Genomic DNA, 109,219 nt, shown 5'->3' on the forward strand with positions numbered 1-109,219 from the left:
ACAGATCAACGAGCGAGGGTCGGGCGCGTCGGCGACTGCCAGCGCACCGGTGAGCGAGTCCGACTTCTCGTCGTAGATGTTGTAGAAGTTGGACATCGCAGTCGGTGCAGTGTGCAGAATCTGCGCGAGCGTGTCCTCCTTGTCGACCAGGAGGGTGGTCAAGGTATTCAGCTTGGAGACATCGTTGTTCAACAACTCACGATTGTCGTTGACGAACGACGTGACCTCCGCGAATGTCGTGGACATGCTCGACAGCGTCGCGTCGAGTTCGGTGCGATTGTCGTTCAGGAAACCGGACAGACCCGCAAGTTCGCTACTGAACCCGACGATCCGATCGTCGTTCGCGGCGAGAGCGGAAGTCACTGATTGCAAATTCTGCACGGTCGCGAACAGATCGGGGCTGCCTGAATCGAGCGTGTGGACGGCCTCGGAGAGCGTGACCAGTGAATCGTGCAACGTCTGGCCGTTTCCTGCCAGGGTGTCCGCGGTCGTGCTGACGAAATCTGTCAGAGCACCGTCGGGATTCTCGGGAGTCCGTCCGACGTCGCGAGCGAGCGTCACGACCTGTTTCTTGATCTCGTCGAACTCGACCGGGGAGGCAGTCCTCTCCAGCTCGATGATGTCGCCGTCTTCCAGCGTCGGCCCACCTGAATACACCGGTGCCAGTTGGACGTAACGACCTGTGACAAGCGTCGGCGCAACGATGACGGCGCCCGCATCCACCGGGACCGGATTGTCGTTGTCGTATGACATGTCGACACGTACGCGATCGCCTTCGGGCGTGATCTCGTCGATCGAACCGACCTCGACCCCGAGAATCATCACACGGTCACCCACATACAAGCCGGCCGTGTTGGTGAAGTATGCAGACACGTGGTTGGTACCGACACGCTGTGCAACAGCACCGGTCGTCAGTACGACGACAGCCGCCAGAGCCGCAGCGACAACCAGTAGATACGGGCGCGGCCGGGGAAGGGACAATCCAACCCGCTTCATCGTGGACCTCCGAGGCTGCCGGGGAGTTGACCGGCAAGATTGGCGGGAAGAATGTTGTGGAGCAGAACGCCGAAGAACGGTCCACTTCCGACTACGTCGTTGATCTGTGTCGCATAGCGCTGCAATCCGGTCAAAGAAGCGTCGATGTTCGCGGAGTTGTCGTTCAATGTCTGTACGAGTTGGTCGAGTTGCGCCAGCGTCGGTCCGAGCGTGCCTCGATTCTCCTGCGCCAGAGCAGTCAATTCGTCTGCGATGGCGCGGGATCGAACAAGAATCCGATGGATGTTCGACGATCTCTCGTTGAGCATCGCGAACAGTCCGCGGCCTTGGTCGACCAGTGTCGCGACCTGCTGATTTCGGTCGTTCAGCACACCCGATACGTTTGCGGCGCGGTCGAGCATCTCGCGGAGTTCTGCGTCACGACTGGCAACAGTGTCCGAAAGCCTTCCGAGGCCGGACAATTGAGTCTGCAGGTCGGACGGAAGAGCCTCCTCGACGGCCGAGACCTGCTCGAGTGCGCCCGACAGGTCGACGGTATCGGTCTTCGATACCGTATCGGTCACTTCCTCCAGCGATCGTGTGATGTCGTACCCCGACGAGGTGTTCTCGACGGGGATCGTGCCGCCCCGTTCCAGATCGTCGGGCGACGTCCCCGCCGTGAGCTCGACGAATCGGTGCCCGAGGACCGTCTCGACCTTGATCGCGGCCGTGGTGTCGGCCGTGAGACGCACAGCACCGGGGTCTGCATCGAATCCGACCGACACAGTTCCGTCGTCGAGCTGGATCGAACGGACTTCGCCGACCACGACCCCTGCGACCTGAACCTCGGCACCCTCGCTCAACCCGGACGCATCGGAAAACTCTGCCTGGTAAATGTCCGTTCCACGCAGGAACGGGATCGATTCGTAGGTGAAGCCGACGACGAGAGCGAGTACGAGCACAACTGTGCCGATAATTCCGAGTCGGACCTCGTTCGTCCTCTCAGGACCGGTGGAACTCATCTACTTACACCTTTCTGCGGGCGCAGTGAACATCGGCGAGACATCACCGGGTCCACTCCCGTACTTGACTGCCAGCCCGCAGACGAAGAAGTTCACGAAATTTCCGTAACCCGAGGCCCGGCCGGTCAACCTGTAGGTCTCGGGCAGCTTGGACAGGACGAGGTCGAGCGTGTCCGTCTGCGCGTTGAGCCTGCTCGCGAGAACACCGAGCGATTCGATCTCGGGACGCAGGCGTGGTCGGTTGTCGGTCAACACGTCCGAGAAAGCCGCGGTGAGGTCGTCGATCTTGACCAGCGAGCCCGCGATGGTCTCCGAATCGCCGTTGAGCCCGCCCGCAACATCGGTCAAGCGATCGACCAACAACTTCAGAGTGTCGCCCCGGCCGTCCACCGCCGCGAGGGTGGTGTTGAAATTCGTTATCACACTGCCGATTGCCGCATCGCGATCGGCCAAGGTATTCGTCAGCGAACCCAATTCGCTGACCAGGTTCCCGATGGCGGACTCCTGACCGTTCAGAACCTCCACCAGCGAGCTGGACAGCCTGTTGGTCTGGTCTGGATCGAGCCCTTGCAGCAGCGGCCGGAATCCATTGACGACCTGATCGAGATCCAACGCCGGGGTGGTCCGGTCGAGAGGGATGGGTTCGGTGAGCGGACTCGGATCCGGTCGTCCCCGAGCCAAATCGAGGTAGCGATCACCGATCAAGTTCTTGTACTTGACCGAAGCCTCGGTGCCCGCACCGAGGACGTGGTCGGTATCGACGTCGAACGACACCAATGCTGTTCCGTCGGAGAGCAATTCAACATCGGAGACCTTGCCGCTGGGCACGCCTCCGATTCGGACGTCCTCACCGTTGCCCAATCCCGATGCATTGCTGAACACCGCCTGATACGAATGGGTGCTTCCGAATCGGAGGTTCCCGACGACTGCTGCCACTCCCAGTCCGGTCACCGACGTGATCACCACGAATGCGACCAACTTGATTCCGGCACTTCTGCTGCTCATCGACCGCCTCCAGGCATGAACTGCGCGAACGGGTTACCGATCAGATCGGCGAACGTTCTCGCTTCCGAGTAGGCATGACTACCGTCGTCGAAGTCCGTGTGCGGTTGCGGTGCAGTCCAGTCGTAGCACTTGGCCGGACCGTCGGCGGCGACGATCGGTAGATCCTCGGGTGCGGTGTAGGGCGGGTCACCCATCAACAACGTCCCGAGAATGTTCAGACCCGGGTTGGCGCTGCCCCCGACTGTCCGTTCGAGGTACTTGTTGGTTTGCGCAAGGCTGTCGAACAAACACGGGAAGGAAGGTGCGCGCTCGGCCAACAAACCGGTCGTCGGTGCGAGAGTCTTCACCGATTGGAGCAGCGGGTTTCCGGCGGCGTCGAAGAACGCCTCGCCGCGGTTCCCGAACTCGGTGAAGCTCAACAGGAATGCCGACAATTCAGATTCCTTCTCGGTGAGGGTGTTACCGGTGGTGGTCAGGTTGCCCACGGTGTTCAACAGTTCGGGAGACGCTTGCGCGAGTATGTCGGCACTCTGCGCACCGGCTGTGAGATCGCGCTGCAGTACCGGCAGACTTCCGTTGAATCGCCCGAGGTAAGCGTCGAGTTCGACGAGCATGTCGCCCAGATCCCCGCCGCGACCGTCGAGCGAGGTGGCGAGCGCGTTCAGTGAGGCGTTGACCTTCTGCGGTTCCACAGCGCGCAGCACTTCGACCAACGAGGCCAGCAGATCGTTGACCTCGGTGGGCACCGACTGCGACTCGAGCACAGTTCCGGTCGAGATAGACCGCACGGATCTCGACTCGGGCGCGGTCAGCGAAATGAACTTGCGCCCGAACAGAGTGGTGGGATCGATTGTTGCAACCACATTCTCGGGAATCGTCCGTGCGTACTCCGAGCTCAGATCGACTGAGACAACGGCACGTCCGCCTTCGACGGAAACCTCGTCGACCCGCCCCACTACGACATCACGCATCTTCACGTCCGAACCGGGCTCGAGCATGAGACCCACCCTCGAGGACCACACCGTCACGCGCACAGTCGAATCCAGCGCACCTCGATACAGCGCAATCGACAGCGCGGTTGCACCGATCAGGATCAGCACTCCAGCCAGACCGAGCATCACATCGACGTTGCGCGACTGTTCTCTTCGAGCGGCACTCATCAGCCCGACACCCGCACTGCCCCGGATGTCCCGCCGTACACAGCGATTCCTATCAGGAGATCGATCGCCATGATGGCGATCAAAGACGTTCGGACGGCTCGGCCGACCGCCACACCTACCCCTGCGGGACCGCCGGCGGCGTTGTAACCGTGGTAGCAGTGCACGCACATCACCACGACGGCCATCGTCAGCACTTTCACTGCTGACCACACAACGTCACTCGGTACGAGGAACACATTGAAGTAGTGATCGAAGGTGCCGCCCGCCTCCCCGACCATGTACACGGTGACCAGACGCGTTGCCGCGTACCCGACGAACAACGCAACGCAGTAGAGCGGGATGACAGCTATTATGCCGGCGGCGACTCGGGTGGCAACCAAGTACGGAAGAGACGGAATCGACATGGTCTCGAGCGCATCGATCTCCTCGCTGACGCGCATCGCGCCCAGTTGGGCCGTGAAGCCTGCACCGACGGTCGCAGTCAAGGCGATACCGGCGATCACCGGGAGTGCTTCACGGGTGTTGAAGAAGGCAGAGATGAACCCCGACAGCGCGCCCAGGCCGATGTGCCCGAGCGACGTCGAACCCTGTTGCCCCACTTCGTATCCGACGGCAGTGGTCAACATCGTGACGACAACCAACGTGCCACCGATGACGGCGAGTGCGCCCGAACCCATACTGACCTCGGCGAGCAGGCGGACCGTTTCGGACCTGTAGCGCTGCACCGTTCGAGGAATTGCGGCGATGGTGCGACCGTAGAACGACAGTTGTCGTCCCATGTTCTCGAGTTCACGGATCGGTGCGCCGGCCGCCCTTGCCAGCACGGTACCCGGCCCGTCCGGGCGAGTTCCTGCAGTTGTCGCCACTGTTTTCCTGTTCGTCGTGGGGATGGTGGGTGAGGTCTCGGTCAGTGAAGCGCAATGGTGGTGATGACCGAGTTCGCGAGGAAGAGAAGAAGGAAACTGAAGACGACCGTCTGGTTGACGGCATCTCCGACGCCCTTGGGCCCACCCCGAACACCGAGCCCCAAATGACAGGCCACCAAACCGGCCAGCATTCCGAATACAGCCGCTTTGATCTCGCTGATCATGAAATCGGGTACGCCGGTGAGAATGGAGATCGAAGTGAGATACTGCCCCGGCGATGCGCCCTGCATGTACACCGTTGCGATGTATCCGCCCACCAAGCCCACTGCAGACACCAAGCCGTTGAGAAAGACGGCAATCACGATCGAAGCCAATACCCTTGGCACACAGAGCCGGTGGATCGGGTCTATGCCGAGTACCTTCATCGCATCTATTTCTTCACGAATGGTCCGCGACCCCAGATCGGCGCAGATTGCGGTCGATCCGGCACCGGCGACCACGAGAACCGTTACCACCGGTCCGATTTCACGAATTATTGCGACGCCTGCACCTGCCCCCGACAGATCGACGGCGCCGATTTCTGCCAACAGAATGTTGATCTGATACACGAACATCATGCAGAAAGGAATCGCCATGAGTAGAGCAGGCATGATCGACACGCTTGCGATGAACCATGCCTGCTCCAAGAATTCGCGCACATGGAACGGCCGCCGAAACATTCCCCTGAGTGTGGCGATGGACGTGGCGTAGAAGCCACCCACGGCCCGAGGGGCAACCGCAAGGTTGGCTTGCCACCGAGGCTGTTTCGCGGTCGTCACCACCTTGGGCTCGACCGGGGCGACAGCAGGCATAGTCATAGAGCTATCCAGGCCTTTCGGACTCGACTCGAAGCGGACGTTCCGGCACACGACTCACAGGATTCGAGGAAGAAAATCCGATCGAATCCGCTCTGGCCAGACGCTTGCAGGACCGCCCGAAGGGGGGCCGTCCGTGTTGCACGATGCAATAGAACCACCCACCGAAGAGGGCTACAGCCCCCCTTGGGACTGTCTTAGTACCTCTTTGGGGGCATGGCGTGCGTCACACTTCAGAGTGCTGATTCACGTCACTCGAGTCTTTCGGGGGTCCACCTGGTTGGCTACGTTCTGCACTGTGCGTGCTGGTCAGGCGGAACCAGAATCATCGCCCATTCTTCGTATCCGCCACACGCGTGTTCGCATCATCACTCGGATCGACGAAGATGTCGTACGAGATCGGTGGCACCCTCACCGTATCGGGCAAGGTCGGTCTTGCCTGCGCGAGCCAGGACGTCGACGTCGATCGAGGTCCGACCGCTCAGCTCCCCCTTGGTCTCGAGCAAGATCTCGATTGCAGCATCCGCCATGACTTCCGGTGAACGTGAGTGCAGAACTCCGTCCTTGCCGCCGAGAAGATTCTCCACGGCAGCGGCAGCGGTAGCGATGGTGCTTCGGGGCCACAGGCAGTTGCTCGACAGCTGAGCATCCTTATACTCCGCCGCGAAACCCAGTGCAGCAAGGGTCATTTCATATTCGGCGAGCGATTCCCCGGCTGCCGCCGGACATCACCAGAGTCCGGCCTCGAAACTCGAATTCGTCATATTCGATCAGTTCCGCTCTGCAACAGCAGAATCGACCGACGCGAAATTCGGACGGCGCCTGTTCAGGAATGCGTCGACGCCCTCGCGTCCTTCGGCACCGCCCGCCGCCCATCCGATCGACGCGGCCTCGGCGTCCAGGTGGTTCGAGAAGGACGCATTCACGCCCTCGTCGACGAGCATCGTCGTTGCACGAATCGCGGCACGGGGGCCACTACTGATCCCACCGGCCAATTCCCGGACCAGATCCCGCGCCCTGCCGTCGTCGACGATGCGGCTGACTGCGCCGAGGCGATGAGCCTCGTCGGCGTCCATGGATCTCTGGGTCAGAAACAGATCGAGGGCAACCGCCCGGCCTACTGCGCGGGGCAGCGCCCAGGACAGGCCACCGTCCGGGGTGAGTCCGACCGCACCGTATGCGGTTCGAAATTTGGTCGATGTCTCCGCGACGCAGATGTCGCCGAACATCGCGAGGCTCATCCCGGCTCCCGCGGCCCAGCCCTGCACACCGACGACGATCGGCACATGCAGAGCGCGGATCGCGCGGATCGATCGATGCAGCCGATCCGCCAGTTCGGACACGTACTCACCTGGATCCGCGGCTGCCGAAAAGGCGGAGAGGTCGCCGCCCAAACAGAAGTTCTTGCCCTCGGCCGTCAGCGCGATACATGTGGTGTTCGGATCGATCGAACCGACAGCGTCCCAGAGCTCGTCCGTGAAATCGAAGTCGATGGTGTTCCCGCCACCTGCGTTCACGAGCTCGATCTCGGTCACCGTTCCCAGCGGACCTCGATCGGGATTGATACGGACGCGATTGGTCATCGTCGAGTTCTACTTTCTACGGTTCGGCCCCGTGCCGAAGATCAGCGGTGGCAGGGCGCGGGACGGACCGAGCGGCCGACGAAGGCCCTGTGTAGTCGAGGAAACCACTGCACACTCCACCGGCCCAGTCCCCTTTCGGGCCGTCTTACTAGCCCCAAAGAGTCATATCCCCCACCACAGGTCGGCGAACGCAGTCGCGACTCGGAATTATGACGACGCCTCGTTCGTTGAACCCCACGTATCGACCGATAAAGAGCTAGGAGAGCAACGATGTCTGCAGCCACCGAAACCGCCATCCTCGCCGGAGGATGCTTCTGGGGAGCCGAAGAGCTCGTCCGCAAGCTCCCGGGAGTGATTTCGACCCGCGTCGGCTACACCGGCGGCGAGGTCCCCAACGCGACGTACCGCAACCACGGTAATCACGCCGAGGGCCTCGAGGTCGTCTACGACCCCACCCAGACGACGTACCGCGATCTGCTGGAGTTCTTCTTCCAGATCCACGACCCCACCACCAAGAACCGTCAGGGCAACGACATCGGTGCCAGCTACCGCTCGGCGATCTTCTACCTCGACGACGAGCAGAAGCGCGTCGCCGAGGACACCATCGCCGACGTCGACGCGTCGGGTCTGTGGCCGGGCAAGGTCGTCACCGAGGTGACCCCGGCAGGAGATTTCTGGGAGGCAGAGCCCGAGCACCAGGACTACCTGCAGAAGTACCCCGAGGGATACACCTGCCACTGGGTGCGTCCGGAGTGGAAGCTGCCGCGTCGGGCAACCGCCTAGGAGCGGCGGCGCCGCACGTGAGTGGAACTTCGACCCCTGCTACGAAGTTCCGCTCACAAGGACGAATTACGCAGATCCGCCATATCCAGAACGAATCTGTACCGAACGTCGTTACGCGTCAACCGATTCAACGCCTCGTTCACCTGGGCGGACGGCATCGTCTCCACCTCGGCGACGATGCCGTTCTCGCCGCAGAAGTCGAGTAGATCCTGGGTGTACTTTCGTCCGCCGCTGCCCGCGGACGCCAGGCTCTTTCGTCCGATCAGCAGATCCAGCACATCGACCGTCGTCGAGCCGAGATAGCCGACCGTGCACAGCGTTCCGTCGAGCTCGAGGCAGCGTAGGTACGGCGAGAGATCGTGATCGACCGGAACGCAGTCGATGATCAAGTCCAGCGTTCCTGTCCGTGATTGTATGTCTTCCGCATCGGTCGACACGACGACGTGGTGGGCTCCCAGCCTCGTCGCATCGCGGACCTTGGTTGCGCTGCTGGTGAATACGGTGACCTCGGCACCGAGAGCGCGTCCCAGCTTGACCGCCAGGTGGCCGAGTCCGCCGATTCCCGCGACGCCGAGCCTGACGCCAGGGCCGACGTTCCATCGCCGCAAGGGCTCCCACACCGTGATTCCTGCGCACATCAGCGGCGCGACGCCGGCCGGATCCAGGTTCTCGGGTCGGTGGTAGACGAACTTGTCGCGCACCACGTACTCGTCGGCGTATGCACCGCGAGTAATGGATCCATCGTGCCGATCGTGACCGCCGTAGGTGAGCGTCGGGAATTCGCGACAGAAGTTCTCCTGCCCGGCTGCGCACATGTCGCACGTGCCGCACGAATCGACGATGTTTCCCACCGCAACCGCGTCGCCGACGGCGAAGTCGGTGACCCGGTTGCCGATTTGGGTCACTTCGCCGACGAACTCGTGTCCGGGTACCACCGGGAAGTCGCCCGGACTTCGCGTCGAATGCAGATCGGTGTGGCACACCCCGCAATAGGTCACCCGCACCGCCACGTCGTCGCCGCGCAGTTCTCTTCGCTCGAAGTTCCATCGCTCGAGTGGCGTCGTCTCGTCGACGGCTCGATAACCGGTCGTTGCTCGCATGTGCACTCTTTCTCGAAAAGTAACCAACTGGTTGGAAAGGTTAGCCGCTGCTCGGACGGTTTTCAACCAACCAGTTGGAAATGTAGGGTCGGCCCATGGGAGATTCGACCGCCACGCGCGCCCGACTATTGGCGGCGGCCACCGAGGAATTCGCGACACACGGGATTGCCGGCGCACGTGTGGACCGCATCGCGGCGGAAGCGAAGTCGAACAAATCCCTGATCTACAGCTACTTCGGCAACAAGGACGCCCTGTTCGACATCGCGTTCGACACACGAGTCGACACCGATATCGAGAACATCGTCTTCACCCCGGACGACCTACCGGGCTACGCGGTCAGGCTCTACGACATGTATCTCGACGACCCGACGCTGGTACGACTGCTGACGTGGGCACGTCTCGAGCGCACCCCGGCCGGGCCGCTGTTCGACCGCAGACCAGGACACGACGACGAGAAGTACGCGATGATCGCCGACGCCCAACGGACCGGACTGCTGGTGGACGACGTGGACGCCGCCGACATCTGGTCGATGCTCATCGCGCTGGCCGGGACGTGGGCTCAGGCGGCGATCATCCATACAGCCGACCGCAGCGAACCCGCTGCCGCGCACGATCGACGCCGGGCCGCCCTCGCCGCCACCGTCGGACGGGCGTTCTGCCACTCCCCGCATCCAGCAGAGGCAGAACTACCGCGCACAGCGGAGCCGAACTTGCGACACTGATCCGGTGACCTCCGACAGAACTCCTCGGTCGATGGCCGACGTCCTTCGTTCGCCGCGTTTCTGGCTCGCGCCCATTCTGGTGGTATCGGCACTGATGTCGTTTCTCGCCGCGCTGTACCTGGGCGGCGTGCTCGATCCCAGGGGCAATCTCCACGACCTCCCCATCGCGATCGTCAACCAGGACGAGGGCGACACCCTCGCAGGCGAGCAGCGCAACATCGGCAACGACATCGTCGAGGGTCTGCTGCAGAACGTCGATTCGGAGAAGGTCGATTTCCGGGAAGTCGGTCCGGCGCAGGCACAATCGCTGCTGTCGACGGCCGAGGCCTACGGCTCCATCGTCATCCCGAGCGATTTCACCAAGAGGATGGGAATCCTCGCTCAGGCGAGCGTGATTCCCGGGGACGTCGAGAAGCCGATCATCACGGTCTACACCAACCCACGTGCCGGCAGTTTCGGGATGTCGCTCGTGACCGGAGTGGCGACACCGGCATTCGAGTCGGTCAATCAGACTGTGGGACAGCAGATCACCGAGCAAGTGCGCCAGCAGCTCGGCGAAACCCAGCTCGCCGGCGCGAGCGCTCTCACCCTTGCGCAACCGATCGACGTGATCGTCGCTCAATACGATCCGCTACCCGACGGCACCGGCGGAGGCCTGTCTGCGTTCTACTACGCACTCTTGCTCGTCCTGGCCGGCTTCACCGGTGCGACCATCGTCAGCGCACTCGTCGACGGCCTGCTCGGATTCACACCGACAGAGATCGGCCCCAAGTACATCCATCGCGGACCGACCCTGATCAACCGCTTTCAGACGCTGCTCGTGAAGTGGCTCGTGATGATCGTCCTCGCCATGCTGGTGTCTGCCCTCTATCTGCTGATCAGCCATCTGCTCGGTATGCCGATCACTCACGCCTGGACCCTGTGGCTGTACGGCGCGTTCGCGATCACCGCGGTGGGCATCACGGCACTGGCGGTGATGTCCGCGTTCGGCACGGCAGGATTGCTGATCAATCTGATCGTGTTCATCATCCTGGCGTTGCCGTCGTCGGGCGGCACCATCCCCCTCGAAGCAAGCCCGCGGATCTTCACCTGGCTCGCGCAGTTCGAACCGATGCACCAGATCTTCCTCGGCACCCGCTCGATCCTGTACTTCAATGCCTCACTCGACGCGGGGCTGCTGCACTCGGTGGGCATGACGTCTCTCGGACTGCTCATCGGGCTCGTGTTCGGCGTGGTGTTCACCCGCATCTACGACGGCAAAGGCCTCGACCGAAGCCTCGATTCATCGGGTGCTCACAGCTGACGCCAGTACACTCGATCCAATGCTTGCTGTGAATCCAGCCGGGAGCGTGGCACCCCGACGTGCCTTCCACGCTTACCTCGACGTCGCCATCGTCGTCCTCGTACTCGTGGGCACCAACCTCATCGCGCACTTCACCACGGTGTGGGCCAGTATCGCGACGGTCCCGATCGCCGCTGTTCTGCTGGTCGTCCTCGCGAACCGTCGCGGTCTGGGCTGGGCCGAACTGGGACTGTCGCCGAAGCAGTGGAAGACCGGATCGCTGTACGCGCTCGGAGCCGTCGGAGTCGTCCTGACCGTCGTCGCGATCGGCGCGTTGCTGCCACTCACTCGGCCCTTCTTCATGGCCGACAGGTACGCAACCGTCTCCGCCGCCATCGTCGCATCGATGATCGTCATCCCCCTCCAGACCGTCATCCCGGAAGAACTCGCGTTCCGCGGGGTGCTGCACGGCACGCTGGGCCGCATCTACGGAGCTCGGGGTGTGTTCGCTGCAGGGTCTCTGCTGTTCGGTCTGTGGCACATCGCATCCTCGCTGGGACTGACGGCGGGCAACGTGGGGCTGAGCGGATTCCTCGGCGGCGGACTGTTCGGGCAGATCGTCGGTATCGCGCTGGCCGTCGTGGCGACCGCGGCGGCGGGTGTGGTGTTCACGTGGCTGCGCAGCCGTAGCGGAAGTTTGATCGCGCCCATCGCCCTGCACTGGTCGTTGAACGGACTCGGCGCACTCGCCGCAGCTCTCGTCTGGCATGCGTCGGTGAGCTGAACGGCATGAAGGACGAGCTGCACCAGTACCTGCGCATCGCACGCGAGAACATGCTGTGGAAGCTCGACGGCCTCACCGAGTACCAGAAACGACGGCCGATGACGCCGACCGGGACCAATCTACTGGGCTTGGTGAAGCACCTGGCGATCGTCGAATACGGCTATTTCGGCGTCACGTTCGGTCGCGAGTTTCCAGCTCGTTTCGCGGAATTGGAAGCAGAGGGCATGGCCCGGCCGAATTCCGACATGTGGGCAACCGCCGAAGAATCGTCGGAATCCATTGTCGCCCTCTACCGGAATGCCTGGGAACACGCCGACGAAACCATCGCGGCCAACGACCTCGACTCCATCGGACGCGTCCTGCACTGGCCGGCCGAAAAGCAGGAAGTCACGTTGCACCGAGTTCTGGTTCAGATGATTGCCGAGACCAACCGCCATGCCGGGCATGCGGACATCGTGCGCGAGCTCATCGACGATTCCGTTGGACTGCGCCTCGGCAACGAAAACATGGCCGACGGCGACGCAGCATGGTGGGCCGCATATCGAGCCGAGCTGGAAACAGTTGCCAGAGAAGCTGATTGACCGCATCGCCTGTCGTCAGGTTCCACAAACGCCTATCACGCGCCACCGACAGGTACTGGATCGCGAATAGTTCTGCAGGGCAATAGTTTTCGATTGCACTACGGTTGCCAGTCGAACGCGCGTTCGATACACTTGCTCCCATGACCACGGAGATCTGGCAACTGAGCGAGAGTGAACTCCTCGCCGACGCCGCCGCTGTCTCCCATCAGATCCAACTACTGGAAGCGCGGCGTATCGCCCTCGTCGCCGAAATCGACACCCGCGTGAGCCGGGAGAAGCTCGGCTTCCCCGGACCCGCCGGATGGCTGACCTCCACCACCCTTCTCTCACCGTCCAAAGCCACCAAAATCGTCGCCCTCGCCCGCGGCATGGCTGCATTTCCCGACATCGCCGACGCCGTGAACACCGGCGTCATGTCCGTCGATCACGCCGCCCTGATCCTCACCTTCGCCGAAACACCACCGGAGAACCTGCCGGAAGAGGGTCGCGATGCCGCACGTAAAGCTCTGATCAAGGCTGCGACCGGGCCCGACGCGCGCACCGGCCGGATTCGTGCAGCGATCACCAGACTCGAAGACAGCTTCGGCACCAAGAAACCACCCGCCGAGAACACCGACCGCAACGAACTCTTCGCCTCCACAACCCTGAACGGGCGGCTGGTACTCAAAGGAGACTTCGATGCGATCACCGGAGAAAAGCTGCTCACTGCGCTCTCACCGTTGACCGAACCCCGCCCCGCAGCCGACGGCACCCAAGACGACCGCAGCCCCGCCCGGCGCAGAGCCGACGCCTTCGGACACATCCTCGACCAGTACCTCGCCTCCAGCGATCGGCCCATCGAAGGTGGTGAACGCCCGCACGTGAACCTGCACATCAGCCTGCGCGATCTCACCGACCTCCGCGACAGCGCCGACGCCGACGACATCACCGACGACGAAACCTCACGCGCAGCAGCCGAATCCGACGACGCGACCCAACCCGCCACCGCGGATCGTGGCGCGTATCGCGACCTGTTCGGCGACGGCACCACGGTCGGGTGGCTCCCCTGGATGGGACCGCTGTCCCGCAACACTTCCCGCCAGTTGGCCTGCGACTGTGTCCTCACCGCCATCGTCATGGACGAGAACGGCAACCCGTTGAACCTCGTCCGCACTGCCCGTACCGTCACCGCCAAACAACGCACAGCCCTCACCGCCCGCGATCACGGCTGCGCCTTCCCCGGCTGCGGCAAACCCGCCGCCTGGACCGAAGGCCACCACATCTGGCACTGGGGCGACGGCGGCCCCACCGACATGAACAACCTCGTCCTACTCTGCGGATTCCACCACCGCCTCATCCACCACTCCGACTGGGAAGTGTTCATCGGCACCGACAACCACCCCTGGTTCGTACCACCCGCAACCGTGGATCCCTACCGACAACCCAGGCAATCGCACGCCCGCGCAGGCCCCCGCATCGCCTGAACCCCACAACGACTGCAGCCCCGCACCGAAACAACGGTGCGGGGCTGGAAGAGGTCGGTTCAGGAACCAGAGGGAGCGACAGATGGTGCGGGAGGAGTAGCTCCATCGGCCGGGGCCGGGGGTGCAGGCGCAGTCGCACCGTCTCCCTCAGCACCCGGAGTCGGTGGTGCGGGAGGAGTAGCACCATCGGCCGGAGCGGGCGGCGTCGCACCGTCCGTCGGCGGAGCGGGCGGCGTCGCACCGTCCGTCGGCGGAGCAGGCGGCGTCGCGCCGTCCTCCGGTGCGCACAGGGCACCAGGCCCACCCTTGCCCGGACCCGGTCCACCTTCTGCCGGTCCACCCTTGCCCGGACCACCCGCGGGCGGAGCAGGCGGAGTTGCGCCGTCACCCGGCGCAGGCGGAGTCGCACCGTCGGCCGGAGCCGGAGCCGTCGATCCGTCACCGGAATCCGGGGCTGCCGGGACCGCTGGGACATCCGAACCGCCACCACCGTCGGTCCGCTGTCCGAGCGCGGACGACGACGCCACCGTGGACACTTCCGGCGACGCATCGGGCCCGGTGGCCGCGAATACTGCCGATGCAACCAACGCACCGACTGCGAGTCCCGCTGCCGCCGTCGCCACCATCGGCACCCGTCCCTTCCAGCGCTTCGGCTTGTTCTCCCGAGCCGTGTCGGCACCGACACTCGGGGCGGGCTCGGGGTTCGATGCGGCGGGGATCGGCTGGGTCTGATCGTTCACGTTCACTCCTCGTTCGGACTGTCTCGTTCGTTTCGGTCTGTCACCGACCCTGCCGCCGTTAGCTGAAGTCACCCTGAAGCCGGGCGCATCTTCAGGATCACTTCAGCTGGTGAGTGACAATCGAGGAATGACATACAGTTCCGCTCCCCGGGTGATGGTGGTGGAGGACTCGCTGCCCATCCGAGAAGCGCTGGTGGCCGCGTTCGAGGACGCGGGATTCACCGCCGCGTCCTTGCCCGACGGCGACGACTTCGAGACCACGATGGCCGGCTTCCGCCCCGATGTCGTGATTCTCGACATCATGCTGCCGGGCGCCAGGGACGGGTTCGCGTTGATCGACATCGTCCGCCAGAGCAGCGATGCAGGAATCATCATGGTCACCGCGAAGGACCGGCTGGAGGACCGCCTACGCGGTCTGAGGGACGGCGCAGACGACTACGTGGTCAAACCTTTTCAGCTGGACGAGGTGGTCGCGCGAGCGAGATCGGTGCTGCGAAGACGCGGCAGATCGTCGGACGCAATCCAAGTGGGCGATCTACTCGTGGACGAATCCGCAGGGGTCGTCACCCGCGCCGGCCACGTCCTCGACCTGACGGCGACCGAGCTCCGATTGGCAACCTTCCTCGTCGCGCAGCGCGGTCGCACGGTCTCGAAAACGTCCATCCTCGAATCGGTCTGGGGCTACGGCGCGTACGACGGCAATCTGGTGGAAGTGCACATCAGTGCCTTGCGTCGCAAGATGGAAGCGCACGGTCCGCGGTTGATCCACACTGTCCGTGGCCTCGGTTACGCTCTGCGGGCCCCGCAGTGAACCGCACGCCCACGCCCTCGTTGCGCACCCGTGTGGTCGCCACCGTCGTCGTCTTGTTCGCGGTGCTGCTCCTTGTGGTCGGTGCATCGGTGGATGTCGTTCTGGGCCAGCAGCTTCGACGCGATCTCGATGCTCGCTTGAGCGATCGTGCCGACCGAGCGGTCGAACTGGTCGACAGCGGGGTCAGTGCGCAGGACTTGGTGCAGGCTCTGCAGGGCGACGCCATCCGAGTTCGGATCACCACCGCCGACGGAACGGTCTACGGTGTGCCCGGTGGCGAACCTCCCGCGCAGGGCGATCGGCCCGCGGCACCCAACCCTCCGTCCGGCCCGTCGAATGCGCCCACTCCCCCGGGACCACCCAATCCACCTGCCCCACGGTCGGATTCGCTGGAGATCACGAAACCCCTGCCCGACGGTTCGACGCTGTCACTGCTCGGCGACACCACCGCGATCGCCGATGTTCGCCAACAATTGCGCATTCTCATGGTGGTCGCCGGTGCCGTCACTCTGCTGCTGGCCGCTGCCGCGCTGATCTACGCGGTGAGGCGCGCATTGTCTCCGCTGGACTCGATGACGACGGTCGCACGCCGAATCACCAACGGCGACAGGGGTCGACGGTTGCTTCCATCCAAACCGAACACCGACCTGGGACGCACAGCATCGGCCGTCGACGAGATGCTCGACGCCCTCGAGGACGCCGAGCGCAAGGAGGCTGCCGCAGCGCAGGCGGCGCGTCGAGCAGAGGAGGACATGCGCCGGTTCCTGGCCGACGCGGCACACGAACTGCGGACGCCGGTAGCCGGGATCTCGGCGCTGGCTCAGTCGTTGCAGCGCGACGCCGAACACCGCCCCGATCGGGTCGGTAGGTGGAGCGAGCTGTTGGTCGGCGAATCCGCCAGGGCGTCGCGACTGGTGGGCGACATGCTCGATTCCGTTCGGGCAGAGAACACTTCGGAGCTGGAGCTGACCGACGCAGACCTCACCGACGTGGTTCGACGCACCGTCGAGCGCTCGGCACTGCTGTCCCCGCAGGTCCGGTTCGAGGTGGACGGATCGCAACCGGTGCCGGTCAGGGTGGACGTGGGTCGCGTCGAGCAGATTCTCTCGAACGTCCTCGACAACGCCGCTCGCTTCACGCCGCCCGGCGGTAGCGTCCGGGTGACGACGGGCACCGATTCGCAGGCGTTCGTCACCGTCGACGACGACGGCCCCGGGGTCGACGAGGCGGACCGTGAGCGCATCTTCGAGCGGCTCGTTCGACTGAATTCCGCGCGCGACCGTTCTTCCGGCGGCGTCGGGCTGGGATTGTCGATCGCACGCACGCTGGCGCGCGCTCACGGCGGCGAACTCGTCTGTGCCGCAGGGCCTACAGGCGCACGATTCCGACTGACACTTCCTAGCCTTACGGGTCGTTCCGCGGGCTCCACTCCGGCAAACCACCGATAGTTATTCGACGATCAGGTCCATCAGCAGACTGTCGTGCCAGCCCTCCGGGCCCTTCTCGTACTTGCGCATGATTCCGACGGGCTCGAAACCGACTGCGCTGTAACAGGCTATGGCGACCGCGTTGTCAGCAGCGGGGTCGATCACCAATCGATGATGCCCCAGTTCGACTGTCAGGTATCGCACCAGCGTGCCGACCGCGTCCTTTCCGACGCCGCGGCCGTGCACTGCCGGGTCCAGGAAGACGTCGATCGACGCATGCCGGTACATCGGATCGGTCTCTTCGCCGTACTGGATCAATCCCACTGTTGCGCCGTTCGATTCGACGACCAGTCGATTCTCGTCGGTGCTGTCGAACGGCCAGTTCTCGTCGGCATCCTCGTCGCCCCACCGCGCATACACCTCGGGGGTGCGCAGTATTCGGCTTAGCTCCGGCACATCCTCGGCGGTGACGGGTCGCAACACGACCCGTTCACCGCGGAGGTTCATCGCGGAGCTCTACTCGGCCCGCTTGGCGGCACGGGCCGCGAGGTCCTGGGCGTCGAGCGTGTCCGCTTCTTCGAGGGTCGGTGCGCTGCCGCCCAATCGTGCCGGAACCCAGTACGCCCCCGGCTCGTGGTGGTAGTTCTCCTGCAGTTCCAGCAGCATCTTCTGCATCACTGTGCGCAGCTTCTCGGTCAGCTCGTTCGGCGGACCGACCGGCGGCAGCGGCTCGCCGACGGCGATCGAGATGGGAGTGTTGGTGCGGCCCAATCGCTTCGGGTGTCCCTTGGTCCACACGCGCTGCGCACCCCAGATGACCGTCGGGATGATCGGCACGCCTGCCTCGATGGCCATGCGCGCTGCGCCGGACTTGAATTCCTTGATCTCGAAGCTGCGGCTGATGGTCGCCTCCGGATACACGCCCACGAGCTCGCCGTTGCGCAGGCTCTCCACGGCCGACTTGTACGACTGAGCGCCTGCCCCGCGATCAACGGGGATGTGCCGTAGCGCGCGCATGATCGGGCCGGAGATCTTGTTGTCGAAGACTTCCTTCTTCGCCATGAACCGGATGTAGCGCTTCACCCGTCGCGGCGGTAGCCCCGCGTAGGTGAAGTCCATGTATCCGGTGTGGTTGACGGCGATGACGGCTCCGCCGGTGGCAGGGATGTGTTCCTCGCCCTCGACGTCGAATTTCAGGCCCTCGAACGCGAACACTGCACGAGCGATGCCGATGACTGATCGGTAGACGGGTTCCACAGTCCGTTAGCGTAGTCGGTGGACGATGCCGGAGAAAAGGTCCGGGAGATGACAGGTCCGGTCGAAAGCAACGGGGGAGAAACGAAGTGAAGAACAGTGCGGCACCACCGCGGCGGACCCGGGTCGTCCGAACCGCGCTGCCGCTGATCGCGACGCTCGCCCTGGTCGGAGCCTGCGATTCCGCAGTCGGACTGCCGTCCGAGCAGTCCGGGGCGACGAGCAACACCACCGAGGCCACGACGTCGACGACAACTCCGACCACGGCCGCACCGACCACCACCACGCCCCCACCGATCCCGCCCGGCCCACCCGTCGGCGAGGTTCCGGGAAATCCCGACGCCGCGACGGCGCTGCGGCCGTTCGTGGGCGACCTCACCGGAGGCGGAATCGGCGTCGTCACGGCGCGGTGCTGGACGGTTCCGCCCACCGAGATCCCGACGATGTACGTCGACGCCGAGGCAATCCTCGCTGCCGTTGCCGCCCCCGGCGTCGACGGCCAGTACGCCGTCACGTGGACCGGGCCGACCGCGACGGTCAGCATCAAGCGGAGCGAGATCGCGTCCGGCTACGCGTGCCCCACCGTCTATCCCACCGGCACCGCCCCCGTGTTCGACGCGGCAGACGCCGTCTACAGCGTCGATCGCTACCTGGGACGTCTCGCCGGGATTCCCGTGAACCCCAGCGATGTGGAAGAGACCTATCCACTCGTGTGCGACGGCCGTCAGACCTGGGATGCCCTCGGCATCGGCGTTCCCACTGCCCCGCCGCTGGTGCAGAATCCGAACATCCTGACCGGCATCACCTCGTTCGATCCCGACAGCGTGTTCGTCACCGGGCAGAACGGCATCTACACCCAGGTCAATGCAGACATCATCGACGCGTCCGGGGCGTACCAGAACCGTACGTTCGTGCTGGCCGTCGGCGGCGAGGGTTACTGCATCGGCGATATCGCCTGAGTAACCGGCCCGGTTACTTCAGGACGTCGGTCCCGACGAAAGGCACAAGGGCTTCCGGGACGCGGACGGTGCCGTCGGCCTGCTGGTGGTTTTCGAGGATCGCGACGATCCAGCGGGTGGTGGCGAGGGTGCCGTTGAGCGTCGCCGCGGTCTGGGGCTTGCCGTTCTCGTCGCGGTAACGCACGCCGAGGCGTCGGGCCTGGAACGTGGTGCAGTTCGAGGTCGAGGTCAGCTCCCGGTAGGCCTGCTGGGTGGGAACCCATGCCTCGCAGTCGAATTTGCGAGCGGCCGAGGAGCCGAGGTCGCCGCCTGCGGTGTCGATGACGCGGTAGGGCAACTCGACCGCGGCGAGCATCTCCTTTTCGTACTCGAGCAGCTTCAGGTGTTCGGCCGCTGCATCCTCGGGCTTGATGTAGGAGAACATCTCGATCTTGTCGAATTGATGGACTCGGATGATGCCGCGGGTGTCCTTGCCGTAGCTGCCCGCTTCGCGGCGGAAGCACGACGACCATCCGGCGTACCGCTTCGGGCCGTCGGCGAGGTCGATGATCTCTCCCGAGTGATAGCCCGCGAGAGCAACTTCGGAGGTTCCGACGAGGTAGAGGTCGTCGGCTTCGAGGCGATAGATCTCGTCTGCGTGTGCGCCGAGGAACCCGGTTCCCGACATGATCTCCGGCCGCACCAGCACCGGCGGGATCATCATCGTGAAGCCGTTCTTGACGGCCTTCTGCGCGGCGAGCTGCAGCAGACCCTGCTGGAGCAGCGCGCCGTAACCGGTCATGAAGTAGAAGCGCGAGCCCGAGACCTTGGCACCGCGTTCCATGTCGATCAGGTTCAGCGACTCGCCGAGTTCGAGGTGGTCCTTCGGCTCGAAATCGAACTCCGGGATCTGCCCGACGGTCTCGAGAAGAACGAAGTCGTCCTCGCCGCCTGCGGGCGTGCCGTCCTGGACGATGTTGGAAATCGCGCGATGGGCCGCGTCGAGGGCTGCGTCGGCCTCGGCTTCGGCGGCCTGGGCGGCCTTGACCTTCGCGGCAAGTTCCGATGCGCCGGCGAGTAACGCGGGGCGGTCCTCGGCGGAGGCCTTACCGACCTGCTTTCCCAGCGCCTTCTGCTCGGCACGCAGCTGATCGCCGGCCAGAACCGCGGCCCGGCGGGATGCGTCGGCATCCAGAAGTGCGTCGACGAGAGCGGGGTCCTCGCCTCGGGTGCGCTGCGAGGCGCGCACTGCGTCGGGATTCTCGCGAAGGAATTTCAGGTCGATCACGAGAACGAACCTTACTTGCCGAGCAACCCCAGGTAGTCCTCGCGTCCGAACATCGTGGCGGCGTCGATCGCCGACGGGTGGCCGCCGTCTGGATCGGCTCCACCGTCGACGAGCGCGCGCACCACCTCGTCCTCACCTTTGAAGACTGCGCCCGCGAGCGGGGTCTGCCCTTTGTCGTTGGGTTTGTTCACATCGGCACCGCGCTCGACCAGCACACGCACCGCGTCGGCATGCCCGTGATAGGCAGCGAGCATGACCAGCGTGTCGCCTGATTCGTTGTGCAGATTCACCGGAACACCCGCGTCGACGTAACTCGCCAGAGCGGCCGCGTCACCGGTGCGGGCCATCGCGAACAGTCGGCCTGCGAGTTCGCTGAGGTCGTCGTCACCCGTTGGGTCGCTCATGAGGACCGAACATACTCGGGCATGATGGTGGGCGATGTCCGGATACGAAACAGACTCCCCGACGAGCGAGAAGTCTCGGCGAACACTGTCTGCAACCACAGCTCGACGTGGGCTCGCCATGGTTGCGGTCGGTGCGGTGCTGGCCGCGGGAGCGACGGTTTTCCTGTCCGACGGGTTCTCGGCACCCGAGAAGATCACCACCCATGCAACGGCCAGTGGGCCTGCGACCGATGGGCCCGTCTCGGCGTCCTCCTTCGGCGCTGCCGCTCCGGGAACATGCCTGCAGTGGACGCCCACCGACGATCCGGAGACGGACCGACAGGATCTCGCCGAAGTGTCGTGCGCCGATCCCCATCGCTTCGAGGTGGCTCGCGACATCGACATGAGCGTCTATCCCGGCGTCGAGTTCGGCCCGGGCTCGCAGTATCCCGGCTCCATCCGGTTCAGTGAACTGCGCGACGAACACTGCGAGGCCGCCGTCGACGACTACGTCGGTGCCAAGTTCGATCCCAACGGACGCTTCGGCGTCGGGCTGATGTTCCCCAGTCAGGCCGGCTGGGCCAAGGGCGAGCGGACCCTGCGGTGTGGAGTACAGATGCCGTCGAACACCGGCGCACTCGAGGAGATGACCGGCTCGATCCTCGACCAGGACCAGTCCAAGGTATGGCCGACCGGCACATGCATCGGCATCAACCAGAACGTGCCTGCCGATCCGGTGGATTGCTCGGCTCCGCACGCATTCGAGGTGGCGTCGGTGATCAACCTGACGCAGCAGTTCCCCGGCGGCCACCCTGCCGAGGGCGATCAGGACGCGTATCTGGAAGGCACCTGCACCGACGCCGTCAATGGCTATCTCGGCTCGGACACCGCACTGCGAGACAAGACGCTCACCCTCTTCTGGGACACCATCGACGTCGCGAGCTGGCTCGCCGGTAGTCGCCAGGTGACGTGCTCTGTGGGTAAGGAACTCGACTCCGGCGGCTTCGCGACCATCGTCGGTACCGCCAAGGGCGACATCCTCATCAACGGTGAAGCTCCCGTCCCGCCGCCCTCCGCACCCGACGGCCGCGCACTGCCGACACCGCTGCCCGGCGCCGCACCGATCACCACCGGAGGGTGACATTCCCACGCACATGACCCGCGTCGACTTCGAAGAAGCGGTGTCCGACGCTCTCGACACCCTGCCGCGTGAGCTCACCGTCTTCATGGACAACGTGGTCGTTCTCGTCGACGAGGAACACCCGACCGAGGACATCCTCGGGCTGTACGAGGGCATCGCGCTGACCGAACGCTACGAATACAGCGGGCACCTACCTGACGTCATCACCATCTACCGCAAACCGATCCTCGAGATGGTCGACGACGAGAACGAGGCGCGACGGGAAATTGCAATCACCGTCGCCCACGAAATCGGACATCACTTCGGCATCGACGACGAACGACTGCATCAACTCGGATTCGGCTGACAGCACTCGCTCATCGCCCACCCGCTCACTCCGACCACACACCCCCGGACGCGTGAATGGACCATTGCACACGTCTCGGCGGTGCAATGGTCCATTCACCCCGGCCGATCCGGGCAGACCGCACCGCGTCAATGGCACTGTGCACACGTCTCGGCGGTGCAATGGTCCATTGACGCGGCGCTGGGGTTACGCCGCGACTGCCTCACGGCGGACAGGGCGCATTGCGCGATCGGTGAGGAACGCGAATCCCAATCCCAGTGTGACCCACAGGGTCGCCTGGGTCGCCAGCGATGACAGGCGGAATTCCCACAGCAGGGTTGCCGGGAAGTCCGCGCCGACCTCGTCGACGGTGGGCAACAGTGCATAACCGATGCCGACGATCACCAAGAACGCCAGCAACGGCGCTCCGACACGCATCGCCACCGAGGTCTGCGACGCCACCGCCTTCGCCGCGTAGATCCCGACCGCGACGGCCAACAGCCCGAGAATCACCGTCGCCAACCACAGCCAGGTGCGCTGGGTGATGGTCTCGGGATCTCCGACGGCCGGCGGGTTCGCCGGGTACTTGAAGAACGGGACTGCTTCGATGGCCACCCATCCGGCACCGGCCCCGACGAGCGCGAGGACCGAACCGGGCAGGGCGGTGAAGCGTCTCCCGTAGTGCAGTGCCGAGGCGAAGATCGCGCCGAGTGCCAGGCCGGCGAGTCCGGTGGCCAGGAACAGTCCGACGCGTTGTCCGTCCCGACTGACCAGTGCCTGCTCGTCGCCGTGGGAATGCGCCGCCGGGGCGGCATCTGCGTCGGCGTGATGGGTGTCGGTGCCGGCTGCTTCCTCGATGGCGATGGCCGAGTCGATGTGCGGTTCACCGACGACGTAGGCGACTGCTCCGGCGAGCAGGCCCGCGAGGAGTCCGGCGAGCAGACCTCGGAGCAGGAGTTGGACGAATGTGCCCTGCAGCGTCGGGCCGTGGGTATCGGTCAGTGGCATGGCAGGCCCAGCAGGTGGCGGCCGTCGTGCATCAACTCGTGCATGTACATGCCACTGCGGGAGATCGCGCCCTGATCGAAACCGACGAGGTAGAGCACGACGAAGGCGAGCAGGATCGTTGCGGCGACGATGACGGCGAGCGCAGCCGACTCCGTCGCATTACTGGGGGAATGAGTGATTGCCATGGTGTCCTCCTGGGATATGCGTCCCGTAGTCCCCGCTCGAAAACGGGGACGGCCATGCGATGAACGAGTTTTCTGACTCTCGAATTCGGACATATGCCCGACGTCGATCACAGTGGCGCAACCGCTCCGGATTTTCACCGGATTACCTGCGTACATCGCGTATTACCAGCGAACTGTGGCATCGCTCTGGACTCTGTGTCAATCGCTGTCTCGGCCCACTTCGGCTCGATGCCAGAATGGTCGGGTGACTGCGCCCGTGACCCGACTGATCTTGGTCGCTCACGCGAGAACCGAGGCGATGCGCACCGGCCGGTTTCCCGGCGACGAACCACTCGACGACGCGGGGCTGCGCGATCTCGCCGCGGTGACCGATCCACCCCGCGTCGACCGCGTCCTGTCCGGACCGGAAATCCGGTCGACCTCCACCGCCCGCATCTTCGGCTCGGACGTCTCGATCGAACCCGCGTTGGCCGACATCGACTACGGCCGGTGGTCCGGCCTCGAGATGACCGATCTGCCCGACGCCGACGCGATGGCCTGGCTGGGTGATCCGGCGTTCGTTCCACCGGGTGGCGAATCCCTCGATGCGTTGTTCTCTCGCGTCGGGACGTGGCTGAATGCTGTCGGATCGACGCCCGGCCGCACGCTGGCGGTGACCTCTCCTGCAGTCGTCCGAGCCGTGGTGGTATCGGTGTTGGCGGCTCCGGTGTCTTCGTTCTGGCGTATCGACGTCTCCCCGCTCACGCGTACGGCAGTCAGCCGTCGAGGCGGCAGGTGGACTGTCGGCTCGGTGGCCCAGAAGTTCGACTGAATTTTTTCTCGCGCAGAGGGAACCGAACCGAACACGGCGGCGTCCTACCTACCGACAGCGCAAAGTTCTTCGATCAAGGAGCCTCGCTCATGACCGTCATCAAGGTGGATCCGGTGGCACTGCAGCTCGCTGCCTCCGAACTCGATGCGGTCGCCGCTCGATTGCAGGCGGCTGTCACTGCGACGGCAATCCCCGTGCGGCCACTGCCACCCGGTACCGACGAGGTGTCGCTGCTGACCGAACGATTCTTCGGCACCGCAGCCGAGACCTTCGGACCTGCTGCAGCGCAGGGCATTTCGGAGTTGCACCGGGCGGCCGAGGAACTGCGGAAACAGGCCGCGGACTACGTGGCCACCGACGACGACACAGCCGGGGGGCTGCCCGGTCTACCCGGCATCTGACGCACCGAACTCGACCGCAGCAAGAATCTCGACACAACGCTCGAACATCATGGGGGCTAGAGGATGACGCTCGGAGTGACAGGTGTGGTGTGGCTGCCACGCACGGCGACAGGAAACTCGACGCGATTGCTCGGGCCCGGACCGGTGCCGTTGCACGTCGCCGGTGGCGCGTGGGGGTCGGTCGCCGCGGCATTCACCGAGGCATCGGCGAGTATCGCCGCCGTCACCGCGGCTCTGACCGCAGGCTGGGAGGGCGAGTCGGCTCTGCTCGCTCAGGCTGCGCTCGGCCGTTTCGCGACCTGGACCGCCGCCACGGCAGTCAAGGCGGCGGCGCTCTCGGTCGAGGCCCCGGCCGCAGGCACCTCGTACGGTGTCGCGTTGGCGACCATGCCCTCGCTCGTCGAAATCGGAGCCGTGCAGGCCGCGAAGGTCACCGCCGCCTCGACCGGTGGCGTGATGAACGGCAGCTACGAGGCGGCCGAGGTGGCCGACCGACTGCTCGACATCCGCGCCGCGATGGTGATGGAGGGCTTCGAGCTGGTCTCCTCGCACCGCATCGTCAAGACCACGTTCGATCAGCCGCCGGCCATCGTCTCCGATTCCGGGAGCGGGCTCGGCAGATTCGCGAACGGCGCGCTGATGACGTCTCCGGTTCAGGCCGCGATCGGCGGCTTGATGGCCGCAACCCAGAACCCCGGCGTCGCCGCGGCGGCGGGTCAGCTCGGCAGTGCTGCCACCTCCATCGCCGGTACCGGCGTGTCGACCGTGGCCACCGCCGCGTCCAACATCGGGTCCAGTGCACTGTCCGGCGGATCAGGAGCAAGCGGCGGTCACGGTGTTGCATCCGGTGGTTCGGCCTCTCCTGCCGTCGGCCCGGCGTCCACACGTCCGGTGTCGTTCGGCGGAGGGGCGGGTGGAGCAGGCGGGCTCGGCGGTGGCGTCGGAATACCCGGTTCCGCATTGGGTCCCACAGGTGGTGGCTCGATGCCGGCCGGTGCAGCCCAGAGCGGTCCGACCGCATTCGGCCCACCAGCCTCGGCCGATGGCGGCCTCGCTCAGCGCGGAACGGGCGCGGCCGGCGCTCCGGCCTCCGGCACGCGCGGGCAGGCCGAGGACGACGAACACGAGACCCCGGACTACCTCAAGCAGTTCGAGCACTTCGCGGACGGCCGCACCGTCGCGCCGTCCGTCATCGGTGCGGATCCGACCCTGCCCCACGCCACCCTGCCCCACACCAGCGGGAACGGCCGTTGATCGACTTGGGAACCGTGCCGGTGGGCCACACATTGCCGATCGCCTCACTCGGTGTGGACGAGATGGACTTCCTGGTCGACGAGCTGTCGATCGCCGAGCTACCCGTCGTCCTGAACGTGTTCCCGCGCTTCGACGACGTTGCTGCACGGGATTCAGCGCTCGAACGTGGCCGTTGCGCCCTCGACTCGGCCGGGCTGTTGGCCTCCGGCCTCGTCCACGAGGATCTTCGGCAGTGGATACGAGTTCTCGAACAACCTCACTGGTACGTCTCGGCCCGCGTGTTCGACGTCGAGAGCGCCGAGCCCGTTCCGACCACTCGGATCTGCGTGGCATCCGACGATCGAACAACGGTGTCGGCGGTGCGGCGGGACGACGTGGTCACCATCCGCACCGTTCACGGTGATCCGGCCGAAGCCCTCGCGTCGACGATCGGCTCGGCTGCGTCGTTCGACCCGGGCAGCATCAACGCGCCGACCGATCTGCTGGCCGAAGCACTCGATGCGGCACCGACCGACGTCGGAGCAACCGCGTCTCGCCTCCGCGGTATCGGCATAGCGGACGACCGCGCCGCGGCCCTGGCGTCGGCGATGGCCACCTGCACCGGCAGAACCGAGATCACTGCCGTCGCCCGCAGACACGGCACCCGCCACGTCGCCGGGAGACCCGTTGCACTGTTGGACACCAGAGCCGGACGCATCGTCGCCACCTCCACCCTCGCCGCCGACGGCACGTCGTGGAGCTCACTGACCGGCGCAACGGATCGCAGAGTGATCGGTGCCCTGACCGAGCTGATCGCATCGGCCGGTGAGCATCTCCGCTAGCTGATCGGGTTGTCCGCCTTGTCGCTGCCCTTGCCCTCGAACGGCGGCAGGAACGTGCCCCATCTGGCGCAGGACCATCCTCCGTCGGGCAGCGGCAGCAGCTCGATGGTGTGAGTGTTGTCGAGGTGGTTGTCGGCCGCGAACGTGCCCTCGACGCCCGCCAGTACCGCCGCGACCAGTCGGATTGCGGCACCGTGGCTGACGACGACGACGTCACCTGCCGTGTCGTCACTCAGGTACTGCGCACGGAGAGTGTCGAGCACCGGGACGTACCGCTGCAGGACCGAATGTCCGCTGTCGCCTCCGGGCACGGTCGCCGCCAGATCTCCGGCATGCCAGCGACTGAAGATCTCGGTGAATTCGCGGTGCGCATCCGCATCGTCGCGGTCCTCCAGATCGCCTGCGAAGGTCTCCTGGATTCCCTCGGTCACCACGAGGGGAACCCCGGTCGCGCGCTCGATGTAGCCGGCAGTCTGCTTGGCACGCAACGCAACCGAGGACACCAGCACTGCGGGTGGGCGTCCGATCCAGGTCTGCGCATACGCGTCGGCCTGCTGGTGCCCCAGCTCGGTGAGCTCGGCTCCCGGCGGTGAGGTGTCCAGTATCTTGGCGACGTTGGCTGTCGTCTGACCGTGCCGGACCAGAATCAGTTTGCCCATCACAGATCACCGCGTCCGGCACGAATGTCTGCGACCCACTGCACGTGTTCGTCGATCGGCGGCGGTACCGAACCGCCCGATCCTGTTGCAGTGGGCCAGGATCCGAGGAACCGGAGGGGCATCTTGCGGTGGAATGCGGCCAACATCTCCGCGACGAGTGGGTCGTCGATGTGCCCGGCACAGTCGATGAAGAACCTGTACGTTCCGAATCGTGAACGGGTGGGCCGTGATTCGATGAAGGTCAGGTCGATGTTGCGAATTCCGAACTCGGCCAACGCTGCCGGCAGCGTGCCCGGGTCGTTCGGCGGCTCGAGCACCACCGACGTGCGGTCGGCGCCGGTGCGCGCAGGCACCGATTGCGGCGCGGTCACCAGCACGAAGCGAGTCCGCGCGCCCTCCACGTCGATGATCCCGTCGGCCAACTGCGGCAACTTCAGGCGCTCACCGGCGAGCCGCGTCGACACCGCAGCATCGACCATTCCGGCCGCAACATCCTCTGCTGCACCGGCATTGGACGACGCCGATTGCACCACGGCGTCGGGCATGGCGGTCTGCAGCCACTGGCGCACCTGATTGAGTGCGATCGGATAGGCGCTGATCGTGCGGGCCGAGTCGAGAGTGACACCGGGACCGCCGAGGATGGTGAAGGCCACCTCGATCTCGGTCTCGGCGACGATCTGCAACCGCCGGCCCTCCGACAGCGCGTCGAGCGTCGGTGGAACCGCTCCCTCGATGGAGCTTTCGATGGGGACCACGGCCGCGTCGGCCGCACCCGATCGCACGGCCTCGAGCGCTGCAGGCGGGTTCGACGCCGAGACCCGCTCGACCGCCCCGTCCAGACCGACCGCGCCGAAGGTTCCGAGCTTTTCGAACTGCGCCAGCGCCATCTCCGTGAACGTTCCCGATGGTCCGAAGTAAGCGATGCGAGGCACGCCTCGAGGTTACGTTGTCGGCGTCTCCGAAGCGATCAAACCGACGTCGACGAGCCGGGCGCGAGCCCGGGCGGCGTCGACGATCTCGATTCCGAGCAGCACCTCGCGCACCGCCTCGGCGGCCTCGGGGATGAGTGCCCGCAGCGCAGCGACGTTCGGAGCAGCAAGGGCCGCGGCAATGTCGTCCCCGCGAAGCGACGCCACCGTCGCCGCAAGGATCGCGAGCACCTCGTCGCCGGAGTCGGCGCGGGCGACGAAGCCCACATCGGCGTGCGAGACCACGGCGAGCACGTCGGCGATGCGGCGCGGGGTGTCGGCGACGCTGATCCCCGGAGTCCGGTGGGCAAGGACGACGGCCTCCGCGGTCTCGGCCACGTCGATCGCGTCGAACATCGGGAAGACGACCAGCGGCGAGGGCAACCGCAGCGCGAGTGCGTCGGCGAGGTGCTCGGCCGGCGCATCGACGTCGAACCGGACGGCCTCGTACCCGCCGGTCGGACCTGCCCGGAGCTCGTCGGGGTCGATGTCGAGATGCACCACGATGCGTCCGTGGTCGTCCGAGTCGGACAGTGCGAGCAGGGTCGACGCCCGGACGACGGGCGGTCCGTACTCGGCTCCACGCGGGGCTCCGGCCAGCGCGTGAGCGTCGGCGCATATCGGCTGCAGCAATCCATGGACGAGCGCGTTCGGGTCGGGTCGGTGTGGCACACCGAGGGTCAGCGGAATCGGCACGCCTACACGGTAGACCCGGGTCCAGGTCGTTCCGCAGGCTCCACTCCCGTGGTCCGGGTCGTTCCGCAGGCTCCACTCCCGTGGTCCGGGTCGTTCCGCAGGCTCCACTCCCGTGGTCCGGGTCGTTCCGCAGGCTCCACTCCCGCGGTCCGGGTCGTTCCGCAGGCTCCACTCCCGCGCACGGCCTTGCGATCCTCGCCACACCGCGCTAACTTAGGTTTGCCTCACCTACTCGCCTGACCGATCGCATCGGAGGAGCTCATGCTCGGCGCAACCACCACCACCGGACCGACCACTGCCGAACGCGTACGCAGTGCCTGCATGCGCGCCGAGGGCGCAGCCCTGGCCATCGACGGCAGCGACCCGGTGATCACGTCCCTGCACCACCTGCGACCCAACGGGGAGATGATCCTCGCCGTCCCCACCGACTCCCTCGACCGTGCGGTGACCTGGCAGTCCTCCCGTGCCGGAACGCCCGCCGTCCTCGAACTCACCGATCACGCACCGCTCGCCCTGCGGGAGCCGGTGCGGTCGTTGGTGTGGCTTCGCGGCGATCTACGCCCGGTCCCGGACTCGCTGATGCGCCCCATGGCCGGAGCGGTGGCCGCCGAACATCCGCACCCCGCTCTTCTCGACGTCGGCCACACCACCTCGCTGATGCGGCTGATCGTCACCTCCGCCGTGGTCGCCGACAGCACCGGAGCCGAGCCGGTCGACGTCGACACGCTGCTGGCAGCCGAACCCGATCCCTTCTGGGAGATGGAGACCAGCTGGCTCGAGCACCTCGACTCCGACCACCCGGACCTGCTCACCCAATTGGCCCGACGCCTCCCGCCGTCGCTGCGGCAGGGCCGAATCCGGCCGCTCGGCATCGATCGCTACGGCATTCGGCTGCGGATCGAAGGCGAAAGCGGCGACAACGACGTCCGGCTCGGGTTCACCGAGCCCGTCGAGGACGTCCTCTCGCTCAGTCGCGCGTTGCGCGTTCTCGCCGGCTGCCCCTTTCTGAACGGACTACGCGCCCGGGGCTGACACCCCCTCCGACGAAACAGGGCAGACTCGTGCGGTGATCGACTTCAAGAGCTGGTTGACGCCACCGCCGCCCGCGAGCACGGCTCCCCCGCCCGACGCCCGCGAACGCACCACCATCAAGGTCGAGATCGCGATCGTGCTGCTGGTGACGTTCGGCCTGAGCGGTATGAGCAGCATCCTCTCGCTCGTCGAGGACGCGCTGCAGACCGCTGCCCTGTCCGATCAGACCGTTGCGCTGAACTCGTCGCGGTCGAGTTTCAGCCTGATCGACCTACTGTTCCAGCTGCTGAGCATCCTGCGTCTGTGCGCCTGGGGCGCGCTGGGGTTGTACCTGCTGTGGCGAGCCGACCTGGCACCCCGAGCGATCGGGCTGGCCCGGCCGCGGCTGAAGATCGATCTCGGTCACGGCGTCGGACTGGCCGCACTGATCGGTGTGCCCGGCCTCGCGCTGTATCTCGTGGGCAACGCCCTCGGTTTCAATCTGAACGTCGTTCCCAGCGCCCTCGACGACCACTGGTGGCGCGTCCCGGCACTGATTCTGTACGCGCTGGCCAACTCCGGTGCCGAGGAGATCATCGTCGTGGCGTACCTGATCTCTCGCCTGCGCAGGCTCGGCCTGAGCGAGAACGCATCCCTGCTGTGCTCGTCGCTGCTGCGCGGCAGCTATCACTTCTATCAGGGCGTCGGCGGTGGAGTGGGGAACTTCCTCATGGGTCTGGTGTTCGGCCGCTACTGGCAGCGCACCGGCAGACTGTGGCCACTGCTGATCGCGCACGCTCTGATCGACATCGTCGCCTTCGTCGGCTACGCCCTCCTGCGCGAACATCTGTCGTGGCTCCCGTGAATCGGGAGTCGAGGAACCCGGTCGTTCGTGCGGCGGTAGGTACAGTCGATTCGTGAACGACGACGATCGCCACGGACGGCACGGCGCGCCAGACCGGCGAACGCCGCCTCCCGGTCGAACGCCGCCACCGGACCGCACCCCACCGAACCGCACGCCACCGGACCGATCGATGCCCAGCCGGCACGGTCGTCCCGATCCCGCGCCCCGGCCTGGCCCAGCGCCCCAACCCGGTCGCGCTGCAGGTCCACCCCCGCACCAGCCGGGTCCACCACGGCCCCGTCCGCAGCCGCCCGGCCAACAGCCGCCCCCACGTGGATATCGCCCGAACCAGCCGCCACCGGAGGGCACCGAGTTCATCCGACGCGACGGCCGCCCCACTCCCGGGCCGGACGTGCCGCCTCGGCCGGCGCCACTCCCACGCCACAGCCCTCAGCAGGCCTGGTCGCAGGCACCCGAACCCCGATCTGCACAGTCGGATCTCCCGAATTCGACGCGTCAGTATTCACGCCCCCAGGACGATCCACCGGCTCGCACCGGGTATGCGCCGCGTCAGCAGCCGGAGCCGTTCACCGAGGAGCGCAGGCAACCGGCAGCACCTGCGCAGCGTGCGCTGCGACGCCCCGAACCCGCTCGGCCGCAGCGTGATTCACGGCCACCGAAGGTCGCGAAGCCGCGCAAGCGCAGACGCTGGGGTCGACGCTTCCTGATCGTGCTGCTGGTCCTCGTGCTGGGAATCGGCGGTGCCGCCTACTACGTCGACAGCTCGTTGACGCGCGTGGATGCCCTCACCTCGTATCCCGGGCGCATCGGCGACACCCCGGGCACCAACTGGCTTCTCGTCGGATCGGATTCACGAGCCGGCCTGACGCCGGAGCAGGAAGCCTCGCTCGCGACCGGCGGCGAGGTGGGCCCGAGCCGCACCGACACGATCATCCTGATCCACATCCCCGAGGGCAGCGGCGCGCCCACGATGGTCAGCCTGCCGCGCGATTCGTACGTGTCGATTCCGGGCAACGGCCAGGACAAACTCAACGCGGCCTTCGCATTCGGCGGTCCGCCACTGCTGGTACAGACGGTCGAGGGTGCAACCGGTGTGCACATCGATCACTACGCCGAGATCGGATTCGGCGGCTTCGCCGGGATCGTCGACGCGGTCGGTGGCGTCAACGTATGCGTGCAGAATGCGATCGACGATCCGTTGGCGGGCATCAACATCGCCGCCGGCTGCCAGGATCTCACCGGAGCCGAGGCGCTCGGATTCGTGCGGTCCCGCGCGACGGCATTGGCCGACATCGACCGGATGAACAATCAGCGCGCGTTCATGTCCGCCCTCCTGGAAAAGGCAACCAGCGCTTCGACTTTCCTCAACCCGTTCCGGCTGTGGCCGCTGGTGTCCGATACCGCCTCGTCATTGAGCGTCGACGAGGGAGATCACATCTGGAACCTCGCCGCACTGGCCTGGGCGATGCGCAGCGGTCCGGTGACCACGACGGTTCCCGTCGGCGGATTCCAGGACTCCGACGTCGGAAACGTACTGCTGTGGGACGACACTCGCGCTCCGGCATTCTTCGACGCCATTGCACAGGACCGCGAGATCCCGCCGGAACTGTTGACCGGTGGCCCCTGACTCCCCCGTGGGCAGCCGGTAGGCGGGAGTGGAGCCTGCGGAACGACCCTGAATGTAGGTTGTGGACCATGACATCGCCGTCTGCCCAGCCCGCCGCGACGCCCGGTGCGTCGTTCCACGATCTTCTGCGCGCCCAGGTGCGGCACGAGTTCACCGCATCACAGCAGTACGTCGCGATTGCGGTGTGGTTCGACCGCAACGATCTACCGCAGTTGGCCACGCGCTTCTACGCCCAGTCCGCCGAGGAGCGTCGGCACGCCATGATGATGATCCGCTTCCTCATCGACAATCGGCTCGAGGTCGACGCGTCGGGCATCGACGACGTGGTCACGGCCTTCCAGTCGGTCGTCGAACCGGTGGAATTGGCGCTGGCTCAGGAGTCGACGGTGACCGAGCAGATCACCGCGCTGGCGCGCGCTGCCCGGGCCGAGGGCGATTACATAGGCGAGCAGTTCACCCACTGGTTCCTCACCGAACAGGTCGAGGAGGTGGCGGCGATGCAAAGTCTGCTCAACATCGTTCGCCGGGCCGGATCGAACCTGTTCGACATCGAGCAGTACGTCGCTCGCGAGATCGGCTCCACGGTGATCCGCGCCACCAATGCCCCGAAAGAAGCCGGAAGGGCGTAGTTTGCGCCCTGCTCAGAGACGACATTTAGGATCGACTGTATTAGGCAACGTTCGCCTCAATAAGGATCGACTTGGATGACAATGCCCTCTGACCAGGCATATTGTCCTGAGCATGAGCGCAGACATCAAGGAAACCAGCCACACCAAGTTCCACGCACTTCTCCGCGACCAGATTCGCAACGAGTTCAACGCCTCGCAGCAGTACATCGCCACCGCGGTCTACTTCGCCAATGTCGATCTGCCGCAGCTGGCCAAGCACTTCTACGCGCAGTCGGTCGAAGAGCGCAACCACGCGATGATGATCGTGCAGTACTTCCTCGATCGCGACATCACGGTCGAGCTGACCGGCGTCGACGCGTCGAAGTCCGTCTTCACCGATCCTCGTGAGGCCATCGCCCTGGCGCTGGCGCAGGAAGAGACCGTCACCGAGCAGATCATCGCTCTGGCGAGCACCGCACGTGAAGAGGGCGACTACCTCGGCGAGCAGTTCATGCAGTGGTTCCTCAAGGAGCAGGTCGAGGAAGTTGCCAGCATGAAGACGCTGCTCAACATCGCAGATCGCGCGGGCCACAACCTGTTCGATCTCGAGCAGTTCGTCGCCCGCGAGATGAACACCAGCGTGGTCGCCGACTCGGGCGCACCCACCGTTGCCGGCGGATCGCTGTAAATTGCACGTCGCAATTTCCCACGAGTAACGCGCGAACCCTCGCGCTCATAGAGGTGGTCGCCCGAACAAGCAGTTCTTGTTCGGGCGGCCACCTTCTCGCGTTCTAGCGCAGAGTGACCTGGCGGCCGCGTAGGCCGTCGCGCGAACGCAACTGCGCAGCCGTGAGCGGAGCGTCGACAGCCAGCGCCTCGCCCAGCTTCTCGCCGAATTCCTTTGTGGGCCCTGCCCATTCGGTGGGGTGCATCTCGGGATCGAGATCGAACACCGGCACCAGCACCCCGTGCGTGCGGAACGAACCGGCGTAGCGCGAGCCCTCACCCAAGTTGAGATCACCCGCAGCGTGCAGGCGCGCGAGGGCGAGCATCACGTCGTCCTCGCTCTCCGGACGAACCCACCGGATGTGCGCCTTGTCGCCTGCATCGACCCACCAGGCCGCCACGACGCCGTCGGCCTCGATTCGCGCCGAGGGCATGATCGCCTGGTTCGCGCGCTCCACGGTGGCAGTCACATCGGCTGCGGGAGTGGCACTTTCGGGAATCCACCAGTTGAAGTCCTGATGGACGGTGATCTCGAGCAGTGCGGACGCGTCGAGCACCTCGGTCAACGCGGGGGTGCTGTCGGTGATCTTCGCGGCTTCGAGCGACTCTCCCGGGGACGCGGTGGACGCCCAGCCGAGCGCGCTACTGATATCTGCTGCAACGTCTTTCGACTGGTTCTGCACCTGCAGGCCGACGAATCCCTCGACGGTATCGGCGTCTTCGCGCACCAATGCCGCGACGGCACCGGGTAGCACCGTGGCCAACGTGATGGTGCGACCGTCCACCGTGATCGGCGCGGTTGCCGTAGCCGACGGGACGAACTCGCGCAGCGCTACCAGGTCGCATTCGGCGGCGAGGCCTTCGAAGGGGCGAGCCGACGCCGATTCGATGCTCGCGCGTTCCGCTTCCCGCTGAGCAAGCTTCGCTGCTCGGTTGCTGTCCTGCTTCGGTCCACTGTTTCTTTTGCTCTTACCCACGCCCGAAAACCTACACGTTCTTCGATTCGAGCCAGGCTCGCGTTCGACCGGGGTGGTTGGTGGCGATCCACCCGACGCCGAGTTCGCGGCACAGGTCCACGTCCTCTTTCTCGTCGACGGTCCACACGTAACTGGCCCGGCCGGACGCTGCTGCGCGGTCGATGATGGACGGGTGCTCGCGCAGAGCCCGTATGGACGGCCCGACGGCGGTGGCGCCGACGGTCGTCGCCGCTCCCCCACCGAGGTAGTGCGAGCTGTCGCCGAGGAGCACCGTCGGAAGCATCGGAGCCGACCGCCGTACGCGCCAGACGGCCGACGGCGCGAACGACATGATGACCGCCCGCGAGTGGTCCGCCGACGCAGGCGCGCCGATGCCGAACTTGTGCAGTTCGGCGAGCACCGCGCTTTCGATCAGCGAGCCGTACCGCACGGGATGCTTGGTCTCGATGAAGAGTTTGACCGGCTTGTTGTTCCAGTCAAGGACGAGAGAGATGAGGTCGTGCAACGTCAGGAGTTCGGCGGGTTCGTCGGCGTAGCCGTAGTTCAGTCGGGCGAGGTCGGCGAAGTCCATCTCACTGACGATGCCGGTGCCGTTCGAGGTTCGATCGACACGGCGATCGTGCACGCACACGATATGGCCGTCCTTGGTCAGCCGCACGTCGCATTCGACGCCGTCCGCTCCCTCGCGCAGCGCGAGGTCGTAGGCCGCGAGAGTGTGTTCCTTCTTGGCCGCCGACGCACCTCGATGCGCGACGACCAGTGGCCCACGCCGATCGGGACTCACGACGCCGTCACCGCCTCGGGTTCACGCTCGGACGGCTTCTCCTCGGGCTGCTGTTGTTCGGACTGCTGCTTCGGCTTCTGTTCGGTGCCGGTGGCGATCACCCAGCGGGTCGGACGCGACATGGCGGAGCCGCGCAGCGTGCGGCCTTCGAGTCGGCGCATCACGGCCAGGGTCAGCACGGCCGAGACCGAGGAGACCAGTGCCACGAATGCCGACAGCAGAACTCCGTCGGCGCGGGCCTGGAGGGAATCGCGCAGGTTCCACAGCAGTTGGACGACGACCAGCGCATTGCTCGCTGCCCAGACGGCCCACCAGATGCGAACCAGTGTCAGTTCGCGGTGCACGTCGGCATCGGCACCGCCGCGGAGACGGACCACCTCGGTGAGGTAGACCCCTGGCATCACGATGCGGACCAGCGGCAGCATCGACAACAGAAGCATCGTGCGCACCGGTCGCGGATCGGTGGAACCGGCGGCGGTGAAGGCGCGTCTGCGTTGGTCGATCAGCCAGCAGGACGAGGAGATCAGCGCCGCCAGACCGATGAGGAGCGCGCCGACCTGGGCGAAGTACACCAATGCGTCGGACACGGCCAGGGTGATCGGCGAAATCAATCGCTCGCGATTGTGCAGCAGGATGCCGTACCGGAACACTTCGGCGAATGCGGCGAGCGTCAGCAACATCGCGGTGACGACGACCAGGTTCTGAGCATTCGCGGCGTACCGCTCGACGCGACCGATGCGGCGATCGGCGTCGGGATCGCGCGGGATGTCCCGCAATCCCCAGGTGGGCGTCGAGGCGTAGTGCGGCGTCGGGGTCGGGGATGCGGATCGGCTGCGACGCTCGGACTTTGTCGACGAGGCCGAAGGGCGGGCCACCCATCGAAAGTTTCGGGCACCCTGTGCGGGTGCCCTTGTCGACACCGGTGAGAGAAGCACGCCGTGGCAGCGAGGGCACCAGGTGCCCGGCCGTGCGCCTACAGCCCAGCGGGTGCTGCAGCGGGCACAGACCTGGAACGCCTGAGCGCGTCCCTGCGGTGCCGACATCTAGATGATTCTCGCTTCGTGGGCATCGTCGTCGCGCTGGATCGGTCGACCAGCGGCCTGCCAGGCGAGCATCCCACCGTCGACGTTGATCGCGTCGTAGCCCACGCGATTGAGGTATTCGACGACGCGAGCCGAGCGACCACCGGCTTTGCAGACGACGTACACCTCGGATTGGTTGTCGATCTCACCGACGCGGGACGGAATGTCGCCCATCGGGATGTGGACGGCGTCAGGTGCGTGTCCGGCCTGCCACTCGTCGTCCTCGCGGACGTCGAGCAGGATGGCCGCCGGCGGGAACGGCACCGGGAGACGATCGACGGTGACGGCAGGCGACTGCTCGGGATGAGACACACCTCGATCTTGTCACGCGTCCGCGCGGGGCTGCCACCCGTGTCCTCGCGACCGAAGCACTGCCTCGCTATGACCTATGTCACTGGAGTCACAGAAGTTATCCACAGTATCCACAGATCGATCCACAGAATCGGGGCTCGTGCCGGTTTCTATCCACAGGTCAAAGCTCCGAGTAGGCCTCGCGGTGTATCGAGTACCAACTGGGCCTGTGGATCGATGGTGATTTGACACAGCCGCCGTCTGCGGTCCTGTGAATCCGCTGTTTAGGCTGGCGAACATGACTTCCATCGAGCTACGCGTCTTCACCGAACCGCAGCAGGGCGCCACGTACGACGAACTGCTCCGCGTCGCCAAGGCTGCCGAGGAATTCGGCTACGGCGCATTCTTCCGATCCGACCACTACCTCGCGATGAGCGGCGACGGCGGCCCCGGCCCCACCGATGCGTGGATCACCCTGGCCGGGCTGGCCCGCGAGACCTCGACCATTCGGCTCGGCACGCTGGTCACCTCTGCGACCTTCCGCTACCCGGGGCCCCTGGCCATCAGCGTCGCCCAGGTCGACGCCATGAGCGGTGGTCGCGTGGACCTCGGTCTCGGTGCCGGCTGGTTCGAGAACGAGCACACGGCGTACGGCATTCCGTTCCCGCCGCTCGGCGAACGCTTCGACCGACTCGAAGAGCAACTGGCCGTCGTGACCGGGCTCTGGAACACGCCCGTCGGCGAGACCTTCTCGCACGCCGGCACGCACTATCCCGTCACGAACTCCCCCGCGCTCCCGAAGCCGGTGCAGACCCCACACCCGCCGATCGTCATCGGCGGCGGAGGCAAGAAGCGCACCCCGGCACTCGCAGCGAGATACGCCGACGAATTCAACATCCCCTTCGCCTCGCTGGCCGACACCGAGACTCAGTTCGGTCGCGTCCGCGCCGCCTGCACAGCCGCCGACCGCGACCCCGATTCCCTCGTCTACTCCAACGCCCTCGTCCTCTGCTGTGGCCGCACCGAGGAAGACATCACCCGACGCGCCGCCGCCATCGGCCGCGAAGTATCCGAACTACGGGAGAACGGTGCCGCAGGAAGCCCAGCCGAACTCGTCGACAAAATCGGCAGCTTCGGAGCCATCGGCGCGACACGCGTGTACCTGCAGACCATGGACCTCACCGATCTCGATCACCTCGAACTCGTCGCATCCGAGGTTCTCCCGCAGCTCTGACCCTCCAGAAACCGGCCCGCCCGAGTCCACTCAACGTGACATTGACTGCCCAAAAGTCCACTGGATGTCACATTGAGTACCCGGGGGGCTCGGTCAGGTGGCGGATCGGGCGCGTAAGCGAGCGTATTGAGCGCTGATGTGTCGTGCAGCGGGCAGTTCGATCCATCGGTACATGATTTCGGCGAGTGCGGCGGTACCGGCCAGGAATGCCAGGACGGCGGCGCTGGGGCCCAGGTGCGGTTCGACGGTTGCGTAGATCCGGTAGAGCACGAGGGTGTGGATCAGGTAGATCGCGTAGCTGCGGGTGCCGATCCATCGGATGACGGGCCAGCGGGTGATGGGTCCGTTGTATCGGGCGAGTATCAGGACGGTTCCGGTGACGACGAGCAGTGTCCAGAGGTAGGTGTCGCCCATCCAGAAGGTGTGGACTTCGATGGCGAGTCGGATCACTTCGATCTGAGCGATGACGCCGACGACGACCCAGCGCCAGGTGATCAGGCGTGCCCATCCGAGGTAGGCAATCTGGCCGAGGAACAGGGTGGGGAGTACGCCTGCGACCTTGGTCAGGAACGGGACCGTGTAGGGCTGCGGCAGGTAAAGGTTGTAGACGATCACCAGTGCGCACAGTGCAGCGCCGAGGAGTGGCACCATGATGGGCCTGGTGTTCAGTGTCCCGCGCATCGAGATGCAGTAGAGGTAGAACACGATCTGTACGACGAGCGTCCAGGTGACACCGAGGACGGCGACCTCGGGTCGGAGGAAGAAGCCGCCGAGGAAGAAGCTGAGGACCGCCTCGCCGTTGGTGATACCGGGTTGGCCGCTGAACATCCCGTTGAGGCCGAGCTTGACGAGGATGACGGCCATGGCGATGGCGAACCAGAGGGCCGGGACGAGGCGGGCGAGGCGGGCGACCATGAAGTCCCGACGCGATTGCCGCATGGCGGATCGGGTGATCAGCAGGCCGGTCAGCAGCATGAAGATGCTGACGCCGACGAAGGACAGGTGCAGGTTGAGGCCTGCGTCCTCGATGAGAACGGTGTTGACGACGTCGATCATCCACCAGCCGCCGCCGATGTCGTCGAGCAGATAGAACGAAATGTGGGAGTACAACACCGCGAGGACGGCGATGACGCGGAGGAGGTCGGCACCGTCCATCTGGACTCGGGGTGCGTCGACGCGCTGTATGGAGGCGGACTCGTCGACCGTGCTCTGGCTCGGTCGGTCCCCGTTCACACCCGCGAGTTTAGGTTCCGTTCATGTATTGGACCAATCCGCAGTCGCTCCGCAACTGTTTCGTGATATTCGGAGCGGATTCACAGTCGAACAATTCGACTGCGACGTTCACACGAATTTATTCCGAGAAAAGCATCTCGGTTACAACTGTTGCACTGAGGGTAGGAATGAGATTGGGTTGAACCCTACGAAAGATCCGCAGTAGGACGAACGTGCCCGCATCACACGATGGGTACGGCGTCGTTAGAGAAGGGAACCACGTGTCCGAGTACACCTTGCCCGACCTTGATTTCGATTACTCCGCCCTCGAGCCGCACATCTCGGGCGAGATCAACGAGCTTCATCATTCCAAGCACCACGCCACCTACGTCGCAGGCGCGAACACCGCGGTCGAAAAGCTCGCCGCAGCGCGTGACAACGACGATCATGCAGCCATTTTCCTGCTCGAGAAGAACCTCGCGTTCCACCTCGGCGGCCACGTCAACCACTCCATCTGGTGGAAGAACCTCTCGCCCAACGGTGGCGACAAGCCCGAGGGTGAGCTCGGTGCCGCGATCGACGACCAGTTCGGTTCGTTCGACAAGTTCCGCGCACAGTTCACCGCTGCCGCCAACGGCCTGCAGGGCTCCGGCTGGGCAGTTCTGGGCTACGACTCGCTGGGCAAGAAGCTGCTCACCTTCCAGCTCTACGATCAGCAGGCCAACGTGCCGCTGGGCATCATCCCGCTGCTCCAGGTCGACATGTGGGAGCACGCCTTCTACCTGCAGTACAAGAACGTCAAGGCCGATTACGTGAAGGCGTTCTGGAACGTCGTCAACTGGGCCGACGTCCAGGCTCGTTTCGAGGCCGCAACGTCGAAGACCCCGGGTCTGATCTTCCCGTAAGTCTTCGCACCACTCGCTTCACCGACAGCGTCAATGGACCATTGCCCCGCTCAGACGGGTGCAGTGGTCCATTGACGCTTCGAAGGGGGAGCCCGCTGGCACTCTCCCCATCTTGTGTGCCAGCCGTTTTCGCGTCATTCTCTTCCTACCCAACGTCGTGTACCCGGCTTCGAGCCCTGTACCTGTCTGGGAGGAACGATCGAGATGGACGAGCGAGATCTCATCGGTGTTTCACCGTTTCATGCCGCCGGTCTGCTGCGCGGATTCGTGATCTCCGGCCGCTGGCCGGACACCACCAAGGAATGGGCACAGTTCCTGGCCCTCGCTGTGCGGGTGGCCTCGATGCCGGGCCTGTTGGCGACGTCGACGGTCTTCGGGGTGCGTGAGGAATTGCCCGACGACCCCGCGCCGGGGACGGTCGGTTTGGTCGTCGCCGAGGGTCCGGTGATCGGGGACTTCGCGTTGGCTCCCGGACGGTTCGCCGCACATCAACCTGCCGCGTTGCTGATGCTGCATCCACCGTCGGAGACGACCCCGACGCTCCCTGAGTGCGCGGGCGCTGCGTCCGGTTGCGTTCTGCTCCCCGGCCTGCCACACCTCGGGCTCGATCATCGCGCGGCCTGGGTCGAGGCAGAATCCGACGGCACCGTCACCTCGATGGTCAGCCGGGTGGGTCTCGATCCCATCAGCGATCCCGACACCGCAGTTTTGGCGATGCTCCTCGCATCCTGACCGCCGTCCGCACTCGAATTTTCGGGAACCCAAACTTATTGGCGCATTGGACATTTCGCGGCGAGGCCCCTAAAGTCGTGTGCAGCGAAGGGGAGTAGCCCCCAATCATCGTGTCGACATACTGGTCGCTCATTGCGACCCGGCACCTGAACCGGCCAGTTCCGGTGGGCGAGACCTTCGGTCCATTCGACGACCGAGGAGTCTGCTGTGCTGTCCGCATTGTTGCTGAGTTTTGCTGTCATTTTCGTCGCCGAGCTGGGTGACAAGTCCCAGCTCATGGCCATGACGTTCGCCCTGCGCTACAAGTGGTACGTCGTCATCGGCGGCATCACCGTTGCCACCACCGTCGTGCACCTGGTCTCGGTCGCGGTCGGCCACTTCCTCGGGGTGTCGATCCCCACCGAGGCGATCTCCATCGTCGGCGGCATCGCGTTCGTCATCTTCGGGCTCTGGACGCTGCGCGGCGACTCCCTGTCCGACGACGAAGGCGCGAAAGCCTCCCGGGTCACCAAATCCGCCTTCCTCGCAATCGCGTCGGCGTTCTTCCTCGCCGAGCTCGGCGACAAGACGATGCTGGCCACCGTCACTCTCGCCGCCGACAACGACTGGGTGGGTGTGTGGATCGGCTCGACCATCGGCATGGTCGCCGCCGATGCTCTCGCCATCGTGGTCGGCGCGGTACTCGGAAAGCACCTGCCGGAGCGCATGATCCAGTACGGCGCGGCCATCCTGTTCTTCGTCTTCGGTGCCGTCCTGTTCTTCGAGGGCCTGATGCCAGGTACTGCAGCCCCGTACATCGCTGCCGGCGCGGTCGTCGCGATTTCCGCCGTCGTCGTCGCCGTGTTCGTCCGGCGCTCCCGCACCAGGGCAGCAAGGGAATCGGAGAAGCAGGACACCATCGAGCGCGCCTGACGTTGGTTTACACTCCTCTCCCGGGAGGGGTGCATGAACGACGACCAGCAGGTGAGCAAGACCGACGCAGCGCACCGTTCGACCGATCGGCTGATCAGAATCTTCGGTCGTTTCGTCGGTACCGGCTATCTCATCTATCTGCTGCTGTTGATCCCGGATATCGCGCGGAGCAGCGAGGTGGTTCCCGGTTGGTGGACTCCGGTCACCGTCGTGGTCGTGTTCGGCAGTGGTTTCGCTTTCGGGGCCATCACTTTTCAGCCGAGTATCACCGCCATCAGGATCGCCGGTTCGATCGCAGCAGTGACGTTCCCGATCATGGCCCTGCTGTGGTGGGTGGCCTGGGACGGTGCCACCTTCGACCAGGCCCCGACATTTCTCGCGGCGTTTCCCGGCCTGGCTGCACTCGCCGCCGCCACGGTGTGGCGACCCGTCCCGGCGTTCGTCCACATGAGCGTCAGCGTTGTCCTCGCACAGTTGATGAATCAGGCTGTGCGAGAGCCGTTCCCCCGCAGCAACATCATCGCGGAGATCTTCTTTTCGATGATGTTCTGCACGGTGTTCGTGGCCGCCACGCTGGCGGCGGTACGCACCGGACGCATTCTCGACGCGACGATCTCGACGACGCACGACGACGCAGCCCGAGCCGCTGCGGCCACCGCGCGTGAGGTCGAGCGCGAACGGTTCGACGCGTTGATCCACGACGAGGTCATGTCGTCGCTGCTGGCTGTGGCTCGCCATGGCCGCACGCCCAGCCTGGCCCGTCAGGCCCGCTCGGCTCTGATGCATCTGGATCACCTGACCACCGGCACCGTCTCCGAGACGTTCTCGGCCGACGAGGCTCTGGCCCAGCTTCGTTCTGCCGCAACGACAGTCGACGAGTCGATCGAATTCACCGTGCACGAGGGCGCGCTCGAGCTCACGGAGGCCTACCCGGCCGACACAGTACGAGCCATCGCTGCCGCATTGGCAGAAGCGCTCCGCAACAGCCTGATTCACGCGAGAGCATCACACCGTTCGGTTGCCGTGGAGCTGAACCCGTCGTCGATGCACATCACCGTGCGGGACGACGGCATCGGCTTCGATCGACGTTCGGTGCCGCCCCACCGACTCGGCGTCGCGGTCAGCATCGAGGGCAGAATGCGTCAGCTCGACGGCGGATCGTCCGAGATCGAATCCTCCACCGCAGGCACCATCGTGCGATTGGGCTGGAAGCGATGAACGGCCAGGACATCCGCGATCTGCTGGCGATGAAGTCGGCAGCAGCGTATGCAGTTGCCGGATTCTTCGTCCTCGCCTGCCTGGTGTCCGCATCCGCAACCCTGACCGGGGTGTCTGCAGTGTGGCCCGAATACGCAGCGGTGCTTGCGCTCTCGGCCGCGGTCATCCTGTTGCTCCGCGCGCCGGGTGATCCACCGAGCGCGCGGTCGACCGTACTGATGACCGTATCGGGCCCGGTGGCAGCGGCTCTGGTCTTCGCCGTGCTACCGGTTCCACTGGCCGGAAGCCTGCAGACCTGGCCGCTGGGAATGTCCGTGGTGATCTACACCTTCATGTGTGTCCGCGGCCGCACGCCGGCCGCGTGGCTCGGGCTGGCACTGACCATGTCCGTCGCCATCGGATGGGCGGTGGTGACGGGTCAGGGATTTCTGTACGGGCTCTCGTTCAGCGCCATCAACATCGCGCCGCTGTTGATGGCGACGTTCTTCGCGTTCACCATCCGGCCGTTGGCCGCGGCGATTTTCGCGCTGCGTACGCAGTCGACAGTGCGCATCGCGTCCCAGGCCGCGACGGCGGCGGCGCTGGAAGAACGGGACGCTCGCCTGGCCAGTCTCGACGCGTTGGCCCGTCCGTTGCTCCAACGCATCGCCGACGGTCCCGATCCCACCGACGAGGAAGTCCTCGCGTGTCGGCTTCTCGAAGCCGAACTTCGCGACACCCTGCGCGCCCGCGGTCTGGTTCGGCCCGATCTCGCTCGCGCCGCCAGGTCCGCGCGGGCCCGCGGGGTGGAGGTGATGATGCTCGACGATCGGTCCCCGGACGCACTCGACGACGACGTCCGAGACCGCATCGTGGCCGCTACGGCGAGGGCACTCGATGCCGCAGAGGCAGGCGCGGTGACGGTCCGCCTCCTGCCTCCTGGCCGTCCCGTGGCGGCCACGATTCTGCTCGACGACCTGGGCGACAATGCGCACCGAGTCGAGTACGACCACACCGGTCACATCCGGCGTTGACAGGATCTACGGCACCCGTCGGTACCTGAGGTTCCCCGCCGGTTATGGTGCAGAACGACCACGAGGTCGCTGCCTGTGCCGCGGCCCGTCACTGTGAGCGAAGGGGATCCACGACGTGGAGATTTCAGGAACAGCAGCACTTGTCACCGGCGGGGCATCGGGCCTCGGTGCCGCAACGGCCGCACGTCTGGCCGCCGCCGGCGTCACCGTCTTCGGGCTCGATCTGCCGCAGTCCATCGAGCGTGCCGGAGACAGCGTCCCGGCCGGAGTGACACTGCTCCCCGCGGACGTCACCAGCGAGGCAGAGGTCGAGGCCGCACTGGACACGATCGTCGCATCCGGTGTGCCCCTCCGCATCGTCGTCAACTGCGCAGGCGTTGGCTGGGCCGGCCGCATCCTGTCCAAGAAGGGGCCGCACGATCTCGAGCTGTTCCGCACCGTCATCACCATCAACCTGCTCGGCACGTTCAACGTGATGCGGCTGGCCGCGAACCGGATGCAGTCGCAGTCGACCGTCGACGACGCGGGCCAGCGCGGCGTCGTCATCAACACCGCGTCGGTCGCGGCGTTCGAGGGCCAGATCGGCCAGATCGCCTACACCGCCTCCAAGGGTGGCGTGCACGCGATGACCATCACCGCCGCTCGCGACCTGGCCCAGGTCGGCATCCGCGTCAACACCATCGCCCCCGGCATCGTCGATACCCCGATGCTGGCAGGCGTCACCGAGGAATACCGTCAGGGCCTCGAGGCATCGGTGCCGTTCCCCTCGCGTCTGGCGCAGCCCACCGAGTACGCGCAGCTGGTCCAGATGATCGCCGAGCACGATTACCTCAACGGCGAAACCATCCGCATGGACGGCGCAATCCGCATGGCTCCGCGTTAATCACTGACCACTCCGGGTGGCCCCGTCGATCGAGGCGGGGTCACGCGCGAGCGCGCAGGTCTGCCACCGTAGGAATCTCCTTCTCCGCGCGGTCGGACATCCACTCGCGCAACACTTTCGTCGCCAGAACATCGTCCTCGTTGTAGACGAGCAGTCGCTCGCGCTGCGTGTGGTCGGGCTCCGCGTCGTATCCGACGGCTTCCCGATACCACCCCATCGACGCCTCGCCGCCGGCTTCGTCGTCCCGCCACGCGAACCCTGCGACGGGCGCAATCTTCTTCAGTCCCTTGCCGTTCGGGCAGATGAACTGATCGCTCACGGCCTGGTAGATGTCCACCCATTGCTCGCTGTCGATGAATTCACGAATCTGCGCCTCGGTGGGAACCCCGGGAACGTCCGCGAAACGGCGGGCCGAATCGAGCAGCCACTTGTCTTCCGCCTGCCGCGAATAGCAGTACGCGGCAAAGGTTTTGCCGCGCGCGGCCGCGTCGGCCCTGGTGTCCATCAGCCAGTTCCAGAACACCGCGAACGAGCGGCCCTCGTCGACGGTCGGCAGCGGATCCCAGGTGACGAAACCGCGATACGACGGCGGCGGACCGCCTGCCTCGGTGAGCAGCGTGCCCCACAGATACGCGCCGTGTTCCTGGTAGCTCTCCATGTCCACGTCCACCTCGACGTCGGCGCGATGCACCGAGACGGTCTCCGAGCGCCGCAGCAACGGCACGTCCGCTCGCCAGGCCAGCGCGGCGGACACCGCGTCGTCGAAGTTCCCGAAAGGCCACTCCTCGGGAGCCGGGCCGGTCCATTGCGCCAACTCGTCGATGGTGCGGACGCCGGCGCTGCGCAGCACATCGGCGCGGGAACCGGACGCGACCAGCGAGACGTCACGAACGGCCTCGAGTTGCGGCTTGCAGTCGAACCACCACGAACACGACCGACATTCGCTCACCTGGGAGGGAACGGTGAACGCGATGCCCTGGGCCACCGAGAGCCGGTCCGCGAATCGAGTGTCGTATTCGTCGAGGACCGTCGTGAGATCGTGCACCAGCATGCATTCGCCTTTGTAGCCCACCGCGCCGCCGACGGGTGTGGCCGTGGCCAGGCCCTCGTGCGCCAGCATGCGGTACAGGTGCGCGAGCCGGAGCTGGTCGCGTAGCTGACTGCGCACCTTGCGGGTCTCGTCGATCGACGGAGACCACTGGTCGAGTGGGGTGGTGCGCGCACCGCGGCCGGGGTCGGTGACCTTGTGGTTGACGACGATCACCGGGATGTATCCACCCGCCGGGTCGCGGACGAGCAGTTCGCTGCGACCGCGTCGGCCGGTGTCGCGTTCGAGGGGCAGTACCGCATTCCAGATGCGTTCCACTCCGGCCCGGCAGGCGGCGACGGTGGCGTCGGCAGCGTCTCGGGCGGTGGGTCGGTCGATCTCGGTCCACTGCATCGAATCGTCCACGGCCAGCTGCGCGCGGACGTTCTCACGATGGGCCTGAGCTGCTTCTCGGCGCTGCCGCACCCCGGGGTTCTCGGGTTCTCCGCGCAGCAACGATCCGTACGCGGTGTCGAGATAGAGCCGATGCCGACAGCGCGTCAACGACCCGGCGTCGAGCAGCACGGGCACAGGTGATGTGGCTGCCGCGCCTCGTTGACCGTTCACACTGTTAGACACTAGGTCAGCCCTCCGACAGCCAGGAACGATCACCTGCCCGATAGGGTGTAGGCAACGCACTGTTCCCGCCTAGCAGCACACGTCAGGAGCCTTTTCGATGGGTTTGTTCCGCAAGCGTAAGGGTCGAGCCACTCGCAAGGCAGAGGCCAAGGCGCTCAAGCACAAGGCAACACTCGAAGCGAAGCTGGGCGCGAAGAACGAGCGCAAGCAGTTGAAGTCGATCGCCAAGGCGCAGCGCAAGCTCAGCGCGGTGGAGGCGAAGTCGCAGAAGAACGTCGAGAAGGCCCAGGTATCTGCTCTGAAGGCGCAGCAGAAGGCTGCGGTGCAGGGAACGCTCAGCGTGGCCCAGATTCGCAAGTACCTCGGCATCGCTCGGCTGCTGATCCCGGTGCTGGCCCCCATCCTCTACCGCGGTGCGACGGTCGTGCGCGCGCAGCTGGACAGCCGCAAGGCGCAGCAGCTCGGCGTCGCTCCCGACCAGCTCAGCGAGTACACCGGCCACGGCGGCAAGCTCAGCGCCCGCATCGCCGGTGCCGAGAAGTCGCTCGACACCATCGGTGCGCGCCACTCCGATCCCGAGACCAAGAGCTTCGGCGCCGCGATCAGCGAGCGTCTGGACGATCTGACCACCGCTGTCCGCGCGTCCGAGCAGATGCCGCCCGCTCGCCGCAAGACCGCACACGCCGCGATCTCCGCCGAGCTCGACGGCATCGAGGCCGACCTGCTCGCCCGTCTCGGCGTGCGCTGACCCCTGCACAACCGATGACCGACAGCTCAGCCGCACCGCTTCGCGGCGGAGCTGTCGGTATCGTCACCGCGACACTCGCGGTGGCCGCACACGGCATGGCAGGCGGCGGTTGGCCCGATGGTTCCGCACTGGCCCTGCTGATCCTCGTCGGCATCGGTATCGGTGCCATGACGGCCCTGCCCAGACGTTCGACCGTTCTGTTGCTCCCGGCTCTGCTGGCAGGCCAACTCGTCGCCCACATCGCGCTGAGCCTCGGCGGTACGGCCGACATGCACGCACACTCGCTGTTGCCCAGCACAGCGATGATCGCTTTCCACGCGGCCGCCTCGGTCGTCGCCGGTCTGACCATCGCCGCGGCCGAGCGCCTCTACGGCCCGATCACGTCCATCGTCCGGGCGGTTCTCGCGCTCCTCACTCCCCTGCCCGACGGTTCCGCCGTCGGTCGCGTGTCCATGTCCGTCGCGGTTCCGTCCGTAGACGGCGCCGCTCTGGACTGGGTCATCTCTCGTCGCGGGCCCCCGGTGTCGGCGTACTGACCGACATCCCTTTCCGCACATCTCTGCACAGAAATGACCCAATCCATGAAGAGCTCTCTTTCCCGTGCCCTGTTCGTCTCAGGAGCCACCGTCGGCGCGTTGCTGATCGGCGCAGGCGCCGCGTCCGCACACGTCGTCGTCTCCGCTCCCGACGCCGCGCAGGGCGGCTACTCGGTGCTGACGTTCCGTGTTCCCACCGAGTCCGATACCGCCTCGACCAGTTCGGTCAAGGTGACCCTCCCCGGCCTCAATTCAGCTCGTACACAGCCCATTCCGGGCTGGACGTCCACCGTCGAGAAGGACTCCGCCGATCTCGCGGTGTCGGTGACGTGGACGGCGAACCCCGGTTCCGAGGTCGGACCGGGCCAGTTCCAGCAGTTCCTGCTCTCGGCGGGCCCGCTGCCCGAGCAGGAGACCGTCTCGTTCCCGGCCACCCAGACCTACACCGACGGTGAGGTCGTCGACTGGAACGAGCCGATGACCGAGGACGGTAGCGAGCCCGAACTGCCCGCTCCCACTCTGACTCTCGCTGCGGCGAGCGGCGATGGGCACGGCAGCGCCCACACCGAGACCACCGCCACCACCGAGGCGTCGGCGTCTTCGGAGGACAACACCGCCCGCTGGCTCGCCGGCGTAGGACTCGTACTCGGAGCCGTCGGCGCAGGTCTGGGCATCGGTGCGACGGTCCGGGCGCGGCGCTCATGAGGTCGCTCGTCCTGTCCACGAAGGCGCTGGTCGTCTCGGTCGCAGCACTGCTGATGCTGTTGGTCGCCGCACCGATCGCGTCGGCGCACTCGCAGGTCACCGGTTACAGCCCGGCCGACGGCTCCTCCCTGGACTCGTCTCCGGCGACGGCATCCGTGTCGTTCAACGAGGTGCCGCAGTCGCAGTTCGCCACGCTCAACGTCGTCGGGCCCGACGGCAACATCTGGTCGAAGGGCGACGCCCGCATAGAAGGCCAGAGCGTCGTCGTCGACGTCGGTGAATTGGGGCCGATCGGCGAGTACACCCTCGCGTATCGCATCACCTCGGCGGACGGGCATCCCGTGAGCGGTACCGCGACATTCACGCTGACGCAGGAAGGGTCGGGAACTCCAGGGGCACCGGCCGACGCGTCGGGAAGTTCCGAGGAGTCCGAGGGTTCGTTCCTCGGCGGCTACGGGAACATCGCGCTGATCGCAGTGGCGGTCCTGGCCTTCGCCGGGGCATTGGGATTCGCCCTGCGTAAGCCGAAAGCCCCGAACAAGACGAAGACCGGGAAGTAGCACCGACGTGGCTGCGGTGGGCGAGAGAAGCGTTCGGCTGGTACTCGCCGCCGCAGCTGCAACGTTGCTGGGGGTCGCGGCAGCGTTCGCGCTGGCGTACCCCACCTTTCCCGGTGGGTCGTCGTGGCTACGGGTGATCGCGGTGGCGTCGGGCTCGGTGGTGTTGGGGTTCGGGGTTCTCGCTGTCCTGGACGGCAATTCCGATTCCCGACGCCCCGCCGTCGACTCACTGGTGATGTGGCGCGCGATCGGCTATCTGTCGGGACTGTGGGCGGTGGCCGAGTTCGTTCTGCTGGTCGCGGCGGCGGCCGATTCCGCCGGGCGTACGCCACTGACGTTGTCGCCGAGCGCTTTCACCACGTTCGCCACCTCGATCTCCGTGGGCCGTCTTGGTTCTGCGACGATGGTCCTGACGCTCGCTCTGTGTGCCATCGGCGTGGCCGGGTATCGGCAGGGGGCGAGCTGGTCTCCGATTCCGGTGATCGTGCTGGCGTCCCTTGCCCTGGTCGCTCGGCCGATCACCGGGCACATGTCGCAGTTCGCGTTCGGGTCCTTCGCCGTTGCCGTGCATGTGGTGTGCGCGGCGGTATGGCTCGGTGTTCTGGGTGCGATGGCGCTGAGTCTGCGGAGCAAATCGGCGTGGGCGACGCTGTTGCCGGTCTATTCGCGAGTCGCGTTCTGGTGCGTCGTCGGAGTAGCCACCACCGGGGTGCTGGACGCGGTCCTGAAGCTGGACGGCCTCACTGCCGTGGTCGAGACCGGTTACGGCCGAATCGTTCTCGCCAAGGTCCTCGTCACGGTCATCCTGATCGCGTCGGCTCACCGGATCCGTGGGACGTGGTTGCCCACCGTGTCCGCACACCGATCCACGGTGGAGCACTCGGTGGGACGTGCGGTGGCGCACGTCTGCCTGCTGGCGGTGGCGTTCGGCTTGGCTGCGGCGCTGGCGACCACTGCGTGAGCCGGCAGTAGCCGAAACCTTGTCGGCACTCTGTACTAGCCTGGGTGCATGCCGAAGTTGACTGTGGTGCCGGGTGGTTCTTCGGCACCTGCGCTCGGTCGGATCCACACTGTCGCGGAGTTCTTCGCCGGTATCGGTCTGGTGCGAATGGGCTTGGAGCAGGCCGGTTTCGAGGTCTCGTGGGCCAACGACATCGAGCGCGACAAGCATCACATGTATCGCCAGCACTTCGGCGACGACGCAGGCCATTTCCAACTCGGCGATGTCGCTCGCACTCGAGGAGACGATCTGCCCGAGGGGCTGTCGTTGGCGTGGGCGTCGTTTCCCTGCACCGACTTGTCGTTGGCCGGCGGCCGGGCCGGGCTTGCGGGCAAGAACTCCTCTACGTTCCGGCATTTCACTCGGGTCCTGAGCGAGCTCGGTGATGCTCGGCCCCAGGTGGTCGCGCTCGAGAACGTCGTCGGGCTGGCGACGAGTCACGGTGGGGACGACCTGGCCGCAGCGGTCCGGGAGCTCAACGAGCTCGGCTACTCGGTCGATGTCCTCACCATCGATGCTCGACGCTTCGTCCCGCAGTCACGTCCACGGCTGTTCCTCATCGGGGCGCAGAATCCCCCCGAGGATGCCCGCGATCCCAACAGTGAGCTTCGACCGGATTGGTTGCAGGCGGTGTACGGCGACTCGACGTTGCTGACGCATCGGGCTCCGCTGCCGAGTCCACCGATTCCGCTGACCAGTGGTCTCGGTGATGTGGTCGAGCGCATGGACTATCGCGACGAGCGGTGGTGGGATGCGGCCCGAACCGCGGCGTTCGTGCAATCGTTGTCGCCGATTCAGTTGCAGCGCATCGAAATTCTGAAGAAGGCTCGCAAGGTCAGCTACCGCACCGCCTACCGTCGCACCCGCAACGGCGTCGCCGTGTGGGAGGCGCGTCCCGACGACATCTCCGGTTGCCTCCGTACCGCCCGCGGCGGTTCGTCCAAGCAAGCGGTGGTCAAGATGGGCAACGGCCGGTTGCAGGTGCGATGGATGACGCCACTCGAATACGCTCGCCTGATGGGTGCAGGCGAGTACACACTCGACGGTTTGCGAAACAACCAGGCGCTCTTCGGTTTCGGTGATGCCGTGTGCGTTCCCGTGGTCGCGTGGCTCGCCGAGCACTACCTGATGCCACTGGTCAACGGGACCCTGAGATCGACTGCGGCGAATACGACTGCGGCGCATGTCCAGTCACGGTAAGTCCTCGCTGCGGTCGTCAGCCGTCGCGCCGCGCAAGAGCACTCTTCCCGCGGACGACGTGCAGTCCTTTCGTACGGCCCTGCGAGAAGTGCTGGGCGAGAAGGACGATCGGGGCCGGGTGTGGTCGGCGGCCAAGTGGGGCGTGTATGCGTTCTACGATTACGACGGCGAGCCGATCTACGTGGGGCAGACCAAGGAGAAGCTCAGCGTCCGGGTGCAGCGTCACCTGACCAACCAGCGAACCGACGCCGTCGCGATGCGAGTGCTCGACGTCTTCGAGGTCGCGGAGATCGAGATATGGCCGCTGTGGCAGTACGAGGATCTCAAGAAGTCCGACGGCGCAGAGCAATTCCGCGCCGCCGAGCGTGATCTGAATGCTCACGAGTACACGGCATACCTCGAGGCCATCGACAAGTCGCGGCACAAGGCGATCCTCAACGAGAAGATTCCGCCGGTCTCGGAGCCCATCGCACTCCCTGCGTCACTGCGTCGGTCGCTGATCTCCGAGCAGACCCGCCGCGAGCGCGGACATCCCGATATCCGCATTGCACGCCGCGCCGAAACCATCTCACGGTTGGCAGCTGTCACTCGCGAACGCGGCGAGGTCTCCGAGGGACTACGACGCGTCCTCGTGGTCCAGGCCGTGCGCCTGGCCTACCTGTCGGCCGAGCGACTCGCCTTCGTCGAGGGGCATCCGATCCCCGATCCCGCCGCGATCGACGTCACCGCATTGGTGGGTTCGGTGCTGCACGAGCGCGACTCCGACCCCGATACCGATACCGAAAGCGACCCTGACCCGGACGCCGAGCCCGAGGGCGAGCTGGACCTGTTCGGCGAGTACTGACGAAAGTAGGCTCGCCCTGTGCCGCTTCCCCCTCACGTTGCCGATCTCACCAGCATCGACCTGCTGCTGTCGGTCGCCGAGCTCGGCAGCATCGGGCGAGCGGGTAGAGCTCACGGAATGTCGCAGCCGGCGGCCAGTGCGCGCATCCGTGCGCTGGAGAGACGCGTCGGCGCTCCGCTGCTGCGGCGCGGAGCGCGAGGAACGGTACTGACCGACCTCGGTGAGCTCGTCGCGAGCTGGGCCGCGCCGGTCGTTCGGTCCGCCGAGGACTTGGCGACGGCGATCGCCACGTTGCACGCCGAACGCATCGGCCATGTGCAGATCGCCGCGAGTCAGACTGTCGCAGAGTATCTTCTGCCGCGCTGGCTGGTCACGCTGCACACGCTCGTCCCGCACATCGTTCCGACGCTGAGTTCGGGTAACTCGACGGTGGTCGCCGAAAAAGTGCTCGCGGGTGCTGCCGACCTCGGCTTCATCGAAAGTCCTGATGTGCCTGCAGCTCTGGACCACCGGACAGTGGCCACCGACGAGCTGGTGCTCGTGGTGGCACCGGATCACTCCTGGGCATCCACTCCGCCGTCGGCCACCGAGATCGTCGCCACAGCACTGGTGACGCGGGAGGCGGGGTCGGGAACGCGCTCGGCCTACGAAAGCGCTGTGGCTGCAGCGGGTCTCGGACAGCCGATGTCGCCGCTCCTCGAGGTCTCCTCGACGACGGCGATCAAGTCCGCTGTCGGGGCAGGCATCGGTGGGGCCGTACTGAGCTCACTGGCCGTCGCCCCCGAGCTGGCCGCGGGAACCCTGGTCCGCGTACCGATCCCAGGATTGACTCTGCGTCGTGAGTTGCGGGCGATCTGGCCGTCCGGTCGCGCTCCGAGTGGACCGGCCGCGGAGTTGCTCACCGTGGCGGCGAAGACTCGACTTCAGCCATAACCCTGGGTTATGGCTGGTGGACGAACTGACGCCTACCGGCCGGGCACGGTGCCGCGCAGGCTGAAGACATGACCGTGACCGACCACGCCGCCATCTCGACCGAGCACCCTTCGCACCGCCGACCCTTCGAGCACATCACCCCCAACTGGTTCGCCGCGGTGATGGGGACCGGCATCGTGGCCACCGCGGCCGCGACGTTGCCGGTGCAATTCCCGGCTCTGCACGTCTTCGCGGTAGCTGTCTGGGCCTGTGCCGCCGCGGCGCTGGTCGTGATCGGTGCGGCCTTCGCGATGCACTGGACCGGGCACCGCGACCGGGCCGTCGCCTACGCCCGGCACCCGGTGATGGTGCAGTTCTACGGCGCTCCGCCCATGGCGATGCTCACCGTCGGCGCGGGCGCAGGTCTCCTCGGAGCGGATCTGCTCGGACCGACCGCGGCCACCACCCTGTTCGCCGGCCTGTGGATCGCCGGGACGATCGCCGGTCTGCTCACCAGCGTCGTCGTTCCGTTTCGGATGATCACCGCGTCCGATCATCGCGACGTCGCAGCCCTGCCCGCGTGGCTGATGCCCGTCGTCCCGCCGATGGTGTCGGCGTCGACCGGGGCGTTGCTGCTTCCGCACCTACCCGAAGGCCAGTGGCGGCTGGCGCTGCTGTGCGCCTGCTACGCGATGTTCGGGCTGTCGCTGATCGTCGGGATGATCACGCTGACTCTGATCTACGGACATCTGTTGCACGGCGGACTGCCGCCCGTCGACGCGGCTCCCACCGTGTGGATCACGTTGGGGTTGATCGGTCAGTCGATCACGGCGGCCAACCAGCTGGGCACCGACGCATCGATGGTGTTCACCGGCGCACAGTCGTCGATCGCCGTCGGGCTACACGTGTTCGGCATCGGCTACGGGTTGGTCATGGGCGGCTTCGGTGTGCTGATGTTCGCGCTCGCGACTGCTCTGACCGTGCACGCGGCACGCAGAAACTTGGGGTTCTCGCTGACGTGGTGGTCGTTCACGTTCCCCATCGGAACCTGCGTCACCGGAGCGACTGCACTGGGTCATGCGCTGAACTTCGGTGCGGTGCAGGCTCTGGCCGTTGCCCTGTACGTCCTACTGCTCGCCGCCTGGCTCACCGTGGCCACCCGCACTGTTCGAGGTGTTCTACGAGGGAACCTGCTGCATCCCCACTGATCTCACATGTGAGCAAGCACGTTCACCACATTGCCGCCTGCGTCGCGAAAGAAGAATCGGCGGACGCCCCACTCCTCGTTGCTGATCTCGGAGACGATCTCGAGATCCGCGTCGACGGCAGCTCTATAGGCCGCGTCCACGTCGTCCACTTCGATCGACGCGGACGGATTAACCGGCCCGGTGGGATCGGCGGTGATCAGACTCAGCTGCGCCGAGCTGTCTCCCGACGAGGCAAGCGTGGCGATCCAACCGTGATTCATCACCACCTCCATGCCGGTCACCTGGACGTACGCGTCCAACGTCGCGTCGAGATCGGTGACAGTGAGCAGTGGCATCGCGCGCACAACGTCCATGCCCGGACTGTATCGCCCTGCCCCGTGCCCGGGATCGGCTCCCCAGATTCGGATTTCCGACTGCGATCGGAGGCCCAAATCCATATCCGGGGAGCCGATCCGACTCCAACCCTGTGACCCACCAGACAGGAATATTATTTGCTTAGCGCATGTATGTATATATATGGTTGCAGACAGCAAGTAAATCACCCTCATCGTTGGAGCACTCATGGCAGTTCAATCCACGACAGCGGAGTCGTTGGTCGAAGAGGTATTTCTCTTCGGGCGCACGCTGAAGCGGGCCGTGACCACCGGAGTCGAGGATTCACCCCTACCGCAGGCCCTGACCGGAGTTCTGGCCATCCTGGCGACCGAGGGCGAATGCAGACAGACCGACCTGGCCAGCAGGCTCTGCGTCAGTCAGTCCGCCCTCAGCCGGCAGATCGCAGATCTCGTCGACCTCGGCTACATCGATCGACATCCGGATCCCGACGACAAACGTGCGTCGCGGGTCTGTGTGTCGGACCTCGGTCAGGTTCGACTGAAGCAAATTTGGGACAGACGCGCACGCCGCCTGGCAGAAATGCTGAGCGGCTGGAGCGAGTCCGAGGCACTCGAAGCACTCGACTCGATCCGCAAACTGAACGACACCTTCACCGAAGACGCCCACGCTCAGCACCAGGACGTGGCCCGCATTGAATTGATTGCGAGATAGAACATGACAACATCCCCTAGCGCGGAAACTCCGCCCAATCAGGCAGTCGTCGATCCCGACGCGATGTCGCATCGCCAGATCCTCGAAGCCCTCACCGGCCTGCTGGCCGCGCTGTTCACCGCGCTGCTGAGCACCACGATCGTCTCGACAGCACTGCCCACCATCATCGGTGACCTGAAGGGTTCGCAGACCGCGTACGCCTGGGTCATCACCACGGCCCTGCTGGCCAATGCCGCGTCCACGCCCATCTGGGGCAAGCTCGCCGACCTGTTCAACAAGAAGGTGCTGGTCCAGAGCGCGATCGTCATCTTCGTCGCGGGCTCCTTGATCGCCGGCTTCGCACACAACGTGCCGGTCCTGCTGGCCGCACGCGTGGTGCAGGGCATCGGCATGGGTGGCCTGACGGCTCTCGTCATCGCCATCATCGGCACCATCGTCTCCCCGCGTGATCGCGGCCGCTACTCCGGCTACACCGGTGCCGTCATGGCCGTGTCGATGTCCGGTGGCCCGATCCTGGGCGGCGTCATCGTCGACAGCCCCCTCGGCTGGCGCTGGTGCTTCTTCGTCTGCGTGCCGCTGGCGGTTGTCGCTCTCGGCCTGCTGCAGAAGACCCTGCACATCAAGACCGTCCGCAAGGACAACGTCTCCATCGACTGGCTCGGTGCACTCCTGCTCACCGCGGGCGTTTCCGTTCTCCTGGTGTGGGTGTCGTTCGCAGGCAAGGCCGACTACTACGCCTGGCTCTCCCGCGAGACTGCCTACCTGGTGGGCGGCGGAGTTCTGCTGCTGGTTCTGACGATCATCGTCGAGGCTCGGCACAAGTCGCCGATCATCCCGCTCAAGATCGTCACCGAGCGCACGACCGGCCTGGCCATCGTCGCCTCCATCGCCGTCGGTGTCGGCCTCTTCGGAGCCACCACCTTCCTCGGCCAGTACTTCCAGACCGCTCGCGGCTACACCCCGACCGAGGCCGGATTGCTGTCCATCCCACTGGTGTTCGGCATGCTCGTCGCCTCCGTCGGCTCCGGTCAGCTCATCACCAAGTTCGGTAAGTGGAAGCCGTTCATCGTCACCGGTTCCATCCTGCTGGTGATCGGATTCCTGCTCCTGGGCACCATCGATCACGCCAGCAGCCTGGTGACGGTCGGCATCTTCATCACCATCGTCGGCCTCGGTACCGGCATGCTGATGCAGAATCTCGTTCTCGCAGTGCAGAACACGGTCAGTGTGCAGAACGTCGGTGCGGCATCGTCGACGGTTGCGTTCTTCCGTACCTTCGGCGGCGCGATCGGCGTCTCCGTTCTCGGATCACTGTTGGCAACCCGGGTGGCCGACAAGTCCGCAGCCGGCCTGGCCCAGCTCGGCGTCGACAGCTCGTCGGGCGGCGGTGGATCACTCGATCTCACCTCACTGCCCGCTCCGGTCCTCGAAGTCGTCCGCACCGCATACGGTGACGCAACCGGTCGCATCTTCATGATCGCCGGCTTCGTCGCGATCGTCACGCTGATCGCAGTCGTCTTCATTCCGAATCGCCCACTGCGCCAGACGATCGACATCGCGTCGGCCCCTGCACAGGGACCGAAGGACGAGCCGCAGGATCAGCTCACCGAGATTCCGTCCTTCGGTGCCACTCAGGATTACGTCTCCGCCGAGTACGACACCGATCGTCGCGCCGAGGGTCGGCACGAGGCTCAGCCGGGTCAGCGTCCCTTCGAGGGCCTGAGCACCGATGCTCGTGATCGACTGCTCGCTCTGCTGTTGCCCGAGCCGAAGGACACGTTGGCCGCACTGGACGAGGCCGAGGCCATCCGCGCCGAGGTGATCGAACTGCAGCAGGAACTCGACGCGAAGATGCTCGATTTCGATGCAGTGTGCGAGCGGCTCCGTCGCCTCGGACTCAGTGAGCAGCAGATTGCTCGAGTGTTGGGAGACAACCACATTCCCGACAGTCGTAATCACTACGCACACGCCGGCCTGAACGGACAGAGCGTCAACTAGGCCAAGCGTCGACCAGGCCACGCGTCACGGCAGTTCCCCGCACCCCCACAGGGAGTGCGGGGAATTTTCGTTATCTATGCTTCGAAGAACGGACCGGCCACCTTCTTTCGGTTCTGCACAGGCGGGAGAATCCTTCGTGACACGTCGTCTCCGGATCTCCGCCGCCGCGGTCCTGGCAGCAACGCTGGTCTGCGCGTCGTGCACATCCGAGGAGCGGCAGCCGACGGCCGGCACCCCCGTCGACGGTGCAACAGGATCTGCTCCCGGTCTCGGATGGTCCCTCACGCCCTCGGACGTCGGTATCGAAGGTGGTCAATTTCGCGATCCCGTCCACGGCAGCGCCACCGATTCGATGGAGTCCGGTTCCATCTCCGACGGGTCGACGGTCGTCACGCTCGTCGGCCGTCTCGACGGCAGAGAGTTCGTCGACGCGACCCTGGTGGGATTGAGCATCGCGGACGGCTCGGTGCTCTGGCGCACCCCCGCGGACGATGTCGTGGGTTGCGGTGAGGAATTCGTCGACGGGCAGATCGTCTGCTACCGCGACAACACCGGCACGACATCCGAAATCCTCACTGTCGACGCCGAATCCGGGGAGTCCAGTACTCGGGACGCAACCTTTCCGATCACGAGTCTGACCACCGCGGACGGCCACGTGTACGCCTCCCGGGCGGTGCGCGAGGGTGCCAGGGCGACGGTGTCTCGCGGCACGGCGGACGCCCTCGACGCGGACTGGTCGGTGCAGTTCGATTCCAGGGCCTCGCCGGGTGCACCGTTCGCGTCCACGCTGCACACCGAGAACGGAATCGGACTGTTCGACGACGGCCGAGGAGTGTTCGCCTTCGACCTCGACACCGGCGACAACCTGTGGTCCAGAACGATTCCCGACTGCGCTCGTTCGGGCATCGCCGCGCGCGACGGCGCAGTGCGGGTGGTGCGGACCGACTGCTCGGACCCCAACACGATCGTGGGTTCGGAGATCGTCGACACCGACGGAACCGTGCTCGCTGCAACGGATTCGGTGACCCTGCAGCAGCCGACGTTCGATTCCCCCGCCGAGGAGAGCCCGCTACTGCTCGGGACGGGCGGCTATCGGCCGTCGAATCCCGATCCCGTGTGGACCGACGAGAGTCTGGCCTGGGCTGTTCCGTCGGACGTCACCGCCCCCGCCGCGGCATTCCTGTCCACGCACGGACTGGCCTACGCCATCACGGGTTCGGTGGCACTGCTGCGCAACAACGACACCGCCACCGAATCCGCGCTCGACCTCGACACCGGGAACACGCTGTGGAGTCGCGAATCGGGAACCTTCGCGGAGGTCGGCGCGCTCGACGGTGACGTGGCCACGCTGTTCGGACCGGAAGTGCTGCGCGGAATCGACGTCAGAACCGGATCCACCGTGTGGGACATACCCGTTGCGGCGTTCGACGACGAGGGAATCGATCGGCAGTCGTGGCCGATGTTCGATCGAGTCGAAGCCGACTCGATCTACACCGACTCCATTTACACCAGGGCACTGAGCATCTCGGTCCTACGAGCGAGATAGCCCCTCCCCCGTCGTCGACGCTGCTTACCGACCCGGAATGTACTTGAGCGCCTTGACGAAGGGCGGCATGATCTTTGCCCAGAGCTTCGGCGGAAGTCCGCGCGGCCCACCGAGATTGAGCAGACGCGTCGTCGCGATGGTCTGCGACTCCGTGTACTTGAGCAGGCCCTCGGTACCGTGCCTGCGTCCGACACCGGACACGCCCATGCCGCCCATCGGAGCGCCGGTGGTGCCCCACGTCGGTGCGTAGCCCTCGTCGACGTTGACGGTGCCCGAATGCAGCCGTGCCGCAATGGCTTCGCCCTGCGCCTTGGTCTTGGCCCATACACTGGCGTTGAGTCCGTACTCGGTGTCGTTGGCCTTCTCGATGGCCTCGTCGACGTCGGCGACGGGGTAGATCGACACCAGCGGCCCGAAGGTCTCGGTTGCCGCGCATTCCATGTCCTCGGTGACGTTGGCCAGCAGCGTCGGCTCGTAGAACAGTGGGCCGATGTCGGGGCGGGCCTTGCCGCCTGCGACGACGGTCGCGCCCTTGACCTTGGCGTCGTCGACGTGGGCCGAGACGGTCTTGATCTGGTCCTCGGAGATGAGGCTGCCCATCTCGATGCCGAATTCGTAGTCGGCTCCGAGGCTCATGTTGCGCACCCGCTGACCGAACTTCTCGGTGAACTCCGCGGCGATCGACTTCTCGACGTAGATACGTTCGATGGAGATGCAGAGCTGGCCGGAGTTGGAGAAGCAGGCCCGCACGGCCGCGTCGGACACTTCCCTGAGGTTGGCACCCTTGGCGACGATCATCGCGTTCTTGCCGCCGAGCTCGGCGGAGAATCCGATGAGTCGACGCCCGGCCTGCTCGGCCAGGAGCTGACCGGTGGCGGTGGAGCCGGTGAACATGACGTACTCGGTGTTCTCGACGATGGCTGTTCCCACCACCGAACCCGGGCCGGGAACCACGGCGAACAGGTCACGGGGCAGACCTGCCTTGTAGAGCAGTTCGACGCAGGCGAGCGCGCAGTAGGGCGTCTGGCTGTCCGGCTTGAGCACGACGCCGTTGCCTGCCAGCAGTGCCGGGATGGCGTCCGACACCGCGAGGGTCATCGGGTAGTTCCACGGGGAGATGATTCCGACGACGCCCTTGGGCTGGTACCGGATCCGGGTCTTGGTCAGCACGGGCAGCATGCCGGTGACCTTTTTCGGGGCGAGCAGCTTCGCGGCGGTGCGCGCGTAGTGCCGCGCGGTCATCGAGATGTCGAGAACCTCTTCGAGGGCAGCGGCGCGGGACTTGCCCGTCTCGGCCTGCGCCATGTCCATCAGCTCGTCGCGGTGGGCGAGCACCAGGTCGCGGTAGCGGTGGAAGATCTCGGCGCGCTCGGACACGGGGCGCTTGGCCCATGCCACCTGAGCTGAGCGAACGCGGGCGATCGCGGCGGTCGCGTCGGCGGCGGTGCCGACCGGGATGGTCGCCAGCTCCTTGCCGGTGAACACCTCGGTGATGGTCTTCGTCGGCCGCGATTCGGCGTCGGGGATGGCGATGAGATCTGCGAGCCGGGAGAAGGTCGAGGCGGACGGTGCTGGCATGGACGTGTCCCTACTGGTGAGTAGTGTTCTGAGTAACAGACAACCTACCTGCTCGCTGGCTCAGTTCACAGACCCGAAATCGCGCCACCGTATGGCACGATGGTCCGTGGTCTACCGGACGTCGGGGCGTACGGAGCAACAGGGTGGGAAACACATGCGCAAGGCACTCGTTCTGGCCGGAGCCGCAGCATTGATGCTGTCGTTCGTAGGGTCGGCCCAGGCCGATCCTCTGCAGGATTTCATCGCTCCGCCGAGCGATCCGGATGCGTATCTCCCCACCTCACTCGGTGATCCATGGTTCGATCCGCCGGCCGGATTCGAGAACCTGCAGCCAGGCACGGTGCTGAACCGTCGAGATGTCGCGGTGACTCCCCAGGCGTCGTCCGTGCAGTTGCTCTTTCGCTCGACCGACTCCAAGAACCGACCCATCGCAGCGGCGACGACGGTCCTGACGCCCACCGCGCCCTGGACCGGAGCCGGAGATCGTCCCGTCATCGCGTACAACGAGGCAACGGACTCACTGGGTAATCAGTGCGCGCCGTCGTACACCCTGCCGCGGGGCAACAACAAGGAAATCGACCAGGTCCGGATTCTGCTCGACCGCGGTTACACGGTGGTCGTCACCGACTACCAGGGTCCTCGGCAGGCCTATTCGGCCGGTCTCGTCTCCGGACACACCGTGCTCGACGGCTTACGCGCATCCCGGAGTGCAGGAGTGGCTGCGGACGCTCCGATCGGCATCACCGGTTACTCCGGCGGTGCCATCGCCTCGGGTTGGGCCGCGCAGTTGGCTCCCGAGTACGCGCCCGAGTTGAACATCGCCGGTGTCGCGTTCGGTGGCCCGCCCACCGACTACAAGATTTTGCAGACCTCATTGAACGGCCAGATCGGTTCCGGTCTGTTCACTGCGGCGACGATCGGGTTGTCCAGGGAGTACCCGGAGATGCGGGAGCTCGCCAACGACAACGGAAAGCGACTGGCCTTGGCGCAGAAGGATCAATGCGTCGATGTGTTGTCGTATTCGGGACTGTTGCTGCTGGACCAGCGAAACCTCTCCAACGTGCCCGATGTCTTCGACCACCCGATCACCAAGGCCGTCGTCGAAGAGAACCGGATGGGCCAGACGAAGCCGGACGCACCGATCTACATCTACCAGGGTCTGCAGGACTTCCTCATTCCCAAGGAAGGTGCCGAGGCCGTGCAGGACCAGTGGTGCGCTGCGGGAGCGTCGGTTCGCCTCGAACTGGTTCCCGGGGATCATTCGGTGGCGCAGACCAACGGCCGTCCCGGCGCATACGATTGGCTCGGGCAGCGGCTCGCCGGAGAATCCACCTCCGGTTGCGAACGCGTCATCCGGTAAGCGCTTGACCCTCACGCCACGGGAGGCAGCACAGTGTCCTTCGTGAGTGATTCGTCCGCGAACAGTTCGGTTGACGTCCAGGTCGGCATGCAGGTCGGCGCCGTCGCACGGTTGGTCGGTGTCAGCGTCAGAACGCTGCATCATTACGACGAGATCGCGTTGGTGGTGCCGTCGGGTCGAACCCCGAAGGGCTATCGGACGTACTCGTCGGCCGATGTCGAACGGCTGCATCAGGTGCTGACCTACCGCGAACTCGGGTTTGCGCTCGACGCCATCGCGGCGTTGCTCGACGACCCGGCGGCCGATGCCATGGCGCATCTGCGTCGGCAACGAGAGTTGTTGAACGAGCGGATCGATCACTTGCACGCAATGGCTGCGGCCGTGGACAAGATGATGGAGGCGAAGAAGATGGGTATGCAACTGACCCCCGAGGAGCAGCGCGAGATCTTCGGTGACAACTGGCCCGGCGAGGAGTACGCCGAGGAAGCCGAGCAACGCTGGGGCGAGACCGACGAGTGGAAGCAGTCACAGCAGCGAACGGCGTCGTTCACCAAGGACGATTGGAAGGCCGTCAAGGCCGAAACGGATTTGCTGGAAGCGGATCTCGCGGCCACGATGCAGCGGGGTGTGTCGCCGGATTCCGCCGAGGCCGGGTTACTGGCCGAACGGCATCGGGCTTCCATCGAGCGGTACTACGACTGCGGTTACGAGATGCAGGTGAACCTCGCGGAGATGTACATCGCAGACGAGCGATTCGCCAAGCACTACAACGACATTGCGTCGGGCTTGGCGCAGTACATTCGCGATGTCATTGTCGCGAACGCCGCTCGTCAGGGCTGACGCGAACCATCGCGGACCGCTCGTGTGCGGTCGATCCACCCCAGACTCCGTGCCTTTCGTCGGAGTCGAGTGCGTGTTGCAGGCAGCGCTCGATCACGGGGCATCGATCGCACACGAGCTTCGCCTGTCGCTCGAGATTTCTCAGCGAGTATCCCCGTAGACCCAGGGGCGGGTAGAACATCGAGACCGGCATCGAGCGGCAGGCGGCGTTCATCTGCCAATCCCAGTGCTCGGAGATCGGTTGCAGTGCTTGCGTTTTCATCGGCAGTGTCCACCTCTTTCGGTTCAGAGATCGAGCAGTCGGCGGGCGTTGCCGGATGTGGCTGCGCGCCAGTTCTCGAGTCCGCCGTTCGCGGCATCGGCGTCGAGTGATCGCAGCTGCTCCTGCACCGCAGCGATCGGCGTGAAGCAGTAGTCGCTGCCGTACACCAGACGATCGGGGCCGACGGTCGACAGCAATGCGGGCAGCTGCCGCGGGACAGGAGTTCCGGCGAGGTCGAACCACAAGCGCTGCAGCACATCCGGCGTGGTCGGGGCCCCCAGGCCCACCTGGGTACGGAAGAAATCGACCCGGTCCGCCAGCAGTGGGAGAACTCCACCGCCGTGAGTGAACACCCAGCGAATGTTCGGGAATCGATCGACCACGCCCAGCAGAATCAGATCGACGACGGTTCGCGCTGTGTCGAAAAGGAACTCGATCATCGGCGCCGGCCGCCCGAGCGATACCGCAGCAGAATTCGGCGGTGACGTGGGATGTACGAACACGACCGCCGATCGCGCGTCCAGCGCCGCGAGCAAGGGCGTCAGCACGGCGTTGCCCAGGTACATGCCGCCGGCGTTGGACATCACCGTCACGCCGTCGGCACCGAGTCGATCGAGCGCTCGGATGGCCTCGGCCGTCGAGTCGACGACGTTCGGCAGCGGTAGCGACGCAAAGAATCCGAGTCGGGGTTCGCTCGCCACCACCCCGGCGCCGAAATCGTTGACGCGTCGGGCGAGATCGGCGGCCTTGCCGTCGTCGCCGAAATGCACCCCGGGCGATGAGACGGACAGAATCGCACTGTCGATGCCGCAACCGTCCATCATCTGCATGTGTTCACCGACCGACCAGCTCGGCCACTTCGGCATACCGTCGGGAAAGACGATGCCCGACGCGATGGCCTCACGCAGGTAGAAGTCGGGAACCATGTGCGAATGGACGTCGATCACTCCACCGGCGCCCGGAGTGGGCGATGCCGATGCGGTCGCAGACGGCAACGTCGAGAGGGCAACTCCGGAGATCGTTGCGGCACCCAGCGCGCCGAGCAGGGTTCTGCGATCGATCACAGTCGAAGTCCTTCTGTCGGCACCCGTAACTGACGCTATCGTCACATATGAGATAAACCGCAGTCAACGGTGACTTGTACCAACTCTTGTGGGACTAGCATTGCGCGATGACCACCGAACGCACGACGCCTACTCCACTGCAGTTTCTGGGCTATTCGTTCGGCCGCACGCTGCCCGAATCCATGCAGGACTGGGTCCGCAAGGATCTCGTGGGCAACGGTGCCCAGGTCCGCTACATCGCCCGATTCACCGTGCCCGTCATCCCGCTACTGCTGCTGTTCCTGCTGATCCCGGGGCCGCTGTGGATGTCCCTGGCGATGATGTCGCTGCTGTTCATCCCGCTGGTGTACTTCTCGATTGCCCTGATGAACGTCTATCGGCGGCATCGTCTGCTGATCCACGGCCTCGACCCGCAGTTGATCAACGCCAAGGCGCAGAGCCGGGCCGACCGCACTCGCGACGACTACGAACGGCGTCACGGCCGAGGCTGACGAGCGAGCGATAGTCTGTGCCGCATGACTTCACCTGTGGAATTCAAGGCAACAGCTGATCTGGCCGACGAGATCGGTCCCGACATCCGCAGCTGCGACACCCAGTTCATCCAGTTCGGCAAGCACACCGAATTCGCGGGCCCCATCACCACCATCCGCTGCTTCCAGGACAATCTCCTGGTCAAGCAGACGCTGAGCGAGCCGGGCAACGGTGGCGTTCTGGTGGTCGACGGCGATGCAAGCGTTCACACCGCACTGGTCGGAGACATCATCGCGGGCCGAGGTGTCACCAACGGATGGGCCGGCGTCATCGTCAACGGCGCGGTACGCGACTCGGCGATCCTGCGCACACTCGACATCGGCGTCAAGGCACTGGGAACGAACCCGCGCAAGAGCACGCAGACCGGATCGGGTGAGAAGAACGTGCCGGTCAGCTTCGGCGGCGTCACCTTCAACCCGGGCGAGATCGTCTACAGCGACCACGACGGCGTCGTCGCGGTCTAACCCACGAACGGCGGCAGGCCTGCATGCCTGCCGCCGTCTGCTGTCACTTCGCGAACGCGAGCAGCGCGTCGTTCACTTCCTGGAAGTGCGTCCACAGCAGTCCGTGCGGTGCGCCGTCGACCTCGACGTACGTCGCCTCCGGGAACACCTTGTGGAACTGACGTCCGGTGGAATCGATCGGCAGGATGTTGTCGGCCGTGCCGTGCAGGATCAGCGTCGGCTTGCCCGATTCGCGCACCTTCTCCACATCACCGCGGAAATCTTCGAGCCACGTGGGCACGACGGCATAGGCGGCCACGGGAGCGCTACCGGTCGCGGTGTTCCAGCTCGCACGTACTGCGGCCTCGCTGATGCGAGTCCCGAGGTTCTCGTCGAGGTTGTAGAAGTCCTTGTAGAAGTTCTCGAACCAGGCGAAGCGATCCTCCCGCGCGGCACTGTCGATGCCGTCGAACACCGACTGCGGGACGCCGGTGGGATTGTCGTCGGTCTGCAGCAGGAACGGCTCGAGAGAGGCGAGGAACGCGAACTTCGCGACGCGATCCGTGCCGTACTTCGCCGCGTACCGCGCGAGTTCACCTGTGCCCATGGAGAATCCGACCAGGATGACATCGTTCAGGTCGAGCCCGGTGAGCACCTTGTCCAGGTCCGAGGCGAAGGTGTCGTAGTCGTATCCGACGGTCGGCTTGCTCGACTGGCCGAATCCGCGGCGGTCGTAGGTGATGACGCGGTAGCCGGCGTCGAGTAGCGCCCGTGACTGACGTTCCCAGGAGTTGCCGTCGAGCGGGTAGCCGTGGATGAGCACGACCGGCTGACCGGTGCCGTGATCCTCGTAGTAGACCTCGACGGGGGTGGAGTTCTCGGTTCCGACGGTGATGTACGCCATGATCCTGCCTTCCTGTTGTCCTGCAGCTCGACGGGTGAGAACGGTCGTTCTCGCCGCGTGTGGACTACTGTAGAGAACGTTGGTTCTCTCGGCAAGGGGTAGGTGGGTCATGGGTACCGAACTCGGACGCGACGACGTCATCCGAGCAGCGGATGCACTGTTCTATGCGCGCGGAATCCAGGCCGTCGGCATGGACGAGCTTCGCAGCAGCGCGGGCATCTCCCTCAAGCGCATGTACTCACTGTTTCCGTCGAAGACCGCCATCGTCGCCGAGGTGCTTCGCGGTCGAACACAGCAGTGGAACGACGGGATCCACGCCGAAGCCGCTGCCCATGAGTCCCCTCGAGAGAAGCTGCTGTCGATCTTCGACTTCCTGGACCACTGGTTTCGTGAGGACGACTTCCGCGGGTGTGCCTTCATCAACTCCTTCGGCGAACTCGGTGCCACCATGCCCGAGGTCGCCGACGCCGCGCATCAGCACAAGAAGAACTTCATCGAGTACGTCACCCGATTGGCGGTCGAGGCCGGATGTGAGCCCACCGTCGGGCTGCAGATTGCCTTGCTCGCCGAAGGTGCTCAAACCACCGCGGCCATCACCGAACTGGCCGAATCCGCCGCTGCAGCACAAGCTGCGGCGAAAGTTCTGCTCGATTCGAGTGCGGGCCGGGTCGGTCGCTGACCAGCGCACTGAACGATGCGGTGCGCCCACTCACCGAAAATCACTGACATTTGACACTGAAATCCTTCGCGGGTCGGCGTTAGCGTCGAAGACATGAGCAAGCTACGAATCCTCGCCGCCCTCACAGTGTCGACATCCCTGCTGGTCAGTGGATGCTCGTCCACGGACGAGCCGTCCGCCGTCGAGCCGACCACCACCACGCCCTCGAGCGGAACCATCAAGACCGACGACGTCCAGGCAGCCTTGGACGCCCTGGTCGACGCCGGATCCGTCGCCGCTGTCGCGCAGGTACGCGACAGCGAGGATTCGTGGTCGGGAGCGGCCGGTCTCGTCGAGCGCGACGGCACCGAGGCTGCGTCCGCCGAGGATCCGGTCCGTATCGCCAGCGTCACCAAGGCCATGGTTGCTGCCGTGGTGCTTCAACTCGTGGACGAGGGGAAGCTCGAGCTCGATCAGCAGGTCGACGAACTGCTTCCCGGAGTACTACCCAAGCCGGTCACCGTTCGCCAACTACTCGATCACACCAGTGGCGTTCCCGACTACTTCACCGGATTCGATTCCGCCGGGCAGATCGCCGCACGCGCAACCGATGCCGTCACCGACGACGAACTGATCGACCGGGCTGTGTCCATGCCCTGGACGAGTGAGCCCGGTCAGGAATTCGGCTACGCCAACACCAACTACGTCCTGCTCGGACAGATCATCGCCGACCTCGATGGCAAGTCCATCGGACAGTCGTTGCAGGACAGGATCTTCGATCCGCTGGAGATGGCCGACTCGACGTACCCCACCGATTCCACGCTCGACCCCGACGCCATACACGGCTACGTGCTGGAGAACGGAACCTACACCGACGTCACCGATTACGACGCCAGTATCTGGTCGTCGGGGGCTGCCGTGGTCTCCACCGTGGCAGACATGAACACCTTCTTCAGAGCGCTGTTCGACGGCACGCTGATCCCGCAGAACCTGATCGACGAGATGCAGGTCGTGACGCCATCCACGTACGGACTCGGCCTGCTGCTGGGCGGAGACGCGTGCAACCCGGGTTCGGGTGAGCTCGTGTTCGGCAACCGCGGCAACGGCTTCGGCTACCGCACCTACGCGTTCTCGAGCCCGGACGGGCAACGTCAGGTATCGCTGGCCTGGACCACGGCCGGGTCGAACCCCGCCGCCGACCCACTCGAACAGCCGGCCACCGAAGCATTGATCGCCGGACTCACCTCGACCTGCCCGGCGTAGCACTCACAGCACACTCACCCAGCCGTGCACTTCGTCGCTGGTGAGCGCGGCCTGGTGACGCTTTCGTAGAGTGAGTGTCACCGGGCCCGACTGCTTCGTTCCTATTGCGCGACCATCGATTTCGTACACCGGGGCTACTCCGGCCGACGTGCCGCAGACGAAGACCTCGTCGGCGATGTACAGCTCGGTGAGATCGACGGTGCGCTCCTGGACGGTCAGCCCTTCTTCGCGCGCCAGGGTCAGAATCGTCCGACGGTTGATGCCGTCGAGAATGTCGCTGGTGACGTCGGGGGTGACGAGCACTCCGTTCCGCACGAGGAAGATGCTCGCGGCACTGAGTTCGCAGACATGGCCGTTGATGTCGAGGAAGATGCAGTCGTCGAAGCCACTGTCGATTGCATCCTGTTTGGCCAGAACGGAATTGACGTACGCACCGTTCACCTTGGCACGGGAGGGAATGGCATAGTCGGGAATTCGACGCCAGACACTTGTCTTCAACCGCATGCCGTCCTGCGGGACAATGGGATTGGCGTCGTACAGGAAGATGGACACCGTGGTGTGCAGGCCACGCACCCGCGTTCCGGGGATCGACTCGTCCACGTGGACGGTAGCTCGAACGTAGACCTCGGTCGTCGGGGCGTTGGCCGCGACCACGTCGCGCGTCGCCTGCACGAACTTCTCGAACGTCCACTGCGAGGCGAACGTGTCGATGCCGATGATCTTGCAGGATTCGACGAGTCGCTGATAGTGATCGAGCAACCGGAAGGCCGTACGCCGTTCACCGTCCACCTGCACGGGGAACACCGTGTAGACACTGAGCCCGTACAGGACGGCCGAGGTCGCGACCCCGAGTGTCGCCTCCTGCGCGTCCACCAAGCGATCGCCGAAATACACCTTCGAGTGCGGAAGAGCCATGCGGCGATGCTAGTCGCCCGGTGAGTCCAAGCGACAACGCTTTTACTTCTCTATGGTCGAGTACATGAGCGAACGCACAGTACTGACCCGCACCCTCTGGAACGACGGCCCCGAGGTGGGTGCCATCGGCTTGGGCTGCATGGGAATGACCTGGGCATACAAGGCCGACGATCGAACGGAGACCCCCGATCGCGTCATCGGGCACGCCCTCGACCTGGGCGTGAACTTCATCGATACGGCAGACGTGTACGGCCCGTTCACCAACGAGGAAGTCGTCGGCAAAGCCATCGGGAACCGGCGTGACGAGGTGACCCTCGCGACCAAAGGTGGGCTCGTCTCCCACGTCGGCGACGCCGGAGAGCCGGTCATTTCGGGCCCCAACGGCAAGCCCGAACACCTACGTTCGGCAATCGACGATTCGCTGCGCCGCCTGGGCGTCGACCACATCGATCTCTACTACCTGCACCGTCCCGATCCCGAGGTGGCCGTCGAAGACAGCATCGGCGCGATGGCCGAGGCCGTGCAGGCCGGAAAGGTTCGGGCACTGGGTGTCTCGGAGTTCTCCGTCGAGCAGCTCGATCGGGCCCAGCAGGTGCACCCGATTTCTGCAGTGCAGTCGGAGCTGTCCCTGTGGACGCGCGATCACCTCGCCACCTCGCTGAAGTGGACGCAAGACAACGGTGCGGCATTCGTGCCGTTCTCACCGCTGGGCCGAGGATTCCTGACCGGCAACTTTCGCGGAACCACGCCTGCTGCAGACGATTTCCGAGCTCGGCTGCCACGCTTCAGTCAGGACAACCTCGATGCGAACCTCGTGATCGTCGACGCCATCGCGGCCGTCGCCGACGAACTCGGCGCGACGCCTGCGCAGGTGGCCCTGGCCTGGGTTCTGGCGCAGGGCGAGCACGTGGTCCCGATTCCCGGTACTCGACGCACCTCGCGTCTGGACGAGAACGCGGGCGCAGCCTCGCTCACCTTGAGCCCGGACCACCTCGCTGCCCTCGACGCACTGCCGGCACCCGCCGGTGGTCGCTATTGAGATCGTTCGCGTCGACCCTTCTTCTGATCGACCGTTGGCCGAGCAGATTCTCGCGGTGCAGAGGGCGTCGTATGCAGTCGAGGCGGGACTGATCGGCGACGACCGAATCCCTTTGCTGCACGAGTCGGTGGACGATCTGTGCGCTGCACAGGTCCACTGGCTCGTCGCGCGGGAGAGTGACGAAATCCTCGGCGCTGCAGCGTGGTCCGAGGCCGAGATCGACCGTCTGATTGTCGCACCGCACGCTCACCGACAGGGCATCGGACGCAGGTTGGTCATTGGCATGCTGGATTCGATTGTGGGACAACGTGTGCAGGTGGCCACCGGACGAGACAACGCGCCGGCCCGCAGGTTGTACGAATCACTCGGCTTTGTGCACACCGAGGATCAGGAAGTACTGACGGGACTGTGGCTGGCGCGCTACGAACTCGTGCGCTGATCGGTATCGAAGTTGCGCGGGCGGGCGACGAACCAGATCAGCGCACCGGTGATCGGAATGAGCAAGACGAGCAGACACCACCAGAACGCGGATCCCCGACGAGCCTTGTTGCTCCGAAGAATCGACACCCACGCGGCAGCCACGAGGCCCAGCCACAGAACAACCGCACCCATCCACGCGAGATCGAACGCCAACGGAAGTGTCGGGTTGACCTCGGTGCTCATACTCACCCCATCGATTTTGCTCGGCTGCCTACGGATTCACGATCCATCGCATCGTGACCGTGCTTCTCACACCGCAGGGTACTGACAGCACAGCTCGCGACGCACCAGGTCCGACCGCCCTCAACAGAAGACAAAGGGTAGCCTATCCCAATGTCATCTCGATTCTTGTCCTCGCGCACCCTCGATCGACGTGGGTTCTTCGTACTCGCCGGGGCTGCTGCACTCGTTTCCGCCTGCTCGCCCCGCAGCCAGGATGCGGCAGCTACGACCTCGGAGACTGTGCGGATGACGGGCGACGGCTTCGATGTCACCGTTCCTACGCGCCCCACCCGCGTGGTCGTGATGGAGGGGCGAGGGGATCTCGAATTCGCCCTGTTGGCCGGATATCCCATCATTGCCACCGGCAACACCTTCCAGCCCGGCGCGCGTCCCGCGGGGCAGTTCGAGGGACTGCTGGACGCACAGACGGAGGTCATCGGCGGGCCCGACGGCCCAGCGGCAGAGGAGATCGCAGCGCTGTCTCCCGATCTCATCGTGATGCGCGCCAATGGATGGCGGCTCGACTGGTACGGAAACGAGCAACTGACCAAGATCGCACCGGTCCTCCCCGTCGAAGTCAACGAACCGAATTTCGAGCAGTACACCGTCGACCAGTTCTCGGCCATCGGGCTACTCGACACAGTGCAGCCGCGCCTGGACGAGTACCACCGAACCATCGACGACGCGGCCGCGGTCACGAACGGTCGCAGGATCGCCCTCATCACCAGCGAGCCGGTTGCCAAGGGATACGTCATCGTGTGGACCAACTACCTAGGCAACGCGGTCGCCACGGATATGGGATTCACTGTGCTGCAGAACAACCCCGAGGACGAGGAGGGGAACTATCGACTGTCGGTCGAGAATCTGAACCAGATCGCGGATGCGGAGTTCATCTTCCACCAGACCACCGATCCGACCCAGATCGACGGAATCGCCGCGTGGCAGAACCTCCCCGCTGTCGCCGCGGGTCGCAGCGCGGTGCTGGATCCTCAACTGAACAACGGATTGGTCATCACAGCAACCAGTTTCGCGAACAGGCTGATCGACGTTGTCCGCAAAGCGGATTGAGCTACGTTAGGAGCCATGATTTCTGCCGGTGCCGCGATTGCAGTCGCGTTGTACGCCATGGCACTTGTCTCGATCCTCCGCGACCCCGGTACAGGGTTAGTGGCCAAGCTGGCGTGGGCATTCGTCGCGTTCATCATGCCCATCGTCGGGCCGATCCTGTGGTTCGCAGTCGGTAAGCGGTATGCCTACGGACCGAGCGGCGGCAACCGATGACAGTTCAATGTCCGGTCGCGTTGCGCAGGTCGATGTTCACCAGATGACTTACCTGGTCGCGTAGCCATTCGATTGCCTGCAGACTCGGCGCAGGCGCGTGGGCCAACAGCGTCCAACGGAGATGGGTATTCGGTCGTAAGTCGAACTGCAACAGGACGTCGGGGTGGCTCGGCCACGGCGAGCTCCAGACGACGCGGTCGAACTCGCTGCTCTCGACAATACGAGGTAGCGGCTGACCCTCGAACATCACCGGCCATGCGAACCCTTGATTCTTCGGATGCACATCGGGGTACATGAGAGCCTTCCAGACGAAGAAGACCGGCGGCGACAACACCGCAGTCCTGCTCGCGAGAACCATCATCCGCCTACCGTACGCAGGTACCGACTCGGGAGCCCTGCTGTTTTCCGCGCACGACTAGTAAGGCGGCTGCTAGTACCGACGGTAGTGGGCGATAGCACCGCGCCTACGGCAGGCTCGTGAGGCCACGGTTCCATGTCCTCGAGCACCCACAGTTGCGACAAATCAAGCGAAGTCGATCAGAATTGCGCTCTCGGCGCTCCCATTCCCGGGTCGATTTGGAACGGGCCACTGGCGGACGGCGCTATCGGGAAGTCGAAGATCGCGGTGGGGATGTACACGGTGGCACAGGAGTTCGGGATGTCCACCACCCCGGACAGGCGTCCTTCGATCGGGGCCGATCCCAGCAGCAGGTACGCCTGCTCGGGGCTGTATCCGAACTTCGTGAGGTAGTCGATCGCGTGCATACATGCGTTCTGGTATGACAGGTCGGAGTCCAGATACTTCTGCTCACCGTCGACGGTCACCGAAATACCGGAGAACGCAATCCATTCCGAGTACTGCGGTGCGGTGTTGCCGGGCATGAAGATCGCGTTTTCGCTCACCCCGTAGGTCTCCATGCCGCCCTTGATCAGATCGACGTGCAGGTCCATGAAGCCACCCATTTCGATGGCACCGCAGAACGTGATCTCCCCGTCTCCCTGCGAGAAGTGCAGGTCTCCGAACGACAGCTTCGCGCCCGGCACGAACACCGGATAGAAAACGCGAGTGCCCTTGGTCAGGTTCTTGATGTCCTGGTTTCCTCCGTTCTCGCGGGGCGGTGCTGTGCGCGCGGCTTCGCCTGCAACACGGGAGAACTCGTCACCGCTCAGTGATCCGAGGATTGCCCCGTCGAGTTCGGGTGCCAAAGCCAGCGGCGGAACGCGATTGGGGTCAGTGGCGATCAGGGCACCTTCACGGGCGTTCCACTTCGCCAGTAACTGCGCCGAGGGCGCGGTCCCCATGAGACCGGGATGGGTGATGCCGGTGTACTTCACGTGCGGGACGTGGCGAGATGTTGTGGTCTGCCCGGAAAAATCCCAGATCGCCTTGTACGCGTCGGGGAATCGATCGGTGAGGAACCCGCCGCCGTTCTCCTTGGCGAAGATTCCCGTGTAACCCCAGCCCTGGCCGGCCAACGGACCCGAATCCTCCTGCGGGATCGGCCCGACGTCGAGGATGTCGACGATCAACAGATCACCGGGCTCGGCTCCCTCGATATGGAACGGCCCGGACAGCGTATGCACGTTGTTGAGCGGCGCATTCAGAATGTCCTCGGCGGAATCGTCGTTGTGGATGGCCCCGTCGAACCATTCGCGGCAATGAGCTCGAAATGACGTGCCGGGTTTGACTGTGACCGCCGCCGGGATATCGGGATGCCATCGGTTGTGACCGACGATCTCCTGTTCGGTGAAACTCTTCGTCGAGTCGAGCGGAAACAGCAGTTCGGGCACGAGGCACCTCCGGTTGCGCGGATTCTCCTGCCTCGATCATTGCATCGTTCTGGCGCATCCGGCCGATTCTGACGTGTAAATCTTGTATGACGTTGTGCTGGAACGTTGCTGATGCGCCACATCGCGCTACTCTCGAATGCGTGCCGACCTACAGCTTCCGCTGCGCACAGCGTTGCGCCCCCGTCGAACAGCGATTCTCCATGGCCGACGCGCCCTCGCAGGTGACGTGCCCGGAGTGCGGAGAAGCAGCTGCACGGCAGATCTCCTCGCCTGCTCTCGGCAGAGGAAACAGCGCTGCGATGAAGGCACACGACGCCTCGCGCGCCACTGCGGACACGCCCGCCGTCGTCTCATCCCTACCGCCGGCCGGCAGATCGGCAACGAGGACCACATCCAACCCACTGCATCGCCGACTGCCGCGCCCCTGACGAACGGCGTTTCCCTTTCGTACCGACGGGGAAGTCCGACGGCATGCCCGAGCTGCCCCCTCCCCCGTCCATCGCCGACGGCTTCACCACCGACGACGTCGGCGCCTGGGTTGCCGAGTATCTGGGTGATCTGACGCGCGAGGGGCCGGATGGCATCACGGCGGGTGGCATTCGCGGCGGGCAGTCCGCTGCCGATGCCGCCCTGGCCGGACTCGACATCACCGGATATGCGCGCGATCGCAGCACCGTTCTACCGGTGAATCGCCGAGGCGCAAGCCGCATGTCGCCGTACATCCGCCACGGACTGCTGACGCTGCGAGAGGTATGGGACGCGGTCGCCGACGCTCCCCCACGCGACCGTTCCCGGTACCGCGACGAGCTCATGTGGCAGGAGTACGCACGCCACCTCTACGCGCGCACCGGATCCGATCTCGGCCGTTCGCTTCGCCGTGAACAGCCGCGACCGCAGGGCTGGACCGCGCAGCCGTGGCCCGAGGAGATGAACTGCATGTCCTCGGTGGTGGGTGAATTGCACGACGACGGTTGGCTGGTCAACCAAACCCGCATGTGGCTGGCCTCCCAGTGGGCTGTCCGTGCCGGGGCGACGTGGCGCGACGGCGAGGACGAGATGTTCGCCCACCTGCTCGACGGTTCTCGCGCTGCCAACCGCCTCGGCTGGCAATGGACCGTCGGTACCGGAAGCGGGAAGGTGTACGGCTTCAGCCGGTGGCAGGTGAACAAGAGAGCACCGTCGCTGTGCCGCAACTGCGCGCTGAAAGACGCGTGCCCCATCGAGAACTGGCCCGACGACGATCTCGGGCCGACTGTCGACGGTCCCGACCTGAACAAGGCTCCGATTCCCGCCGGCCCCGCCCACGTGGAAGGTACTGGCGCAGAACAGGTGTGGATCACAGCAGAGTCGCTCGGCACCGCAGACCCAGCACTGGCCGCCGAGACCGACCGGCCCGCCGTGTTCGTTTTCGACGAACCGCTCCTGCGGAAACTCCGGCTCTCCGGGAAGCGACTCGTCTTTCTTGCCGAGACGCTCGGTGAGATCGCGTCGACCCGCCCGTTGGAGGTGCGTCGTGGCCGAGTAGCCGACGAATTGGCCGGACGATCCGTGGCCACCACCTGGGCACCCGTTCCCGGCTTCTCCCGCATCGCCGACGCCATAGCCCCGGTCGAGTTGCATCCGTGGCCGTGGCTGGTGCGTCCCACCACGTCCTCGGTCCGATCGTTCAGCGCCTGGCGTCGGAATCATTGAACAGCAGTCACTGACCAGAACTATCTCCGCTGCACCGAAATCTGGCCCTCTTCACTGGTGATCGATACCGACCTCGGGGAGCTCGGATCGTCGACGACGTCGATGTCGACGTCTCCCTTCTCCGACGTCGCCTCGACGTCGTAGAAGTCTGCCGCCGGGAGTTCGATCATGCTGTCGCCCTGCATGTTCTGCATGCGTATCGAGTCCGGCGGCACCCTCGAATCCAGGGTGACCAGACCGAACGTCGTGTCCACCTCGACTGCCGACACAGCCGCATCGGTGATCTCGACATCGCCGAATCTGGTTGTTATGTCCAGGGTTCCGGCAGATCCTCGCGCGATCACGGAGCCCGCCGACGTGGACACCGAAGTCTGCGCGTCCACGTCGGTGAGCACCACGTCGCCTGCTGCTCCGTCGATGTCGAGTACCAATCCGGCCGGTACCCGTAGTTCGAGACCGATGTCGCAGCTACCATTCTTTCGGTAGGAACATTCCACAGCGATCGTCGAGCCGTCGTCACCGATGTCGACCGTCGGAGTATCTCCTCGGTAGGACCCGTCGGCCCGAACGTGCAGGTCGGAGTCGGGGCTCATCGACACCGACACATGGGCGAATCGCGTTGTGACGGATAGATTATTGCCGACGATCGCTGTGTCGGCCGAGTAATCGAAGGACTGCATCTTCGGCGTGGTGAAGCCGACGGCGATGGTGGCCGCCGTGGCTGCTCCTGCGGTGCCGACGACCGCGACAGCTGCCGAAACCGCAACGACACTGCGCCACATCGACTTCTTCATTGGATCGCTCCCAGATATCGTAGGACGGCCATGACTCGGCGGTGATCGGCACTGTCTCCGAGTAGGCCGAGCTTGGCGAAGATGTTGCCGATGTGCTTCTCCACGGCTGCTTGACCGACCACCAATGCAGAGGCAATTCCGGCGTTCGACTTGCCTTCGGCCATGGCGGTCAACACTTCCCGTTCGCGAGGGGTCAGCGAATCGAGTGGATCCGATCGTGGGGCCCGGGCCAGAATCTGCTGCACCACTTCTGGATCGATGACGGTTCCGCCGGTGGCAACGGTCCGCACGGCATCGGCGAACTCGTCGACGTCGGCCACCCGGTCCTTCAACAGGTACCCCACGCCGTCCGTGCTCTGCCGGATGAGCTCGGCTGCGTACCGTTCCTCCACGTACTGCGAGAGCACGAGAACACCGACAGCGGGCCAACGTTGGCGAATGACCAGTGCTGCGCGCAGACCTTCGTCCAGAAAGGTCGGCGGCATGCGTACGTCGATCACGCAGACATCAGGAAGCGGATCGGCGGCAGACATGGCCGCGAGCAGTTCCGACGCATCGGCCACCTTCCCGATCACGTCCGCTCCGGTGTCGACCAACAGGCGGGCGACGCCCTCTCGCAACAGAACCGAATCGTCGGCGATGATCACTCGCACGGGACACTCACCTCGAGCCGAGTCGGGCCGCCGGACGGCGACGTGATGGTCAGGGTTCCGTCGATCCCGCTGAGTCTGTCCTCTAGCCCGGCCAGTCCGCCTCCTGGAGCCGGATACGCTCCGCCGCAACCGTCGTCGACCACCGTGACACGCACTGCTGACTCGACTCTCGAGACGTCGACTCGGACGTGGTCGGCCTTCGCGTGCTTGCTCACATTGGTCAGAGCCTCCGAGACGACGAAGTAAACCGTCGACTCGACGGTGGCGTCCGGGCGTCGATCACCCGAGAGGGCGGGGTCGATCCGAACAGTCACCGGTACCGCACACAACGCCGCGACGGACGACAGTGCGGCGTCGAGACCGCGGTCGGTCAGGATCGGCGGATGCAGACCGCGGGTGAGGGTGCGGATCTCACCGATCGCGTTCTTGGCCTCCCGGTGGGCGTCGTCGAGCAATTCCTTCAGGACCGCATCATCGGTCGACGCGACGCGCGATTTGGCCTGTCCCAGTGACATTGCCACCGATACCAATCGTTGCTGGGCCCCGTCGTGCAGATCGCGTTCGATGCGACGGCGTTCGGCATCCGCAGCGTCGACGACGCGAGCTCGACTCACCGTCAATTCGTCCACTCTCCTACTGGATTCGGATCGGCCGAGAAGGGTTGCGGCACTCCACCAGTCGAGTCGCGCCAGGGCCGTGAGCAGCAGTGGCACTCCCGCGACAAGGGTGACCAGCGAGGCGAAGCCGACCAACGCGACGAGCGGATAGCCCACCCGTTCGCCTATTTCGAGCTCATTGGCGACCGGGTTCGTCACTATCCAGGCCACCGGCGCCGCCGCAAGAACGGGCAGGGCCACGAAGAGCGCCGGCAGCAAGAACAGCAGTACGGCCGAGACCGGAATGCGAACGAGCCAATAGCACAGCGACTTCCACAAACCGATGTCTCGGAGGCACCAGACGAACGTGCGCCAACTGGTCGGGTACACGGTCACGTCAGGGCCCTCGATGAGAACTCCACCGGTGAAACCGATTCCGGCGCGCGCTGCACGGTCCATCCACCGCAGCGCCACTATCGTCAGGGCGAACACGAGCACTCCGCTGAGCGCAAAGGGTAATGCGCACACCGCCAGTACCAGCAGTCCCAGGATCATCCAGCCGCCCAGCCCGGCGAGCGTCGACACCAGCAGCGATGCCACCGCCAGCCACCAGTGCGGCGATATCCATGCCCTGAGCGGATTCAGGGGAATCGGTAGTGCCTCGTTCATGCGGATCAGCCTAAGTCGGGTGTTGTCGGCTTGTCGGCACTGTGAACCCACGGCCCGAGGTAGGGCTGGCCCTACCGTCGATCCGTGGGTCGATCGTGGTGAGTTCCGTGGCCCGGACGACGAGATTCGACAGGTATGAACCTGAACATCCTCGATGTGGACCGGTTGTCGTCCGTGCCCGTGTGGGTCGTCTTCGCTGTCGTCTTCGTGCTGCTGGCATTCGAGTCCGCGTCGTTGCTCGGTCTCTTCACACCAGGAAACAGTGTCCCGATCACGCTCGGGGTGCTGACGTCGATCGGCGTGGTGCCGTGGCTGCCTGCCGTCATCACCGCGGCGGTGGCGTCGAGCATGGGTGCGCAGTGGGCGTTCTGGCACAGTCGCCGCACCGAGACGGTGTTGGGTCTCGGGCGAGCGGAGTCAGCGCTGCCGGCCGCGGTGATGAGGGTCGTCCTGGGGCTGACCACACAGGCACGATCACGGCCCCGCGCTGTCGCCACCGCCGGACACCTCATCGGGGGTATCCGCACCATCGCGCCCCGACTCGTGGCGACCTCCTCACTGCGGCAACGCGAATACGTGGTGCTCAGCCTGCTGGCCGCAGTTGTATGGGCTGTGGTGCTGGTGTCGGCCGGAGCGTGGCTGGGCGACCGGACGGTCATCAGGACCGCCCTCGGATACGCCTGGATTCCGGCTCTGACGGTGATGGCCGCTACCCAGCTCAGGCGTCGAACACGCTGGTCTTCTCCCGAACTTGTCGGAGCCCGGTGATATCAAGGATGTAGAGAGAGACGACAGAAAGGGATTCGCATGTCCGCACGCTTCGATACTTGCAACGGCACACTCGTGATCCACGCGGTCGGCGGTGCGGAGTGCACGGAGCCGGACTGCGTGGATCTCGAGTACGTTCGCCACTTCCTGGTGCTCGAATGCGAGGAGGTCACCGGCGGTTGCCAGTGCACCGCACTCGTGGAGTTCGCTCAGGCGTCCTGACGTCGAACCACCGGCTGTTGCAGTTCGGTCACCCAATTCTCCTGCGGCTGCGGCTCGGACACCAGGTAGTACTCCCGGCAGATGCCGGAGAGTTCGTAGCCGTTGGCCTCGATCCATGCCGTGAACTGCTCCCAGGTCTCGCCGATCGTTGCCATCGAACCGTGGTGGACGGTGGTCACCGCGAGCTCGACGGGCGGTAGCTCGCGAACCTCGTAGCCCTCACCGGCCACCACCTCGGGCCCCACCTCGAATGCGGCATGGACGGTGATGCCAGTGCCGTCCCCGTCGTCGACGGCCTCGTACATGGCGATCGACGATGGCCCGAACGTCACGCCGTGCCCGGCGAGCGTCTGGGCGAGTCGGGCGTACATCGGGCCGATGACCGGGCCGATGTTCTCCGGCCCGAACCCGGCGGCGGTCTCGCTGACGAGAGCGATACGGGTGGCCGGCAATGTTTTGGTGTCCACGGTGATCATCGACATCCCGTCGGTGTGGGAGAGTCGCGCATCGATACGACGCAGACGAGCGGCGTCGAAATCGAGTCGACGCGCGACATCAATGCGTTTGGCGGCGAGCATCTCGCGTAGCCGATCACCGTCGACCTCGCCGTGCACGATCTGCGTCACCTCGTCGAGCCTGAACCCGAGGTCCTTGAACACGAGAATGCGTCCCAGAACCTCGAACTGCGAACCGTCGTACGAGCGATAGCCCGTGAACGGATCCACCCGCGCCGGCGTCAACAACCCGATCTCGTCGTAATGCCGAAGCCTGCGAACCGACACCCGGCCGATCGATGCGAACTCTCCGATGCTGAACATGACCCTCCGAGGTTCTCGTCTCACACAGTGTGAGGGTCAAGAGGAGAAAATCGGGTGCACTGGACCGCGCTGAGCGCGGTCCAGTGCACCCGATTCTTCAGAGCACGGGAATCCAGAAGCGAACAGCCGACCCGATGCAGTCGACACGTTGGCCCCCAGCTCGCTCCAGGGTCGCTGTCGAGGCCGCGTTGCCCACCTCGCATACCGCCGCCACCCGGGTCATGCCCAGATCTGCGGCGAGCCTCAGCACCTCGCGTACTGCCCAGGAGGCAACTCCCCGACCTCGTTCGGACGGGCGAACCCCGTAGCCGATGTGTCCGAAACGGTCGGCAAGCTCGTGGCCGTCGTGTCTGAGTGCGACGCCGCCCAATACACGTTCGCCCTCCACGATCCAGCGGTACGTGCACTCGGCGTCGCTCTCGAGCCGATCGACCCAGTCCGAAAAGCCCTGTGCGGACTCGACATCGTCGTCGGCCGTCAACCCGAAACCGTCCTCGTGGAGGCCCGGACCCCATTCGATACGACAGTCCAGCCAGGCGTCCCGCAGATCATGCGAAGGGGCGACCAGTGTCGAGTGAACCGTCACAGACACCCACCTCCGTTTCGGATCAGCGACCGCTCAGGGGCGCAGATTCAATCCCGTTGTGGTCGAGAAGTAGTGCACCGTCTCGGCGCGCGGGGCGATTCGGATGACATCGCCCTGCGACGGGGCCGCGATGTCAGGAATGCGGGCAACGATCTGCGCCCCGACGGTTCCCAGATTCGACGCGTCCTCGGCGGTGCGGCCGTAGATGTAGGAGTCCGCCCCGAGTTCCTCGACGACGTCGACCACGATGTCGGTACCGGAATCGGAGAGCGTCCACGCTTCCGGGCGCACGCCCATAGTCACTCGGCTGCCGTCGATGCGGTCGGCGATCGAACGCTCGATCGGCACCGACAGCGATCCGAGCTTCGCAGTGCCTGCCACGACGTCCACGTCGAACAGGTTCATCGCGGGTGAGCCGATGAAACCTGCGACGAAGGCATTGACCGGTCGCTCGTAGAGCTCCTTGGGGCTGGCGCACTGCTGCAGCACACCGGCTTTCATGATCGCCACGCGATCACCCATCGTCATCGCCTCCACCTGGTCGTGGGTGACGTACACGGTGGTGGTGCCGAGCCTGCGCTGGAGCAGCGAGATCTGGGTGCGAGTCTGCACGCGGAGTTTGGCATCGAGGTTGGACAGCGGCTCGTCCATGAGGAACACCTGCGGGTTCCGCACGATGGCGCGTCCCATCGCGACGCGCTGACGCTGACCTCCGGAGAGCGCCTTGGGTTTACGGCCCAGGTAGTCGGTGAGGTCGAGGATCTTGGCGGCCTCCTCGACACGGCGGCCCACCTCCGCCTTGTCCATTCCGGAGATCTGCAGTGCGAATCCCATGTTCTTGGCGACGGTCATGTGCGGGTACAGCGCGTAATTCTGGAACACCATCGCGATGTCGCGTTCCTTGGGTGCCAGTGAGGTGACGTCACGGTCACCGATCTTGATGGCACCGTAGTCGACGTCCTCCAGCCCGGCGAGCATCCGCAGCGAGGTGGACTTGCCGCAGCCGGAAGGCCCGACGAGCACCAGGAATTCGCCGTCCTCGATGGCGAGGTCCAACGATTCGACTGCCGCGACGTCCGATCCCGGGTAGAGCTTGGTGGCTCCTTCGTACGTGACCTGTGCCATGGGAGTGCTCCTTTGTATGGGTTAGAAGAATCGATGTGCGGAGCCGGCGGGCTCGGCGGTGAGAAAGGTGGGTTCCGGCAGTCCGGATCGTGTTGCACTGGCGGCAATCTCGTCCGCCACAGCCTCGACGAGCTCCGACGGCACCAGCGCTACGGCAGATCCGCCGAATCCACCGCCGGTCATCCGAGCTCCGTGTGCGCCTGTGCGCAGAGCCGCGTCGACAGCGCTGTCGAGTTCCGGTGAGCTGACCTCGTAGTCGTCCCGCAAGGACATGTGCGACGCGGTCATCAGCTCACCGAGTTCGACACCGGCGGCTCCGCGATCCAGGAGCTCCGCAGCCGCCTCGACGCGTCGAATCTCGCTGGTGACGTGACGAACTCGCGCGATCAGCGTCTCATCGTCGAGCCCGGCCATGGCCTGCTCGGGGTCGAGTCCACGCAAGGTCTTCACCCCGAGTTCTGCGTACGCCGTATCCAGGGCCGCACGCCGGGCACCGTACTGACCGTCTACCAGGCGGTGCGGCGCGTTGGTGTCGATCACCAGCAGCCGCGAGCCGGACCCGGCCAGATCGAGGGGAATCTGACGCGTCGAACCGTCGAGACAGTCCAGCAGCAGCGCGTGTCCCGGCTGTGCCGACATCGCGATGTTCTGATCCATGCCGCCGGTCGACGCGCCGGCGATCTCGTTCTCGGCGCGGATACTGGCGTCGATCAGCATCTTTCGGTCGAGCCGAAGATCGAAGAGGTCGTCGAGAGCGAGGGCGAACGAGCACTCGAGGGCGGCCGAGCTCGACAGCCCCGAACCCACCGGCACCGAAGAATGCACGGCCACATCGACTCCGCCGACTCCGTGCTCCCGAAGTGCCCAGGACACCCCGGCCACGTAGGCCGTCCAACCCGACGGGGTACCCGGACCGATCTCGTCGAGCTCACCGGTCCACGACTCGTCGGTGTGCGTCGATACGGCCCGCATGGTCGTGTCCTCGCGACGGCGCACGGCGACCGCGGTGGCATACGGCAGCGCGAACGGCAGCACCAATCCGCCTGCGTAATCGATGTGCTCACCGATGAGATTCACGCGGCCCGGAGCGATCCAGACGCCGTCGGGATCACCGCCGAATGCACTGCGGAACAACGCCGCTGCACCGTCGGCGAGATCCTCCTCGGCGATCACGTCGAGCCAGTTCACGCCAGTACCTCGCGCAGCCGGTCCGCGATCCGCTCGGGAGTGGTGTCGTTGATCCAGGCTCCCATCGCAGATTCCGAACCGGCGAGGAACTTCATCCGCCCCGGTGAGCGCATCATCGAAAACAGTTGCAGATGCAGGCGTCCCAGTTCGCGATCCGCTCCGACGGGTGCCTGGTGCCAGGCCGCGATGTACGGCACCTCGTCGACGCCCTCGAAGAACGCGTCGACTCCGCGCAACAGATCTCGATAGACCGTGGCCAGCTCGTCCCGCTCGGCACCGCTCAACTCGGCGAGGTCCGAGACATCGCGACGCGGCGCGAGATGCACCTCGACCGGCCAGCGCGATGCTGCAGGCACGTACGCCACCCAGTGCTCGGCGTCGACGACGATCCGTCGACCCGAACGAAGCTCGGCGGCGAGGACGTCCGCCAGCAATACTCGGCCCGTTCGCTCGAAGTGTTTGCGAGACTGTCGTATCAGCGCATCGGTACGCGGCGGAAGGTAGGGGTAGGCGTAGATCTGACCGTGCGGGTGAGTCAGGGTGACGCCGATTTCCTTGCCGCGGTTCTCGAAGCAGAAGACCTGCTGAACGCCGGGGATGGCGGACAGGGCAGTGGTGCGATCGGCCCAGACATCGATGATGGTGCGGACGCGGGAGAGCTCGAGCGACACGAAGGACGCATCGGGGTCACTGGCGAAACAGATCACCTCGCACCGACCGGTGCCGGGTGCAAGCGGCCACAGTGCCTCGCCGTCCACCTCGCTCGGAAGTGATTGCTGCGCTGCAGTTTCGGACAGAGACGGAAAACGGTTCTCGAACACCACCACGTCGTAATCGGCCGCCGGAATCTCGGTCGCCGGCCTGTCGGGACGACTCGGTGCCAACGGCGACGCGTCGGCAGGCGGCAGGAACGTGCGGTCCATCCGCTGGGCGGCGATGACGATCCATTCGCCGGTGAGAACGTCGAATCGCATCTGCGACTGCGACATCGACGGAGACAGGGCTCGCGTGTCGACGAGATCGCGGGTGGCCTCACCCGAGACGTAGGGCTCGGTGTCGTCGTAGTAGATCAGCTCACGGCCGTCGGCCAGAGTGGTCGACGTCTTGCGCATCGAGTGCGTCGTGGCGTCATGCGCGGTCATCGAGTACTCGTTCCTCGTTCGTATCGGGGGATTGCTCTCCGGCGATCACCACGTCGTCGACCGTCTCGGACAACGCTTCGTGGACGCCGGGATCGAGTCCGGCATCGGTGACGAACACGTCGACGCGAGAGAGCGGGATGGTGTTGGCGAGCGCACGAACACCCCACTTGGTGTGGTCGGCCAGCACGATGACGCGTCGGGACGATGCGACCAGTGCCTGATTGGTCTGTGCTTCCATGAGATTGGGGCAGGTGAGCCCGGATTCGATGTCCACACCGTGTGTGCCGAGGAACAGCATGTCCAGGTGGATACTCTGCAGTGCACTGACCGTGAGCGGTCCGACGAGCGCGTAGGAGGGCGTGCGCTGTCCGCCGGTGAGCAGCACGGTCTGATCCGACCGGCCACCGGTGTGGAAGACCTCGGCGACGGGCAGGGAGTTGGTGACGACGGTGATGTCAGGAACGTCGAGCAGTTCCTGCGCGAGTGCGTGCGTCGTGGTGCCACCGGAGATGCCGATGGAGGTCCCGGGCCGCACGAATCGTGCAGCGGCACGGGCGATGGCGGCCTTGGCATCTCGATCGAGTTCGGACTTGGCCGAGAACCCCGGCTCGAACACGCTTGCCGATCGCGGCAGCGTCACGCCGCCGTGCACCCGCTCGACCAGACCGCGAGCGACGAGCTCGTTGACGTCGCGTCGAATGGTCATGTCCGACACCGACAGTGCGGCTCCCAGATCTGCGACCTTGACCGCGCCCTCGGCCGTCACCTGGTCCAGGATCTTCTGCTGACGCTGGTGGGCGAGCATCAGCGGTTCTCGGCGATCACAGCACTGCCGCCTGCGGCCACGATGAGTTCGCCGTCGATCTGTGCGCCGCCGACCAGGTCCGTACCCGAGGCAGGCACGCTGACCTTGTCGGTTCCGTGGTTGAGCACGAAGAGCCAGGACTGCTCCCCTGCAGACCGTCGGACGATCTCCACGTCCGATCCGAGGTCGCGGCGGGTCTCGATTTCGGCTGCAGCGCAAAGTCTGTCGGCCAGCGTGGCCCAGCCTGCCGCGTCGGGAACAGTGGCGGCGTACCAGGCGGCACCCTTGCCGACCGTGCGCGTCGTCAGCGCAGGGACGCCCCGCAGATGCCCCTGGGTGTGGCGCGCCAGCACATCGACGTCCTCCGACGCGGTGAGATATTCGCTCCAGATCTCGCCGACGGTCTCGTCGTCCAGGGCGAGGGCTTCCCCGTCGGCGAGCGGGAAGAACTCTTCGACGCGCACGCCGAGCAGGTCACGGAATGCGCCCGGGTAGCCGCCGAGTCGCACGTGGTCGTCCTCGTCGGCGATTCCGGAGAATGCGGTGACGAGTACCTGCGCGCCGCCGTCGGCCGCGTCGGCTATCCGCGCGGCGGTCTCGTCACTGCACAGGTACAGGGCCGGCACCACGATCACGTCGTAGTCGCTCAGGTCCGTCGACGACGGGACGACATCGCAGGTCACGCCTGCGGAGGTGAACCCGTGATGGGCGCGTCGAGCAATCTCCATGGGCTGCATGGCCATCGACGGATGGCCCTCCTGCTCGCACGCCCACTGCGAGGCCCAGTCGAAGAGCACGGCAACCCGAGCATCGACGGTGCTGCCTGCCACCGGTGCCATGCGACGCAGCGCCGCACCGAGCTCGACGACCTCACGCCAGCGCGCGGAGTCCTCACCTGCGTGCGGAACCAGAGCGGAATGGAACTTCTCCGCCCCTGCCTTGGAGGCGCGGAACTGGAAGTAGGCAATGCCGTCCGCTCCGCGAGCCATGTGCGCCAGTGAGTTTCGCATCATCTCGCCGGGGACCTTGGCGCGGTTGATGTGCTGCCAGTTGACGGCGCTGGTGGAATGCTCCATCAACAACCATGGTCGACGGCCGGCGACGCCACGGGTGAGGTCGGCCGAGAACGAGAGCTTGTGATGCGCTGCGGCGTCGCCGGTCTCGGGGCCGACGAGATAGTGGTCGGTGGAGACGATGTCCTGTTCCGGGGCCCAGGACGCGTAGTCCATGTTGCCGGCGAGCGCGGGGCCCTGGCCCATGCCCACCATGAAGTTCGTGGTGACCGGCACGTCCGGGGTGACCCTGTTCAGCACTGCCTTCTCGGCGCGGTACTGCTCGAGGAGGGCATCGGAGCAGAAGCGGCGCCAGTCGAGTTGGTGAGTGGGGTTGCCGAACGTGGTGCTCACCGAGGGCGGAACGATCTCGTCCCAGTCGCTGTAGCGCTGACTCCAGAAGTCGGTACCCCACGCGGTGTTGAGGGTCTCGAGGTCGATGTACCTGCCGCTGAGCCACTCTCGGAATGCATGCGCACTGTCGTCGGAGTAGCACAGTGCGTTGTGGCAGCCCAGTTCGTTGGACACGTGCCACATGGCCAGCGCGGGATGCTCGCCGTAGCGGTGCGCCATCTTCTCGACCAGTACGAGTGAATGTTCGCGGTACACAGCAGAACTGGGGCTCCACGTCTGGCGGCTGCCGATGGCGTAGCGGTAACCGCGCTCGTCCACCGGGCGCATCTGCGGGTATGCAGTGGCCAACCACGGCGGGGGCGACGCGGTCGCCGTGGCCAGGTCGACGCGAATGTCGCCCTCGTGCATCAGATCCATGACGCGGTCGAGCCACTCGAAGTCCCACGTCGACGCGGTCGGCTGCAGGCGAGCCCAGGAGAAAACACCGACGGTCACGAAGTCGACGCCGGCCTCGTGCATCAGCTCGACGTCGCGTCGCCAGACGTCCTCGGGCCACTGCTCGGGGTTGTAGTCGCCGCCGAAGGAGATTCCCTGGGTCGGCCAGGTGCTGCGTCGCGCTGTGTCCATGCTCACAATATGAACGAGGCTTTCTCAGATGTCAACATGAATGAACATTTTCTTACTGATGCAGGTGAACGAGCCACAAAGAGCTTGACAGACGCCGTAGCGTCGTGTTTCTGTAACCTGCATCACCCCGAATGGTCAGGTGAACACCGCAAAACGAACAGCGGGGATGTTCATTTCTGATCGTTATCGATACTTTCTCGTCGAAGGACTTCCATGAACCCACACGAGTGGCCGCGCACGTGGCAGCCGTCCCGACGCGATTTCCTGCGGTCCGCGCTCGTCGCCGCGGGTGCGATCACCGCCGGTGGCGCGCTGTCGGCATGCTCGAACAGCGTCGACCCGAACGTCACCACGCTCGGGTCACGGTTGTCCGACCCCAACTCCAAGCTGGGTGTCGAGGACTTCGTCGCGATGTACCGACAGCAGACCGGGCGGCAGCTCGCCGTCAACACCGTCGACTCCACGTCGTTCCAGGAAAACGTCAACAACTACCTCCAGGGCACGCCCGACGACGTCATCACCTGGATGGGTGGGTACCGGGTGAAGTACTTCGCCGAGAAGGGTCTGGTGGAGGACCTCTCGCCGATCTGGGCGAACCACGGCGGCGGCTTCAACGAGAGCTTCCGCGAGAACTCGACCGGCATGGACGGCAAGCAGTACCTGATCCCGTTCTTCTACTACCCGTGGGCGGTGTTCTACCGGCCGAGCCTGTGGGCCGAGCGTGGGTACGAGCCCCCGGCCACGTACGACCAGTGGGTGGCGTTGAGCAAACAGATGCAGGCCGACGGCCTCACCCCGATCGGCTTCGGTGCCCGAGACGGGTGGCCACCGTTCGGAACGTTCGACTATCTGAATCTGCGCCTGAACGGCGTCGAGTTCCACCGAACCCTGCTCGCCGGCGACGTGAGCTGGACCGACAATCGCGTGCGCTCGGTGTTCGACACCTGGCGTGAACTACTGCCGTTCCACCAGCCACAGCCACTGGGCCGCAAGATCGCCGACGCGCAGATGGCTCTGCTGAACAAGAGCGTCGGCTCACTCGTCGCAGGCATGTTCGTCGCGCAGAGCTTCCCCGCCGGTGCCGAACGCGACGACCTGGACTTCTTCACCTTTCCCGAACTCGACTCCGCCGTCGGAACATCCACGGTCGAAGCTCCCATGGACGGGTTCATGATGCGCACCGACCCGCGCAACCGGCCCGGAGCCGAGGACTTCCTCACCTACATGACCGGACCCGACCCTGCCGTCGCCTACGCGAAGCAGGACCCGCAGGCCATTCCCGCTCACCGTGACGCCGACCTGTCCAGTTTCCCTGCGCTCGTGCGTAAGTCGGCGGATCTGGTGCAGAACGCGGAGGAGATCACCCAGTTCTTCGACCGCGACACCCGCCCCGACTTCGCGTCGATCGTCATGATCCCGGCTCTGCAGCAGTTCATCGGCAACCCGAACGATGTCGACGGTCTGGTCCGCAGCATCGAGCGCCAGAAGTCGGCGGTGTTCGGAACATGATCGTGCGCAGTGCGATTCGACCTCCATCATCCACTCGACATCGAGATCAGGTAATGCCATGACCGCACCCGAACGGGTCAAGTCGCCGAAGGTTCGGCGCAGTGTTCGCGAGAAGTGGACCATCGCGCTCATGCTCGGAGTTCCCGCGCTGATCGTCATCGGTCTCGTCTGGATTCCGACGATCTTCACGGTCATCCTGTCGTTCGCCCGCTGGGACGGCATCGGCGGAACGTCGAGCATCGAGTGGATCGGCACTCGGAACTACGTGGATGCCGTCGAGGCGTACCCACCGTTCCAACAGGCTCTGCACAACAACCTGCTCTGGTTGGCGTTCCTGTTCCTCGTCCCCACCGTCATCGGCATCCTGCTGGCGATCCTTCTGGACAAGAACCTCAAGGGATCTCGGCTCTACCAGAGCATCTTCTACATTCCCGTGGTGCTGTCGATGGCCCTCATCGGTTTCATCTGGCAGCTCATCTACTCCACCGAGGGTGGCGTCCTCAACAGCCTGCTCGGTACCGACGTCGACTGGCTCGGCGATCCGGACATCAACATCTGGGCCGTGATGGTCGCGGCCGGGTGGCGTCATACCGGCTACATCATGCTGTTGTACTTGGCCGGCCTCAAGGCCATCGATCCGTCCGTCCGCGAAGCCGCGTTGATGGACGGGGCCGGGCCTGTTCGGACGTTCTTCAGCGTCATCTTTCCGCTGATGAAGAACACCAATCTGCTCATCGTCGTCATCACCGTCATCGAGGCACTGCGCGCCTTCGACCTGGTGTGGGTGATCAACAGGGGCAGAAACGGATTGGAACTGATATCGGCGTTGGTCACGGCCAACGTCGTCGGTGAAGCAGGCCGCATCGGCTTCGGCTCGGCCCTCGCGACCGTCATGCTTCTCATCTCTCTCGTCTTCATCGCCCTGTACCTCGCCATCGTTCTTCGGAGCAAAGACTGATGACCACTTCACTCACCCGCCCAGCGCCTCCCGAGCGCGATCCGCTGACCCGCAACCGCGCCGCCGTCGCCAACCGTCGGCGCGCAGGCACCGCCCAGATCGCGATGTACGTGCTCCTGACCGTCATGGCGCTCGTCTGGATGTTCCCGCTCGTGTGGGCGGTGTACAACTCGTTCCGCGACTACGACTACGTGCTGCTCAACGGATACCTGTCCGTCGGCGGCTACACGCTGAGCAACTACATCGACTCGTGGCAGATCGGCGGGATCCCGCACTACTTCTTCAACTCGCTGATCATCACCGTGCCGTCGGTGCTGCTCATCCTGTTCTTCGGCTCGATGGCGGCGTTCATCCTGGCGAGATTCAGCTGGAAGTTCAACATCTTCATGCTCGCGGTGTTCATCGCAGGCAACCTGCTGCCCCAGCAGACACTGCTCACGCCACTCTTCCGCCTGTACAACGCAATTCCCGTTCCCTACTGGATGAGCTCCTCCGGTTCGCTGTACGACAGCTACTGGGGCCTGATCATCGTGCACGTCGCATTCCAGACGGGATTCTGCGTGTTCGTGCTGAGCAACTACATGAAAACCGTTCCGCACGAACTGCTCGAAGCCGCCACCGTCGACGGTGCGAGCCTGTTCCGCCAGTACTGGCAGGTGGTGATGCCGCTGTGCCGCCCCGCGTTGGCCGCTCTCGCCACACTGATGGTGACGTGGATCTACAACGACTTCTTCTGGGCTCTGGCTCTGATGGTGAGCGGGGACAAACTCCCGGTGACGACGGCGCTGCAGAATCTGCAGGGTAGCTTCTTCACCGACACCAATCTCCTCGCCGCGGGTTCGGTGCTGGTGGCTCTACCGACAGTGCTCGTATTCGTTGCGCTGCAACGCCATTTCGTGTCCGGTCTGACGATGGGTGCCAACAAGTGAGTTTTTCCGTCCTTCGCCGTGACGGTGTCATGGTGATCCTCGGGCCGTCGTCCACCGCCGTTCCGGCTGTGCTGCACTGGGGTACCGATCTGGGCGAACTGTCCGAGAACGACCTCACCGAGCTGCGAAGAGCCGCGATCCCCGCCGTTCCGCATTCGAGCGTCGACGTTCCGCGGTGGCTCACCCTCGCGCCCGGTGGCGACGACGCCTGGCAGGGAACACCGGCTCTGGCACTGCACCGCTCCGGCACCGTCCAATACCCGCGGTGGGCCGACGTCACCGTTCGCTCCGGTGAATTCGATTGTGCGGTGCAGGCGTCCGACTCCGAGTTGGGAATTGCGTGGTCCATCGAGTTGTCACTCGAGGTCGGTGGATCACTGCGAGTTCGGCAGAGTGTCCGGAACATCTCCGGCGGACCCTTGACCGTCGACGGCGTCGTGACCCTGATGCCGTTGCCGGACAACGCAACCGAACTGCTCGACCTGACAGGACGGCATTGCCGCGAACGCACCCCACAGCGACGACGGTTCGACCACGGCTCGACCGTGCGCGCCTCTCGCCGCGGACGCACCGGGCACGACGCCACCCTCGTCCTAACCGCCGGCAGTGAAGGCTTCGGCTTTCGCAGCGGCGAGGTGTGGGGTGCGCATGTCGCCTGGAGCGGTGATCACCTGCATCTGGCCGAGCGCCTACCGGAGCGGGCCGGTCAGGCCTCGGGCGTGCTGGGTGGCGGTGAGCTGCTCGCGCCCGGCGAGGTGGTATTGCAGGACGGCGATACCTACACGAGTCCGTGGGTGCACTTCGTCTATTCCGCTGCAGGACTCGACGGTTCCGCCCAGTCGCTGCACCGATGGTTGCGATCTCGACCCTCACATCCCACCTCGCCGCGGCCGGTGGTGTTGAACGTATGGGAAGGCGTCTACTTCGACCACGATCTCGCACGGCTTCGCGGGATCGCGGACGTCGCCGCGCACGTGGGCGTCGAACGATTCGTTCTCGACGACGGCTGGTTCCGGCACCGACGCGACGATCGAGCCGGTCTCGGCGACTGGCAGGTGGACGAGGGCGTATGGCCCGACGGGCTGGCACCGCTGTTCGATCACGTCCGCGAACTCGGTATGAGTCCAGGGCTGTGGTTCGAGCCCGAGATGGTCAACCTGGATTCCGATATCGCTCGGGCTCATCCGGATTGGCTGCTCGCGGCACCCGGACGAGTGCCCCTCGAATGGCGTCACCAGCACGTGCTGGATCTGACCCGTCCTGATGTGTTCGAGTACCTGCTCTCGTCGATCGATGCGGTCTTGGCGACCGAGCGACCGGACTACGTGAAGTGGGATCACAACCGGGACCTGATGCTGGCCGTCGATTCCGACGGCCGCGCTGCGGTGCATGCTCAGACCTCGGCGTTCTACCGGTTGCTGGACGAGCTTCGGTCCCGACATCCGAACGTCGAGTTCGAGTCCTGTGCTTCCGGTGGTGCGCGCATCGACCTCGAGGTCCTCGAACACACCGACCGGGTGTGGGCGTCGGACACCAACGATCCACTCGAACGTCAACGCTTGCAACGGTGGACGACGCAGCTGCTGCCGCCGGAGCTGATCGGCTCGCACGTCGGGCCGCAGATCGCGCATACGTCGGGTCGATGGTCCACTCTCCAGTTCCGTTGCCTGACGTCACTGTTCGGCCACGCAGGGTTGGAGATGGACGTCACCGAGCTCTCGTCCGAGGACCACGAATACCTGAGGTCGTGGACTGCGCTGTACAAGGAACTGCGCGGGCTACTGCACACCGGCGACGTAGTACGCGCCGACCATCCCGACCCGAGCGTCTGGGTGCACGGCGTCGTCGCAGCGGATCTGTCGGAGGCCGCGTATTCGGTAGTGCGGATGGACACCTCGCCCGAGGATCGCACCGATCGGGTCCGCCTCCCTGGTCTGGATCCACATGTTCGGTACCGCGTCGAATTCGTGCGTGAGCTCAGCGACCTGGGCAACGGCATCGAACTACCGCAATGGATCGCCGACGGTGGAGTTGTCGAGCTGTCGGGTTCGATGTTGGCGCAGGCGGGCGTGGCACTACCGGTGCTGTTCCCGCAGACGGGTGTGTTGCTGCGGGTGCGAGCTGCCTGAGGGGCTCAGTCCCAGTTCACCTGGGACGCCATGTTCAGTAGCTTTGCTCGACGCGTGTCGTTGGTCTCGCCGATTCGCGCGATGCGACCGTAGACGTGGGCTCGGAAGTCGTTGTGGTCGTGCCGATTCTGCTGGGCTCCGCCGGTCGTGATGCAGTTGTGCAGCAGTGCCCGGAGAGTGTCGTACTCCTCTCGGGGCACTGCCGGCCACGAGTTGACGACAAGCCCGGTCAGCTGTTGTCGCTGATGAGCGCGCCTGACCCGAGTCTTGTCGGGATGAATCGTGAAGCCCTCATCGTGCGCGATCTGGGAGATCAGCCACAGCAGTCTGTCGACGTCGATGTCTGCACCACCGGAGAACGCCAGGTCGTCTGCGTATCGGCTGTAGCGGGCTCCGACAGATCGGGCCAGTCCGGTGGCTCGGATATCGAGTTGTCGTGCAGCGAGATTGGCCAACGCAGGAGACGTGGGCGCGCCCTGCGGCAGGTGGGTGGCGCGAAGCCGCGCCGCGGTGGGACGGTCCACACCGACCAATTCGCCGGCAGGGGTGACCGTCGTGCAGAGCGCGGCGAGATTAGCCGCGACCTTCCTGGGATAGCCGACCGTCTCGAAGATCGCGACCACTCGGTCGAACCCGATGGACGGAAAGAAGCGTCGGAGATCTACCGAGACCACCACATCGCGTTCGGCATGCGGGATCGCAAACGTCCGCGGGCTGCGGGCCTTCCGAAAGCCGTGTGCAGCCGGGTGAGCCGGGATGCGATCGAGTATGCGGCGCAGTATCTTTCGTTGGATCTCGCGCAACCTCGGCTTGGGCACCTCCAACAGCCGAATGCCCTGCCGCTTGTCGAGTCGCGCAGATCGGTAGTGCTGCAACGGGAACGGCGCAGTACGTAGCCGGCCCTGCAGGTCGGCGAACCATTCGATTTCGGAGATCGTCAGGTCGAGAGATCGAGCCAGCTGACCGGTCGTTTCGTACCGCGGCACCTCGAATCGCCAGGGTTTGTGGCCGGTACGCGCCCCCGGTCGCTGCGAGGACGCGGAGGGCTCCGAGATGAACGGAAGGTCGCGCAACAGAACGAAAATCGATGCCTCGTCGAACGGCGGACTCGGATACAGGTTGATGATGCGATCGGCCAACCACGACGCCTTTTCAGGCGTGAGACGCGCGAACGCGACCTCGAGGCCTGATCGCGTCCACTCGGCATCTGCCGCCAACCGAGCCAGTGTCGCAGCGGCCCTGGGCGTCAGTTCCCGTTCGCTCACAAGAACTGACCGTTCACACGCGGCAACCTGACATGCAACGGCGCGGGGCGACCGAAATCTTTCGTCCTCGGAGCTGCCAAGCACGCGTAGCGTGCCGAGCTGCTTCGGACGCAGTGCTCGATTCTCGTGATGTACCCAGGGGTTACCCCTGAGAGCGGTCCCATGGACCAACTCTCGCCCACGCGCCGCTGCATCCCTCCACCATGCCAAAGGGAAGCAGATCTGTCAGCGCCTTGCCCGCGGGACCGTCACGGCAGAATCGATTCGACTGCGCCCATGAAGTCTGAGAACCATGGCCGCACCTGATGGTTCACTATCGTCCACCGCGCGCAACTACCCGCCGATCGACTGCGATTCTGAACGCCCAGGTTCGAAGCGCAGGAAGTGGAACCATCACGGGCTCCGCCGCGTCCAAGGACGTAGACGTTCGCGAGAAATGGGTGAGGCAATGCGCAGGGCACGACGATGGATGCCGGCGATGGCGGTAATTCTGCTGGCCGCGGGCTGCTCGAGCACCACCGATGGCGACGCCCTTGCCGGCGCGACATCGAGCGCGACGGCAAGTACAACGCCCTCAGCGCCGACGCCGTGGGACCCATGCACCATCCCCGACGAGGCCATCGAGCAAGCGGGACTGAACGTGGAGACGAAGGAGTCGGGGGTGTTCGGCCGGGATCAGAATGGATTCAAGATTTGCAGCTGGGAGACGCAACCTCCGAGCAGCGAGTACACCTTCTCGATATTCGTCGGACTGGAGAGCATCGATTACATAGACGATCCGAGCTACTTCGACCGCCTCCAACCTGTTCGAGTGGGCACGCGTGACGCCACCCAGTACCAACAACTGTCTGCTGACGCGTCCCGAAACTGCGGTGTCGCCTTCGCGGCCGGGCCTGAACTGATCAGAGCCACGATCGTTACCAGTGCGTTGGTCAAAAACCCGCTGTACGCCCCGTGCACGGAGCTGAACTCTCTGGTCGCAGGGCTCGACTCGGAACTCCCCAGCTGAATCCACCGACCGAGAGATGCAGAAGTCGTGACCGAAGCCAGGCCAAACCTCATCGCACACTGGCAAGATCTCAACGCCCAAGCCGACGCCGGCACCATCACCATTCCCCCCGACGTTGCCGCGAAGTGCGACGCGGCATGCGCTGCCTACCTCGTACACCTCGCCAGGATGCAAGCTCGAGCAACCCAGTTGACCGAAGTCAAGTCCTGGGGCGACCTCAAGTCTGCCCAGGATTTGCAAGCCAAGTTCCTCGCGAAAGCCACCGGCACGGATCGGTCTCTCGACATCATTCTTCAGCAGCACATCGACGTCATCGAATCGATGCGGATGCTCTTTCGTCGCTACTTCGACGAGGCCGAGGCAACCGACACCCAGACGTCTGCGAACATCACCGCAGTCGCTCCGGGAAGCTAGCGCAACACTTTTCGATAGTTCGGTTCGGCGCACCATCGGACCCACGAACACCTCGGTCCACCCAGTATCAAATGCGCTCGTTCGAGCTCGGCCACGCGATCGTGGCCCTCGCAGTCGTCGACGATCAGGCCCCCAGGGCTCCTCCTCGCGCGCACGCGGAACCAATCGACCCGCCCACGATTCGACCGACAGAGACAATCCACGCCCCCCCCGCGGGCATTCACGCCCCGCGCACGCGGTGTGCATTACCGCCGAGGGCGTGAATCCCAGCAACCACGCGTGAATCCCAGCATCGGGGCACCTACGTGACACCTTGTCCGTCATTGCACGTGACAGTTGTCAACAGTTCGTCGTGACGGCCGAAACGACGTGCCATTTCGCGTTGACCTTGCCTTTCGCCCGCGTGAAGAGTCTGATGCGTCGCCGAAAAACACGGCTGAAGATCCGATGACGAAGGGCGAAGGGAATCGCAGATGATCACGCAGAATTCGACTCGCACCGAGGCTGTGGGTACCGAGACAGCACTCGCGGTACACGCCACCGGCGTCCACAAGTCGTTCAGCGACTCCACGGGCTCGAAGTTCCGCGCCGTTCGCGAGTTGAACCTCTCGATTCCCCGCGGGCATGTTGTGGCGTTTCTCGGGCCGAACGGCGCAGGCAAGAGCACGACGATCGACATGATCCTCGGACTCACCGAACCGGACGGCGGCACCATCGAGGTGCTCGGCACCGATCCGCTGACCGCCGCGTCGACAGGACGCGGCGCCGCGGTACTGCAGTCCGGTGGACTGTTGCCGGACGTCACTGTCGGCGCACTGGTCGCGATGATGGGCTCTCTGTACATCGGTGCCGATCCTGCTGCGGCGATCACCCGCGCCGGACTCGGTGATCTGGTGAATCGACGTGTATCGAAATGCTCTGGTGGCGAACAGCAGAAGGTTCGGTTCGCCCTCGCGCTTCTGTCCAACCCCGAACTACTACTGCTCGACGAGCCGACCGCCGGCATGGATGTCACTGCCCGCAAACACTTCTGGCAGGCGATGCGCGCCCAGGCCGCGAACGGCACCACGGTCATGTTCGCGACCCACTACCTCGAAGAGGCACAGGACTTCGCCGATCGAATCGTCGTCATCGTCGACGGCGCCATCGTCGCCGACGGCACGGTGGCTCAGATCGAGGCCACCGTCTCCAATCGGACCGTCGACGCCAACTTGCCACGCACCGAGGCCGAATACGTTGCAGGGCAGACCGGCTCGCGACTGCAGGAACTCGCCAACGGCCGGTTCCGCTTCGTGTGCACCGATACCGACCCCGTGGTGCGCGCACTGAGCACCTCGACCTCCGCGACAGATATCGCGATCGTGTCGGCCTCACTCGACGAAGCATTTTCGGCGCTGACCGACCGCACTCACCAGAACTGAGGACATCCGATGACCACTACGACCTCACTACGCCCCCGCCGCGGACTACACCCCACGTTCGTACTGCACGACATCCGCAGGCAGATCACCCCACAGAATCTGATCTTCACCGTCGCGCTGCCCGCCGTGCTCTACCTCGCCCTGTTCCGCGTCGTGGAACCCAGCGCCGGAGTCGATCTGCCGCACGGCAACTTTCAGGCCTGGATGATGATCGGAATCGCCGTCTACGGTGCGTCTATCGGCACCATCTCGCGGGCCGCGGGCATCTCGAACGAGAAGGCCAACGGCTGGCTGCGGACAATTCGCCTGTCGCCCTTGGGTGCCGGCGGCTACGTCGCATCGCGCATCATTGCCTGCCAGGTGTACGCGGCCATCCCGGTCATCGTGGTCGGCGTCCTCGGAGCACTCACCGGAGCCCGCGCCGACGCGATCGTCTGGATCACCGGCCTCGTCGTGGCCTGGATCGGATCTGCCATCTTCTCCGCTCTCGGCCTTGTGCTGGGAATGCTGCTGCCACCCGAGGTCGTCACCCACGTTCCTGGCGTCGTCATGACCGGCCTCGCCTTCCTGGGCAACATCTTCATCCCGCTCTCGGGCGGCATGCTCGCAGTCGCACAGGTGACACCACTCTATGGTGTGGCGACACTGGCACGGTACGCACTGACCGACGGCTACAACCTCGACGGATCTCACGCCTCACTGGCTGGTGCGCTCATCAACGTCGCGGCCTGGTTCTTCGGATTCTCCTTCGCCGCCGTCCGACGATTCGCTGGGGCAACCGGGCGCCAGTGACACACGGTCACGGTTGCCCAGCGCCTGGGCGTCGTCGATAGTGTGGGTTCCTCACCCGGAGAAAGTGACGCAGTGACCACGCAGAAAACCGATGCCCGACGCGACGAGCGGTTCCCCAGCGCGTTGGTCGCGTTCATTGCGAGTTGGTTCGTCGTCGCGTTGTTCACGTTCATTTCACTGACAACGGTGTTCGATCACCGGGAAAGCATCGGATACGGGCTTGCTCTCCTGTCCGCAGCGATGGTCGTCTTCATTGCGGTCATCCTGGTGCTGGCACAACGCATGTCGGTACTGGGACGCGTCGATTCACGGCTGACGGTGGCGGCATGGATCGCGATTCCGCTCGGCATCGTCCTCGTCCCGCTTTCCGAGGTCTGGGAGATGAGCGCGATGTCGGTGGCGATCGCGGCGACCTTGGTACGTGGGCGCTGGGCACCAGCCGTCGTCGGCGGTGTGTTCGTCATTGCGACCGTTGTCACTGTCGGCGTGGACCGCGCTGAGCCCCTAGAGGCGTTCGGAATCACGTTGTTCAACACGTGTACGACTGTGGTGCTGATCGTACTCACCGAACTTGCACTGGCACTCGACGCTTTGCGTGCATCACGTGAACAGGTTGCCCGGCTGCTCGTCGATGCTGAGCGCCATAGGATTTCGCGGGATTTGCATGACGTCATCGGCCGCACTCTGGTGACCGCGCAGCTACGCAATCAGGCTGCACTTCAGATGTTCGAGAACCAGCCGGAGAAGGCGCGCGAGCAGCTCGGGCACGTGCACGACGTTCTCAACAATGGTCAGGCCGATCTCAGGAGGATTACCAGCGGACCCATCCTCGACGACTTCGCGTCGGAGCTGGCAGCCGTCCAAGCGATGTGTGCCCGGCTGGGCATCGACTGCCTCACCTCGGTGGAAGCCCCGCCGGGCAGCGACGTGGACCGCATCTTCGCCGCCGTCGTACGCGAATCGTCGACCAACATGCTCAAGCATGCTCACCCGCGCAGGTGCACCGTTCGAGTCACCGCTGAGAAGGACTCCGACGTCTTCGAGTTCACCAACGACGGCGTCACACGTGAGGAGACCGACGCAGGTACGGGAACCGGGATCGCTGCACTGACCCGTCAGGTCGAGGACGTCGGAGGCAGATTCACAGCCGGCAAGACGTCAGCGGGTACCGAGTTTCGAGTCGTGGCCACCATCCCGAGGGCAAAGGCAGACGTATGACGATCACCGTGTTGCTCGCCGAGGACGTCGCTCTACTGGCCGAAGCCTTCGAGGTGCTGCTGTCGACCGACCCGGACATCGAGGTGGTCGGACGAGTGTCCCGAGGAGACGAAGTATGCGATGCCGTAAGTCGACTGCGACCGGACCTAGTCCTGATGGACATCGACATGCCCGGTATGACGGGTATCCAGGCTACGGCCGCCCTTCGAGCAATGAATGATCGCACCCCGGTGCTGCTGCTGACTGCCCTACCCGGCAGCGGGCATGTGCACGATGCATTGGCCGCTGGAGCGAACGGGTATCTCCTCAAGAGCACGGACGCGGTGCACCTTTTCGCCGGTATCAAGGCGGTGTTCTCGAAACACACCGTCATCGATCCGGCCTTGGCTGCCGAAGCATTGCGGGCGGGGCCGAATCCCTTGCGAGAGCGCGAACTCGACGTGTTGAGGCTCGTCGATCAAGGGTTGTCCACCAAGCAGATCGGCGAACGCTTGTTTCTCAGCCCCGGAACGGTGCGCAATTATCTCTCGAGCATCATCACCAAGTTGGACGCAAGCAGCCGACTCGAGGCAATAAAGTCCGCACGCGAAAACGGGTGGCTGTAGGCGTACCCGGTGGTTCACGATCGACCTCGATGCGCGGGAAGTCGCCGATCGGATGCGATCGTGAACCCTCAGGTCGGCTGAACGATCAGCCTCCGTGTGCCTCGACGGCCACGGGCTGCCATTCGCGCCAGTTGGCCAATCGCGACTCGTAGTCCTTCGTCGCGATCTGCAGCGGTGCGTCGCCGAAAAAGACTCGCAGTGGCGGCTTTTCGGCGTCGATGACCTTGAGCAGTGCCGACCGTGTTGCGCTCGGATCACCAGGAGTTGCCTGCCGGGCGCTGCGCAGCTTCGCTGCCTTGTCCCTGACCGGATCGTAGGCGGCGATATCGGTGGACTTCTTCGCAGACGGGCCGGACCAGTCGGTGGAGAACCCACCCGGCTCGATGAGCGTCACGTGGATACCGAAGTCCTCGACCTCCTGCGCCAATGCCTGACTGAAGCCCTCGAGAGCCCACTTGGAGGCGTGGTACGCACCGACATTCGGGAATGCGGAGATTCCGCCGATGGACGACACCTGCAAGATGTGGCCACTCCCCTGCTCACGCATGAACGGTAGCGCCGCCTGCGTGACCCACAGCGCTCCGAAGACGTTGGTCTCGATCTGCGCGCGGGCGTCCTCCTCGGAGATCTCCTCGATCATGCCGAACTGGCCGTATCCGGCGTTATTGATGACGATGTCGAGTGAGCCGAACTTGTCGTAGGCCTGCTGCACGGCCGCGAAGTCGGCCGCGCGATCGTTGACGTCGAGCTCGATCGGCAGGATCGCGTCGCCGTACTGCTCCACGAGATCCTTCAGAGTGTCGGTGTTGCGAGCAGTGCCTGCGACCCGGTCGCCACGTTCGAGGGCTGCGATCGCCCACTCGCGGCCGAACCCCTTGGAGGTGCCGGTGATGAACCACGTTTTGGCTGCCATGAATCTCGTCCCTTCGCTACACGGACAAAAGTAGGGACGACGTCCGCTGCAAACGCCTCTCGGCGAGTGGTCGCTCGAAGCGACAAATGGGGTGAGGCCCGGGGCTTGCCAAGCGAACGCCGTCGAAAGAGTCCAACGAGGTGCCCTCGCTGACTATTCCCCGCACGTCAGCTGTGTTCGGTGATCATCACTGCCATGGTGTTCGGCTCGAGCGCCTCGAAGATGTGCGGCACATCGCCGGGGTAGGCAACGTAGTCACCCGCAGACAGTTCGACGGCCTCACCCATCGGCCCCACCATGGCCCGCCCGGCGCTGAGCACCACATGTTCGACGACTCCGGGCGAGTGCGGGTCCGAGCGCCTCGGTTCACCGACGTCCGCGCTGATCAGATAGATGTCCCGTCGAGCGTTCGGTGGAGACGACGCCAGCAGCGTCGCCGTGTAGTCCGCCCTGTCCGACGCGAATCTCGGCCCCTCCCCCGCACGGATCAGGCGGACCGACTGCTTCGCGGGTTCGACCAGTCTGGAGAACGGCACGTCGAGGGTGACGCTGAGCGCCCAGAGGGTCTCGAGACTCGGATTTCCGGTGCCCGATTCCAGTTGCGACAGAGTCGATTTGGCAATGCCGGCTCGGCGCGCGACTTCCGCCAGAGACAGGCCGACGCGGCGTCGTTCCTGCTGGAGAGCAGCAGCGATCGCCGCGATCGGTGGACCGGTATCCGCCATTCGTTCACTCCATCGGTACATACGTTTGATTTGACGAACAGCTTAACATCGTCCACTATAACGACCATGCGTTCGACATGGCGAACCCTCAGGGTTACGAGCTTCGGCGGGGTCAACATCCGCGACATCGCGTTGGTCTGCCTGGCCGACGCCCTGGTCGGTGCGTCGTTCGGTGCGATCTCCGTGGCCGCTGACCTGCCGTTGTGGCTACCGGTCGTGATGTCACTTGTGGTCTTCGCCGGGTCCTCGCAGTTCATCTTCGTCGGCATTCTGGCGGCCGGCGGAAATCCCGTTGCCGCCGTCGCCAGCGCGTTGCTCGCCAACATCCGACTGGTTCCGCTCGGCTTCTCCATCGGTGAGGTGTTTCGCAACGTCTCGCCGTTGAAGCGGCTACTCGGAACTCACCTCATCACCGACGAGGCAGTGGCCTTCAGCGTTGCCGAAAAGGACGAGGGCAACCGTCGAACAGCATTCTGGCTGTGCGGGATCGGACTGTTCGTCACCTGGAACATCGGCGTCGTGATCGGCACGCTCGGCGGCGGCGCGATCACCGATACCGCCGCACTCGGTCTCGATGCCGCATTCCCGGCGATCCTGCTGGGACTGATCATGCCTGCACTCCGAGACCGGGCCACCCGCAACGCAGCCCTCGTCGGAGCCTGCATTGCGCTCGTCGCATCGATGTTCCTGCCCAGCGGACTTCCCGTGCTCCTGGCACTGATTGCCGTCGTACCTGCCATGCTCTCCAATGCTCCTGTCGCACAGAAGGAATCCGCATGAACCTCACGATTCCCCTACTCGCACTGGTCATCGGCACCTACGCGCTCCGCATCGCCGGCCCGGCACTCCGAACCCGAGTCACCATCTCACCTCGCATCGACAAGGTGATGACCACTGCCGTCGCCGTCATCTTCGTGGCATTGGTAGCCACATCGAGCCTCCTCGTGGGCAAGGACTTCGCTGGATTCGCGTTGCCCGCAGGAGTCGCTGTTGCCGCTGTACTGGCCTGGCGACGAGCGCCGTTCGTCGTCATCGTTCTCGCCGCAGCTGCCACTACTGCGGGACTTCGATGGGTCGGCGTCAGCTGAGTCTGCAAGACTGGGTTGGTGTCCGAGTCCCCTGTCCAGTCCGTCGACCGCGCGATCGAGGTGCTCGAATACCTTGCCGACCACGGTGAATCCGGCGTACAGGACGTTGCGGCGCACCTCGAGGTGCACAAGTCCACGGCTTTTCGCCTGCTCAGCGCACTGGAATTTCGCAGACTCGTCGAGCAACCCGGTGAGCGCGGCAAGTATCGCCTCGGCATCGGCCTGATCCGCCTCGCGTCGTCCGTATCCGCTCAACTCGACATCACCCGCATCGCCCGACCGATCCTGCAGGAACTCGCCGACACCATCGGCGAGACCGTCAACATCGCTGTGCCCGACGGCAACGTGACCGTCAACATCGATCAGGTCCGGGGCGGCTCGTCGATCATCAGTCACAACTGGCTCGGTGAGAGGTCGGCTCTGCATGCAACGTCGAGCGGGAAAGCCCTGATGGCGTACGACGACTCGCTCCTGAAGGCCGGCGTCGACGGTCATCTCGAACTGTTCACCGCGAACACCATCACCACCAAGGCCGATCTGCTCGACGAGATCGAGACGGTCCGTGCCACCGGAATCGCCTACGCACGCGAGGAGTTGGAGATCGGACTCAACGCGACGGCGGCCACGATCCTGAGCTACGACGGTTCCGCGGTGGGTGCGATCACCGTCTCGGGTCCCGCCTATCGACTGGACGAGGACCGCCTGACGTCGGCGGGGGTATCCGTTCTCGATGCTGCGCAGCGCGTTTCGACGCTATTGGGATGGTCCGGTCACGCGTGATCCGACCCAGTCCTGGAATGCCCTGATGTGATGCTCGGCGGGCACCAGAACGCCGCCGTCGCGATACATCCGTGACGACATCGCCGGCTGACACCGCTCGCACGCCTCGAAATCCTGCTCGTTGACGCGATGGAACAGCTCCACCGACTTGTCCATCGTCGCCGCACTGTGCGGATCTGCCACCACCGCAGGGGCATAGAGCCAATCGCATTCGACGACCGTCCGATCCGCGGACATCGGGAACATCCGATGGATGATGACGTGATCGGGAACCAGGTTGACGAACACCGTCGGCCTGATCGTGATCGCGTAGTAGCGGCGATCGCGATCCTCGCCCACCCCGTCCAGGGCGTCGAATCCGTGGGAGCCGTCGACGGTGAATCCGGCTATGTCGCTGCCGAATTCGGCCCCGTGGCCCACGTACGTCTGCGCGGCCATACCGTCGGCGAACTCCGGCAGCACCTCGGTGAGCTCGGGGTGAATCGTCGCGCAGTGATAGCACTCCATGAAGTTCTCGACGATGAGCTTCCAGTTGGCCTTGACGTCGTAGACGATGCGACGCCCGAGGGCGAGTGACTCCATGTCGTACGAATCGATGGCACCCACACCCCCGAGCCGTTCGCGAACGTCGCCCTGCACCGTCTCCTCAAAGGACGGAGCCTCCTCGGCCACGCACACCCAGACATACCCGAGCCATTCGTGGACGTGCACCTTACGGAGCCCGTACTCCACCCGATCGATCATCGGCATATCGATCAGGTTCGGAGCTGCGATCAGCTTGCCGTCGAGATCGTACGTCCATGCGTGATAGGGACATTGAAAGTTTCGACGCACCGTGCCCGACGCCTCGGTGCACAGTGTCGCGCCGCGGTGTCGACAGATGTTGAAGAACGCGGTCACACCGCCCTTCCGATTGCGGCTGATCAGAATCGACTCTCGACCGACCTGAACCGTGCGGAATTCTCCGGGTTCTCCGATGTCGTCCGATCTGATGGCACAGAACCACATCTGCTCGAAGATCTGCTCCTGCTCGCGGACGAAATATGCCGGATCGACGTAGGTGTCACCTGCCAACGTGGGAAGCAAGGTCGGCTCGGGATCCAACTCCGGCTCCAGCATCGTCATGCCGACACCACCTGGTCGGCACTCGATCGGCCGGGATCGAACAGCGCGATCGGATGCTTCGTCTCGCCGTCGATCGCGAGGTCCGCGAGGACTTCTCCGATCACCGGAACGAACTTGAAGCCGTGCCCCGAGAACCCGCACGCCACCGTCACATTCGCGTGGTCCGGGTGCTTGGCGACAACGAAGTGCTCGTCGGGCGTCGTGGTGTACATGCACGTCCTGGCGTCCAGGTGTGGCCCGGACAGCGCAGGAAACGTGGTGACGATGCGCTGCTGCAACCGAGCGATCTCCTCGGGATGCACTGTGCGATCGATGGTGTCGGGATCGCACGGCGTTCCGGCGCGGAAGAACGAGATCTTCACGCCTCCGCCCTCCCCGTCGATGGCCGGAAAGCCGTAGATCTGATCCGGCCCGTCCCCGCAGATGTAGACGGGGTGGTGCGAGCTGTCGAAGGCCGCTTCGCCCGACTCCGGGGTGATCCAGTGCATCACCTGCCGTTCGACCACCATCGGTACGCCGATCTCGGCCAGCAGCTTCGGCGCCCACGCTCCCGGTGAAATGACCAGTGCACCAGCGGTGTAGGTGCCGGCCACCGTGGTCACGGTCACCGAGGAGTCGGTGGATTCCCAACCGAGCACCTTTTCGTCGTAGCGCAGTTCGGCACCCGCAGCCTCGGCGAGATCGAGATGCGCGGCGACCGTCGTCTCGGGTCGCGCGATGCCCGCCTTCTCCTCGAAGAGTGCGAACTCGTCGGGCTGCAGCCGTACCGTCGGGAAGCGCCGCTGCGCCTCGGCAGGGTCGAGTACGTCGTGCTTCAGACCCCACTTCTCCGATGCCAACAGACTTCCACCGAACGTGAGCCCGTCCGGCCGTCCCACGTAGAGGCCACCGGTTTCGGTGAACACGTCCCGCCCACTGTCCGAGGCGAGGTCGTGCCACAGTTCGTACGCGCGCAGGAGCAACGGTACGTAGGCCGGGTCCTCGAAGTACGACTGACGGTAGATGCGGGAGCCACCGTGACTCGATCCGAGCGCATGCGCGGGTCCGAACTGGTCGATACCCAGCACCCGCTGTCCGCGTCGGGCGAGGTGACAGGCGGCGGCGCTTCCCATGCCGCCGATACCGAGGACGATCACGTCATAGGTCATATCAACACCTGATCTTGTTCATATCGGGATCCACCAGCGGTTCGGCCATGACCGTCGCGGGTAGTAGGTCACGGAAGTACTGCACTGCAACGTGTTCGCCGGGTTGCAACCCTGCCGGTAGCCAGGCGTAGGCCACCGTTTTGCCGATCGTGTAGCCGTAGGCGGCACTGGTGACGTAGCCAGCCACGGTGCCGTCGATCAAGACCGGTTCCTTGCCCATCACCACGTGCGACGGGTCGTCCAACGTCAGGCAGGTCAACACCGGTCCGTCGCCTCCCTCCTGCAATGCCGAGGCTCCGACGAAGTCGCCCTTGGCTTTTCGCACCGCGAACCCGAGACCCGCTTGATACGGATCGTGTTCGGTGGTCATGTCGGTGCCCCACGACCGGTAGCCCTTCTCGATCCGGAGACTGTTGAACGCACTGCGCCCCGCTGCGACCACGCCGTGCGCCTGCCCGGCGTCCCACAGGGTGTCCCACAGGCGCAGTGCGGTATCGGCATCGGTGTACAGCTCCCAGCCGAGCTCGCCCACGTACGACAGTCGCAGCGCCAGGACGTCGACCCCGCCGACGTGAATGGTCCTGCCGTTGAAGTACTTCAGACCGGTATGCGAGATGTCTGCCGAGGTGAGCGGAGCCAGTACCTCCCGCGCCAACGGTCCCCACAGACCGATACAGGCGGTGGCACCGGTGATGTCGCGAACGTACACATCACTGCCGGCATGGCGCAGCATCCAGTCTTCGTCGAGCGGACCGTTCACTCCCACCTGGAATCGATCCTCGGCCACCCGCGCGACGGTCACGTCGCTGCGAACACCGCCGGTCTCGTCGAGCATCAGTGCGTAGGTGACGCTTCCGACCTTCTTGTCGAGCTGGTTGGTCGTCAATTTCTGCAGCAGTGCCAGCGCGCCGGGCCCGCCGACCTCGAGGCGTCGGAGCGGGGTCATGTCGTACATCGCGACGGCTTCGCGAGTGCGCCAGGCCTCGACGGCGCTGATCGGTGACCAGAATTTCGCCGACCACGGCTCCCGTTTGGGTGCCTGCCACTGTTCCGGAAGTTGTTCGAGCAGAACACTGTTGGCTTCGTACCAGTGCGGTCGCTCCCACCCGGCACCGTCGAGGAACATCGCGCCGAGCTCCTGCTGACGACCGTAGAACGGGCTGACGCGGAGCGGTCGCGGTTCCACCTTGGGCTGCAGTGGATGGATGATGTCGTACACCTCGACGAAGTTCTGCGCACTGGTGCGTGCCACGTTCGACGGCACCAGGTCGGTCTTCTCGAATCGGTAGAGGTCGCACTCGTGCATGTCGATCTCGCTGTGACCGGTGATCATCTGCTCGGCAAGCGATTTCGCCACACCGGCAGAATGCGTCACCCAGATCGCCTCGGAAACCCACAGGCCCTGCACTTCTCGTGATTCACCGACGATCGGCGCGCCGTCCGGGGTGAAGGAGAAGATGCCGTTGAACGCGTGCTGAATCTTCGCTCCTCCGAGAGTGGGAAGGAGCTCGGTGCTGCGTTGCCAGGCGTCGGCGAAATCGTTCTCGGTGAACGGCATCGACGACGGCATGTTCTGTGCGGTCACGTTCTCACTGGAACCCAGGTCGCGGGAATCGACGGGCATGGGACGGTGGTGATACGAGCCGATTCCCAGGTGATCGCCGTGTTCGCGGTAGTAGAGCCGCTCATCCTGATGGCGCAGAATGGGCAGAATCGCTTCGGTACGCGCTCGACGCGACGGCAGGTCCAACTCGGACGTATGCGCGTACTGATGCGCCAGCGGCTGCAGGGGTACCCGCATGCCGAGGAGGTCACCCAGCTCCGGCCCCCAGAATCCGGCGCAGCAGACGACGATGTCGGCCTCGAACGTGTGCTCGCCCGCCCGCACGGCCGTCACTCGGCCGCTGCTCTGGTCGATCGACGTGACGTCCATGCCGCCGATGAAGCGCGCACCGCGGGCGGTGGCTTGCTCGGCCTGCGTCGCGCTGGCCTTCACGGCCTTGGCCAGCCCGTCGTCGGGGGTGTGCAGACCGGCGAGTATGCGGCCGCGATCGAGCAGGGGGTAGAGCTCGAGGCATCGCTCGGCGTCGACCACTTCCGATGTCAGGCCCCAGGACGACGCGAAGCCGTGGCGTCGATGCAGCTCGTCGACGCGCTCGGGCGTCGTCGCCACCTCGAGGCCACCGACGTCGAGAAAGCAGTCGAGGCTCTTGAACTTGGAGGCCGTGTAGGCCGCGAAGCGCGACATCGATCGGGACGAATTGGTGGCGAACACCAGGCCCGGCGCATGCGAGGTGGAGCCTCCGGTGAGCGGGAGTGGGCCCTTGTCCAGGACTGTCACGTCCGTCCAGCCACGAGCGGTGAGTTCGTCGGCGAGGCTGCAGCCGACGATTCCGGCACCGACGATCACAACCCTCGGGATGCTCGAGGACATGACACGCTCCTAGGGGGTGTACGTCGAGTTGATTTAGTTGCACAATACGAACTGCACTTCGTATAGCGCAACAGATTCACACGATCGAAACTCGAGCGTTCCACCGCCGCAACGGGGTGATCTCACGCTGGGTACAACACGAGCACTGCACACCCTCAGGTCCCCGGAGGCCCGACCATGACCGCAACGTTCTCCACCCGCGTCCTGCTCGACGTCGGTCGCGCCGAGGATCTCCCCGACGGCGAGGCCTTACGCGTCACCCCGGCCGGAGCACCGCCGATCGCGATCTTCAACGTCGAAGGTGAGTTCTTCGCCATCGACGACACCTGCACCCACCAGGACGCCTCACTGTCCGAGGGCTGGGTCGAAGGCTGCGCCGTCGAATGCCCCTTGCACACAGCATGTTTCGATCTCCGCACCGGTGCTGCACTCGGCGCGCCCGCCAAGGTTCCGGTGCGAACGCACGCCGTACACGTCGAGGACGGGGTCATCCGCATCGCGGTTACCCCGTGAAATCGGTGACCGTGGTCGGGGCCTCGCTCGCAGGAGTGGCCGCGGCGCGGGCACTGCGCGATCAGGGCTTCGACGGCCGAATCACGATGATCGGCGACGAAGTGCACCTGCCGTACGACCGGCCGCCGCTGTCCAAGAGCTTTCTGCTCGGGGACGAATCCGCACTGCCCCTCGACATCGACGGCCTCGATGTCGACTGGCGGCTGGGTTGCGTGGCGACCGGCCTGTCGGGGACCACGGTCTCGACCACATCAGGGGACATCGGTGCCGATGCGGTGGTGGTCGCAACGGGTGCATCCGCCGTCCGCCTGCCGGGGACCATCGGCGTCGACGGGATTCATGTGCTCCGCAGCCTGGACGATGCCCGTGCACTGCGGTCTTCGCTGTCGTCGGGAGTTCGGGTCACGGTGGTCGGAGCCGGGTTCATCGGTAGCGAAGTAGCCTCCACTGCAGTGGGACTGGGCGCGTCGGTGACAGTTGTCGAGGCCTCGAAGACACCGCTTGCCCGCGTGTTCGGTAGTGAGCTGGGCTCACTGATCGCCGGGTGGCATCGGAACGCCGGTGCGACACTACTGACCGGAGTATCGGTGGCCGGATTCGTCGTCGACGCGGGCCGGGTGCGTGCGGTGGAATTGGCGGACGGTTCAATGATCGAGTCCGACGTGGTCGTCCTCGGCGTCGGCTCGATGCCGAACGTCGGCTGGCTCGACGGATCCGGCTTGGAAATCCACGGCGGAGTGGTGACCGATCAGCGCGGTATCACCGCGAACCCGGCTGTCGTCGCCGTCGGTGACTGCGCTGCGGTGCGAGATGCCACCGGGGTGATTCGACGCGACGAACACTGGACCTCCGCCGCCACCCGACCTGCCGTCGCCGTCGAAGCGCTCCTCACCGGTGGGTCCAAGAGATTCACCGGACTGCCGTACGTGTGGTCGGACCAATACGCCGCACGAATCCAATTCGCCGGACATCACGGACCCGACTGCGTAGCCGACATAGTCGAGGGCGACCCCGCCACCGGACCCTTCGTCGCGATCTACCGACGCGATGATCACCCCGTCGCCGTGCTCGCGGTCTCCTCGCCGCGATCATTCGGCAAATGGCGCCGCCAGGTGGTCGATACCGCGAACCTGGTGACCTGAGCGTCCACAATTTCCCTCCCACCCCGCCGCCGCTCACCCC

Annotated in this window: 118 protein-coding genes (1 of these 118 running past the window's edge); 68 read left to right on the forward strand and 50 right to left on the reverse strand. The window is 65.0% G+C overall.

Features of this window, described 5'->3' with window-relative positions:
- From CH271_RS09875 to CH271_RS09910, 8 genes are all read right to left on the reverse strand, one after another.
- Positions 1-996, reverse strand: partial view of an MCE family protein gene (locus CH271_RS09875; RefSeq protein WP_094633439.1) — the 5' portion only. Its footprint begins 105 nt before the window's first position; only the first 996 of its 1,101 coding nucleotides appear in the window; the start codon lies at positions 994-996; its stop codon lies off the left edge, out of view.
- Complete coding sequence (locus CH271_RS09880; protein ID WP_094633440.1) at positions 993-1,997, reverse strand: MCE family protein; 1,005 nt, start codon at positions 1,995-1,997, stop codon at positions 993-995. The genes CH271_RS09875 and CH271_RS09880 overlap by 4 nt, the downstream gene beginning before the upstream one ends.
- Positions 1,998-3,002 (reverse strand): MCE family protein, encoded by a 1,005-nt coding sequence (locus tag CH271_RS09885; protein WP_094633441.1) that lies wholly within the window; start codon positions 3,000-3,002, stop codon positions 1,998-2,000.
- Positions 2,999-4,162 (reverse strand): MCE family protein, encoded by a 1,164-nt coding sequence (locus tag CH271_RS09890; protein ID WP_094633442.1) that lies wholly within the window; start codon positions 4,160-4,162, stop codon positions 2,999-3,001. The genes CH271_RS09885 and CH271_RS09890 overlap by 4 nt, the downstream gene beginning before the upstream one ends.
- Entirely contained in the window at positions 4,162-4,941 is a 780-nt protein-coding gene (locus CH271_RS09895) for an MlaE family ABC transporter permease (protein ID WP_037188699.1), read from the reverse strand. The genes CH271_RS09890 and CH271_RS09895 overlap by 1 nt, the downstream gene beginning before the upstream one ends.
- Positions 4,942-5,069: 128 nt before the next feature.
- Entirely contained in the window at positions 5,070-5,747 is a 678-nt protein-coding gene (locus CH271_RS09900) for an MlaE family ABC transporter permease (RefSeq protein ID WP_230596178.1), read from the reverse strand.
- A gap of 503 nt (positions 5,748-6,250) precedes the next feature.
- Complete coding sequence (locus CH271_RS09905) at positions 6,251-6,571, reverse strand: hypothetical protein (protein ID WP_094633443.1); 321 nt, start codon at positions 6,569-6,571, stop codon at positions 6,251-6,253.
- Between the two features lie 81 nt (positions 6,572-6,652).
- Positions 6,653-7,465 carry an enoyl-CoA hydratase/isomerase family protein gene (locus CH271_RS09910; RefSeq protein WP_037187137.1) on the reverse strand — a complete coding sequence of 271 codons (813 nt, stop codon included), beginning with the start codon at positions 7,463-7,465 and terminating at the stop codon, positions 6,653-6,655.
- A gap of 270 nt (positions 7,466-7,735) precedes the next feature.
- Here CH271_RS09910 and msrA point away from each other — a divergent pair, with 270 nt between their 5' ends.
- Positions 7,736-8,248, forward strand: coding sequence for a peptide-methionine (S)-S-oxide reductase MsrA (msrA, locus tag CH271_RS09915; protein ID WP_037187136.1), 513 nt, complete (start codon positions 7,736-7,738; stop codon positions 8,246-8,248).
- A 53-nt stretch (positions 8,249-8,301) separates the two neighbouring features.
- On the opposite strand, the gene CH271_RS09920 is transcribed toward msrA, so the two are convergent.
- Positions 8,302-9,348, reverse strand: coding sequence for an NAD(P)-dependent alcohol dehydrogenase (locus tag CH271_RS09920; RefSeq protein ID WP_094633444.1), 1,047 nt, complete (start codon positions 9,346-9,348; stop codon positions 8,302-8,304).
- Between the two features lie 95 nt (positions 9,349-9,443).
- On the opposite strand from CH271_RS09920, the gene CH271_RS09925 reads away from it, so the two are divergent.
- The 5 genes from CH271_RS09925 (at position 9,444) to CH271_RS09945 (ending at position 14,180) form a co-directional block, all read left to right on the forward strand.
- Positions 9,444-10,070, forward strand: a complete 627-nt coding sequence (locus CH271_RS09925) for a TetR family transcriptional regulator (protein ID WP_094633445.1) — start codon at positions 9,444-9,446, stop codon at positions 10,068-10,070.
- Positions 10,071-10,101: 31 nt separating this feature from the next.
- Positions 10,102-11,373, forward strand: coding sequence for a YhgE/Pip domain-containing protein (locus tag CH271_RS09930; protein WP_094633446.1), 1,272 nt, complete (start codon positions 10,102-10,104; stop codon positions 11,371-11,373).
- Positions 11,374-11,392: 19 nt separating this feature from the next.
- A complete protein-coding gene (locus CH271_RS09935) occupies positions 11,393-12,136 on the forward strand; it encodes a CPBP family intramembrane glutamic endopeptidase (protein WP_037187130.1) in 744 nt (247 codons plus the stop codon).
- A gap of 5 nt (positions 12,137-12,141) precedes the next feature.
- On the forward strand, positions 12,142-12,717 hold the full coding sequence (locus tag CH271_RS09940) for a DinB family protein (protein WP_094633447.1): 576 nt from the start codon (positions 12,142-12,144) through the stop codon (positions 12,715-12,717).
- Between the two features lie 140 nt (positions 12,718-12,857).
- On the forward strand, positions 12,858-14,180 hold the full coding sequence (locus CH271_RS09945; protein WP_094633448.1) for an HNH endonuclease signature motif containing protein: 1,323 nt from the start codon (positions 12,858-12,860) through the stop codon (positions 14,178-14,180).
- 59 nt (positions 14,181-14,239) lie between these two features.
- Here CH271_RS09945 and CH271_RS09950 read toward each other — a convergent pair whose 3' ends face one another.
- Complete coding sequence (locus CH271_RS09950) at positions 14,240-14,920, reverse strand: hypothetical protein (RefSeq protein WP_143546029.1); 681 nt, start codon at positions 14,918-14,920, stop codon at positions 14,240-14,242.
- A 127-nt stretch (positions 14,921-15,047) separates the two neighbouring features.
- On the opposite strand from CH271_RS09950, the gene CH271_RS09955 reads away from it, so the two are divergent.
- Both CH271_RS09955 and CH271_RS09960 read left to right on the forward strand, forming a co-directional pair.
- Complete coding sequence (locus CH271_RS09955) at positions 15,048-15,731, forward strand: response regulator transcription factor (protein ID WP_179274824.1); 684 nt, start codon at positions 15,048-15,050, stop codon at positions 15,729-15,731.
- Positions 15,728-17,179, forward strand: a complete 1,452-nt coding sequence (locus CH271_RS09960) for a sensor histidine kinase (RefSeq protein WP_094633451.1) — start codon at positions 15,728-15,730, stop codon at positions 17,177-17,179. The genes CH271_RS09955 and CH271_RS09960 overlap by 4 nt, the downstream gene beginning before the upstream one ends.
- Here CH271_RS09960 and CH271_RS09965 read toward each other — a convergent pair whose 3' ends face one another.
- Positions 17,180-17,665 (reverse strand): GNAT family N-acetyltransferase, encoded by a 486-nt coding sequence (locus tag CH271_RS09965; RefSeq protein WP_094633452.1) that lies wholly within the window; start codon positions 17,663-17,665, stop codon positions 17,180-17,182.
- A 9-nt stretch (positions 17,666-17,674) separates the two neighbouring features.
- On the reverse strand, positions 17,675-18,415 hold the full coding sequence (locus CH271_RS09970) for a lysophospholipid acyltransferase family protein (protein ID WP_037186544.1): 741 nt from the start codon (positions 18,413-18,415) through the stop codon (positions 17,675-17,677).
- A gap of 86 nt (positions 18,416-18,501) precedes the next feature.
- Between CH271_RS09970 and CH271_RS09975 the strand changes: the two genes are divergently transcribed.
- Positions 18,502-19,371 (forward strand): hypothetical protein, encoded by an 870-nt coding sequence (locus CH271_RS09975; protein WP_094633453.1) that lies wholly within the window; start codon positions 18,502-18,504, stop codon positions 19,369-19,371.
- A gap of 13 nt (positions 19,372-19,384) precedes the next feature.
- On the opposite strand, the gene serS is transcribed toward CH271_RS09975, so the two are convergent.
- Together serS and CH271_RS09985 are read right to left on the reverse strand one after the other, a co-directional pair.
- On the reverse strand, positions 19,385-20,638 hold the full coding sequence (gene serS / locus CH271_RS09980) for a serine--tRNA ligase (protein WP_037186559.1): 1,254 nt from the start codon (positions 20,636-20,638) through the stop codon (positions 19,385-19,387).
- Positions 20,639-20,649: 11 nt separating this feature from the next.
- On the reverse strand, positions 20,650-21,042 hold the full coding sequence (locus tag CH271_RS09985; protein WP_094633454.1) for an ankyrin repeat domain-containing protein: 393 nt from the start codon (positions 21,040-21,042) through the stop codon (positions 20,650-20,652).
- A 34-nt stretch (positions 21,043-21,076) separates the two neighbouring features.
- Between CH271_RS09985 and CH271_RS09990 the strand changes: the two genes are divergently transcribed.
- The gene (locus CH271_RS09990) at positions 21,077-22,162 is read left to right on the forward strand and encodes a septum formation family protein (protein ID WP_094633455.1); all 1,086 of its coding nucleotides are present in this window, start codon (positions 21,077-21,079) and stop codon (positions 22,160-22,162) included.
- 13 nt (positions 22,163-22,175) lie between these two features.
- Complete coding sequence (locus tag CH271_RS09995; protein WP_094633456.1) at positions 22,176-22,508, forward strand: metallopeptidase family protein; 333 nt, start codon at positions 22,176-22,178, stop codon at positions 22,506-22,508.
- A gap of 186 nt (positions 22,509-22,694) precedes the next feature.
- Here CH271_RS09995 and CH271_RS10000 read toward each other — a convergent pair whose 3' ends face one another.
- Complete coding sequence (locus CH271_RS10000; RefSeq protein ID WP_094633457.1) at positions 22,695-23,495, reverse strand: CbtA family protein; 801 nt, start codon at positions 23,493-23,495, stop codon at positions 22,695-22,697.
- Positions 23,486-23,680: a CbtB domain-containing protein gene (locus CH271_RS10005; protein WP_037186564.1), complete on the reverse strand. Its 195-nt coding sequence runs from the start codon at positions 23,678-23,680 to the stop codon at positions 23,486-23,488. The genes CH271_RS10000 and CH271_RS10005 overlap by 10 nt, the downstream gene beginning before the upstream one ends.
- Before the next feature lie 244 nt (positions 23,681-23,924).
- Here CH271_RS10005 and CH271_RS10010 point away from each other — a divergent pair, with 244 nt between their 5' ends.
- From CH271_RS10010 to CH271_RS10025, 4 genes are all read left to right on the forward strand, one after another.
- Entirely contained in the window at positions 23,925-24,491 is a 567-nt protein-coding gene (locus CH271_RS10010; RefSeq protein WP_094633458.1) for a histidine phosphatase family protein, read from the forward strand.
- A gap of 89 nt (positions 24,492-24,580) precedes the next feature.
- Complete coding sequence (locus tag CH271_RS10015) at positions 24,581-24,892, forward strand: PE family protein (protein WP_037186570.1); 312 nt, start codon at positions 24,581-24,583, stop codon at positions 24,890-24,892.
- Positions 24,893-24,967: 75 nt separating this feature from the next.
- Positions 24,968-26,146, forward strand: a complete 1,179-nt coding sequence (locus CH271_RS10020; RefSeq protein ID WP_256986337.1) for a PPE family protein — start codon at positions 24,968-24,970, stop codon at positions 26,144-26,146.
- A complete protein-coding gene (locus CH271_RS10025; protein ID WP_143546030.1) occupies positions 26,143-26,967 on the forward strand; it encodes an ESX secretion-associated protein EspG in 825 nt (274 codons plus the stop codon). Before CH271_RS10020 ends, CH271_RS10025 begins: the two co-directional genes overlap by 4 nt.
- On the opposite strand, the gene CH271_RS10030 is transcribed toward CH271_RS10025, so the two are convergent.
- From CH271_RS10030 to CH271_RS10040, 3 genes are read right to left on the reverse strand one after another with little or no spacing between them, the layout of a single operon-like run.
- Positions 26,964-27,629, reverse strand: coding sequence for a histidine phosphatase family protein (locus CH271_RS10030; RefSeq protein ID WP_094633461.1), 666 nt, complete (start codon positions 27,627-27,629; stop codon positions 26,964-26,966). The two genes, CH271_RS10025 and CH271_RS10030, sit on opposite strands and share 4 nt — an antisense overlap.
- Positions 27,626-28,558, reverse strand: coding sequence for a prephenate dehydratase (gene pheA, locus CH271_RS10035; protein WP_037186577.1), 933 nt, complete (start codon positions 28,556-28,558; stop codon positions 27,626-27,628). Before pheA ends, CH271_RS10030 begins: the two co-directional genes overlap by 4 nt.
- Before the next feature lie 9 nt (positions 28,559-28,567).
- Entirely contained in the window at positions 28,568-29,290 is a 723-nt protein-coding gene (locus CH271_RS10040; protein ID WP_094633462.1) for a hypothetical protein, read from the reverse strand.
- A 261-nt stretch (positions 29,291-29,551) separates the two neighbouring features.
- Here CH271_RS10040 and CH271_RS10045 point away from each other — a divergent pair, with 261 nt between their 5' ends.
- The 5 genes from CH271_RS10045 (at position 29,552) to CH271_RS10065 (ending at position 34,089) form a co-directional block, all read left to right on the forward strand.
- Positions 29,552-30,322: a DUF2470 domain-containing protein gene (locus CH271_RS10045; protein WP_094633463.1), complete on the forward strand. Its 771-nt coding sequence runs from the start codon at positions 29,552-29,554 to the stop codon at positions 30,320-30,322.
- A 34-nt stretch (positions 30,323-30,356) separates the two neighbouring features.
- Entirely contained in the window at positions 30,357-31,166 is an 810-nt protein-coding gene (locus tag CH271_RS10050; RefSeq protein WP_037186584.1) for a CPBP family intramembrane glutamic endopeptidase, read from the forward strand.
- A 355-nt stretch (positions 31,167-31,521) separates the two neighbouring features.
- Positions 31,522-32,793: an LCP family glycopolymer transferase gene (locus CH271_RS10055; protein ID WP_256986349.1), complete on the forward strand. Its 1,272-nt coding sequence runs from the start codon at positions 31,522-31,524 to the stop codon at positions 32,791-32,793.
- Positions 32,794-32,861: 68 nt separating this feature from the next.
- Complete coding sequence (locus tag CH271_RS10060; protein WP_094633464.1) at positions 32,862-33,422, forward strand: ferritin; 561 nt, start codon at positions 32,862-32,864, stop codon at positions 33,420-33,422.
- A 112-nt stretch (positions 33,423-33,534) separates the two neighbouring features.
- Positions 33,535-34,089 (forward strand): ferritin, encoded by a 555-nt coding sequence (locus tag CH271_RS10065; protein WP_037186588.1) that lies wholly within the window; start codon positions 33,535-33,537, stop codon positions 34,087-34,089.
- A 103-nt stretch (positions 34,090-34,192) separates the two neighbouring features.
- On the opposite strand, the gene CH271_RS10070 is transcribed toward CH271_RS10065, so the two are convergent.
- The 4 genes from CH271_RS10070 to CH271_RS10085 form a co-directional block, all read right to left on the reverse strand.
- Positions 34,193-35,104 carry a DUF5926 family protein gene (locus CH271_RS10070; protein WP_037186590.1) on the reverse strand — a complete coding sequence of 304 codons (912 nt, stop codon included), beginning with the start codon at positions 35,102-35,104 and terminating at the stop codon, positions 34,193-34,195.
- Positions 35,105-35,114: 10 nt separating this feature from the next.
- Positions 35,115-35,888, reverse strand: a complete 774-nt coding sequence (locus CH271_RS10075; RefSeq protein WP_094633465.1) for a glycerophosphodiester phosphodiesterase — start codon at positions 35,886-35,888, stop codon at positions 35,115-35,117.
- Positions 35,885-36,763 carry a DUF4328 domain-containing protein gene (locus CH271_RS10080; protein ID WP_179274757.1) on the reverse strand — a complete coding sequence of 293 codons (879 nt, stop codon included), beginning with the start codon at positions 36,761-36,763 and terminating at the stop codon, positions 35,885-35,887. The genes CH271_RS10075 and CH271_RS10080 overlap by 4 nt, the downstream gene beginning before the upstream one ends.
- Before the next feature lie 168 nt (positions 36,764-36,931).
- Entirely contained in the window at positions 36,932-37,282 is a 351-nt protein-coding gene (locus tag CH271_RS10085) for a rhodanese-like domain-containing protein (RefSeq protein ID WP_179274758.1), read from the reverse strand.
- A gap of 286 nt (positions 37,283-37,568) precedes the next feature.
- On the opposite strand from CH271_RS10085, the gene CH271_RS10090 reads away from it, so the two are divergent.
- The gene (locus CH271_RS10090; protein WP_179274785.1) at positions 37,569-38,495 is read left to right on the forward strand and encodes an LLM class F420-dependent oxidoreductase; all 927 of its coding nucleotides are present in this window, start codon (positions 37,569-37,571) and stop codon (positions 38,493-38,495) included.
- Between the two features lie 93 nt (positions 38,496-38,588).
- On the opposite strand, the gene CH271_RS10095 is transcribed toward CH271_RS10090, so the two are convergent.
- A complete protein-coding gene (locus CH271_RS10095) occupies positions 38,589-39,650 on the reverse strand; it encodes an acyltransferase family protein (protein ID WP_094633517.1) in 1,062 nt (353 codons plus the stop codon).
- Positions 39,651-39,988: 338 nt separating this feature from the next.
- Here CH271_RS10095 and CH271_RS10100 point away from each other — a divergent pair, with 338 nt between their 5' ends.
- The 6 genes from CH271_RS10100 to CH271_RS10125 all read left to right on the forward strand — a co-directional run bounded on the left by CH271_RS10100 (position 39,989) and on the right by CH271_RS10125 (position 45,370).
- The gene (locus tag CH271_RS10100) at positions 39,989-40,612 is read left to right on the forward strand and encodes a superoxide dismutase (RefSeq protein WP_037186603.1); all 624 of its coding nucleotides are present in this window, start codon (positions 39,989-39,991) and stop codon (positions 40,610-40,612) included.
- A 204-nt stretch (positions 40,613-40,816) separates the two neighbouring features.
- On the forward strand, positions 40,817-41,344 hold the full coding sequence (locus tag CH271_RS10105; protein WP_037186605.1) for a hypothetical protein: 528 nt from the start codon (positions 40,817-40,819) through the stop codon (positions 41,342-41,344).
- A gap of 207 nt (positions 41,345-41,551) precedes the next feature.
- Positions 41,552-42,256, forward strand: coding sequence for a TMEM165/GDT1 family protein (locus CH271_RS10110; protein WP_037186607.1), 705 nt, complete (start codon positions 41,552-41,554; stop codon positions 42,254-42,256).
- A gap of 33 nt (positions 42,257-42,289) precedes the next feature.
- Positions 42,290-43,474 (forward strand): ATP-binding protein, encoded by a 1,185-nt coding sequence (locus tag CH271_RS10115; protein WP_094633467.1) that lies wholly within the window; start codon positions 42,290-42,292, stop codon positions 43,472-43,474.
- Positions 43,471-44,487, forward strand: coding sequence for a hypothetical protein (locus CH271_RS10120; protein ID WP_094633468.1), 1,017 nt, complete (start codon positions 43,471-43,473; stop codon positions 44,485-44,487). Before CH271_RS10115 ends, CH271_RS10120 begins: the two co-directional genes overlap by 4 nt.
- A 115-nt stretch (positions 44,488-44,602) precedes the next feature.
- The gene (locus tag CH271_RS10125) at positions 44,603-45,370 is read left to right on the forward strand and encodes an SDR family NAD(P)-dependent oxidoreductase (RefSeq protein WP_032397116.1); all 768 of its coding nucleotides are present in this window, start codon (positions 44,603-44,605) and stop codon (positions 45,368-45,370) included.
- Between the two features lie 40 nt (positions 45,371-45,410).
- On the opposite strand, the gene CH271_RS10130 is transcribed toward CH271_RS10125, so the two are convergent.
- A complete protein-coding gene (locus CH271_RS10130) occupies positions 45,411-47,024 on the reverse strand; it encodes a TM0106 family RecB-like putative nuclease (RefSeq protein WP_373453593.1) in 1,614 nt (537 codons plus the stop codon).
- A 109-nt stretch (positions 47,025-47,133) separates the two neighbouring features.
- Here CH271_RS10130 and CH271_RS10135 point away from each other — a divergent pair, with 109 nt between their 5' ends.
- The 9 genes from CH271_RS10135 to CH271_RS10175 all read left to right on the forward strand — a co-directional run bounded on the left by CH271_RS10135 (position 47,134) and on the right by CH271_RS10175 (position 54,749).
- On the forward strand, positions 47,134-47,784 hold the full coding sequence (locus CH271_RS10135; protein WP_037186611.1) for a DUF6474 family protein: 651 nt from the start codon (positions 47,134-47,136) through the stop codon (positions 47,782-47,784).
- Between the two features lie 14 nt (positions 47,785-47,798).
- Complete coding sequence (locus CH271_RS10140) at positions 47,799-48,320, forward strand: hypothetical protein (RefSeq protein ID WP_094633469.1); 522 nt, start codon at positions 47,799-47,801, stop codon at positions 48,318-48,320.
- 45 nt (positions 48,321-48,365) lie between these two features.
- The gene (locus CH271_RS10145; RefSeq protein WP_037188534.1) at positions 48,366-49,025 is read left to right on the forward strand and encodes a YcnI family copper-binding membrane protein; all 660 of its coding nucleotides are present in this window, start codon (positions 48,366-48,368) and stop codon (positions 49,023-49,025) included.
- The gene (gene mprA / locus CH271_RS10150; protein WP_094633470.1) at positions 49,022-49,585 is read left to right on the forward strand and encodes an MprA protease, GlyGly-CTERM protein-sorting domain-containing form; all 564 of its coding nucleotides are present in this window, start codon (positions 49,022-49,024) and stop codon (positions 49,583-49,585) included. The genes CH271_RS10145 and mprA overlap by 4 nt, the downstream gene beginning before the upstream one ends.
- A 16-nt stretch (positions 49,586-49,601) precedes the next feature.
- Positions 49,602-50,546: a CopD family protein gene (locus tag CH271_RS10155; protein WP_256986339.1), complete on the forward strand. Its 945-nt coding sequence runs from the start codon at positions 49,602-49,604 to the stop codon at positions 50,544-50,546.
- A gap of 48 nt (positions 50,547-50,594) precedes the next feature.
- Entirely contained in the window at positions 50,595-51,785 is a 1,191-nt protein-coding gene (locus CH271_RS10160) for a DNA cytosine methyltransferase (protein ID WP_256986340.1), read from the forward strand.
- The gene (locus CH271_RS10165) at positions 51,769-52,629 is read left to right on the forward strand and encodes a GIY-YIG nuclease family protein (protein WP_143546031.1); all 861 of its coding nucleotides are present in this window, start codon (positions 51,769-51,771) and stop codon (positions 52,627-52,629) included. Before CH271_RS10160 ends, CH271_RS10165 begins: the two co-directional genes overlap by 17 nt.
- 18 nt (positions 52,630-52,647) lie before the next feature.
- Positions 52,648-53,562 carry a LysR family transcriptional regulator gene (locus tag CH271_RS10170; protein WP_037186617.1) on the forward strand — a complete coding sequence of 305 codons (915 nt, stop codon included), beginning with the start codon at positions 52,648-52,650 and terminating at the stop codon, positions 53,560-53,562.
- 68 nt (positions 53,563-53,630) lie between these two features.
- The gene (locus CH271_RS10175) at positions 53,631-54,749 is read left to right on the forward strand and encodes a TDT family transporter (RefSeq protein WP_094633471.1); all 1,119 of its coding nucleotides are present in this window, start codon (positions 53,631-53,633) and stop codon (positions 54,747-54,749) included.
- A gap of 2 nt (positions 54,750-54,751) precedes the next feature.
- Here CH271_RS10175 and CH271_RS10180 read toward each other — a convergent pair whose 3' ends face one another.
- A complete protein-coding gene (locus CH271_RS10180; protein WP_179274759.1) occupies positions 54,752-55,102 on the reverse strand; it encodes a VOC family protein in 351 nt (116 codons plus the stop codon).
- 208 nt (positions 55,103-55,310) lie between these two features.
- Here CH271_RS10180 and CH271_RS10185 point away from each other — a divergent pair, with 208 nt between their 5' ends.
- The 3 genes from CH271_RS10185 to CH271_RS10195 all read left to right on the forward strand — a co-directional run bounded on the left by CH271_RS10185 (position 55,311) and on the right by CH271_RS10195 (position 59,340).
- Positions 55,311-55,796: a MarR family winged helix-turn-helix transcriptional regulator gene (locus CH271_RS10185; RefSeq protein WP_037186621.1), complete on the forward strand. Its 486-nt coding sequence runs from the start codon at positions 55,311-55,313 to the stop codon at positions 55,794-55,796.
- 63 nt (positions 55,797-55,859) lie between these two features.
- Entirely contained in the window at positions 55,860-57,794 is a 1,935-nt protein-coding gene (locus CH271_RS10190) for an MDR family MFS transporter (protein ID WP_094633472.1), read from the forward strand.
- Positions 57,795-57,930: 136 nt separating this feature from the next.
- The gene (locus CH271_RS10195; RefSeq protein WP_179274760.1) at positions 57,931-59,340 is read left to right on the forward strand and encodes an outer membrane protein assembly factor BamB family protein; all 1,410 of its coding nucleotides are present in this window, start codon (positions 57,931-57,933) and stop codon (positions 59,338-59,340) included.
- A 24-nt stretch (positions 59,341-59,364) separates the two neighbouring features.
- Here CH271_RS10195 and CH271_RS10200 read toward each other — a convergent pair whose 3' ends face one another.
- Entirely contained in the window at positions 59,365-60,957 is a 1,593-nt protein-coding gene (locus tag CH271_RS10200; protein ID WP_255138067.1) for a succinic semialdehyde dehydrogenase, read from the reverse strand.
- Positions 60,958-61,072: 115 nt separating this feature from the next.
- On the opposite strand from CH271_RS10200, the gene CH271_RS10205 reads away from it, so the two are divergent.
- Together CH271_RS10205 and CH271_RS10210 are read left to right on the forward strand one after the other, a co-directional pair.
- Complete coding sequence (locus CH271_RS10205; protein ID WP_256986342.1) at positions 61,073-62,278, forward strand: lipase family protein; 1,206 nt, start codon at positions 61,073-61,075, stop codon at positions 62,276-62,278.
- A gap of 87 nt (positions 62,279-62,365) precedes the next feature.
- Entirely contained in the window at positions 62,366-63,118 is a 753-nt protein-coding gene (locus CH271_RS10210; RefSeq protein WP_094633522.1) for a MerR family transcriptional regulator, read from the forward strand.
- Here the strand turns inward: CH271_RS10210 and CH271_RS10215 are convergent.
- Together CH271_RS10215 and CH271_RS10220 are read right to left on the reverse strand one after the other, a co-directional pair.
- Positions 63,087-63,380: a WhiB family transcriptional regulator gene (locus tag CH271_RS10215; RefSeq protein ID WP_037186635.1), complete on the reverse strand. Its 294-nt coding sequence runs from the start codon at positions 63,378-63,380 to the stop codon at positions 63,087-63,089. The genes CH271_RS10210 and CH271_RS10215 overlap by 32 nt on opposite strands.
- Before the next feature lie 23 nt (positions 63,381-63,403).
- Positions 63,404-64,444 (reverse strand): amidohydrolase family protein, encoded by a 1,041-nt coding sequence (locus CH271_RS10220; RefSeq protein WP_256986343.1) that lies wholly within the window; start codon positions 64,442-64,444, stop codon positions 63,404-63,406.
- Positions 64,445-64,551: 107 nt separating this feature from the next.
- Here CH271_RS10220 and CH271_RS10225 point away from each other — a divergent pair, with 107 nt between their 5' ends.
- Both CH271_RS10225 and rraA read left to right on the forward strand, forming a co-directional pair.
- A complete protein-coding gene (locus tag CH271_RS10225) occupies positions 64,552-64,935 on the forward strand; it encodes a DUF5313 family protein (RefSeq protein ID WP_037186637.1) in 384 nt (127 codons plus the stop codon).
- A gap of 24 nt (positions 64,936-64,959) precedes the next feature.
- Positions 64,960-65,439 carry a ribonuclease E activity regulator RraA gene (gene rraA, locus CH271_RS10230; protein WP_037186639.1) on the forward strand — a complete coding sequence of 160 codons (480 nt, stop codon included), beginning with the start codon at positions 64,960-64,962 and terminating at the stop codon, positions 65,437-65,439.
- A gap of 43 nt (positions 65,440-65,482) precedes the next feature.
- Here rraA and CH271_RS10235 read toward each other — a convergent pair whose 3' ends face one another.
- Positions 65,483-66,322 carry an alpha/beta fold hydrolase gene (locus tag CH271_RS10235; RefSeq protein WP_094633475.1) on the reverse strand — a complete coding sequence of 280 codons (840 nt, stop codon included), beginning with the start codon at positions 66,320-66,322 and terminating at the stop codon, positions 65,483-65,485.
- Positions 66,323-66,431: 109 nt separating this feature from the next.
- Between CH271_RS10235 and CH271_RS10240 the strand changes: the two genes are divergently transcribed.
- On the forward strand, positions 66,432-67,001 hold the full coding sequence (locus CH271_RS10240; RefSeq protein WP_094633476.1) for a TetR/AcrR family transcriptional regulator: 570 nt from the start codon (positions 66,432-66,434) through the stop codon (positions 66,999-67,001).
- A gap of 93 nt (positions 67,002-67,094) precedes the next feature.
- A complete protein-coding gene (locus CH271_RS10245) occupies positions 67,095-68,243 on the forward strand; it encodes a serine hydrolase domain-containing protein (RefSeq protein WP_094633477.1) in 1,149 nt (382 codons plus the stop codon).
- A gap of 3 nt (positions 68,244-68,246) precedes the next feature.
- Here the strand turns inward: CH271_RS10245 and CH271_RS10250 are convergent, their stop codons facing one another.
- Positions 68,247-69,158 (reverse strand): aminotransferase class IV, encoded by a 912-nt coding sequence (locus tag CH271_RS10250; protein WP_179274761.1) that lies wholly within the window; start codon positions 69,156-69,158, stop codon positions 68,247-68,249.
- 64 nt (positions 69,159-69,222) lie between these two features.
- On the opposite strand from CH271_RS10250, the gene CH271_RS10255 reads away from it, so the two are divergent.
- Positions 69,223-70,197, forward strand: a complete 975-nt coding sequence (locus tag CH271_RS10255; protein WP_094633525.1) for an aldo/keto reductase — start codon at positions 69,223-69,225, stop codon at positions 70,195-70,197.
- 34 nt (positions 70,198-70,231) lie between these two features.
- A complete protein-coding gene (locus CH271_RS10260) occupies positions 70,232-70,636 on the forward strand; it encodes a GNAT family N-acetyltransferase (RefSeq protein ID WP_179274762.1) in 405 nt (134 codons plus the stop codon).
- On the opposite strand, the gene CH271_RS10265 is transcribed toward CH271_RS10260, so the two are convergent.
- Positions 70,618-70,860, reverse strand: coding sequence for a PLDc N-terminal domain-containing protein (locus CH271_RS10265; protein ID WP_094633479.1), 243 nt, complete (start codon positions 70,858-70,860; stop codon positions 70,618-70,620). The two genes, CH271_RS10260 and CH271_RS10265, sit on opposite strands and share 19 nt — an antisense overlap.
- A gap of 150 nt (positions 70,861-71,010) precedes the next feature.
- Here CH271_RS10265 and CH271_RS10270 point away from each other — a divergent pair, with 150 nt between their 5' ends.
- Both CH271_RS10270 and CH271_RS10275 read left to right on the forward strand, forming a co-directional pair.
- Positions 71,011-71,967, forward strand: coding sequence for an ABC transporter substrate-binding protein (locus tag CH271_RS10270; protein ID WP_094633480.1), 957 nt, complete (start codon positions 71,011-71,013; stop codon positions 71,965-71,967).
- Between the two features lie 15 nt (positions 71,968-71,982).
- A complete protein-coding gene (locus tag CH271_RS10275) occupies positions 71,983-72,180 on the forward strand; it encodes a PLD nuclease N-terminal domain-containing protein (protein WP_094633481.1) in 198 nt (65 codons plus the stop codon).
- A 4-nt stretch (positions 72,181-72,184) separates the two neighbouring features.
- On the opposite strand, the gene CH271_RS10280 is transcribed toward CH271_RS10275, so the two are convergent.
- Positions 72,185-72,541 (reverse strand): hypothetical protein, encoded by a 357-nt coding sequence (locus CH271_RS10280; RefSeq protein WP_143546032.1) that lies wholly within the window; start codon positions 72,539-72,541, stop codon positions 72,185-72,187.
- A gap of 176 nt (positions 72,542-72,717) precedes the next feature.
- Positions 72,718-73,971 (reverse strand): formamidase, encoded by a 1,254-nt coding sequence (fmdA, locus tag CH271_RS10285; protein WP_037195472.1) that lies wholly within the window; start codon positions 73,969-73,971, stop codon positions 72,718-72,720.
- A 140-nt stretch (positions 73,972-74,111) separates the two neighbouring features.
- On the opposite strand from fmdA, the gene CH271_RS10290 reads away from it, so the two are divergent.
- The gene (locus CH271_RS10290) at positions 74,112-74,399 is read left to right on the forward strand and encodes an FmdB family zinc ribbon protein (protein WP_256986344.1); all 288 of its coding nucleotides are present in this window, start codon (positions 74,112-74,114) and stop codon (positions 74,397-74,399) included.
- Between the two features lie 43 nt (positions 74,400-74,442).
- Positions 74,443-75,663: an FAD-binding domain-containing protein gene (locus CH271_RS10295; protein ID WP_094633484.1), complete on the forward strand. Its 1,221-nt coding sequence runs from the start codon at positions 74,443-74,445 to the stop codon at positions 75,661-75,663.
- A gap of 20 nt (positions 75,664-75,683) precedes the next feature.
- Here the strand turns inward: CH271_RS10295 and CH271_RS10300 are convergent, their stop codons facing one another.
- From CH271_RS10300 to CH271_RS10310, 3 genes are read right to left on the reverse strand one after another with little or no spacing between them, the layout of a single operon-like run.
- Positions 75,684-76,457, reverse strand: coding sequence for a DUF4097 family beta strand repeat-containing protein (locus tag CH271_RS10300; RefSeq protein ID WP_094633485.1), 774 nt, complete (start codon positions 76,455-76,457; stop codon positions 75,684-75,686).
- Entirely contained in the window at positions 76,454-77,110 is a 657-nt protein-coding gene (locus tag CH271_RS10305) for a response regulator transcription factor (RefSeq protein WP_094633486.1), read from the reverse strand. Before CH271_RS10305 ends, CH271_RS10300 begins: the two co-directional genes overlap by 4 nt.
- Complete coding sequence (locus tag CH271_RS10310; protein ID WP_094633487.1) at positions 77,101-78,375, reverse strand: sensor histidine kinase; 1,275 nt, start codon at positions 78,373-78,375, stop codon at positions 77,101-77,103. The genes CH271_RS10305 and CH271_RS10310 overlap by 10 nt, the downstream gene beginning before the upstream one ends.
- 135 nt (positions 78,376-78,510) lie before the next feature.
- Between CH271_RS10310 and CH271_RS10315 the strand changes: the two genes are divergently transcribed.
- On the forward strand, positions 78,511-79,143 hold the full coding sequence (locus CH271_RS10315) for a hypothetical protein (protein ID WP_094633488.1): 633 nt from the start codon (positions 78,511-78,513) through the stop codon (positions 79,141-79,143).
- A 39-nt stretch (positions 79,144-79,182) separates the two neighbouring features.
- Entirely contained in the window at positions 79,183-79,365 is a 183-nt protein-coding gene (locus CH271_RS10320) for a hypothetical protein (RefSeq protein WP_032397091.1), read from the forward strand.
- Here the strand turns inward: CH271_RS10320 and CH271_RS10325 are convergent.
- The 7 genes from CH271_RS10325 to CH271_RS10355 all read right to left on the reverse strand — a co-directional run bounded on the left by CH271_RS10325 (position 79,353) and on the right by CH271_RS10355 (position 87,062).
- Positions 79,353-80,183, reverse strand: a complete 831-nt coding sequence (locus CH271_RS10325) for a MerR family transcriptional regulator (RefSeq protein ID WP_094633489.1) — start codon at positions 80,181-80,183, stop codon at positions 79,353-79,355. The two genes, CH271_RS10320 and CH271_RS10325, sit on opposite strands and share 13 nt — an antisense overlap.
- Positions 80,184-80,280: 97 nt before the next feature.
- Positions 80,281-80,769 carry a GNAT family N-acetyltransferase gene (locus CH271_RS10330; protein ID WP_179274763.1) on the reverse strand — a complete coding sequence of 163 codons (489 nt, stop codon included), beginning with the start codon at positions 80,767-80,769 and terminating at the stop codon, positions 80,281-80,283.
- A gap of 33 nt (positions 80,770-80,802) precedes the next feature.
- Positions 80,803-81,894, reverse strand: coding sequence for an ABC transporter ATP-binding protein (locus CH271_RS10335; RefSeq protein WP_037195464.1), 1,092 nt, complete (start codon positions 81,892-81,894; stop codon positions 80,803-80,805).
- Positions 81,895-81,915: 21 nt separating this feature from the next.
- Positions 81,916-83,082, reverse strand: a complete 1,167-nt coding sequence (gene galK, locus CH271_RS10340; RefSeq protein WP_094633491.1) for a galactokinase — start codon at positions 83,080-83,082, stop codon at positions 81,916-81,918.
- On the reverse strand, positions 83,079-84,194 hold the full coding sequence (galT, locus tag CH271_RS10345) for a galactose-1-phosphate uridylyltransferase (RefSeq protein WP_094633526.1): 1,116 nt from the start codon (positions 84,192-84,194) through the stop codon (positions 83,079-83,081). The genes galK and galT overlap by 4 nt, the downstream gene beginning before the upstream one ends.
- 16 nt (positions 84,195-84,210) lie before the next feature.
- Positions 84,211-85,029: a DeoR/GlpR family DNA-binding transcription regulator gene (locus CH271_RS10350; RefSeq protein WP_037195460.1), complete on the reverse strand. Its 819-nt coding sequence runs from the start codon at positions 85,027-85,029 to the stop codon at positions 84,211-84,213.
- Positions 85,029-87,062 (reverse strand): beta-galactosidase, encoded by a 2,034-nt coding sequence (locus CH271_RS10355; protein ID WP_094633492.1) that lies wholly within the window; start codon positions 87,060-87,062, stop codon positions 85,029-85,031. The genes CH271_RS10350 and CH271_RS10355 overlap by 1 nt, the downstream gene beginning before the upstream one ends.
- A 213-nt stretch (positions 87,063-87,275) precedes the next feature.
- Here CH271_RS10355 and CH271_RS10360 point away from each other — a divergent pair, with 213 nt between their 5' ends.
- From CH271_RS10360 to CH271_RS10375, 4 genes are read left to right on the forward strand one after another with little or no spacing between them, the layout of a single operon-like run.
- Complete coding sequence (locus tag CH271_RS10360) at positions 87,276-88,571, forward strand: ABC transporter substrate-binding protein (protein WP_094611283.1); 1,296 nt, start codon at positions 87,276-87,278, stop codon at positions 88,569-88,571.
- Positions 88,572-88,629: 58 nt separating this feature from the next.
- Positions 88,630-89,529, forward strand: coding sequence for a carbohydrate ABC transporter permease (locus tag CH271_RS10365; RefSeq protein WP_094633493.1), 900 nt, complete (start codon positions 88,630-88,632; stop codon positions 89,527-89,529).
- Positions 89,529-90,458 carry a carbohydrate ABC transporter permease gene (locus CH271_RS10370; protein ID WP_094633494.1) on the forward strand — a complete coding sequence of 310 codons (930 nt, stop codon included), beginning with the start codon at positions 89,529-89,531 and terminating at the stop codon, positions 90,456-90,458. Before CH271_RS10365 ends, CH271_RS10370 begins: the two co-directional genes overlap by 1 nt.
- The gene (locus tag CH271_RS10375) at positions 90,455-92,587 is read left to right on the forward strand and encodes an alpha-galactosidase (protein WP_256986345.1); all 2,133 of its coding nucleotides are present in this window, start codon (positions 90,455-90,457) and stop codon (positions 92,585-92,587) included. Before CH271_RS10370 ends, CH271_RS10375 begins: the two co-directional genes overlap by 4 nt.
- 5 nt (positions 92,588-92,592) lie before the next feature.
- Here the strand turns inward: CH271_RS10375 and CH271_RS10380 are convergent, their stop codons facing one another.
- Positions 92,593-93,852 (reverse strand): reverse transcriptase family protein, encoded by a 1,260-nt coding sequence (locus tag CH271_RS10380; protein ID WP_256986346.1) that lies wholly within the window; start codon positions 93,850-93,852, stop codon positions 92,593-92,595.
- Positions 93,853-94,330: 478 nt separating this feature from the next.
- Between CH271_RS10380 and CH271_RS10385 the strand changes: the two genes are divergently transcribed.
- The 6 genes from CH271_RS10385 to CH271_RS10410 all read left to right on the forward strand — a co-directional run bounded on the left by CH271_RS10385 (position 94,331) and on the right by CH271_RS10410 (position 99,311).
- Entirely contained in the window at positions 94,331-94,861 is a 531-nt protein-coding gene (locus CH271_RS10385) for a DUF3558 domain-containing protein (RefSeq protein ID WP_256986347.1), read from the forward strand.
- A gap of 27 nt (positions 94,862-94,888) precedes the next feature.
- Positions 94,889-95,275 (forward strand): hypothetical protein, encoded by a 387-nt coding sequence (locus CH271_RS10390; protein WP_094633496.1) that lies wholly within the window; start codon positions 94,889-94,891, stop codon positions 95,273-95,275.
- A gap of 473 nt (positions 95,276-95,748) precedes the next feature.
- Positions 95,749-96,696 (forward strand): ABC transporter ATP-binding protein, encoded by a 948-nt coding sequence (locus CH271_RS10395; RefSeq protein WP_094633497.1) that lies wholly within the window; start codon positions 95,749-95,751, stop codon positions 96,694-96,696.
- A gap of 9 nt (positions 96,697-96,705) precedes the next feature.
- Entirely contained in the window at positions 96,706-97,488 is a 783-nt protein-coding gene (locus CH271_RS10400) for an ABC transporter permease (RefSeq protein ID WP_094633498.1), read from the forward strand.
- Positions 97,489-97,560: 72 nt separating this feature from the next.
- Positions 97,561-98,706: a sensor histidine kinase gene (locus CH271_RS10405; protein ID WP_094633499.1), complete on the forward strand. Its 1,146-nt coding sequence runs from the start codon at positions 97,561-97,563 to the stop codon at positions 98,704-98,706.
- Positions 98,703-99,311, forward strand: a complete 609-nt coding sequence (locus tag CH271_RS10410) for a response regulator transcription factor (protein ID WP_094633500.1) — start codon at positions 98,703-98,705, stop codon at positions 99,309-99,311. Before CH271_RS10405 ends, CH271_RS10410 begins: the two co-directional genes overlap by 4 nt.
- Positions 99,312-99,396: 85 nt before the next feature.
- Here the strand turns inward: CH271_RS10410 and CH271_RS10415 are convergent, their stop codons facing one another.
- A complete protein-coding gene (locus CH271_RS10415; RefSeq protein WP_094633501.1) occupies positions 99,397-100,224 on the reverse strand; it encodes an SDR family oxidoreductase in 828 nt (275 codons plus the stop codon).
- 167 nt (positions 100,225-100,391) lie between these two features.
- Positions 100,392-100,949: a helix-turn-helix domain-containing protein gene (locus CH271_RS10420; protein ID WP_094633502.1), complete on the reverse strand. Its 558-nt coding sequence runs from the start codon at positions 100,947-100,949 to the stop codon at positions 100,392-100,394.
- Between the two features lie 66 nt (positions 100,950-101,015).
- Here CH271_RS10420 and CH271_RS10425 point away from each other — a divergent pair, with 66 nt between their 5' ends.
- Genes CH271_RS10425 through CH271_RS10435 form a run of 3 tightly spaced genes read left to right on the forward strand, consistent with a single transcriptional unit; the run spans position 101,016 to position 102,817 of the window.
- Entirely contained in the window at positions 101,016-101,729 is a 714-nt protein-coding gene (locus tag CH271_RS10425) for an AzlC family ABC transporter permease (RefSeq protein WP_094633503.1), read from the forward strand.
- A complete protein-coding gene (locus tag CH271_RS10430) occupies positions 101,726-102,037 on the forward strand; it encodes an AzlD domain-containing protein (protein WP_037195442.1) in 312 nt (103 codons plus the stop codon). The genes CH271_RS10425 and CH271_RS10430 overlap by 4 nt, the downstream gene beginning before the upstream one ends.
- 18 nt (positions 102,038-102,055) lie before the next feature.
- Positions 102,056-102,817: an IclR family transcriptional regulator gene (locus CH271_RS10435; RefSeq protein ID WP_094633529.1), complete on the forward strand. Its 762-nt coding sequence runs from the start codon at positions 102,056-102,058 to the stop codon at positions 102,815-102,817.
- Here the strand turns inward: CH271_RS10435 and CH271_RS10440 are convergent.
- The 3 genes from CH271_RS10440 to CH271_RS10450 are packed head-to-tail and all read right to left on the reverse strand — an operon-like array spanning position 102,791 to position 107,524.
- Complete coding sequence (locus CH271_RS10440; RefSeq protein ID WP_094633504.1) at positions 102,791-103,942, reverse strand: aromatic ring-hydroxylating oxygenase subunit alpha; 1,152 nt, start codon at positions 103,940-103,942, stop codon at positions 102,791-102,793. The two genes, CH271_RS10435 and CH271_RS10440, sit on opposite strands and share 27 nt — an antisense overlap.
- Entirely contained in the window at positions 103,939-105,090 is a 1,152-nt protein-coding gene (gene solA / locus CH271_RS10445) for an N-methyl-L-tryptophan oxidase (RefSeq protein WP_094633505.1), read from the reverse strand. Before solA ends, CH271_RS10440 begins: the two co-directional genes overlap by 4 nt.
- Before the next feature lies 1 nt (position 105,091).
- The gene (locus CH271_RS10450) at positions 105,092-107,524 is read right to left on the reverse strand and encodes a GcvT family protein (protein WP_094633506.1); all 2,433 of its coding nucleotides are present in this window, start codon (positions 107,522-107,524) and stop codon (positions 105,092-105,094) included.
- 177 nt (positions 107,525-107,701) lie between these two features.
- Between CH271_RS10450 and CH271_RS10455 the strand changes: the two genes are divergently transcribed.
- Positions 107,702-108,037: a bifunctional 3-phenylpropionate/cinnamic acid dioxygenase ferredoxin subunit gene (locus CH271_RS10455; protein ID WP_197477884.1), complete on the forward strand. Its 336-nt coding sequence runs from the start codon at positions 107,702-107,704 to the stop codon at positions 108,035-108,037.
- A complete protein-coding gene (locus tag CH271_RS10460; protein WP_179274764.1) occupies positions 108,034-109,179 on the forward strand; it encodes an NAD(P)/FAD-dependent oxidoreductase in 1,146 nt (381 codons plus the stop codon). The genes CH271_RS10455 and CH271_RS10460 overlap by 4 nt, the downstream gene beginning before the upstream one ends.
- Positions 109,180-109,219 lie beyond the last annotated feature (40 nt).

Origin of the sequence: Rhodococcus sp. 05-340-2 (assembly GCF_002258915.1) — a bacterium.
Lineage (GTDB): Bacteria > Actinomycetota > Actinomycetes > Mycobacteriales > Mycobacteriaceae > Rhodococcoides.

Excerpts from the sequence above, each read along its gene's own strand:
- CH271_RS09880 (WP_094633440.1), bottom strand. The coding sequence starts at position 1,997 with ATGAGTTCCACCGGTCCTGAGAGGACGAACGAGGTCCGACTCGGAATT.
- CH271_RS09885 (WP_094633441.1), bottom strand. The coding sequence starts at position 3,002 with ATGAGCAGCAGAAGTGCCGGAATCAAGTTGGTCGCATTCGTGGTGATC.
- CH271_RS09890 (WP_094633442.1), bottom strand. The coding sequence starts at position 4,162 with ATGAGTGCCGCTCGAAGAGAACAGTCGCGCAACGTCGATGTGATGCTC.
- CH271_RS09895 (WP_037188699.1), bottom strand. The coding sequence starts at position 4,941 with ATGGGACGACAACTGTCGTTCTACGGTCGCACCATCGCCGCAATTCCT.
- CH271_RS09900 (WP_230596178.1), bottom strand. The coding sequence starts at position 5,747 with ATGTTTCGGCGGCCGTTCCATGTGCGCGAATTCTTGGAGCAGGCATGG.
- CH271_RS09905 (WP_094633443.1), bottom strand. The coding sequence starts at position 6,571 with ATGACCCTTGCTGCACTGGGTTTCGCGGCGGAGTATAAGGATGCTCAG.
- CH271_RS09910 (WP_037187137.1), bottom strand. The coding sequence starts at position 7,465 with ATGACCAATCGCGTCCGTATCAATCCCGATCGAGGTCCGCTGGGAACG.
- msrA (WP_037187136.1), top strand. The coding sequence starts at position 7,736 with ATGTCTGCAGCCACCGAAACCGCCATCCTCGCCGGAGGATGCTTCTGG.
- CH271_RS09920 (WP_094633444.1), bottom strand. The coding sequence starts at position 9,348 with ATGCGAGCAACGACCGGTTATCGAGCCGTCGACGAGACGACGCCACTC.
- CH271_RS09925 (WP_094633445.1), top strand. The coding sequence starts at position 9,444 with ATGGGAGATTCGACCGCCACGCGCGCCCGACTATTGGCGGCGGCCACC.
- CH271_RS09930 (WP_094633446.1), top strand. The coding sequence starts at position 10,102 with ATGGCCGACGTCCTTCGTTCGCCGCGTTTCTGGCTCGCGCCCATTCTG.
- CH271_RS09935 (WP_037187130.1), top strand. The coding sequence starts at position 11,393 with ATGCTTGCTGTGAATCCAGCCGGGAGCGTGGCACCCCGACGTGCCTTC.
- CH271_RS09940 (WP_094633447.1), top strand. The coding sequence starts at position 12,142 with ATGAAGGACGAGCTGCACCAGTACCTGCGCATCGCACGCGAGAACATG.
- CH271_RS09945 (WP_094633448.1), top strand. The coding sequence starts at position 12,858 with ATGACCACGGAGATCTGGCAACTGAGCGAGAGTGAACTCCTCGCCGAC.
- CH271_RS09955 (WP_179274824.1), top strand. The coding sequence starts at position 15,048 with ATGACATACAGTTCCGCTCCCCGGGTGATGGTGGTGGAGGACTCGCTG.
- CH271_RS09965 (WP_094633452.1), bottom strand. The coding sequence starts at position 17,665 with ATGAACCTCCGCGGTGAACGGGTCGTGTTGCGACCCGTCACCGCCGAG.
- CH271_RS09985 (WP_094633454.1), bottom strand. The coding sequence starts at position 21,042 with ATGAGCGACCCAACGGGTGACGACGACCTCAGCGAACTCGCAGGCCGA.
- CH271_RS09990 (WP_094633455.1), top strand. The coding sequence starts at position 21,077 with ATGTCCGGATACGAAACAGACTCCCCGACGAGCGAGAAGTCTCGGCGA.
- CH271_RS09995 (WP_094633456.1), top strand. The coding sequence starts at position 22,176 with ATGACCCGCGTCGACTTCGAAGAAGCGGTGTCCGACGCTCTCGACACC.
- CH271_RS10000 (WP_094633457.1), bottom strand. The coding sequence starts at position 23,495 with ATGCCACTGACCGATACCCACGGCCCGACGCTGCAGGGCACATTCGTC.
- CH271_RS10005 (WP_037186564.1), bottom strand. The coding sequence starts at position 23,680 with ATGGCAATCACTCATTCCCCCAGTAATGCGACGGAGTCGGCTGCGCTC.
- CH271_RS10015 (WP_037186570.1), top strand. The coding sequence starts at position 24,581 with ATGACCGTCATCAAGGTGGATCCGGTGGCACTGCAGCTCGCTGCCTCC.
- CH271_RS10045 (WP_094633463.1), top strand. The coding sequence starts at position 29,552 with ATGCTCGGCGCAACCACCACCACCGGACCGACCACTGCCGAACGCGTA.
- CH271_RS10060 (WP_094633464.1), top strand. The coding sequence starts at position 32,862 with ATGACATCGCCGTCTGCCCAGCCCGCCGCGACGCCCGGTGCGTCGTTC.
- CH271_RS10065 (WP_037186588.1), top strand. The coding sequence starts at position 33,535 with ATGAGCGCAGACATCAAGGAAACCAGCCACACCAAGTTCCACGCACTT.
- CH271_RS10095 (WP_094633517.1), bottom strand. The coding sequence starts at position 39,650 with ATGGACGGTGCCGACCTCCTCCGCGTCATCGCCGTCCTCGCGGTGTTG.
- CH271_RS10105 (WP_037186605.1), top strand. The coding sequence starts at position 40,817 with ATGGACGAGCGAGATCTCATCGGTGTTTCACCGTTTCATGCCGCCGGT.
- CH271_RS10115 (WP_094633467.1), top strand. The coding sequence starts at position 42,290 with ATGAACGACGACCAGCAGGTGAGCAAGACCGACGCAGCGCACCGTTCG.
- CH271_RS10120 (WP_094633468.1), top strand. The coding sequence starts at position 43,471 with ATGAACGGCCAGGACATCCGCGATCTGCTGGCGATGAAGTCGGCAGCA.
- CH271_RS10135 (WP_037186611.1), top strand. The coding sequence starts at position 47,134 with ATGGGTTTGTTCCGCAAGCGTAAGGGTCGAGCCACTCGCAAGGCAGAG.
- CH271_RS10140 (WP_094633469.1), top strand. The coding sequence starts at position 47,799 with ATGACCGACAGCTCAGCCGCACCGCTTCGCGGCGGAGCTGTCGGTATC.
- CH271_RS10145 (WP_037188534.1), top strand. The coding sequence starts at position 48,366 with ATGAAGAGCTCTCTTTCCCGTGCCCTGTTCGTCTCAGGAGCCACCGTC.
- mprA (WP_094633470.1), top strand. The coding sequence starts at position 49,022 with ATGAGGTCGCTCGTCCTGTCCACGAAGGCGCTGGTCGTCTCGGTCGCA.
- CH271_RS10160 (WP_256986340.1), top strand. The coding sequence starts at position 50,595 with ATGCCGAAGTTGACTGTGGTGCCGGGTGGTTCTTCGGCACCTGCGCTC.
- CH271_RS10165 (WP_143546031.1), top strand. The coding sequence starts at position 51,769 with ATGTCCAGTCACGGTAAGTCCTCGCTGCGGTCGTCAGCCGTCGCGCCG.
- CH271_RS10175 (WP_094633471.1), top strand. The coding sequence starts at position 53,631 with ATGACCGTGACCGACCACGCCGCCATCTCGACCGAGCACCCTTCGCAC.
- CH271_RS10180 (WP_179274759.1), bottom strand. The coding sequence starts at position 55,102 with ATGGACGTTGTGCGCGCGATGCCACTGCTCACTGTCACCGATCTCGAC.
- CH271_RS10185 (WP_037186621.1), top strand. The coding sequence starts at position 55,311 with ATGGCAGTTCAATCCACGACAGCGGAGTCGTTGGTCGAAGAGGTATTT.
- CH271_RS10190 (WP_094633472.1), top strand. The coding sequence starts at position 55,860 with ATGTCGCATCGCCAGATCCTCGAAGCCCTCACCGGCCTGCTGGCCGCG.
- CH271_RS10205 (WP_256986342.1), top strand. The coding sequence starts at position 61,073 with ATGCGCAAGGCACTCGTTCTGGCCGGAGCCGCAGCATTGATGCTGTCG.
- CH271_RS10210 (WP_094633522.1), top strand. The coding sequence starts at position 62,366 with ATGCAGGTCGGCGCCGTCGCACGGTTGGTCGGTGTCAGCGTCAGAACG.
- CH271_RS10215 (WP_037186635.1), bottom strand. The coding sequence starts at position 63,380 with ATGAAAACGCAAGCACTGCAACCGATCTCCGAGCACTGGGATTGGCAG.
- CH271_RS10225 (WP_037186637.1), top strand. The coding sequence starts at position 64,552 with ATGACCACCGAACGCACGACGCCTACTCCACTGCAGTTTCTGGGCTAT.
- rraA (WP_037186639.1), top strand. The coding sequence starts at position 64,960 with ATGACTTCACCTGTGGAATTCAAGGCAACAGCTGATCTGGCCGACGAG.
- CH271_RS10235 (WP_094633475.1), bottom strand. The coding sequence starts at position 66,322 with ATGGCGTACATCACCGTCGGAACCGAGAACTCCACCCCCGTCGAGGTC.
- CH271_RS10240 (WP_094633476.1), top strand. The coding sequence starts at position 66,432 with ATGGGTACCGAACTCGGACGCGACGACGTCATCCGAGCAGCGGATGCA.
- CH271_RS10245 (WP_094633477.1), top strand. The coding sequence starts at position 67,095 with ATGAGCAAGCTACGAATCCTCGCCGCCCTCACAGTGTCGACATCCCTG.
- CH271_RS10250 (WP_179274761.1), bottom strand. The coding sequence starts at position 69,158 with ATGGCTCTTCCGCACTCGAAGGTGTATTTCGGCGATCGCTTGGTGGAC.
- CH271_RS10255 (WP_094633525.1), top strand. The coding sequence starts at position 69,223 with ATGAGCGAACGCACAGTACTGACCCGCACCCTCTGGAACGACGGCCCC.
- CH271_RS10265 (WP_094633479.1), bottom strand. The coding sequence starts at position 70,860 with ATGAGCACCGAGGTCAACCCGACACTTCCGTTGGCGTTCGATCTCGCG.
- CH271_RS10270 (WP_094633480.1), top strand. The coding sequence starts at position 71,011 with ATGTCATCTCGATTCTTGTCCTCGCGCACCCTCGATCGACGTGGGTTC.
- CH271_RS10275 (WP_094633481.1), top strand. The coding sequence starts at position 71,983 with ATGATTTCTGCCGGTGCCGCGATTGCAGTCGCGTTGTACGCCATGGCA.
- CH271_RS10280 (WP_143546032.1), bottom strand. The coding sequence starts at position 72,541 with ATGATGGTTCTCGCGAGCAGGACTGCGGTGTTGTCGCCGCCGGTCTTC.
- CH271_RS10295 (WP_094633484.1), top strand. The coding sequence starts at position 74,443 with ATGCCCGAGCTGCCCCCTCCCCCGTCCATCGCCGACGGCTTCACCACC.
- CH271_RS10300 (WP_094633485.1), bottom strand. The coding sequence starts at position 76,457 with ATGAAGAAGTCGATGTGGCGCAGTGTCGTTGCGGTTTCGGCAGCTGTC.
- CH271_RS10310 (WP_094633487.1), bottom strand. The coding sequence starts at position 78,375 with ATGAACGAGGCACTACCGATTCCCCTGAATCCGCTCAGGGCATGGATA.
- CH271_RS10315 (WP_094633488.1), top strand. The coding sequence starts at position 78,511 with ATGAACCTGAACATCCTCGATGTGGACCGGTTGTCGTCCGTGCCCGTG.
- CH271_RS10320 (WP_032397091.1), top strand. The coding sequence starts at position 79,183 with ATGTCCGCACGCTTCGATACTTGCAACGGCACACTCGTGATCCACGCG.
- CH271_RS10325 (WP_094633489.1), bottom strand. The coding sequence starts at position 80,183 with ATGTTCAGCATCGGAGAGTTCGCATCGATCGGCCGGGTGTCGGTTCGC.
- CH271_RS10335 (WP_037195464.1), bottom strand. The coding sequence starts at position 81,894 with ATGGCACAGGTCACGTACGAAGGAGCCACCAAGCTCTACCCGGGATCG.
- galT (WP_094633526.1), bottom strand. The coding sequence starts at position 84,194 with ATGCGCAAGACGTCGACCACTCTGGCCGACGGCCGTGAGCTGATCTAC.
- CH271_RS10350 (WP_037195460.1), bottom strand. The coding sequence starts at position 85,029 with ATGCTCGCCCACCAGCGTCAGCAGAAGATCCTGGACCAGGTGACGGCC.
- CH271_RS10355 (WP_094633492.1), bottom strand. The coding sequence starts at position 87,062 with ATGGACACAGCGCGACGCAGCACCTGGCCGACCCAGGGAATCTCCTTC.
- CH271_RS10360 (WP_094611283.1), top strand. The coding sequence starts at position 87,276 with ATGAACCCACACGAGTGGCCGCGCACGTGGCAGCCGTCCCGACGCGAT.
- CH271_RS10365 (WP_094633493.1), top strand. The coding sequence starts at position 88,630 with ATGACCGCACCCGAACGGGTCAAGTCGCCGAAGGTTCGGCGCAGTGTT.
- CH271_RS10370 (WP_094633494.1), top strand. The coding sequence starts at position 89,529 with ATGACCACTTCACTCACCCGCCCAGCGCCTCCCGAGCGCGATCCGCTG.
- CH271_RS10385 (WP_256986347.1), top strand. The coding sequence starts at position 94,331 with ATGGCGGTAATTCTGCTGGCCGCGGGCTGCTCGAGCACCACCGATGGC.
- CH271_RS10395 (WP_094633497.1), top strand. The coding sequence starts at position 95,749 with ATGATCACGCAGAATTCGACTCGCACCGAGGCTGTGGGTACCGAGACA.
- CH271_RS10400 (WP_094633498.1), top strand. The coding sequence starts at position 96,706 with ATGACCACTACGACCTCACTACGCCCCCGCCGCGGACTACACCCCACG.
- CH271_RS10410 (WP_094633500.1), top strand. The coding sequence starts at position 98,703 with ATGACGATCACCGTGTTGCTCGCCGAGGACGTCGCTCTACTGGCCGAA.
- CH271_RS10415 (WP_094633501.1), bottom strand. The coding sequence starts at position 100,224 with ATGGCAGCCAAAACGTGGTTCATCACCGGCACCTCCAAGGGGTTCGGC.
- CH271_RS10420 (WP_094633502.1), bottom strand. The coding sequence starts at position 100,949 with ATGGCGGATACCGGTCCACCGATCGCGGCGATCGCTGCTGCTCTCCAG.
- CH271_RS10425 (WP_094633503.1), top strand. The coding sequence starts at position 101,016 with ATGCGTTCGACATGGCGAACCCTCAGGGTTACGAGCTTCGGCGGGGTC.
- CH271_RS10430 (WP_037195442.1), top strand. The coding sequence starts at position 101,726 with ATGAACCTCACGATTCCCCTACTCGCACTGGTCATCGGCACCTACGCG.
- CH271_RS10440 (WP_094633504.1), bottom strand. The coding sequence starts at position 103,942 with ATGACGATGCTGGAGCCGGAGTTGGATCCCGAGCCGACCTTGCTTCCC.
- solA (WP_094633505.1), bottom strand. The coding sequence starts at position 105,090 with ATGACCTATGACGTGATCGTCCTCGGTATCGGCGGCATGGGAAGCGCC.
- CH271_RS10450 (WP_094633506.1), bottom strand. The coding sequence starts at position 107,524 with ATGTCCTCGAGCATCCCGAGGGTTGTGATCGTCGGTGCCGGAATCGTC.
- CH271_RS10455 (WP_197477884.1), top strand. The coding sequence starts at position 107,702 with ATGACCGCAACGTTCTCCACCCGCGTCCTGCTCGACGTCGGTCGCGCC.